Below are 115,343 nucleotides of genomic sequence, written 5' to 3'. Positions count from 1 at the left end.
ACCGCCACCAGCCGGGAAGAGCAGATCGAGGCGCTGAAAGCACTGATCCCGGATGGCCTGACCAAACGCCCGGAGACAGCGGAGGAGTTTTACAACCTGCCTCCGGGACGCTTTTCCGGTGTCTCGTATGGCAAGCAGGATGAGGAAATCGAAAAGGTGCTTCAGCAATTCCCGAACATCGAAAACCCCGATCCCGAAATAATCAAACTGTACTACCTCGCCCTGCTCGGTCTGTTTGCCGAAGATTACCCGGAACCGGAGGAAATCATCAACCGGATCAAGCTTGCTTCATTTGGCAGCCCGGAGATGGATGATCCCCGTTTTCAGTTCAAGGAGCAGTACAACGTGATGATCGTGCTGGACGCCAGCGGCAGCATGGGCAATATGGCGGGCGGCAAGACGAGAATGGAAGCGGCCAAGGAAGCGATCCGCTCGTTTGCCGCCTCCCTTCCCGCCGATGCCCGGGTGGGACTGCGCGTCTACGGACATGAAGGAACGGGATCGGAAGCAGACAAAGCGCTTTCCTGCAGCAAAAGCGATGTGATGTATCCCCTGCAGGCGTATGACCAGCAAAAACTGGACAGTGCGCTGGCGCAGTTCAAGCCTGCCGGCTGGACGCCGATTGCCCTCGCCCTCGAGCAGGCGCAGAAAGATTTGCAGTCGTACAAAGGGGAGCAGAACACCAATATCATCTACCTGGTCAGCGACGGGATCGAGACATGCGGCGGCGATCCGGTAGAAGTGGCAAAACAGTTGGCTGACTCTGACGTGACACCCATTGTAAACGTCGTCGGTTTCGGAGCAGACGGGGAAGCGCAGCGCCAGCTCAAGCAGGTAGCGGATGCCGCAGGGGGCCGCTATGTACTGATCCAGGATCAGCAGGAGTTGAAGAAGGAGTTTGAACAGGCAAGCAAGATCGCCCGAAAATGGATTGAGTGGAAACGTGGGGCAACTTATGATGCTTTATCAGAAAAACTCTCTCAAGGTGTAGAAATCAGTGTCTATGGATCCACCTGGCAGCGAATGTCAGTTCGCGAAAGCTATAATTTTCTCTCTGCCTTTTACGAATTAGAAAGACGCAAAATATTGGATAAAAGCACCATTACCAAACTGAAAGAGCTCGAAAAAATACAGAGCAAGTTGATCAAACAACGCGGGAACGAACTGAAGACTTTCCTTGAAAAATTGAACGCCAAAACATATAAAGAAGCAATTGACGCGATCAACCAGCAATATAGCGAAAATGTAAAGAGAAAATAGCTGATGCAAGGAGGTGGAGGAGATGAACACACAAGTAAAAAAGGGACAAATGCTGATCGCCATCCTTCTCGCATGTTTCATCAGTCTGTCAGCTTGTTCGGGAGAAGAGCAATCGACCAGCACAGACTCGTCCGAGACCTCCTTGCAGAGCACCGACATGGAACAGGCGGAGACGGCAGACAGTAACCCTGCCGAAGAGACCATATCCAAACAAACCGTCACCAGCCGGGAAGAGCAGATCGAGGCGCTGAAAGCACTGATCCCGGACGGCCTGACCAAACTCCCGGAGACAGCGGAGGAGTTTTACAACCTGCCTCCGGGACGCTTTTCCGGTGTCTCGTATGGCAAGCAGGATGAGGAAATCGAAAAGGTGCTTCAGCAATTCCCGAACATCGAAAACCCCGATCACGAAATAATCAAACTGTACTACCTCGCCCTGCTCGGCCTGTTTGCCGAAGATTACCCGGAACCGGAGGAAGTCATCAACCGGATCAAGCTTGCTTCATTTGGCAGCCCGGAGATGGATGATCCGCGCTTTCGGTTCAAGGAGCAGTACAACGTGATGATCGTGCTGGACGCCAGCGGCAGCATGGGCAACATGGCGGGCGGCAAGACGAGAATGGAAGCGGCCAAGGAAGCGATCCGCTCGTTTGCCGCCTCCCTTCCCGCCGGTGCCCGGGTGGGACTGCGCGTCTACGGACATGAAGGGACGGGATCGGAAGCAGACAAAGCGCTCTCCTGCAGCAAAAGCGATGTGATGTATCCCCTGCAGGCGTATGACCGGCAAAAACTGGACAGTGCGCTGGCGCAGTTTAAACCTGCCGGCTGGACGCCGATTGCCCTCGCTCTCGAGCAGGCGCAGAAAGATTTGCAGTCGTACAAAGGGGAGCAGAGCACCAATATCATCTACCTGGTCAGCGACGGGATCGAGACATGCGGCGGCGATCCGGTAAAGGTGGCAAAACAACTGGCCGACTCTGACGTGACGCCTATCGTAAATGTCGTCGGCTTCGGAGCGGACGGGGAAGCGCAGCGCCAGCTCAAGCAGGTAGCAGAAGCCGCAGGGGGCCGCTACGTACTGATCCAGGATCAAAAGGAACTGGAGAAGGAATTTCAGCAAGCCGAAGAAATTGCCCGCAAATGGAGGAAGTGGAAGGATGGGGCCTCTTATGAAGCACTTTCAGCCAATTTATCGCAAGCAGTAGATATCAGTGTATATGGTTCCACCTGGTATCGATTAACCGTTCGTGAAAGCTATAATTTTTTATCTGCTTTTATGGATATGAGAAGGCTGAAGATACTGAATGAACAGACGATAGAGGAACTGGAAAAAATTGATGAGCGGCATGAAAAATTGGCAATCCAAAGGGGCGACGAAATGGAAGCCTTTCTCGACGAGTTGAATGACAAGACGTACAGGGAAACCATCGATGCGATCAACAAGCAGTACAGCAAAAACGTGAAGGTAAAGTAACAAATGGACAGGAGGGCAAAGGTCGTGCGAAGTAGAGGGAGAAGGCCTTGGTTGGCTGGTATCTTCGCCTTGTTGATTCTGTTGATGAATGTATTCCCGGTGGTGGTGCTGGCGCAGCCGTACGTACCGAGCCTGGGAGGGGAAACTTATCAGGCTCCCCAACTGCAAGCTCCCGATTTGCAGGCTCCCCAGCGGGAAACACCCCAATTGGAAGTACCGCAATGGGACGTGCCTGATTTGGAGCCGCCGCCTGGCAGTCCGCCTGTGCTGCAGACTCCGCATGGTGATACACCTCATTTGCAGCCGCCAGCAGGCAGTCTCCCTGGACTTCAAGCGCCCCGCGGCACAGTACCCGCATGGGAGTCTCCTGCTGGACGTGTGCCAGCCCTCCGCCCCCCTGGAGGCAGCGTGCCTGGCCTGCAGGCTCCAGATGGATCTTCGCCTTCCCCAACACCGGGAGCAGGGGTCCCCGGAGTGCATCCCCCGGGCAGCAATCCCCCCAGTCTGAACCCGAACGGCGGATCGGCTGATTCCGAGCCTTTTGGCGAGACATTGGCATACAAGATGCTGGAGCTGTCCTTCAAGGATGTGATTGGCGGGACACTCAGCTATTCAGCCGGCTTGCTGGAAGGCGGAACCGTAACGGCCAGGCAGGGCGGAGCCGGCTATGCCAATTTTTTATTTCAGCTTGGGCTAAAGGGGATTGATATCGGCCTCCAGGATACGCCGTATGGCAATCTGACAGGGCTTGCGTTGGATGGCTTGGGTGCCAAAGGGGCGTATGACAGTTACAAATTTATTGTACAGAGAAATACGACCTCCATGTTAGGGGGAATAAGTGCACAGCGTTCGATTTCAAACAGCGTGCAAGGCGTTACAGGTGCTGCGGGTGCTGTACGAGTGCCCGGAATCGTTACCGGCTTAAATGTTGGTGTTGCTGCCATCAGTCTTCCATTTGACATGTATAATACGGTCAGCCAATTTCGGCAGGCGTATGATTCCAGGTTGGGTGAAGACAAGCAGAATGAAAAGTTTGTGGATGGGATAGGCAGCCTGGGAAGCACCTTTATGGACGCGGGGATTATCGCCTCCGTCATTCCGGGAGGACAGCCGATAGCGGTTGCGCTTGTCGTGACAGGGGGTGTACTCTGGGCAGGAAGCCGATTGGTAAAATGGTCCAACAAAGCCTCGGGAGGAGCGCTTTCAAAAGGAATCAGCTCGGTTCGCAAAGGAATCGGCAAAGCAATCGGATGGATGAAGTCCATCTTTTCATGACGGAGGATGCAGCACATGATTGTGAGAGAGACAGCAGAAGTCCGCAAACAAATCAACAACTACAAACGCTTCCTGGAAAAGCCGGAGCTGTTTAACCATGCGGCACTGCTCAACGACCAATTCTATTACAACGTACAGTACTGGCGAATTGGCAAAAAAGAAGCGGTCGGATATCTGATCCTGCGCAGCGACGGAAGTGTGCCGCCGCGTTCGGAAGCATTACCGGTAGTAGAGCGGTTTATGGTCCATAACAACTCGGCCACGAATTTTCTGACGACCTTGGCAATTGAAAAAGAAAAACCCGTATGGATGTACGAACAAAAGCGGGATTATCTGCGCCAGTTACTCCCTTATTGTGAACCAATCATGGATGTACAAACCCGCAAGGATGCTCATGATTTGATTGAGGTTTGCGAGTACATGATTGAAGGCCAGGATAAATTGCGAGAGATGTATGACACTGGCCTGCGCTATCACAAAGAAATGGTTGCACGCAATTATGTGGTGGAGGAAGACGTCAAATTGATACGGGAAATTTTGTACGAGTCCGATTTCCTGATGTACCAGGGCGTGCGCATGCAGGTGGACGTGCAGGATGCTGTAGATCGTCTTTACGCCTGGTTTCAATCCATGGAACGCAACCTGGGAGAACAGCGGAAAACCGTAACAAAGCTGCTTCATCTTCTGGGCGATTACAAAAGAAGCGGAGTCAGAAGAACGATGGAAAAGTCGGTTCGGGATATGGAAATAAAGGGGGTAACGTACCGGAATGTCGAGGAAATGAAGCAAGCTTTTGACGAGAAAAACAAGGAGATTTTACAGGATAAGGTTTTTGCGATTCTGCGCAATCCCTAAGCGTACGGGAACAAAGGAGGTGCAGATCAATGAATCCGATGAAAGAAAGCATACGGTTTTACACGCGACATATCGAAGCGCTGCTGCTTCTGTCGGGGGTGATTCTGTTTCCGTTTCTGCTGGTCCACAATTTTACGATCAATTACGTCAATTTTCTGGCTGCCCTGACCGGCGCCCCGATTGTGTCCAGCTTTTATAACCTCTTCCTGCTGCTTCTGTTTTTGACCGTGGTGCAAATCGTGTTTGCCCAATATGTGATAAGCGAGCTGGAGGGGGAGGAACGGCCGCTTCGCCATGCGTTCCGCACCTTTTTCGAGACAGCGTTCTCCGTGTTTCTGTTCGGGATCGTCTATGTGCTGGCGGTATGTTTCGGGCTTATGCTGTTTGTCGTGCCGGGGGTGGTTCTCTTGATCCTGTTTTACCTTACGCCGTTTCTGGTCGTGCTGAAAAAGAGATCGCCCTGGAAATGCATGCGGGCTGCCTATGAACTGGGAAAACGGCATTTTGTTCCGCTCCTCGGTCTGATCCTGCTGGCAAGTGCGGTCCAGTGGCTGATCAGCCTGGCCGGGCTTGTCTCCGTCACCTACATCACGACCAGCTTTGGGGCGGTCTTCTTCACCCAACTGCTGCTGACCGTGCTTGTCTTTCCGTTTTTGGCGGTCATGTTCACGATGTACACCTACAAGTGGAGCGAAGAGAGCGTACACCGCGCCAGTGCGGATGCGGCAGCGGCGGTGGAAGGGTAACATGGGCAGCAGCCAGCAAACGGAGGTGACATTACGGATGGGTGAATCGGTCCATTGCCTGAACAATGAAAAAGGCTCTGCCACCGTGGAGTTTATCGGGATTTTGCCGTTTGTCTTTCTCATTCTGCTGATTCTCTGGCAGTTTTTAACCGGTGTCTACGCCGTCATCATTGCCCAGTCGGCAGCAAATGAGGCGGCCAAAGTATATGCCGTCACGAGAAATTTGGACGAGGCGATGAGCGCCGCGCAGCATATCGTAAGCTCCGCCGGCGGGGGCATATCCTATGACAGCGGCGATTCGCACATTTCCGATGAGGGCAGCTACTTTACGGCGAGAATCGGTGTCGATCTCGACCTGTTCTTCATTCCTGACATAATCAAGCAGAACATGGCGGAGGAAGATAAAGTCATTTCGCTTGGCCGCGAGGTTCGGGGACGGGTGGTTCATTGAATGGGACAGGTGAAAAAGCTGCTTGGCAACCAGCGGGGAAATATGACCGTTTTCGTTCTGACGATTTTTTTCTTTCTGTCTCTCGTCATGTTCACGCTGCTCTTCAACATGTCCAACATCTTTGTAGACAAGGAAGTGGCGGCCAACAGCGCGCAGCAGGCGAGCATGGCGGCTGTGCAAATCATTTACGAAGAGGCGGAAGAAGCCATACGCGAATACGACAGGTCGATTGCAGGCATGCTGAACCCGGACTTTATCATGGGGGAAGTCGATCGGGAAAAGATGCGGTTGCGCAGCGCTCATCCTGATTGGTCGGAAAGCGAGGTCCGCTACCATGCCATTGATAACGTGCTGCTTTCACATGTACCGGCAAATGGTTCGCTGTATGGTTTTCTCTATCAAGGCTTGGCCTCTGCACAAGATGAAATTCCCGAAGTAGTAGGGGAAATCTTGCAAGCCAACGGTGCGACGCGCAGCGGATCGGTCGTCACCATGTTTGACAGTGACATGCGGATCGAGGTGGAAACATCGGTCCGCTACCAGAGCGAAACTGTTGGACTGGCGTTCCTGAACACCGATACGGAACAGGTGAAGCAGACGGCGAAAAGCAGACGGATCGCTTTTGCCGAAGTGATGGGATGGGGCGGGAAACGCATCACCTTGTAAGCATGACGACACAGCAGACAAACAAGACGCCGGGGAGGCGATCACTACATGGCGTTCAAAAACAAATGGTCTCGAATGCTGGGCGGCTTGGTTCTGACCATGTCGCTTGGCGGTTGTTCATGGGGAGCAGCCGTTACAGGATCAGCGCCGAACGCTTCCCGCTTGCCGCAAACCACGCAGGAATTGATCGCCGCACAACCGGGCCCGCTGGCCGGCACACATTTTTATCTGGCCCACGATCCTCAGCGCAGCGACATCGCGAACATACTGGATCGCCTGCCCCCCCTGGTAGACGGCTTGAATGAAGCGATGGTGCAGGCGTACGGGGAGAAGCTGCTTGCCCTGTTTGCCGAAGACTACGCAAGTCCGCAGACCGTTGTGGACCGCTGGCGTGTGGCGTCTTTCGGCAGCCCCGACATGGAAGATGCCCGGTTTCAATTCAAGGAACATTTCAACGTGGAAATCATTTTGGACGCGAGCGGGAGCATGGCCGGAAAAATCGGCGACAAGACCAAGATGCAGTTGGCCAAGGAAGCGATTCAAGCATTTGCGGAAAGCCTCCCCGAGGGGGCGAGGGTGTCCCTGCGCGTCTATGGACATAAAGGCAGCAATGCCGACGAGCACAAACAGCTCTCGTGCGGCAGCAGCGAGCTGGTCTATCCGCTGCAGCCGTTCGATGCGCAGAGGCTGGCGGAGGCGCTGCATCAGTTTGAACCGACCGGCTGGACCTCGATCGCCCGCTCCTTGCAGTTGGCACAGGTGGATCTGGCTGCGTTCGGAGCCGAGGACAACACCAATGTGATCTATCTGGTCAGTGACGGGATCGAGACGTGCGACGGCGATCCGGTCGCCGCGGCCAAAGAGCTTTCCCGGTCGCATATCATGCCTCTCCTGAACGTCATCGGGTTCGACGTCAATGCCGATGGGCAGAAACAGCTCAAGCAAATTGCCCAGGCGGCCGAAGGGTTGTACGCAAACGTGACGAATCAGGAGCAGTTCCAGGCAGAGCTGGAGAGAGCCCGGGAGATTGCGGAGAAGTGGGAAAAGTGGAAGCGGGACGCGCTGTCGGAAGCGGATGCGGTCCGCATCGACAGGCGCAAGTGGATCGACCGGTACGACCGGGATTGGTATGAAAAGAACTGGCGGGAAAGTCTGAACGTGGGGGCGGCGATCGAGTATTTGGCCGCCACCGGGAAGATCGGCAGCCAGGCAAAAACGTACCTGACCCGGATGCGGCAGGAGCGGGAGGCGTTGGTCACCCGGTCGAAGGAAGAGCTGACGGCCTATCTGTTGAACCTGACAGAGAAATCGTATGAAGAGATGAGGGCGGAAATCGAGCAGAAATACCGAGGGGAGTGAAGCAGGTTGGCCATGTTTGAAGGAAACTTTTTGATTTGTTGAACGTATCTTTCCAGTATAGTTCTCAAGCATGGTAACAGAGATGGTCATATGATTCGGCGCGATCCGCCAGATGAAAGGAGAGGGATGTCTTGACGGGAAAAGAAGAAAAGATGCAGCGGTTCTTGAACGTTTTGGGGATCTTTGTATATGGCATTTGCCTGCCGCTCTCTTGTCTCTTCATGGTTTTGGGTGAGCGGATTCCGTACGGTCTCATTGCAGCCTGGGTTCTCTTCCCGTATATGGAGCAGTCGGCCATGGAACAACTTCGTCGAAAGGAAGCGAAACGATGATGCTCCAACAATTGCGGATGGAAGGTGTGTAGCATGTCCAAGCAGGTACATAACTGGCAGCGATTTTGGAAGTTCATGATGATCTACTTTTACGCGTTTATCGTACCCGCCACCGTTTTGCTGGCAATTTTCCGGAAGGATCTTCCCTTCGAGCTGCTGATTCTTGCGGTCGCACTGCCGTTTATCAAGAGAAATCACCTGAATTTCGTCAAAAAGAAACATGGGTCAACCTAGTCCAGCCAACGCTAGAAACAGTGTGATCGAGGGAGGAGGGAAGCGGGCATGTGTGTCATCGTCGCGCAGTCGGCAGCCAATGAAGCGGCCCAAGTATACGCGATCACGCAAAATAAAGGCGATGCGCTGGCTGCCGCCAAGCACGTTCTCCATTCGGCGGGAGGGGGCGTCGGTTACAACAGTGGAGAATGTGATCGATCTGGTCAGTGACGGGATCGAGACGTGCGACGGCGATCCGATCGCCCCGGCCAAAGAGCTGTCCCGGTCGCAAATCATGCCTCTTCTGAACGTCATCGTGTTCGACGTCAATGCCGATGGGAAGAAACAGCTCAAGCAAATTGCCCAGGCGGCCGAAGGGTTGTACGCAAACGTGACGAATCAGGAGCAGTTCCAGGCAGAGCTGGAGAGAGCCCGGGGGATTGCGGAGAAGGGGGAAAAGTGGAAGCGGGACGCGCTGTCGGAAGCGGATGCGGTCCGCATCGACAGGCGCAAGTACATCCAATACAGTTCTCAAACACAATAACGGAGATGGTCATATGGAAATGTTTATTGTCTGCCTGTTTTCATCAGTTCCACTCCTGCTTCTGGTTTTTGGTTTTATTCGATCGTCGCGTGTATTGAAACGCATCGGCCTGCTCTCGTACATTGCCATGGTGGGGATCGTTTTTGCAGTTCATTGGTATTTCCATTCCGTTTATGGATTTCCATTTTTTCTTTCCTTACAGGAATCGGCGGTTGCTATTGTCGTCCTTTTTCTGATGGGAGTTTTTTTTCTGTTATCTGTAATCATTGCCCACTTTAAAACCCCAAAATCGGTTCGCAATACAAAAGCGGTTTCCTTGTTCCTGCTGGCTCTTTTCGCACACGTGTCTGTTCTCTGTTTTTTCCTTTTTCCTCTGGGCGGCAAATGGGAATATGCAAACCTGTTGAATCGCGCGGCGAAAGTGTTTGAGAAGGAGGAGAACATCAGGGATGGCAAGATTCGTGTTGAACTGGTGTTTTCCGCCCCGAGACCATGCTGGCGGAACTGTTCCGATCAAGATTACCGCAATCTGTTTATGGTGAAAAATTATACGAATCAGCCGATGCACGTACAACTGAAGATTGAAGTGTTTAATGCCCGAAAGGAACCATTGGGCCACATTGAGTCTCTTGAAACCATTCTCCAGCCAGGTGAATACCGTCCGGTGATTGCCAAAGAGACCAATGAAGAGCACAGCGTATGGGATCAATGGACGTTTACGTCAGATGAGCAAGTCGCTTATTTTCGATACTGGTATGACGCCAGACCAGAACGATGACGGTAGTGAAAGGCGGCGCCCTGTGCAAGGAAGCGGACAGCGTCGGAGGGGGAGGATCCGCCTCCTTGAACATGAGCGAACATGAGCGAAAGCCTGTCATTCCGGCTGCTTCTGAAACAACCGGATCACGTTTTGCAGCATGTCCCGATGAGGTGCCGTTTTCCGGTACACGGCACAGATCGGCAGGGTGAGGCGAAAGGCGGGCAGAGGGACGAGCCGCAGCTTTCCCCGTTCGACCGCTTCCTGCACGCTGGAGGCAGGCTGCAGGGCGATGCCGAAATCGGCCTGGACCAGTTTTTGCTGCGCAGCCAAACAGTCGGCGTCGATCCGCAGCCCGGGCCGGATGCCCGTCTCCTCGATCCATTGGTCCAGCATCGCGGTGATGTGCGAGGAAGGGCCTTTTCGCGCCGGGAAGGCAATCCACGGGATGTCGTTCAGGCAGAGCGGGAAAGCGGTCGCGCAGCTCTTTCAGCCTGTCGGTAAACGGCGTTTCCGCCAAGGTGGCGGACATGGCGATGCAGGCGGTCGTCCATCGGAACCAGAAAGGAGGGGAGAGGGATGGCGGTACGCGCAACGGAACGGCAGCAGGAGCGGAATCCGGCCAGGTGAGCGCAGCCCGTTCAGCCGTTAATCGTAGGCGAAGGTCACCACCTGGTTGAGCGCGGTGTCGACGCCGACCGCGATGGTTTTCAGGCCGTCGGTGTAATAGAAGAAGCGCCTGCTCGTCTCCGGGTCGTCAGCCGACGCCCTGACGAACCGGATGGCAGAGGGAGTCAGCAGCTTTTCGGTGCGTACGAATTCCGCTGCTTTTCGCTCCAGCTCCGCTTCGTTCAGGCTGCTGGTCCTCTGCTGCCCGTCCGGTCCGATGACGTCGATGGACAGGGAGAGCACCTGCCTGGTTTTGGGGTCGATGACGGCGTGAACCCCCGCGATCTCGCCCGCTTGCGCCTCCCGGGTCAGGAAAGCGTGAACGGGCACCCCTCTGTATATGGGCGACCACACGCCGTCTTCGGCCCTCTCAGCCGGGTCTTCCAGCGTGATGTTCCGCTCGCGGGTGTCGACGTCCACGTGAAAATACTGCCTGACGGCGGTCTGCGCGATGTAGGCCGCTTCCTCCTTTGTCAGGCCCTGTACGTCATCAGGCGAATCAGCGCATCCGGCCGCCAGGATGACGACCAGGGAAACCACTAGTCTCCGCCATTTTTTCATACCGGTGTTCCTCCAAGCTCGACAGTCATGATCCTCCACTATCGTAGCAGGGACGGGCGGTTTCGCAAATCGATTTTCCTTTCCGTTTTCTTACGAAGTTGTAATGTTCGCAGCAGAAAAAACAAGTAAATTGTGTATTCTCTAAAACAGGGATAAAATGGAAGCTGCTCGATAAACGAATCATGTAAAGGGGAGTCATTCACTTGTTCACCATTCGACCAGAACAAAATGGGGATGCGGCTGCCATAAGAGACGTGCATACGCGTGCTTTCCAAAGAGAAAACGAAGCCAGACTGGTGGAGGCCATCCGAGCATCAGCGTTTTTTGTCCCGGAATTATCCTTGGTTGCGGTTGCCGACGAAGTAATCGGTCATATCCTATTCAGCATCATCTCGATTGAAACCGGGAAGGGAAGTGTGTCCACCTTGGGACTTGCTCCCATGGCCGTCAAACCTGACTGGCAGCATCAAGGTGTAGGTTCCGCCTTGGTCAAAGAAGGATTACAGGCGTGCAAAGCATCGGGCTTTGAACATGTTGTTGTGTTGGGACACCCTGCGTATTACCCCAGGTTCGGTTTTCAACCCGCAAAGACCAAAGGAATTGAGCCGCCATTCCCGGTACCTGATGAAGTGTTCATGGTCTATGAAATCAAGAAGGGCTCGCTGAACGATCGTAGCGGCAAAGTGAAGTACCCTCCTGCCTTTGACGTTGTGACCTAGCTCATGCATCAGCAATCGATGGACGAGCTGTCAGCGTTCTCTTCCCGCGTGTTTGTGCGTGAACGCGAACAGACTTCATGCATGTATGCAAGCAGCGCATTCGGCGGGAGCTTTACCCTTTCCACCGAAACGGTAAACAGCCAGGCAAATATCTTGAACAGCAGAAAGCCGAACAGTACGCCCGTGAAGTTGTGGATAACGTCATTGATATCCACGTACCGATACGGAAACCCTAGCATGAGCGAAAGAAACAACTGCAACAGTTCAATGGTGACCCCCACTGTCAAACCGACAAGAACCAATTTTTTCAGATGAATGCGCGTAAGAAAAGGAATGCCGAATCCGAAAGGGATCGTCAGCAGCACGTTCAGCAACATTTCGCGATCAAATCCATTCCGCATGGAGCTGTCGCTGAACGGAATCAGGTTGATTCCTTTTGAAAAATCGATGGCGGGTCCGGCGTGTATCGCAATTACGCGAGGATCAACGGGAATGGGAAACAACGTATACTTGAGGACATGCAGCACGTAGACGCAAAAGACAAAATAGAACAGCAAAAAGGGGTACCTCTTTTTCCGGGCAACCTTCAGAATCAACATAGACAGCAAGATGACAGCCATTCCTATGTAAAACGGTGAACCTTCAAACAGCAGCACGGGTTGCCCTCTCCTTTACCGGGTTATTCGTGAGCTTCGACATCTGGTGATAAATGAAAAATAATGGAAGGGTGCGCAAGGCTCGTGACCATGTACTTGTATCGAGGGTAGCGATCAAGACAACGATGGGCACGTTCATGGAGCACGGTCGCGCTGGCAGGGAGCTCGACCTGCTTATGCCGCACGCCACCGGCGTTTCCAAAGCGACCAATGTTGCTCGATACGCCAAGAACCTGCTTGAAGCCGACGTACCGAATCTGCTGATAGGCTGGCATCGCGACGTGGACGATATATGGCGTAAAGAACTGGTGCAATTTAAACCGACCGTGTATACGGGAAGTGAGAGTGACCGCCAGGAAGACGAAGCAGTTCGATGGTTTCTCGAAGGAGACACCAATGTAGGCGGCATCAAGCCGCCGATTCATCAGCGTGCTGCCCATGCTTCCACTTCAACCTTTATGTGGGGTTGAGCTAAAGCTGAAACATAGGCCATGGTCGTTGCCGGTGGATTCCCGTCATGGAATTCGTTCCACAACGCCAGAAATTTCTCCCGATCAATTGATTCCGTTAGCCAAATATTTATTTTGATTATTCCTTCACACGTTACACCTTCACTACTTAAAATACGCGTCACATTGTTAAATGCGTTTCTTAGTTGTTCTTCAACATTTTCTGGTATATTTCCATCCAAGTCTGTTCCAACCTGCCCGGACAGAACGAGTAAATCCGCATCTCTTGGGATAATGGAAAGATGTGTATAAACTCCAATCGGAGGTGCTACATTGTCTGGGTTTTTTCGAATAACTTTCAAATTGATACCTCCCAACCAATTATTAGGGGATTATACCATATCTATGAAGGTTTTAACACAACATTATGTGTGACAAGGAGGAATCTGGATGAATCAGACGCAGGTCATTACAAAATGCTCAATATGTTAAATTCCTATGTGCAAAATACAGTAACCATCTGTTAAAGCTCTATCAGCGAGGTTTGCTAAATCTTTTAGTAGCTTAGTTAATTCAGTCCTATCGCATCGTATTTTTTCATAACCACCTTCCTCAATTCTTTCGCTGCTTGAGTGAGTGTATGCACCTTTAAGCTGAAAGGTCTGTGGAGCAAGGGAGAACAGGGTGCACCAGGAAAGACAGATGCCCCTGAGGAGAGCAGCGCCACCATCCTGGACAATTGTGACACCATGGTAATTAAGGCAGTAATCTGCGGGAAAATTCCGTTTTCCTGGATTATGGGTGGGTATCCACATAAGTGAGTCCCAGATGTAAAGTGGGTGAAGTTTGGGGTTGGATTCCAAACCCATCCGAACGCATGGCATTGGATGGGATCAGGAGACCAACAGCTTCGTATTCCCAACCGAGAGGCAGTAACGGGGGATGTGCTTGGGGTTACGTCGGAAAAAACACGCCCCCTGCTCGAAAAAAACAGGAGGCGTAAAAAAGAAGCAGATCACCCTTGCGCTCTGCAACTCAGTGGTCTACTTCTCCAGCAATCGAGCCGTCCCCTTGTGGGAACGTCTATTGTGCAGACCGTAGGTGTAGGCGCACCTGCGGTCTTATGCGTTTATTCCAGTTCTACCACATATATAACGGTAAACGGATCTTCGGGATTCAGCCTATTCTTGCGTGCGTATACGTGGTCATACGCCCTTTTTCACACGCTTACACCAGATTCTCCGGATTGAGCCCTTCCAGTTCCGGCAGGACAAACCGGCCGTCTTTGCGGATCAGGACGTCGTCGAACCAGATCTCGCCGCCGCCATACTCCGGACGCTGGATCTGCACCATGTCCCAGTGGATGGAGGAGCGGTTGCCGTTGTCGGCCACGTCGTAGGCGTTGCCCGGCGTGAAGTGGAAGCTGCCGGCGATTTTTTCGTCGAACAGGATGTCCTGCATCGGATGCAGGATGTGCGGGTTGAAGCCGATGGCAAATTCGCCGATGTAGCGGGCGCCTTCGTCCGTATCGAGGATTTCGTTCAGCACTTTGGTGTTGGAACTGGTCGCCTCTACGATTTTGCCTTCCTTGAACGTAAGCTGCACGTCGGTAAACGAGGTGCTGTGGTAGTTGGTCGGCGTGTTGAAGTAAATCGTGCCTTCCACGGAGTCGCGAACCGGCGCGGTGTACACTTCGCCGTCCGGGATGTTCCGCTTGCCGTCGCACTTGATTGCCGGGATCCCTTTAATGGAGAAGCGCAGGTCGGTTTTCGGGCCGACGATGCGGACGCGGTCGGTCCTTTCCATCAGTTCCTTGAGCGGGTCCATCGCCTTGGACATTTTCGCGTAGTCCAGGTTGCAGACGGAGAAGTAGAAGTCTTCAAAGCCTTCCAGACTCATGTTGGACAACTGCGCCATCGACTTGTTGGGATAGCGCAGCACGACCCAGCGCTTTTTCGGGATGCGCTCGCCGAAGTGCACCTGCTTGTAGAAAATGCGGGAGTAGAGGCCCATCTTTTCTTCGGGGATGTCGGAAAACTCGTTGATGTTCTCAAACGCGCGCACCGCGATGTACGCGTCGACGTCCTGCATGCGCGCCAGCTCGTGCTTGGCGAACAGTTCCATGTGCTCCTCGCTGGTCCCCTGGATCAGTGCCCGCAGCACTTCCTGATCCTTCAGCGTCACCAGCGGGAGGGCGCCTACGGCAAACGCCTCGCGGACGAGGGCCCGCACCAGCGGCACCTGCAGGCCGGTATTTTCGATCAGCACTTTTTCCCCTTTTTGCAAATTGAGCGAATAACGGATGAGACGGCTGGCCAGTTCGTTAATCCGTGGATCTGCCATCGTTTGGAACCCTCCATTAGTAAAAATTTTTTTACTATATCTGCAAGTATAGATTTTTCGCCGCACACATGCAACCAAGCTCCGCCACATGCATGGCGGAGCCGTATGTTTCAGGCTGCCCCTGCTGATTGGATGGGCTTACAGCGGGCCCGGCCGTCCCGAACGTCCGGACAGGCCGGCGTCCGGGAGGGGAGGCGGGCCGCTGCGCACGGGAGTCACAGGCACGCCTCGTAGATGGCGATGACATCCTGCTCATGCAGCGGCCGGGAGCTTGCCAGGTGGCCGGCGCCCCGTCCGCCGATGCGCACCGCTTCCCGCGCCAGCTCCGGCAGGGCGTCGCGCGTGACGCCAAAGTCGGAGAGGCGCTGTGTGATGCCCATCGCTTCGTACCAACTGCGGACGGCCTGGATCGCAGCCCGTGCGGCGGCCTGGTCGTCCGCCTCCGTGACCCCGAAGCACTGACGCCCCATGCGGGCCAGCCGTTCCGGGCGGTCGGGCAGAATCACCTGTTCAAAGTACGGCAGGGACAACATGGCCAATCCCCGCCCGTGGGCCATGTCGTAATAGCCGCTCAGCGGGTGCTCCACGCCGTGCAGCGGATAGCCGGCTCCGCGCCCCGACAGGGTAAACGGGCTGATCGCCAGCGTACTCGTCCACAGCAGGGTGGCGCGCGCTTCCTCGTGATCGGGCTGGCGGATGGCTGTTAGCGAGTGTTCCACAACCAGTCGGATCAGCGTCTCCGTAAAGCCGTCCTGCACATGCGTGCCTTCCGCGCTGATCAGATACGATTCGAACAGGTGGGCGAAGATGTCGGCGCACGCTTCCGCGGTGACGTGGGGCGGCACCGTGTAGGTAAGCGCCGGATCGAGGATCGCCACCTTTGGATACAGCCCCGGGCCGTTGATCGACGATTTTTCGTGGCTTTCCCAGTGGGTCAGCACGCTGATGTTGTTCGCCTCCGACCCGGTCGCCGCCACGGTGGGCACGGTCAGCAGGGGGAGCGCTTCCTGTACGGGCACCAGCTCTTTGGCCGTGCCGCTGGGATTGCCGCGCAGGTAATCGTAGATCGGCCGGCCGGAGAGGGCCACCGCCGCAATCGCTTTGGAGGCGTCCATCACCGAGCCGCCGCCGAGCGCGATCACAAAGTCGCATCCGTGTTCGCGGGCGAGCGCCGCTCCTTCGTCCACGGTGGTGGTGCGCGGGTTGGGTTCTATCTTGTCAAACAGCACGTACTCCACTTGTTCTTCCGCCAGCAGCGACTGAACGCGGTCCAACAGACCGGTCCGTTTGGCCGAACGGCCGCCGGTGACGAGCAGCGCTTTGCGGCCGAGCGCTTTCGCTTCCCGCCCCAACCTGGCGATTTCGCCGGTGCCGAAGAAGATCCGGGTCGGGAATAACACCTCAAACGGAAACATGCGGACTCATCCTTTCCCTGAAAAATTTATCCTCTACCAGTGTAGCACAAAAAAGGAAAGCCGCCGCAGTCCGAGCGCATTCGCCCAACGGCTCTCATGCTGCGGCGCGTTTCCCTATCTCTGCAGGACGGGGAGGGGTGGCTGCGCATCGTGAGAGAGAGGTTTTTCTGGATAAGGGCATGCGTTCAGGAGCCGGGGATGCGACGGCAAAATGGATACATGTGGGCTGTGGCAAACAGGGATCTCCGGGATTTTTTTCGGCAAGCTGGCCATCCTACATCGTAACAGCATTCCATGAAGACTGGAGGGGACTGCGGATGACTGCGGAAAACCGGTTTCCGCCCGCCATGCGAAATGTCGGCGATCCTGCCGAGATGAGCCCGCTGGAAAACGAAAACGCCGCTCCAATGGTGGAGATCAGACAGCCGCTGCAGTACGGCGAAGCGCTTGAACACCGTGACGCGAAGTCCATTGCCGAGATGCGCGAAGAGCGGTTGGAGCCGGAGTGAACACAACGCCCTTCTTGTGAATAGAAGGGCTTGTCTGCATGCGTTTATGCGCGTAAACGACATGAGCCGGAATCATTCGGCTGACAGGGGTTGAAGCGCAAGCGTAAACGTAAACGATTCTTCCAGTTTCATCACGTATTGTACCTGTAGAGTCCGGGCATCCGGACTTTTTCTCTTTTGCTGCGACAGGCAGCCGCTGATTGGCCCCCTTATCTCTGCAGGGCGGAGCGCAGTCCGAAAGTCACCGCATAGGGAAAGAATAAGGCACACATGATTGTTTGCCGAATGATGAAATCGTCAACTTGAGGGATATTACATAAATTCCCGAACATTTGTCGAAGGTTAATCTGCTCATTTTCGTTGATAAATGCGTATGATTATGTTTTAATGGAGTTGAAATGTTCGTGAATATTAAGCGTTACGCAACCTTTTGATCGGGGAAGGTGACTCCGCAAGTGGAAAAACGGGAACAACTCTATGAAGGCAAGGCAAAGCGCATCTATCGTACGTCTTTAGCCGATCAATACTGGGTGGAGTACAAGGACGACGCCACCGCGTTCAACGGGGAAAAGAAAGGCACCATCGCCGGAAAAGGTGAGCTGAACAACCGCATCACCGCCATCTTTTTCTCACTGTTGAAAGAGCGGGGCATCGACAACCACTTTATCCGCCTGCTGTCGCCCACGGAGCAGTTGGTCCGCAAAGTGGAGATCATTCCGCTGGAAGTGGTCGTCCGCAACATCGCGGCGGGTTCCCTGGCCAAGCGGTTGGGATTGGCGGAGGGGACGGTCCTGCCGCACCCGGTCGTGGAGTTTTACTATAAAGACGATGCACTGGGCGATCCGCTTGTCAACCACTCTCATATCAAGGTGCTCGGAGTCGCCGGCGAAGACGAACTGGCCGTGCTGGAGCGAATCGGCCTGCAGGTAAACGAGGTTCTGCAGGGCTACCTGCGCGAGCGCGGCGTGATTCTCGTCGACTTTAAGCTGGAGTTTGGACGCACGCCGGAGGGAGAAATTCTCCTGGCGGATGAAATATCGCCGGACACGTGCCGGTTCTGGGATGCCGAGACGATGGAGAAGCTGGACAAGGACCGCTTCCGCCGCGATCTCGGCCATGTGGAAGAAGCGTATCGGGAAATGCTGAAACGATTGGGAGGAGAAGCACATGTGTAAAGCTGTGGTATACGTGACGCTGCGCCAAAGCGTGCTCGACCCGCAAGGACACGCGGTCAAGGGAGCGCTGCACACCCTCGGATTTGACGAAGTGAAAGACGTGCGCATCGGCAAGTACATGGAGCTGGAACTGGACACGGCCGACCGGGCGCAGGCGGAGGAGCGCGTCCGCGCGATGTGCGAAAAACTGCTGGCCAACACCGTGATTGAAGACTACCGCTTCGACATCGTGGAGGGCTGAGCCATGCGAGTAGCCGTAATCGTCTTTCCCGGGTCCAACGCCGACATCGACTTGTACAACGCCGTTGAAGACGTGATGGGAGTGCCGGTGGATTACGTCTGGCACGCCCAGACCGACCTCTCCGCCTACGATGTCATCCTGCTGCCGGGCGGCTTTTCCTACGGCGACTACCTGCGCTGCGGCGCGGTCGCCCGGTTTTCGCCGGTGATGGAGCAGGTGGTCAAGGCAGCGGAGGAAGGCAAGCTGGTGATGGGCATCTGCAACGGCTTCCAGATCCTGACCGAAGTCGGTCTGCTGCCGGGCGCCCTGCTCCGCAACCGTTCGCTCAAGTTCCGCTGCAAGCTGTCGCCGCTGCGCGTGGTCAACAACGACACGCCGTTTACCCGCGACTACGCGGCGGGTGAAGTCATCCGCATCCCGATCGCCCACGGCGAAGGCAACTACTACTGCGACGACGAGACGCTGGCGCGGCTGCGGGCCAACAACCAGATCGTCTTCCGCTACGAAGGGGAAAACCCGAACGGCTCTTTGGACGACATCGCCGGCATCTGCAGCGAACGGGGCAACGTGCTCGGCATGATGCCCCACCCGGAGCGGGCCGTGCACGAATGGATGAGTTCCGCCGACGGACGGCGCCTGTTTACCTCGATTCTGAAGACATGGAGGGAACGCAACAGTGTCACAGCTCACTCGTAACGAACCGACCGCCGACCAAATCGCCGATCAGCGCCTGTACCGGGAGATCGGCCTGACTGACGAAGAGTACCAGCGCGTCGTGGACATCCTCGGCCGAAAGCCAAACTGGACGGAGACGGGACTCTACAGCGTGATGTGGTCGGAGCACTGCTCGTACAAGAACTCCAAGCCGGTGCTGCGCCGCTTCCCGACCAGCGGGCCGCGCGTGCTGCAGGGACCGGGCGAAGGCGCCGGGATCGTCGACATCGGCGACAACCAGGCCGTCGTCTTCAAGATCGAAAGCCACAACCACCCCTCCGCCATCGAGCCGTACCAAGGGGCGGCGACCGGGGTGGGCGGCATCATCCGCGACGTCTTTTCGATGGGCGCCCGTCCGGTGGCGCTCCTGAACTCGCTGCGCTTCGGGGAACTGACCTCGCCGCGCGTGAAATACCTGTTTGAAAACGTGGTGGCGGGCATCGCCGGCTACGGCAACTGCATCGGCATCCCGACCGTGGGCGGGGAAGTGAACTTTGACGCCACCTACGAGGGCAACCCGCTGGTGAACGCGATGTGCGTCGGCCTGATCGACCACGACAAGATTCAAAAAGGGGTGGCGACCGGCGTCGGCAACCCGGTCATCTACGTGGGCGCCAGCACCGGCCGGGACGGCATCCACGGCGCGACGTTCGCCTCCGAGGAATTGAACGACGAGTCGGAGAAAAAGCGGCCGGCCGTGCAGGTGGGCGACCCGTTCATGGAAAAACTGCTGCTGGAAGCCTGCCTGGAGCTGATCGACACCGGCATCGTCGTCGGCATCCAGGACATGGGCGCGGCCGGTCTCACCTGCTCCAGCGCGGAGATGGCCTCCAAGGCGGGCAACGGCATCGAGATGAACCTCGACCTGGTGCCGCAGCGGGAGGCGGGCATGTCCGCCTACGAGATGATGCTCTCCGAATCCCAGGAGCGCATGCTGGTCGTCGTGGAAAAGGGCAAGGAGGCGGAAGCGATCGCCATTTTTGACAAGTGGGGCCTGGCTTCGGCGGTCGTCGGCCGCGTGACGGACGACGGCATGCTGCGCCTGCTGCACCACGGCGAAGTGGTGGCGGAAGTGCCGGTGAAGACCCTGGCGGACGACGCTCCGGTCTACCACAGACCGTCGGCCGTACCCGCGTACTACGAAGCGAACGCAAACGTCGATCCGGTGGCCGCCATCCCCGAGCCGGCCGACGTCAACGAAACCCTGAAAGCCCTGCTGGCCCAGCCGACCGTGGCCAACAAGGCGTGGGTGTACGAGCAGTACGACCACATCGTCCGCGCCAACACGGCGGTCAAACCGGGTTCGGACGCGGCTGTGGTGATGATTCGCGGCACCCGCAAGGCACTGGCGATGAGCACGGACTGCAACGGCCGTTACGTCTACCTCGACCCGCAGGTGGGCGGCGCGATCGCCGTGGCCGAAGCGGCGCGCAACGTGGTCTGCTCCGGCGCGGAGCCGCTGGCGATCACCGACTGCCTCAACTTCGGCAACCCCGAGAAGCCGGAGGTGTTCTGGCAGTTTGAAAAAGCGGTCGACGGCATGAGCGAAGCCTGCCTCGCGCTGAACACACCGGTCATCGGCGGCAACGTGTCGTTTTACAACGAACGCAGCGGCGACGCCATCTACCCGACGCCGACCGTCGGCATGGTCGGCCTGATCGCGGACGTCGACCACATCACCACCCAGGATTTCCAGGCCGAAGGGGACGCCATCATTCTCCTCGGCGAGACCTACGCCGAACTGGGCGGCAGCGAGTATCAAAAGTGGGCGACCGGCTCCATCTCCGGCCGACCGCCGCAGCTTGACCTGGCCAAGGAAGCGGCTGTGCAGAAGCTGGTGCTCGACGCCATCCGCCAGGGGCTGGTGAAATCGGCGCACGACCTGTCGGAAGGAGGACTCGGCGTCGCGCTGGCGGAATCGTGCTTCGGCAGCGGGATCGGCGCAGCCGTCTCGCTGCAGTCCGACCTGCGCAGCGACGTGCTGCTGTTCAGCGAGTCGCAGTCGCGCATTCTGCTCAGCGTCGCGCAGGAACAAACGGACGCCGTTCTGGCGCTGGCAAAGGAACGGGGTGTGCCGGCACAGGTGATCGGAACGACCGGCGGCGAGCGACTGGTGGTGAACGTCAACGGAACGGAAGTCATCCATGCGCCGCTTGCCGACTTGAAAGCCGCTTGGAAGGATGCGATTCCATGTTTGATCGGTTGATCTGGGACAAACTGAACGAAGAGTGCGGCGTCTTTGGCATCTACAACCACCGGGAAGCGGCCCCGCTGACCTACCTGGGGCTGCACGCCCTGCAGCACCGCGGCCAGGAGAGCGCGGGCATCTGCGCCTCCGACGGCGAAAAGTGGTACAAACACCGCGGCATGGGGCTGGTATCGGAGGCGTTTGGCAAGGGCGACCTGGAGAAGTTTCGCGGCCACATCGCCATCGGCCACACGCGCTACACCACGGCCGGGGCGAGCAAGATCGAAAACGCGCAGCCGCTCTTTTTCCGCTACGCCCACGGCAGCATGGCCGTCGCCCACAACGGCAACCTGGTCAACGCCTCCGTGCTGCGAAAAGAGCTGGAGGCCAAGGGCTCCATTTTCCAGACGACGAGCGACACCGAAGTGATCGCCCACCTGATCGCCCGTTCGCCAAGCCGGGACCTGGCGGAAGCGGTCAAGGAAGCCCTGCAGCACATCAAGGGGGCGTACGCGCTGTTGGTGATGAACGAGCGGCAGCTCATCATCGCGCTCGACCCGAACGGACTGCGTCCGCTGTCCCTCGGCCGTCTGGGCGACGCCGTCTGCGTGGCGTCCGAGACGTGCGCCTTTGACATCATCGGCGCCGAGTATTGGCGCGACGTCCAGCCGGGCGAGCTGATCGTCATCGACGAGGACGGCATCCGCGAGACGACGTTTACGGACAAAACCGTCCGCTCCATCTGCACGTTTGAGTACATCTACTTTGCCCGGCCGGACAGCGACATCGACGGGATCAACGTGCACATGGCCCGCAAGCGGCTGGGCAAGCAGCTCGCGCTGGAGGCGCCGGTGGAGGCCGACGTGGTGACGGGCGTGCCCGATTCCAGCATCTCGGCGGCCATCGGCTTCGCGGAGGCGACCGGCATCCCCTACGAGATCGGGTTGATCAAGAACCGCTACGTGGGACGCACCTTTATCCAGCCGACGCAGGAGCTGCGGGAACGCGCCGTTCACCTGAAACTGTCCGCCGTACGCAAGGTGGTGGAAGGCAAGCGGGTGGTGATGATCGACGACTCGATCGTCCGCGGCACCACCAGCAGCCGCATCGTCCGCATGCTGCGCGAGGCGGGGGCCCGGGAAGTGCACGTGCGGGTCAGTTCGCCGCCGGTGAAGAATCCCTGCTTCTACGGCATCGACACGTCCACCCGGGACGAACTGATCGCCTCCACCAAAACGGTCGAAGAGATTCGCCGCATCATCGGCGCGGACTCGCTGGCGTTTTTGTCGGTGGAAGGCATGATCGAAGCGATCGGCCGCACGGACGCGGCGCCCAACAAAGGCCACTGCCTGGCCTGCTTCACCGGCCAGTATCCCACGGAGATCGAATTTGAGGCGGCACTGCCGGCAGACAAGTGTTAAGAGGGGAGAAACCATGAGCGAAGCATACAAGCAAGCAGGCGTCGACATCGAGGCGGGCAACGAAGCGGTAGAGCGGATGAAAAAGCATGTGAAGCGGACGTTCCGTCCCGAAGTGCTGACCGATTTGGGCGGATTTGGCGCGCTGTTTCGCCTGGATGCGTCCCGGTACAAAAAACCGGTGCTCGTCTCCGGCACGGACGGCGTGGGCACCAAGCTGAAGCTCGCGTTTGCCATGGACAAACACGACACGATCGGCATCGACGCCGTGGCGATGTGCGTCAACGACGTGGTCGTGCAGGGAGCGGAACCGCTCTTTTTCCTCGATTACCTGGCCTGCGACAAAGTGATTCCGGAAAAGATCGAGGCGATCGTCAAGGGCATCGCCGACGGCTGCGCCCAAGCCGGCTGCTCGCTGATCGGCGGCGAGACGGCGGAAATGCCGGGCATGTACGCGGAAGGCGAGTACGACATCGCCGGGTTTACCGTCGGTGTCGCGGACGAAGAGAAGCTGATCACCGGTGCTGGTGTGCAGCCGGGCGACGTGATGGTGGGGCTCGCCTCCAGCGGCGTGCACAGCAACGGCTTTTCCCTCGTGCGCAAAGTGCTGCTGGCGGATCGGGGGATGTCGCTGCACGACCACGTGGACGAGCTCGGCAAAACGCTGGGGGAAGAGCTGCTGACGCCGACCCGGATTTACGTCAAGCCGATCCTTTCGCTGCTCCAGTCTTTCGAGATCAAGGCGATGGCCCACATCACCGGCGGCGGCTTCACGGAAAACATTCCCCGCGTCCTGCCCGAAGGAACGCAGGCGGTGATCGACGTCGGTTCCTGGCCGGTGCTGCCGATCTTCCGTCTGGTGCAGGAGGCGGGCGGCATCGCCCCAGCCGACATGTACCGCACGTTCAACATGGGCATCGGGATGGTGCTGGTCGTCAAGCAGGACGACGTCGTCGACGTGATCGGCACGCTGCAGCAATTGGGCGAACAGCCGTACCTGATCGGCCAGATCCGGGCGGGCGAGCGGAAAGTCGTGTACAACGGGGTGGCGTGGTGAAACGGATAGCCATTTTTGCCTCGGGCAGCGGTTCCAATTTTGAAGCGATCGTGCAGGCGACGAGAAACGGCCGGCTGGAAGGCGCGGAAGTGGCGCTGCTCGTCTGCGACAAGCCGGGAGCCAAGGTGCTGGAGCGGGCGGAGCGATTGGGCGTGGAAGCGTTCGCGTTCGACCCGAAAGCATATCCGGACAAGGCGGCGTTTGAGACAAAGATCGTCGCCGAGCTGCGCAGGCGGGACGTCGCGCTGGTCGTGCTGGCCGGGTACATGCGGCTGGTGGGGCCGACGCTCTTGTCCGCCTACGAAGGACAAATCATCAACCTGCATCCCTCGCTGCTTCCGGCCTTTCCCGGCAAGGATGCGATCGGGCAGGCACTCGCCTACGGGGTAAAGATAACGGGGGTAACGGTACATGTCGTCGATGCCGGCCTGGATACCGGGCCGATCATCGCGCAGGTTCCCGTGGCGGTGCACGAGACGGATACGGCAGAGAGTCTCGCCGCCCGGATCCATGAAGTGGAGCACGAACTGCTGGTCGACGTGATCGGACAACTGCTCGCCGGCCGGATGAGGCTGGAGGGGCGGCACGTGCGGCTGGAGGAGTAAAAGCGGCCCTCTGCGGCGGGAACGATTCCCGTGGCGGAGGGCCGTTTGTTTGCTTCGTGCCGCAGGGGCCTTATACGTATTTGCTGCGTCCCGCTCCGATCCCGGCGATCGTCATCAGCAGGCTGACCACCAGCAGCGTCAGCAGGGGGAGCGTCCACGAACGGGTCCAATCGTAGAGAATCCCGATCAGGATCGGCCCGCCGGCGGCCAGCAAATAACCGAAGGATTGCGACATGCCGGATAACGCGGAAGCCTGATGCGTGTTAGTTGTTCGCAGGACGATCATCGTCAGCGCCAGGCTGATGCTGGCCCCCAGCCCGATGCCGAGAAACACAAGGGATCCAAAGAGCAGCAAGCTGTTTCCGCCGCCCAGCAGCCCGCCGAATCCGGCCAGAAAGAAAAGGCCGATCACCAAGGCCATGCCCGACTGGTTGGGCAGGCGGGAGGCCAGCACCGGCGCCAGAAATGTGGCGGGCAGACTGACAAACTGCAGGATGGAGAGCATCCAGCCCGCTGTCGAGACGCTCATGCCGTGGTGATGCAAAATTTCCGGCAGCCAGGCAATGGTGCAGTAGAACGCAAACGACTGCAAACCCATGAAAACGGTAACCTGCCAGGCCATCGGCGAACGCCAGAGCCGGCCGTTGGCGGACGTTTTGCCCTGGTCGCGGGCGAATCGGCCGGAAGAACGAAGCTGCGGCAGCCAAACAACCAGGGCGATGAGGGCCAGCAGGGACCAGCCGGCCAGCGCTCCCTGCCATCCGAGATGCAGTGCCTGGGCAAGCGGGACGCTGAGACCGGACGCCAGCGCGGCGAACGTGCCCATCGCGGTGGTGTACACGCTCGTCATAAGCCCGACCTTGTCCGGAAACCGCTGCTTGACAAGCCCCGGCAGCAGCACGTTGCAGATGGCGATCCCCAAGCCGATCAAGGCCGTTCCGGCAAATAACGCGGCGGTCCCCCCGAGCGAGCGGAGGACGATGCCGACGATCAAGGCGCACAGTCCCGCCCAGATGGTCCGTTCATTCCCGTAACGCTCCGCGATCTTCGGAGCGAGCGGAGACAGGACGGCAAAGGCGATGAGCGGCAGCGTGGTCAAAAAACCCGCCATGCCGCCGGACAGGCCCGTATCCATTCGGATGGAGATGATCAGCGGACCCACGGAGGTGAGGGCGGGGCGCAGGTTGAAGGCGACGAGAATGATGCCCGCGACAAGAAGTATGTTTCCCGCCGGCAGGGGACGGGAAGCGATGTCTTCACGATTGGTCATGAGAGGATTCCTCCAGACACCGTAAATCTTCGCGCTGCAAGAACTTCACATGGGCTTCGCGAATATTCAGTGCAACGTCTTGTTCGGACTGCTTTTTCTGTGCAAACGGCATCCACGGTTTCAGTTCCGCAATGGACGCCTGGATGGCCTGAAACATTGCTTGCCCGTCTCCAGGCTGCGACATTCGTATCAACAATCGGTCGGTGAAAAACCGGGTGGGAAATTCCAGCAGCATCGGATTCATGCGAAGATCATCCTTTCATTATTTGCGTAGTAACAGTTGTTAATTCTTTACGGGATGCACGTTTCCTTTCGCAAAAACACATAAGCGCCCAACCGGCGGAGAAATGCTGCGAGGAGCACGCGTGACGAACCCGTGCCGTTCCGGCCGGGGAGACGGCCTTTTTGGAAAAAACGTTCCCCACCCGGGCTTCCGCTACATACAGTAGAACGAAAGCGGAAAAAAGGAGGGGGCCACATGGGCGATTTCATTTCCGATCTGCTGGGGAAGCTGAGCAAGAAAACAGGACGGAACTGGACGCTGGAGGATATCGTGCGGCTGGCGCAAAAGCTGCCGAAGGGAGGGACCGGAAACATCGATGACGTGCTCAACGAGCTGTCAGACATGGGTCTCAACCTGAACGAGGAAACGCGGGAGCAGGTGAAGGAGCAGTTGAAAAACGGCAAACCCCCATCCCTCGAATCAATCAGCGACCTGGCGAACAAGCAGGCACAGGGAACGGACACCCCGAAGAAAGAGGTGTCGCAAGCGAGCGGGAGGGCGAAAGGCGATCCGCTTGCCGAACGATTGAAAAAATGGCAGGACGGGAAAAAGAAAAGGCGATAGACTTTGATGCAAAAGGAACGCAGTCTCACGTGCCCCGGCACGGTGCGGCTGCGTTTGTTTTTTGGGGGAAACCTTGATAAAAACGTACAATTGTGTTTTAATTAACTTATAATGTTCGTGTTTTTCTATTCTCTTTCCAAAAAAGTCAGGAGGTTCTATCCGTGAGTGTGAAAAAGGCACTGATCAGCGTTTCCGACAAGACAGGGTTGATTCCGTTTGCGCGCCGTTTGGCTGACGCCGGCGTGGAGATCATCTCCACCGGGGGTACGGCCGCCATGCTGAAAGAAGCGGGCATTCCCGTCATCGGCATTTCCGAAGTGACCGGTTTCCCGGAGATTCTCGACGGGCGCGTCAAAACGCTGCATCCGAACATCCACAGCGGCCTCTTGGCTGTACGCGACAATGAAACGCACCGGCAGCAGTTGAACGAACTGCAGATTGAAACGATTGATCTGGTTGTCGTCAACCTGTATCCTTTTAAGCAGACGATCGCCAAACCGGACGTGACGTTTGCGGAGGCGATTGAGAATATTGACATCGGCGGGCCGACCATGCTGCGTGCGGCCGCGAAAAACCACCAGTACGTCACCGTTGTGGTGGACGCCGCCGACTACGAGCAGGTAGCCGTGGAAATCGAGAAGGAAGGGGATACGTCCCTGGACACGCGCCGCCGTCTGGCCGCCAAGGTGTTCCGCCATACGGCCGCGTACGACGCGCTGATTTCCCGCTATCTGAGCGAACAGGTGGGCGATTTCCTGCCGGAAAGCTACACGGTGACCTACGAAAAGGCGCAGGATCTGCGCTACGGCGAAAATCCGCACCAGCGGGCCGCGTTCTACCGCGAGCCGCTGGCGGCCGGGGCCAGCATCGCCCGCGCCGAACAGCTTCACGGCAAGGAACTTTCCTACAACAACATCAACGATGCTGACGCCGCTCTGGCAATCGTGCGCGAGTTTGCCGAACCCGCCGTGGTTGCGGTGAAACACTCCAATCCGTGCGGCGTAGGCATCGGTGCCGACATTCGCGAAGCCTACCAAAAGGCGTACGAGGCTGATCCCGTTTCCATCTTTGGCGGCATCGTGGCGGCCAATCGTCCGGTGGACCGCGACACCGCCCTGTTGATGAAAGAAACGTTTTTGGAAATCATCCTCGCGCCTGATTTCACTGAAGAAGCGCTGGCCGTGCTGACCGAGAAGAAAAACCTGCGCCTGCTGCGCATCCCGGCGCTGAACGAGTCCCGGGAGGCGGCGCAAGGCTTCCGCATCGCTCCGGTGGCGGGCGGAGCGCTGGTGCAGGAGTACGACGTGAAACAACTGGAAGATGCCGACATCCGCGTGGTGACCGACAAACAGCCGACCGCCGACGAACTGGCCCAACTGAAATTCGCCTGGAAGGTCGTCAAGCACGTCAAGTCGAACGCCATCGTGCTCGCCAGGGAGAACATGACCATCGGTGTGGGCGCCGGCCAGATGAACCGCGTCGGTGCCGCCAACATCGCCATCGCCCAGGCGGGAGAAAAAGCGAAAGGGGCCGTGCTGGCCTCGGACGCCTTCTTCCCGATGCCGGACACCGTAGAAGCGGCGGCGAAGGCAGGCGTGACGGCGATCATTCAGCCGGGCGGTTCGGTCCGCGACCAGGACTCCATCGACGCCTGCAACCGCCATGGCATCGCGATGGTGTTTACCGGCGTACGCCATTTCAAACACTAATCGTCCGGCACGAATCCATGGGAGCCGAACAAGAAAAGCGGGGATTCCAGAACCGCTGACAGGAGGGAGTACGGATGAACGTACTGGTAATCGGCGGCGGGGGCCGCGAACACGCCATCGTCTGGAAGCTGGCGCAAAGTCCCAAAGTGAAAAAGATTTTCTGCGCGCCCGGCAACGGCGGTACGGCGCAGTTGGCGGAAAACGTGCCGATTCCCGTTGACGATTTTGCCGCCCTGGCCCAGTTTGCCAAAGACGAGGGGGTTGACCTGACGGTGGTCGGTCCGGAAGACCCGCTGTTGGGCGGAATCGTGGACTTTTTTACGGAGCGCAGCCTGCCGATCTTCGGGCCGACCGCCCAGGCGGCGAAGATCGAAGGAAGCAAATGTTTTGCCAAGCATCTGATGAAGCGCTACGGCATCCCGACGGCCCGGTACGAGTCGTTTCTCGACTACGAGTCCGCCCTGGCCTATGTGCGTGAACAGGGGGCACCGATCGTGGTCAAAGCGGACGGGCTGGCCGCCGGCAAAGGGGTGGTCGTCGCGGAAACGCTGGAAGCGGCGGAGGCGGCGCTCTACCGGATCATGAAGGAAGGGGTGTTCGGCCAGGCAGGGGCGCGCGTGGTGATCGAGGAGTGCATGCGCGGCGAAGAGCTGTCCCTGCTGTCGTTTGTCGACGGGGAAACGGTCAAGCCGATGGTGACCTCCCAGGACCACAAGCGCGTCTTTGACGGCGACCAGGGACCCAACACCGGCGGCATGGGCACCTACGCGCCTGTGCCGCACATGTCGGCGGAACTGGTGGAGCAGATCGTGGAAACCATCGTCAAGCCGATGGCCCGCGGCATGGCCCGGGACGGCATTCCGTTCCGGGGCGTGCTTTACACCGGCCTGATGATCACGGACGAGGGGCCGAAGGTGGTGGAGTTCAACGCCCGCTTCGGCGATCCCGAGACGCAGGTGATTCTGCCGCTCCTGGAGACCGATCTGGTAGACATCTGCACGGCTGCCATCCAAGGGGAACTGGCATCCGTCGACGTGCGCTGGAAGCAGGAGAGTGCGGTATGCGTCGTCATGGCCGCTCCCGGGTATCCGGGCGATTACCCCAAGGGAGAGCCGATCAGCGGGTTGGAGAAGGCGGACGAGTCCGTTACCGTGTTCCACGCCGGCACCAAACAGACGGAGAAGGGCATCGTCACCAGCGGCGGCCGCGTCCTCGGCGTGACCGGGACGGGGCGGACGCTGGAGGAAGCGCGGGCTCGGGCATACGCCGCCGTTGAGCGCATCCGCTTCGAGGGGGCGCATTACCGCCGGGACATCGCGGACAGGGCGCTGCGCAGAAGCTAGATTCATGCAAATCGTGACAAGGACGTTTGCCTGCAGCGAAAAAAAGGGAGACCCGTCCGGTTACTGACGGTATCTCCCTTTCTTTTTGCCGGCTGCGTAAAAAAAGTACCCCATGACGGCGACGCAGCCGATGATCAGGGCGATGACAAAGGCGTTGTGGGAAAACCACTCGTACAGCGGAGGTCCGACAAGTGACATGGGCAGTCCCTCCTAGGAATAGGTTGGATAGAGATGTTCGTCGCGGCTGTGGTGGTCGTCCGGTTTTTGTTCGCGCCCTTGGCTGCGGGAGGCTTCTTCGGCCTGGCGGTAGGAGACGTACTCCTGAACGGCCGCTTCGAGCTGTTTGTCTTCGGCCGACAGGTTGGCATGCTCCTGTTTGGGAGTCGTGCCGATGCCCATCTGCTTCAACCCCGCCTGGGCCCCCATGTCCTTGACTTTGCCCAGCATGTTTTGCAGACCGGCCCGATCGCGGCTGTTGACACCCATCGCGTACAGCATCGGACAAAAACGGGTGACGCCTTCCGCCACCTTCATGGCCGACAGTGCCATCAACAGCCAGGGGGTGCGGTACGGGCGGCGGCCCATCCGGCCGACTCCGTAGGCCAGCCCTAACAGGCCGACGGTGATGCGAATCACGGCATCCACGGTTCCGACGTTTTTTTGCATCGTTGTCCCTCCTGTCCTAACGGTTCCTGTTTGGTAGTGTGTGCCGGGAGGAAAAAAACACGCGAGGGAATTGTTGTTAGCAGCGATGCGGGGTTACAGGATACCGGCGGGCGGACGGAGAAGTGTACACAGGAAGTGACCGAGCGTTCGCTAGAAAACGTCTGCTCAAGCAGAGGGATTCTCTATCCGTGCGCCAAACAGGGAAAGGAGTGCATGCGCAATGCGAGTCCGTCCGATGAACGAGGAGGCTTACCTGCGTCTGATACGGGTGGCGAAGCGGCAGGCCCCGGCCGACATGTGGATCAAAGGAGCGCGGGTGCTGCAGGTGTATACCAAGGAATGGCGGGAGGTGAACGTCGCTGTCGCCGGAGAGCGGATCGCCTACGTGGGGGAAAAGGAGCCGGAGGTGGACGAACAGACGGTGGTGGTGGACGCCGCCGGGATGTACGCTGTGCCGGGGTACATGGAGCCGCACGCCCATCCGTTTCAGTGGTACAATCCGTTTACGCTGGCCGACTTCGCGCTGGAACGGGGAACGACCACCCTGGTGTCCGACACGATGATGCTGATGAGCCTGCCGTTTGCGCAGGTGGCGGAGATCATGGAGCGGCTGTCGGCCCATCCGGTCAAGCATTTTTTCTGGAGCCGGCTCGATCCGCAGCAGAGGCGGGCGCAGGCCGAACCGCCGTTTGACCGGGCAGGGCTGGCCCGCATGCTGGAGCATCCGCTGGTTGTCCAGGGCGGGGAACTGACCGACTGGCAGGGAGTGTTGAGCGAAGACGAGACCCTGCTGTTCGGGATCAAGCACACCCGCGATCTCGGCAAACGGATGGAGGGACATCATCCGGGAGCGTCGGCGGAGACCCTGAACACGGCGGCTGCCGCCGGGATCACCGCCTGCCACGAGAGCATCACGGCGGAGGATCTGCTGCGCCGCCTGCAGTTGGGGATGTACACCGCGCTGCGCCACTCGTCCATCCGTCCGGACCTGCCGGAACTGGTTCGCGGCTGGCTGGAGATGGGGCTGCCCTGGTCGCCCCGCATGATGCTGACGTCGGACGGCAGCACGCCGCCGATGCACCGGCACGGCCTGATGGATTACACGATAAGGGTGGCGATCGAAGCGGGCATGCCGCCGGAAGAGGCCTACGCGATGGCGACGCTCAACCCCGCCGTCTACTACGGCATGGACGCCGAAATCGGGGGTATTGCACCAGGCCGGCTCGCCGATGTTCTGCTGCTCGCCCGTCCGGAGGAACCGACGCCCGAGCTGGTCATCGCCAACGGACGGCGGGCGGCGGAAAAGGGGCGGCTGCTGGTGTCCACGGTGCAGCCCCAATGGGAGCGGTACGAGTTTCCGCCCGTCGACCGGCTGGGGAGGGACGTGGGGGCGGAAGCGTTTCGACTTCGCCACACGGGTGGACCGCTGCCGGTCCTGCACATGCGCAATGCGGTGATTACCACACTGGAGCGGGAGGAGCTGCCGGCCGACCGGGATGGCTGCGTTTCGTTGGAGAACGATCCCGAGCTGGCGGTGATCTGTTGTCTCAATCCTGACCGGGAGCGGCTGACACAGGCGCTGGTAAGGGGGTACAGCCGGTCTCTGGAGGCGCTGGCCAGCACCTACACCGCCTCCGACGACTGGCTGGTGATCGGGCGCGATCCAGAGGCCATGGCGCAGGCGCTTCGGCGCGTCCGGCAAATCGGCGGGGGCGTGGTGATGATGGACGAGGGACGGGTGGTCTGCGAATGTCCGCTGCCGCTCGCCGGAATGTTTTCTCCCGCGCCGATGGACGACGTGATCGGCATGGCGGAATCGCTGACGGACCTCTTGCGAAAAAAGGGGTATGCGCATTTGGACCCGCTCTATTCGCTGCTGTTTTTTACCGCCACCCATCTGCCGTATGCCCGGCTCACCGCCGAGGGGATCGTCGATGTGAAGTCGGGGGCCGTCATGGTGCCGTCCATCCTCCTTCCATGAGGGGAACACGTTTTCTCAACGGGTCGCTTTAATTAAATAAAGTATTGATATATTTATTTGATTTAAAAACAGGTTCATTTTTACGCTGATATATGCTTGAAAAATATGTTTTTGAAAATACCATTTTTCATCTCTTGTAAATTTCCTAATATATTTTACAATTAAGAAAGGCCAGACAGGAACGGTCCTGCGAGACGATCGGCCCATGGCGAGAATCCTCCCGGGGTGGACGTTTTACGGGCCGGACAGGTGATTTCATGGGTGGCGGTGGACGGGTGGTTCTGATATGATTATGCTAACCTGTCCCGCCGTGGAAGGGGTGCTTTGAGGGGACGGTTTCTCGTGGGCATTCGTCGATCGGGACGGCCAGCCGACTCCGGAATCGCAGGGAACGCTGCTGAATAGGGCCAGACATCGCAGACTGCCGAACAAGCCTCTGCCAACCCGGGGCGACACTCAGGTGTGCGCCCTTTCTGTTTGAGGAGTTGTCCGGCGCGCGGACGAGCCTCTCGCCGACTGTGCTGCCGCTCAACGGAAAGACAGCGCGTCAGGCGAAGAACGCAGCGGATGTCCCGACAGCCGCCGGGCGGGAAGTCGTTTTTTGCGATCGTCGAATGCAGAAAATTTACAATTAACGCAAGTTTGCAAAGGAATGAGGGATGGGAAAGTATGCTGCTCGACATTTTGCCTCAGGTGTTGGTTGACGGCTTGACGCTGGGCTTCATGTACGCCGTCGTTGCGCTCGGCTACACCATGGTGTACGGGATTCTGGAGTTCATCAACTTCGCTCACGGCGAGATTTTCATGGTGGGCGCCTTTGTGGGGACGGAGGTCCTGCTGATCACGGACGCCCTGGGAGCGCTGGAGGGGATGAATCCGTTTGTCGCGCTGTTTTTGACCCTGCTGATCGCGATGATCATAACCGGAGCCCTCGGCGTCGGGATCGAGCGGGTAGCCTACCGTCCGCTGCGCGGCGCACCGCGGCTCGTTCCGCTGATTTCCGCGATCGGCGTGTCGTTCCTGCTGCAGGACCTCGTCCGCTTTACGGAAGCCATTACCCGCAACGAATTTTATCTGAACAGTCCCATTCTTTTTACAGGTTCCATCCCGTTGGGCAGCATCGCCACGATTCCGACGAAGGCGTTGATCGTCATCGTGCTCGCCGTTGTGATGATGGTGTCGCTGACCTTGTTCATCAACAAGACCAAGTGGGGAATCGCCATGCGGGCCGTTGCGCAGGACCAGTCGACGGCGTCGCTGATGACCATTAACGTGGACAAAGTCATTATGCTTACCTTTTTGATCGGCTCCAGCCTGGGTGGCGCAACCGGGGTGCTGTTTGCGCAGAACTACGGCACGATTGACCCTTACATCGGCTTTATTCTCGGCCTCAAGGCGTTTACCGCAGCCGTCCTCGGCGGAATCGGCAACATCCGCGGAGCGATGGTGGGCGGCGTTCTGCTCGGCCTGCTGGAGTCCCTGTCCGGCGCGTACATGGGTCCGCTGACCGGCGGAGCGTTTGGCGCCGAGTACAAAGACGTGTTTGCGTTCAGCATTTTGATTCTCGTGCTTCTGTTCAAGCCGGAAGGGCTGTTTGGCGAAGCCGTAAAAGAGAAAGTGTAGGTGAAACGCATGGCAAACATGGTTTGGAAGTCGTTCAAGGGGATTCCGCTTCCGGTTACGCTGATCTGGATCGCCGGGTTTTCCGCCGCGCTCCACTTTTTGGACAAATCGGTCATCGCGTTTCTGGGAATCTTGTGCTCCATTGTTTTGATCTACTACACCAACTCCTCGAAAAAGGTCCGGATGCTCATCGGGGCACTGGTGCTCCTGGTCATCATTCCGCTGGTGGCGGGGGACAACCGCTACTACATGGAAGTGGCTTCGCAGGTGGGCATCTACGTGGCGATGGCGCTCGGCCTGAACATCGTGGTCGGCTTTGCCGGTCTGCTTGACCTCGGCTACGTCGCCTTTTTCGCCGCCGGTGCCTACGCGTACGCGATTTTTTCCACGTCCCAGGCCAACCAGTTCATTCCCGGCGACCTGTTCCCGCTGTCGGGCGAGTGGTTCTGGCCGTTCCTCATCGTCGGCTTGATCGTGGCCGCGATCTTCGGGATTTTGCTCGGCCTGCCGGTCCTGCGGGTGAAAGGGGACTACCTGGCCATCGTCACCCTTGGGTTTGGCGAAATTATTCGGATTATTTTCAACAACCTGGACAAACCGATCAACATCACCAACGGCCCGCAGGGGATTACTCCGATCCCGCAGCCGGAGCTGTTGGGGATGAAGATGGGGACGCCGTTCCACTTCTACTTTATCGTGCTGGTTGTCATCGCCTTTATCGTCCTGGCCAACCTCCGCTTCGAAAACTCGCGCATCGGCCGCGCCTGGATCGCGGTGCGGGAAGACGAGCTGGCGGCCCAGTCCATGGGCATCTCGCTGCTGAACACCAAGCTGGCCGCGTTTGCCACGGGCGCTTCTTTCGCCGGTGTGGTCGGCGTCATTTTCGCCGCCAAGCAGACGTTTATCGATCCGACCTCGTTTACGCTGATGGAGTCGATCGGGATTCTCGTCATGGTCATCCTCGGCGGCAGCGGAAGCATCCCCGGCGTGGTGCTGGGGGCGGCGTTCGTCACGGTGCTGCAGGTGCAGCTGCTGAAAGAGCTCTCCAATTTCCTGCACTCGCTGCAGCAGGCGGGCGTCATCAACCTTCCCAACCAGTTGGATCCGTCCAAGTTCCAGCGCCTGATCTTCGGCATCATGTTGATTCTCGTGGCGCTCTACCGTCCCAACGGATTGATTCCGGCGAAGCGCAGGAAGAACGACCTCGACGCCATCCGGGCAAGCAAATTCGCCGAGAACCGGCTGGGGATCCTGAGCAGGCTGTCGAAAGGCAAGCTGTCCCAGGGCAGCCAGTCGTAGCGGACAAGGAGGGAGCATCAGTATGGCACTGTTGGAAGCAATCGGCTTGACCAAGCGCTTCGGCGGTCTTGTCGCCAATCAGGACATCACGATCAAGATCGAGAAGGGGACGATTACGGCGGTCATCGGGCCGAACGGGGCCGGGAAAACCACGTTTTTCAACATGATCACCGGCTTTTACGAGCCGGACGAAGGCGATGTCCTGCTGAACGGGAAAAGCATCAAGGGACTGCGGCCGGACCAGATTGCCGAGCGGGGCATCACCCGCACGTTCCAAAACATCCGCCTGTTCAAGGAGATGACCGCCCTGGAAAACGTGATGGTGGGCACGCACAGCCGGCTGACGGCGGGGCTGTTGGGCATCCTGTTCAACATCAGGCGGGTGCGCGAAGAGGAAGAGCGGGCCCGCGTCGAGGCCTATCAGCTCCTGGAATACGTCGGGATCGCCCACGTCGCCAACGAAGCGGCCGGCAGTCTGCCGTACGGCTTGCAGCGCCGCCTGGAGATTGCCCGGGCGCTGGCGACCAATCCGCAAATCATCCTGCTGGACGAGCCGGCGGCGGGGATGAACCCGCGCGAAACGGCGGAGATGACCGAGTTTATCCGCCGGCTGAAAAACGAACTGGATCTGACCATCATCCTGATCGAACACGACATGAAGCTGGTCATGGGCTTGAGCGAATACATCCACGTGCTGGATTACGGGCGCAAAATCGCCGAGGGAACGCCGGAGCAGATCCGCCACAATCCCAGCGTCATCGAGGCGTACCTGGGCAAAAGCGCGTCGGAAGTGTCGTAAGCGGGGGAGGAATCAAAGATGGCATTGTTGGAACTGCATAACGTACACACCTATTACGGCGGTATCCACGCGTTAAAGGGGCTGAGCATCCAGGTCAACCACGGGGAAGTGGTGACGCTGATCGGCTCCAACGGGGCGGGCAAGTCGACCACGCTGAAGACGATCTGCGGCCAGACACGCGCGCGGGAAGGGAAAATCCTCTTTGACGGCAAGGACATTACCCAGATGCGCACGCACGAAATCGCCCTGCTGGGCATCGCCCACGTGCCGGAGGGGCGGCGCATTTTCCCCAAGCTGACGGTGCGGGAGAACCTGGAGATGGGCGCCTTCTCCGTAACGGACAAGAATCTGATCGAGGAAGGGATTGAGCGGGCGTTCCGCTACTTTCCCCGGCTGAAAGAGCGGATCAACCAGAAGGGCGGCACGATGTCCGGCGGGGAACAGCAGATGCTGGCCATCGCCCGCGGCCTGATGATGAAGCCAAAGATCCTGATGCTGGACGAGCCGTCCATGGGGCTGGCGCCGATTCTGGTCGAGCAGATTTTTGACATCATCACGGAGCTGAACCGGGAGGGCATGACGATCCTGCTGGTGGAGCAAAACGCCAATCAGGCGCTCTCCGTGGCCCATCGCGGCTACGTCATCCAGACGGGAGAGATCATCCTGCAGGACGAGGCGGCCACCCTGCTGGCAAACCCGCAGGTTCGGGAAGCATACCTCGCATAGCGGTCTAACACCGATGGAGTCTACACGACCCCATCGGTGTTTTTTTATGTCGCTGCCGCTGATCAGCTTTTGCCTGTTGGCCGATCAAGCCAAAAATCAGGTACAGCCGTTCACAAGGAGTTGTTGTTCATGAATCAGGTCATATCTGATAAAATGAAACGAAACACGATTCTGAAAGGAAGATTTTTAATGATATACAAAGAAATGGTTATTTTTGCGATTATTGCAACTTCCATTGTCGTTACAGGTGGGTACCTTTACGTAAGTGCCAATCAAACTGCATCCAGCCAAGCAAATCAATGGCAGGAAGACGTTCATGGGGCTGAAAATAAGGGGAAGGCGGGAACTACGATAAATATAAGCGGAGATGTTCATGAGAGTTTTACCAATATCGAACAGTTGAAAGACAGCTCTGAATTGATTGCTGAGGTTGAAATTGAAAAGTCGGACAGCTTCCCATACAAACATGTTGTGTTTACGCTTAGTGAAGCGAAACTGCTGCATGTATATAAAGGAGAGGTCCAAAACGACGAAACCATCAAGATTCTCGAAACCGGTGGATATAAGGATGGAACGGAATACACGTTTGAAGGCAACAAGGTATTTACGGAAAAGGAAACAGCGATTGTATTTTTGGAAAAGTACGAAGGTCCGATTGTTGATCACGCTTATGTAATAAAAGGGGGGTATCAAGGAAAATTTGTAACAGACGGTCATACAGGAAAACCAGCCAATGGCGTACAAAAGGGGCTGCAGGTAAAAACCATGGAAGATTTGGACTTGGAATAGCATGTATCAGACGGCCAGCCAGGTGAATCCTGGTTTGGCCGTTTCCATGTGCCCGGCAACCCTCCGGCCTGAGCGAGTCGGAGCAGCAGCGAGTGTAGGGAAGTCCACCAGGGCAGGGAGCGCAGCGGATTTTACGTGGTCGAGCTGGAAGGGGAGCTAAACGTCCATACCGGCGGGACTGCGGCTGCTGTACGAGGTGTGGAAGCCGTATTTGCACTCCTGCATTTGACAGAACTTACTGACAAGCGTAGAGTGTAGCAGTGTATGGAGGGTGAAGCGAGTGAACTCTGCGCGCACGTTGTTTGTCACAGGCATGATTCAAATTATCCCGGTCGCCGCCGCGGGGATCGTGGACGGGCTTGTGTTTGGCATCCTCGCCCGGCAGGCAGGTCTCGGCATCGCGGAAGCCTTGCTGTTTTCGCTCCTGGTCAATGCAGGGTCGTCGCAGTTTGCCGCCGTCGGCCTGATCTCGCAGGGGATTGTGGGCTGGCCCATTCTGGTCTCCACGGCTTTGCTGAACGCCCGTCACCTGCTGTACGGACTGTCGCTCGGGCCCCACTTTCGCGGGACGCCTCCGTGGAAGCTGTCGTTGATGGCGGCTGGCCTGAACGACGAGACGTACGCCCTGACATCCACCTATCTGGCGTCCGGCCAAAAGCCCAGCCTCTCCTTTTTTGCCGGTGCGAGCGCGGTCGACTATCTGATCTGGAACGCCAGCACGCTGGCCGGCGCCTGGTTTGGCGCGGTGTTTACGGAAACGGAGGCGTACGGCCTGGACTTTGCGTTTGTGGCCACGTTCCTCGGCTTTCTCGCGATCAATCTGCTCTCCCCGTTTCATGTGAAGGTGGCGGCCGGCGCTGCGGCTGTCGCCTGCCTCGCGTACTGGGGAGGTGGCGGGACGGCGGCGGTGATCGCCGGGACGCTGACGGCAGTGGTGATGGGAGCGGTGAGCCGTGAACGATAAGGTGCTGCTGATCATTGTCTTGATGGCCGTGATTACCTATCTGACGCGGTTTCCCATGTTGCTGATCAGCTCGCGCTGGGAGATCCCCGACTGGCTCCGGCGCGGACTGGCCATGGTCCCGGTGGGCGTGTTCAGCTCGCTGACCGTGCCGCCCATTCTCTTTCATGGGAATGACGGGCAGTGGAGTCCGGAGTACCTCGCGGCGGGGGTGGTTTCACTCGCCGTCGGCCTGTGGAGAAAGCAGGTCGTCTGGGCGCTGTTGGCCGGGGTGGGGGCGATTGTGCTGTGGCGGGCTCTTTTCTGATGATTCGGGAAGAGCGTGTAAAAAAAGGCGAGCTTGCGCATCAACGCAGGCTCGCCAGTTGTTTTTTGCCGGCGTACAGCGCCAGCATGCTGAACAGAACGGCCAGCGCGCCCGCGTAAAACGGGACGTGCGGCGAGTACCACTCGGCCAGCTTGCCGGCCAGCCAGGGCGCGACCGCGCCGCCGACGAAACGGACGAAGCTGTAGGCGGAAGACGCGACGGCACGTTCCACCGGCGCGACGTCCATCACCGATGCGGTCAGGACGGTGTTGATAATGCCCAGAATCGCGCCGGCCATGACGATGGCCAGTACCAGCGTCACTTGCGACGAAACGCCGAATCCCATGGCCGCCAGGTCTGCGGCCAACAGCAGCAGCATGGCGAACAGCGTGGGGACGGACCCGTAGCGCTCCTGCAGCTTCGGCGCCACGATCACCGAGGTGATGGCGAGCATCACACCCCAGAAGAAGAACACGTACCCCAGGCTGTGTTCGTCCATGTGCAGCACAAACGGAGAAAACGCCAACAGCGTAAAAAACCCGAAGTTGTACAGGAGCGCCGTCAGCGCCATGGTAAACAGGCCGCGGTGCCCCAACGCGCGGAACGGATCGAGAAGCGAGCTGCGCCGCTTCGGCTTGGGCACGTCGCTGAGCAGAACGAATACGGCGAGCAGCGCGATCGCCATCAGCACGGCGACGCCGAAAAACGGCCCGCGCCAACTGATGCCCCCGAGCAGCCCGCCAAGCAGCGGTCCCACGGACATCCCCAGACCGATGGCCGCTTCGTACAGGACGATCGCTCCCGCCGTGCCGCCGCTGGCTACGCTGACAATCACCGCCAGGGCGGTGGAGATGAAAAAGGCGTTGCCCATTCCCCAGCCGGCTCGGAACCAGACGATCTGCATCACCGAGTGGGACATGCCGCCGAGGAAGGAAAACAGGATGATTCCGGCCAGGCCGGCCAGGAGCGTCGCCTTGGGGCCGATCCGGCTGGAGACCCATCCCGTGACCAGCATCGTCAAGCCGGTCATCAGCATGTAGCTGGTGAACAGCAGGGATACTTCACTGGGCGTGGCATTCAGTTTGCTCGCAATCGCGGGCAGGATCGGGTCGACCAATCCGATCCCCATGAAAGCGACCACACAGGCAAAAGCGACAGCCCAGGCTGACTTGGGCTGCTGCATAATGATGCGCCATGCATGAGTGTGACTCTCCATCAGGGTTCCTCCTTTTCGTTTTCGATCTCCGCCTGCAGTTCCCGTTTTTTCCTGGCAATGCGGGTCAACTTCTCATCGTAGTTGGCCAGCAGTTCCGAGAGTTTGTTCATTTTTTCCTGCAAAAAGCCGCGCTTGGCCAGGAGCGTCCGCTCCAGTTCGGTCAGCAGGTTCAGCTTTTCTTCGGCGGACACTCCCTGGTAATAGCCCTGCTTCAACAGCTCGTATTTGTGGGCCAGGTCCATCATGTCCTTGATTTCCTGCAGCGACGCTCCCAACAGGTCGCGGGTGTTTTTGACGTGCAGGATGTGGGCGATGTCCTCGTCCGTGTACATGCGGTATCCGCTCTCCGTTCGCCCGGACGGATTGACCAGCCCCAATTCCTCGTAATAGCGAAGCGCCCTTTTCGTCAGGCCGGTTTTTTTGGCTGCCTCCTCGATGCGGTACAACGGGCTCCCTCCCATTCGCTTGCGTACTGGCACGACGACATGAAGACAGGTATTATGATACAAAACTGTAACGTTAACGTAAACGTTATTGTTTTCCGCTTATATGGACCAGCCGCGTGCGCAAAAAAAGCCCGGACCAGACCAAACGGCTGATCCGGGCGCAGCATGGGCAGCGCTCACGGACGGTACCCCAATTCCGCGGACATCTCTCGCACCGTCTCCAGCAGTTCCCTGAGGATCGCATCCTTCTGGGGAAGAACGCGGTCGGACGGGCCGATCACGCTGACCGATGCGGCTACTTCGCCGGTGGAATCAAACAGCGGCGCCGCCATCCCGGTGACGCCCACGTTGCGCCGGTCGGAGCTGAATTCGTAGCCCCGTTCCCGGATCTCCCGCAGCGCCAGCTTGATCTCGTCGGCTGACGTGTACGAGTAGGGCGTGTACGTCCGGATTCCCTCCGCCAGCACCTCGTCCTGAAACGATTCCGGTTTGTAGGCCAACAGCACGCGGGACGCAGAGGTGGAATAGAGGGGGAAGCGGCGGTGCGTCTCGACCGTAAAGCGGATCGGGTGAGGCGAATCCACCTTGGTGACATAGATGGCGTCGGTGACGTCCTGCACGCACAGCACGACCAGCTCCTGCGTGCGGGACACCAGGCGGTTGATATAGGGAGCGGCAAAGTCGACGATGTCGTGGTTTTTCAGCACCTTGTTGCCCAGCTCCAGCAGCGTGTAGCCGAGCGTGTACTGCCTGGTTTTTTCGTTTTGGCGGATAAATCCTTCCGCCTCCAGCGTCGCCAGCAGCTTGTGCACCGCTCCCTTGGAGAGCTGCAGCCGCTTGCTCAATTCCGTCACGCCGAGCTCCTTGGGCGCGTCGAGGAAGATTTTCAACAGCCGGCAGCTGTTGCGTACGGAAGACAGAAAATGATCCATGGACACGACTCCTCCGAAGTTCACATTTAGCAATAGTCTACCATAACCGGGAAGACTTTACGGTTCGAAAAGAGATAATCATCCCTTTACTCAGACTACCTTGAATTGTCAGTCTCTTCATGATAGTATATCACTAGAGTTCTCGGATAGGAAACGATGTTTTCTATTCGTGAACAATTTGTCAAAAACATACACATAACGGGGGATGAACACGTGAAGAAACAGGCATTATCGGTACTGTCCATTCTTGCTTTGACCGGTTCACTGCTCGCCGGCTGTGGGTCTTCCGCCGGGCAGCCAGCCGCGTCCGGCCAGCCTGCGGGGCAGGGCGGCGGCCAGGCACAGGCTCAGTTGGAGGACACGCTGGTCGTGGCGGGCAACGGCGCCACCGTCGAACAGCTAATGAAAGACGAGATTTTCAAGAAGTTCAACGAGAAGTACCCGAACGTGAAGCTGACCTACGTCTCCGGCGTCTCGACCGAGATCGTGGCCAAGGTAAAAGCGCAGAAAAACGCGCCGCAGATCGACGTCACCATCGTCGAGGGCGGCGAACAGGAAAAAGGGCGCCAGGAAGGGCTGTGGGAGGCGCTCTCCGAGACGGACATCCCCAACATGAAAAACGTGCCGCAGGACCTGCGCGTCGCGGAAAACAGCGGGGTAACCGTCAACTTTACGCCGATGGGCATCTCCTACAACGCGGAGCTCGTCAAGGAAAAAGGCCTGCCGGTGCCCAAGTCGTGGAACGACCTGACCAGGCCGGAAGTGAAGGGCTACATCACGATGACCGACGTGGCCAGCAACTTCGGCCGCTCCACGATGATCATGCTGGCCTACGCCAACGGCGGTTCGGAGAAAAACATCGAGCCCGGCTTTGAAAAAATGAAAACGATTGCGAGCTACATGCCGACGTTTGCCAAGAGCGCGGCCCAACTGCAGCAAAACCTGCAAAACAAAAGCGCGGCCTACACCACCTGGACGATGGCCCGCAGCCTGACGCAGAAAGAGACGGGCCTGCCGCTGGAATTCGTCTTCCCGGAAGAGGGCGGCAACATCGTGCCGAACGTCGCCACGCTGGTCAAAGGGGCCAAGCACCCCAACGCCGCCAAAGCGTTTATCGACTTCCTGCTGAGCGACGAGGTGCAGATCATGTACGCGACCAAGCTCTACTACAACCCGGCCACGGCCGTGAAGCTGCCGGAAGACGTGGCCAAGCAGTTGGAGTTTGACCGCAGCAAAGTGGTGAACTTCGACTACGACACGATCAGCAAGGAAACGTCCGCGTGGCTCGATCGCTTCAACAAGGAGATCGCGCCGCTGACAGGAAAGTAGGTGTCCCTTTGAGCAAGGTAATTGACGTCGAACTGCGCAACATCATGAAGAAGTTCCAGAATAACGTCGTGGTTCGGGACTTCAACCTGCAGGTGGAGCAGGGAGAGTTTGTCTCGTTTCTCGGGCCGTCCGGCTGCGGCAAGACGACCACGCTGAACATGATCGCCGGATTTTTGGACCCGGACGAAGGGGAGCTCTTGATCAAGGGGCGGCGCATGAACGGCGTCCCCCCTTACAAGCGCGAACTGGGCATGGTGTTTCAAACCTATTCGCTGTTTCCGCACATGACGGTGGCGGAAAACGTCGCCTACGGGCTGAAGCTGCGCAAGGTGGGCAAAGCCGAGATGCAGGAGCGGGTGAAGCGGGTGCTGGAACTGGTCAAGCTGCCGCATGTGGCCGATCGCTATCCCAAGCAGTTGTCCGGCGGCCAGCGGCAGCGGATTGCGATCGCCCGCGCGCTGGTGATCGAGCCGTCGCTGCTCCTTTTGGACGAGCCGCTCAGCAACCTGGACGCCAAGCTGCGCGAAGAACTGCGCGACGAACTGAAGCGGCTGCACCAGGAGATCGGCGTGACCACCATCTTCGTCACCCACGACCAGGAAGAAGCGCTCTCCCTGTCGGACCGCATCGTCGTGCTGAACCACGGCCGCGTCGAGCAGATCGGCACGCCCGAGGAGATCTACAACCGTCCCGCCTCCGAGTTTGTCCACACCTTCATCGGCAAGACCAACCGCCTGGAGGGAGTCGTACTCGCCCAGGACGGCGAGGGTCTCACCGTGAAAACGGCGGGCGGCCTTATCGTCAGGGCGGCCCGGCAGCAGCGGGCGTTTGCCCCTGGCGAAAGAGTGGCGGTGTTTGTGCGGCCGGAAAAAATCCGTCTGGCGGACGGAGCGGCTGCGGATGAGGTCAACCACGCCAGCGGCCAGTTGATGATTGCCTCCTTTTTGGGCGCCTTTACCGAATGCGAGGTGAAGGCGGGAGGGCATACCCTGTCCGTCAAGGTGCAGATGGACGGGCAGGGGATGCCGCTTACCCCCGGCAGGGCGGTCAACTGCCGCTGGGAGAGCGAAGACGTGCTGGTCATGCCGGTGGAGAGGGGATAGCCCATGAGCAAGCGTCTCTCCATTCTGCTGTTGACAGCGCCGAGCATGATCGTGCTCCTGGGCGTGTTTCTGATTCCGATGCTGCTGATGCTCCTGTTGAGTTTTCAGGACGACACGCAGGCGTTCAGCCTGCAAAACTACCTGCTGTTCATCCAGGACCCGTTTTACCTGGAGATTCTCTGGCGGACCATCCGAATCAGCCTCTGGACGGTGCTGTGCACGCTCCTGCTCGGCTTTCCCGTGGCCATGTTCATGGCGCAGGCCTCGGGCCGGATGCGGGGCGTCGTCACCATGCTGATTCTGGCGCCGCACCTGATCAGCGTGGTGATCCGCAACTTCGGCTGGGTGGTCGTGCTGGGCGAAAAGGGCTGGATCAACGAAACGCTGCTGAAGCTCGGCGTGATCGACCAGCCGCTGCGCCTGATGTACAACGAGCTGGGCGTGGTCATCGGCCTGACCGATTCGTTTATCGCCTACATGGTGCTGGCGATCGCCACCAGCCTGTACGCGATCGATCCGTCGCTGTCCAAGGCGGCGTCCATTTTGGGGGCGTCCCGCGTGCGGACGTTTTTCACCGTGACGCTGCCGCTCAGCCTGCCGGGAATTATCGCCGGCACGACGCTGGTGTTCAGCTTGTCGATGAGCGCGTTTGTGACGCCGGCGCTGATGGGGGGCACCTCGGTGAAGGTGATGCCGGTCATCGCCTACGAACAGATCATGTCGACGCTCAACTGGCCGCTGGGAGCGGCGCTGGCCTTCCTGCTGCTGGGCAGCACGATCCTGCTGGTCACCCTGTACACGCGGCTGATTGAAACCAAGCGATACAAAGAGGTGTTTGCGTCATGAAAAAGCTGAATGGGTACGGACTGATCACCTTCTTTGTGCTGCTTCTGGTCAACCTGCCGTTTCTGGTCATCATCCCCAGCTCGTTTACTTCGGCCGGCTACCTGTCGTTCCCGCCGGAGGGCTTTTCCTGGCAGTGGTACGCCAAGATTCTGGATCGGCCGGAGTTTATCGAGTCGTTCTGGTTCAGCCTGCAGCTTGCCGCGATTACGGCGGTGCTGGCGACGCTGATCGGCACGCTGGCGGCCTTTGCCTTGAGCAAGTACAGATTCCGCGGTAGCGGGGTCATCAACAGCCTGCTGCTGTCGCCGCTGACCGTGCCGTCGCTGATCATCGGGATCGCCGCGCTGCTGTTCTTTACGCGGATCGGAATTGCCGGCACGTTTACCGGCCTGCTCCTGGCCCACACGCTGATCTCCATTCCGTACGTGGTGCGGCTGGTGCTGACCGGCCTCAGCACGTTCGACTACACCCTGGAAAAGGCGGGCTACATGCTGGGAGCCCGGCCGCTTCGGGTGTTCTGGGACGTCACGCTGCCGCTTTTGCGGCCAGCCATCGTGTCGGGCATGATCTTTTCGTTTCTGACCTCGTTTGACAACGTGACGGTGTCGCTCTTCTTGGTGGCGCCCGACACGACGACGCTGCCGCTGGCCATTTTCACCTACATGCAGGAGACGCTGGACCCGCTGGTGGCCTCCATCTCCGCGGTCGTCATCCTGCTCAGCCTGGTGTTTATCGTCCTGCTGGAAAAGGTGTACGGGCTGGAGCGCCTGTTTGGACTTAATTCCCAATCCCATTAAGGAAGAGGCACGATGTCAATTCACTCGTATCTGCAACAACATCACCAACACCTGATCCAGCTCTTGGAAGCCTGCGTCAACATGGATTCCCCCTCACGCGACAAGGAGGCCGGGGATCGGATGGCGGAGTGGTTTGCCCGCCGCTTCGAGGAACTGACCGGCGGCAGGGCGGAGCGAATCCCCAACAGCGTCTACGGCGACCAGGTGCGCTGCGTGCTGGGAAGCGGCAGCAGACAAGTCCTGCTGATCGGCCACTACGACACGGTCTGGCCGCAAGGGGAAGCGGCCCGCCGTCCGTTTTTCATCCGGGAGGGAAAAGCGTACGGCCCGGGCGTCTACGACATGAAGGCGGGCGTGCTGCAGGCGATGTTTGCGCTGCGCGCGCTGGCGGAGCTGAACCGCCTGCCGGCTGACAAGCAGGTGGTGCTTTTGCTCAACAGCGACGAAGAAATCGGCAGCCCCACCTCGCGGGCACTCGTCGAACGGGAGGCGTCCCGTTCCCTGGCCGGCTTCGTGCTGGAGCCGCCGATGGAGCCGGACGGCGCGCTGAAGACGTGGCGCAAGGGAAGCGCCCATTTTACCCTGCGCGTCCACGGCGTTTCCGCCCACGCCGGGGTGGACCACGACAAAGGGGTGTCGGCGATTGAGGAGCTGTCCCGGCTGGTGCAGTACCTGCACGGACTGACCGACTATGCGAGCGGGACGACCGTCAACGTGGGGCTGGTCAAAGGGGGAATCGGCTCCAATGTGGTGGCCGATTACGCCGAAGCGGAAGTGGACGTCCGGGTGAGGACGCTGGAGGAAGCGCGGCGGATCGAGCGGCTGTTTGCGGGACTGACGCCCAGCCTGTCCGGCGCGCGGTTGACGGTGTCCGGCGGCATCCGTCGCCCGCCGATGGAACGGACGGAGCAGGTCGCTGCCCTGTTTGCCCTGGCCCGGAAGATCGGGGCCGAGGAGCTGGGAATGTCGCTGCGGGAGTCGGGCACCGGCGGCGTCAGCGACGGAAACTTCGCCGCCGCCTGCGGTCTCCCCACCCTTGACGGGCTGGGGGCAAAAGGCGGGTTTGCGCACTCGCCGGAGGAATTCGTGGAGCTGGACGAGATTCCTAGACGCGCTGCCCTGCTGGCCCGGTTGATCGAAGAGGTGTAGCACCTGTCGAGGAACAATCCTGTTTGTTGATGGACAACCCTGTTGCGAAGCGGCTGCCGGCCCTGTCCGGCCGCTTGCGCAACAGGGTTTTTTGCTGCGTTTAAGCCGGAAGACGCAAAAAAGGCGCCCGCTGAACGCAGGCGCCGGAAAGCGGGTCACTGTCCCGCTTCGCCGATAAACTCGGCTTTGTCTTTGCCGTACCGGTAGATATACACCTGGGAGTGCTTGTTGTCTCCTTTTTCGTCAAAGGTCACCTTGGTAAACAAACCGTTAAACTCGTTGGTGGCGCGGATGGCGTTCATCACCTGTTCGCGCGTCGGCTTTTTGCCGCCGTTATCCTTGATGGCCTGTTCGATGCCGTTCAGGGCGACCAGCGTAGCGTCATAGGCAAACGGAGAAAACGCGCCCGGCTCCTTGTTGAATGCTGTTTTGAACCGGTCCACCCACTTCTTGCCTTCCTCCTGGGAGCGGATGTCGCTGACCACGGTGGCGTAGACGATGCCTTCCGCGGCGGAGCCGGCGATTTTGTACATGTCGTTCGACTCAAGCCCTTCGCCGCCCATGAATTGGCCGGTGTAGCCCTTCTCGCGTGCCTGCTTGGCGATGATCCCCAGTTCGGCGTACATGCCGCCGTAGAAGACGAGGTCGGGCTTGTGCGCCGCCAGTTGGTTGACGATCGCGCTGTAGTCTTTTTCCCCGGGGTTGATGCCTTCATAGGCCACTTCCTTCACGCCCAGCTCCTTGAACGCCTTGCGCACCTCGTCAGCCAGCCCCTGTCCGTACGCGGTCTTGTCATGGGCGATGTAGACCGAATTGACGCCCATCTTCTCCTTGGCGTATTTGGCGGCGGCCGGCGCGATCTGGTCGTTGCGCGCCACCAGGCGGTTCACGCTCTTTTTGCCCGCCTCCGTCAGTTCAACGCCGGTGTTGGCCGGGGAGATCATCGCCAGCTTGCCTTCCTCGTACTTGACGGAGGAGGGGATGGCGACGCCGGTGTTGTAGTGGCCGATCACGGCGTAGACGTCCGGGTCGGCGATCAGCATTTCCGCGTTGGAGACGCCGATTTTCGGGTCTGCCTGATCGTCCTGCGGGAAGAGCTGCAGGTCAAAGCCCAGCTTTTTGAAGTCTTCCGCGCGGTCCTGCACGGCCAACTGCGCCCCCAGCTTGATGCCGTCCCCCTCCAGCGACTGCGAGCCGGACAGCGGGCTTTGCGTGGCAATTTTGATTACGCTGGAGCCGGTGTTTCCGCCGCTGCCGGCATTGTCCCCCGTCGAAGAAGCGGAATTGCCCCCGCCGCAACCGGCGACGAGCGAACCAGCCAGCAATCCGGCAAGCAACAAGCGAACGGTTTGTGTTTTCATGACGTAACCCCCAACTCATTTGTGAGAAATATATTTTCTACTAACATATCAGGATAAAGCACAGGCGTCAACGAATATTCCGTATTGTTTGAAAATGGAAATTGTTTTGGACATAAACGGCCGGCCCGCATCAAAAAAGTCCCGGATGACCGGGACTTCTCTATTTCCTGTCGACTGGCAGCGTCACTGTAAAACAGGGGCCGTCCGCCTCGTTGCGCACGGAAATGCTGCCGCCGTGGGCTTCGAAGACGGCGCGGGCGATGGCCAGACCGAGGCCGTGCTTGCCCGATTTGCCTTTGCGGAAACGCTGGAACAGATGGGGCAGCAGGGCTTCCTCGATCGGCGGGCCGTCGTTGGAGATGGTGACGGTCACCGTTCCGCCCGCCTGGGAACCGGTGATCGTCAGCCGGCTGTTCGCGTAGCGCAGTTGATTTTCCAGGATGTTGACGAACGCCGTGCTGAGCTGTTCGCCGTCTCCTTCCAGCACCAGTTCGGAAGGCAGGCGCAGTTCCCAGGTGACGGCCGGGTTGAGCACGGAGAGGCGCTGCTGCAGGAGGCTGAACATCTCTGCCAGATCGACGCGTCCCATCTGCATCATCTGGGAGACCGACTCGATCTTCGTCAGGTAGAGGAGCTGGCCCACCACCTTTTCCAGCCGCTTGCTCTCCTCCATGATGATCTCCAGCCCCTTTTCCGCCTGGGGTCCCTTGAACACGCCTTCCAGCAGGCCGTGGGCATACCCCTGGATCGCCATGATCGGCGTCTTCAGCTCGTGCGAGATGTTTTGAATAAAGTAGCGCTGCGACTCGTCGTATTCCTTCAGTTGGCTTTTCATCGACTCAAACGAGCGGGCCAGTTGGCCGATTTCGTCCTCCCGGTCCATCGTCAGCGGGATGTCAAACTGCCGGCGGGCAATCTTTTGGCACGACTCGTCCAGGGTTTGCAGCGGCTTGCTCAGATAGCGGCTGAACCAGACGGCCAACAGCCAGCTCACCAGCAGCAGGACGAGGAAGATGACCATAAACTGGCGGGTCAGAAGCGCGTTGATCTGGTTCAGCTCCCGCTCCTTGGAAAAGAGGACGAGGTAGTAGGGAAAGCCGTGGTAATCCATCAGCTTGCTGACAAACAGGTAGTCCTCCCCGCCCCGTTCGAGCGTGCCGTGCTGCAGCCGGTTCCGGGAAAAGGAGGCCGCCCCCCGGAACAGGTCGATCGTGTCCTCGTAGGAGAGATTTTCCGTCAAGCGTTTGCCCAGCACATGGCCGTCCGCGGAAAAGACGATCATGTCAAACGAGTATTCGTAGCGCGACAGGAGCAATTGCAAAAAGTAGGGAGCGGCCGCGGGAACGGGGAGCAGTTCGTTGTGCTCGTTGAAGGCGATGTGTTCCGACAGGGTGTAGAACTCTTCCTCCAACAGGGCATACGTGTTGTTGACCAGGTACTGCTTGACGGCAAAGGGATAGACGATGCCCACGCCGATCCCCAGCACGCTGGTCAGCAGCATGAACAAAATCAGAATCTGCCGGGAGAGCGGCAGGTTTTTCAGGCGGAATTTGCTCATGGCCGGGTCAATCGGTAGCCGAAGCCGTAGACGGTCTCCAGCGGGAATTTGGGCATCTTTTTGCGGATGCGTTTGACCAGGTCATCCACCGCCCGGTCCGATCCGATGTAATCCTCTCCCCAGATGGCCGTCAAGATTTGTTCCCGGTTCAGGGCAAGCCCCTGGTTGTGCAGGAGGTAGACGATCAGCTCAAACTCCTTGGTGGTCAGCTCGATCGGTTTTTCCCCTTCCTTGACCAGCCGGCCTTTTTCCGAAATCAGGTACGGCCCCACCGCGACCCAGTCCTGGTACGTCTGCGGCTGGGCCGATGCGAGGGCAGGCCCCTTTTCGTACGTGCGCTGCAGCAGCTTTTGCACCCGGATGACCAGTTCCCGGGGCAAAAACGGTTTGGCCAGATAGTCGTCGCTGCCCAGCTCCAGCCCGATGATTTTGTCGATGTCCTGATCCCGGGCGGAGATGAAAATGATCGGCACGTCCGATTTGCTGCGAATCAGCCGCAGGAGCTCGTATCCGTCAATGTCGGGCAGCATGATGTCCAGGATCCAGATGTGGGGCTGTTCCGGCTCGTCCAGCACCGGCAGCACGTCGGCCCCGCTGGAAAACGCCCGGACCCGGAAACCGGCGCTTTCCAGGTAGGACTGCAAAAGCCCCAGCAGATTGGTTTCGTCGTCCACGAGATAGACGAGGTAGGGAGTCTGCATGGTTCATTCCTCGCTTTGCCTCTGTCGTTTGGTAACATTGTAGCACAGCGCCGTTCGCGATGTGTGGGAGGGGCGTATGAGAATCGTGGAAAACGTGTGGAAGCAGGATTCTCCTGTCACGCGCAGAAAAGAGAGGGAGTCGAAGAGAAAACTGGAAAGGAGCGCTCCCATGCGACGACGCATCCCATTCACGTTGACGCTGCTGACTCTGGCGCTGCTCACGGCGTGTACCGGAAAGCCGGGCGACACCCCGCCCCAGCCGGAGCAGCCGCCCGCTCCCCGCGTGGAAACACCTCCGACCGAACAGCCGAAAGACGCCTACACCGCCCCGTTTACCGGCCTGGGAAGCCCGGTGAAGCTGGAACAGCGGCCGATTATGGTGATGATCAACAACGCGCCGCCCGCACGTCCGCAGTCCGGGCTGAACCAGGCGGACCTGGTGTACGAGGTGCTGGCGGAGGGGGAAATGACCCGTCTTCTCGCCGTCTTTCACAGCCAGCGGCCGGACGTGATCGGCCCGGTGCGCAGCATTCGCCCGTATTTTATCCAGATTGGCGTCGGACTGGACGCCGTGCTCGTACACGCGGGCGGCAGCCCGGAAGCGTTGGGGACGCTGGCCCGTTCCGACTACAGCCATCTGGACGAGATTCCCAACGGCCGCTATTTTTGGCGGGAAACGTTTCGCAAGGCGCCGCACAACCTCTACACCAAGCCCGACCTGATTGATCAGGCGATCCGCGACAAGGGCATGCGGACGCGGGGCGAACTGCCGCGCCTTTCCTTTCTGCCGGCCGATGCCGTGATTGCGGAGGGAGAGCCGGCCCGTCAGATCGACATCACGTTCCATCCGCTGAACAAAGCCGGCTTCCAGTACGACGCCGAGAAAAAGAAATACCTGCGCCTGACCGCAGGCAAGCCGCACCTCGACCTGACAACCGGCGAGCAGCTTTCCGCCGCCAACGTGCTGGTGATCGCCGCCCGACACCGCGTGCTGGACAAGGAAGGACGGCGCCAGGTGGATGTCGTCGGACCGGGAGACGGCTATCTGTTTCAGCAGGGAACGGCGCGCAAGATCAAGTGGAAGCGGCAGGGCGGCGTCATCCGCGCGTACGAGGACGCGGCCTTGACCAAAGAACTGCCGCTGCTGCCGGGAAACACGTGGGTGGAGATCGTCCCCAACGCACCGTCGCTGTCCCACTATGTGAAATTCCAATAGGGACTTGCGAAGCGGCGGCATATCTTCTAAGATTAAGATAGCCTCGGGGCTTTAGTGCTTGAAAATTTTACAGCGAAAAACTTTCCCTGCGAAATGATGGGGTGATCGTGATGCAATTGGAAAAACTGAAAGGAAAAGGGATCGAGCAGCTTTTTGAAGCGATTCTCTCCCTGGAAACCATCGAGGAGTGCTATCGCTTTTTCGACGATCTCTGCACCGTGAACGAAATGCAGTCGCTGGCGCAGCGCCTGGAAGTGGCCCGCATGCTGCGCAAGGGCTACACGTACAACCAGATCGAAGCGGAGACAGGGGCGAGCACGGCGACCATCTCCCGTGTGAAACGCTGCCTGAACTACGGCAACGACGGTTACCAACTGGCGCTGGAGCGGATCGGCAAATAGAGTGGGAGGCAAACATCGGTGATTGACTATCGTGGCTGGCGCCATACCTTCAAACTGGACCCGGACAAAGCGATCGGTGACGAGGCGTTGGAAGCGCTGTGCGAATCGGGGACGGATGCGATCCTCGTCGGCGGCACCTACGGCGTGACGTACGACAACACGCTGGAGCTGATGTCGCGGATCCGCCGCTACGCGGTCCCGACCGTGCTGGAAATCTCCTCGCTGGATGCGGTGGTGCCAGGCTTTGACGCCTACTTCATCCCGCTGGTGCTCAACGCGGGCGATCCGGACTGGATCTTTGCGCCGCACGTCTCCGGCCTGAAGGCGTACGGTTCCTACATCCACTGGGAGGAGATCTTTACGGAAGGCTACCTGATCGCCAACCCGGCGGCAGGCGTGGCACAGTTGACCAAGGCCCGTCCGATCGCGGACAGCGAAGAGGCCAAGGCCTACGCCCAGGTGGCCGTCAACATCTGCCGCCTGCCCATCGTCTACGTGGAGTACAGCGGCACCTACGGCGACCCGGAGCTGGTCCGGGCCTGCCGGGCGGGAGCCGAAGGGGCGCATCTGTTCTACGGCGGCGGCATCCGCACGCCGCAGCAGGCGGCGGAGATGGCGGCGATCGCCGACACCGTCGTGGTGGGCAACGTGATCTACGACGACCTGCAGGCGGCGCTCGCGACGGTGGCCGCCGTCAAAGGCGTGCAGAAGAAGCGGTAAGGAAAAGGAAGGAGACTCATCGCGAGTCTCCTTTTCCATGTGCAGACACAGTGACGGATGGGGGAAGCCAACAATCTGAAAGCGTCAGAAATGACTGACGGCGAATCAGTCCAAAAAACCCTCTGCTGCTTTCAACAAATCTGCTTTCGTAGCATCCCCCGTTTTGGCGTAGAGCTGATACATGCGGCTTCGATTGGTGCCGGGAATCTTGCTGCCGATCCATTTCAACACCTGCATCTCTTCCCCCGACGGGTCTGTGAACGTGGCATACAGCGCGTCGAAGTCGGAAAGCGGCACTTTCTCCAGAGAGGTATAGGGAAAACCGACTTCTCCCGCTCCGGAGCCCACGTCATCAATCCAGACGGTGATCTGCCTGTCCTGGATGCGATATATCGCGTTTGCCTGCCTGATGAAATCCCGCTGCAGCGGAACCTGTTTCACCGCTACCTGCCTGTTGTTCTTAACGGCTTCCTCCCGCATCACCTGAAGGTATGCCTCTTCATCGTAGCTCGCTCGGTCTATTTCAAAGTTCAATGACCCTTCGACAAATCGGTAACCGCCCGCCAATTCTTCCGGAATGTCTGCAAACAGGCCCAACTGGTCTTGGAATGTGGAAAAATCGGAAATGACCAGGCTCTTTTGCTTGTAGTAATGGGATTCCATTTCCGGACGATCCGTTCGTTCATAGACAAGGTAAGCCGTTCCCGGCGAAAAGCGCTTTTCCAGTTCGGCCAATTCCTGGTCAGCCTTTGTCTTCGCAGGCTGCATTCGCTCTTCTTTGCCGACGATCCGGGCCGGTTCGATTTTGTACGAGAAACGTCCGCTCCTGTCTGTTATCTCATCGATGTTCAGTGCCGCCAGACCTACTGAGGACGTAAAAGCCAGACTTCCCGCCAACGCAATCAGGATGCGTCTTTTTCGAGCTGCTTTTCGCCTCGTGACCAGCTTTTCGATGCGCTGCCGAATCCGGTCGTCAAGTTCCTCGGGAACCGGCATTTGTTTGTGGAATTGAGAAATCCCTTCCCATATCTTGTCCATGGTCAAACTCCCTCCGCTTCCAGACGGTCAAGCGGTGCCAACTGGTTGAGGAGAGCCTGCACATCCATCACCTCTTCCCGCGCCGGCGTTTCGTGTTCCGGCTCGCCGGACAGTTGCTGCGACAGTGTGAGAGCACGCTGCCGCTTCTGCAGTTGGGCTTTGCACTCATTGATCACGATGCGGATGAACCACGAGGAAAAATAGCGGTTGTCCCGCAGGGTTTCCAGATGGAGAAACGCTTTTTCCACCGCGTCGCAAACAGCGTCCATGCTGCTCTCCTGATCGTTCAGATACGAATAGGCAACGCGGTACGCCTTGTCCTTTACCTGCATGACTGCCTGTGCAAAGCTCTCACCATCTCCTTTTTTTGCCTTCTCGATGAAATCCGTCATCTCGTTGCCTCCTTCCTCCCATTTATTAGATAGCCGGACTCGCGAAATGGTTTTTCGTTCCCATCTGTTAATGTGGAAAAAATTCCAATAATCGACATCTTTCATATGTTACTATGGTTGTGAAACGGCCAAAATCTCATATTTTCCCAATGGGTGAGGAGCGCTTATGAAACAAAACAAATCCCGTCCGGCACCAAAAAAAGGGCGCCCGTACCCTGTGAGGCGGCCCTTTGTCTGCTTTGCCCGACGCATGGTGTGGCTGTTGGCGCTTATCTGCGATGGCTGCGCGGCACGTAATCCGGAAAGTCGGTAATGATGCCGTCGACGCCCGCAATCAGCAGCGGCTTCACCTCTTCCCGTTTGCGAACGGTCCAGGCGAAGACCTGCATGCCGCGTTCGTGGATGCGGTCTGTCAGATCGGCGGTCACCAGATTGCGGCTGGGGTTCACGTAGTTCGCATAGGTCGCAAACTCGTCCAGCATCGCGTCCGTCAGTTGACTCGCCTTGTTGGTCAGCACGCCGATCGGAATGTCCGGCAGGAGCTTGTGAAACCGTTTCAGCGAATCGAAGTGGAAGGACTGCACAATAACCCTGGCGCTGCGGGGCTTATCCATGCCGCGCTTCCGCAGGGCGTCGGCCACCCTTTTTTCCACGCCCGGATACAGCTCCGGCGACTTCAGTTCGATCAGGATGCCGACTTTGCCGCGGAATTCGTCCAGCACCTCGTCAAGGGTGGGGATCGGTTCCCTGGCAAAGGCGGAGTGGAAGAAACGGCCCGCATCCAGCCTGCGCATCTCCTTGAAGGTGAGGGCGCCCACCCTGCCGGTGCCGTCGGTCGTCCGGTCGATCGTATTGTCGTGGATGACCACCAGATGACCGTCCCTGGTGACCTGCACGTCAAGCTCGATGTAATCCGCCTTCATCTCCACCGCCTTGCGAAACGCGGCCATGGTGTTCTCCGGCGCGTAGCCGGAGGCGCCCCGGTGAGCGATCGTGTCTGCCCGGTGGTAAGTGAGATCGTTTGCGGCGGCCAAAGCGGCAGCCGGCTGAAACAGCGCCGTCAACAGGGCGGCGGACAAGGTGATTCCCGTGCGAAACATGCGCATCTCCTCCCCTGAATACCAGTATGTGAATGTGCGGACCTTTGGTTGCAGATGGAATGATTGGTCTATGAATGATCCTTGTGGTAAGGGGATGATTGAGAAGGCTTATATTGATCCGCTCGCCACTGCTTGATTACTACTATGCTGAAGCAGTCAATCAGTATCATTTGTTCCGGTCTGGTTTGGAGAGCTTGGGAATACCGGTTTGTATCTTGGATTCAACCGCTGCCGTTCATGATTTGTCATTACAGTACGCATCGCAATATCAGTTAGAGTCGTTTGACGACTTGCACTTTGCGATGTCCCAGGTTAACAACTGTGACTATTTTGCAACACTTGATGGCGATTTTGTACATGGAGCATTTATAACAAATCCTGTTCACACACGAATACTTAAAATTGCGTAAATGATCCGAATTGACGCCGGAAAGGGAGGAAGCAAATGAGACCTGTCGCGCGAAGCCGGCTGCGGCTGGCGGCGGGAGTGTGTTTCTACCGCCTGAAACGGTACGCAGAGTGGCTGCTGGGGGGAAAGCGGTATTCGCGTAAAAAGCAAAGCGAATTCCTGCCCCATCTGCACATCCGTCATCAGACGCCGCTCCTGCGTCGGCTCAAGAATGTGGACATGTGGATGCAGCACAACAAAATCATCAATCTGCGCTTGGCTGCCGAACGGCTGGACGGGGTGATCGTTCGTCCCGGGGAGACCTTTTCCTATTGGCGGTTGATCGGCAAGCCGACGCGCCGGAAAGGGTACGTGGAGGGCATGCTGTTGTCACACGGCCGCGTGCTGGCCGGTGTGGGGGGAGGGCTCTGCCAGCTGTCCAACCTGCTGTACTGGATGACCCTGCATACGCCGCTGACGGTCACGGAGCGGCACCGGCACGGCTACGACGTGTTTCCCGACGCCGACCGGACCCAGCCGTTCGGCAGCGGAGCCACCTGTTTTTACAACTACCTCGATCTGCAAATCGCCAACCAGACCCAGCAATCCTTCCAGCTGCACGTGTTTCTCACCGACACCCACCTCGTCGGTGAGTGGAGAGCCGAATACCCTCCCACGCGGCGGTACGAAGTGTACGAGAAGGAACATGCCATTACCCCGGCCATCTGGGGCGGCTACGAGCGAACCAATGTCCTGCACCGCCGGGTGTACACGCTGGACGGGGAATGGCTGGATGACGAATTCATCGCGGAAAATCGCGCAATGATGATGTACGAACCGCTGCTGTCGTCCCATCAATCCCGCTGACAGCGATGCGGGGAAACGTTCGCGGATGGGCTGCCGGTGATTCCGGGCGCGCGGAGAAACGGACCGCTGCCGCTCCTGTGCGGGTACAGCGGTCTTTCCCGTTGGCAGGGATTGCCGGTTAGAGGTCTCGGATTCAACTGGAACTTGCCTTCGATCTGTGCGAAAATAGGAACATATGCTTTCGTTCGGGAGCGCTTTGACAGGCAAGAAAGGTGGACGTATACATATGGCAACAGTTGACCGAATTTTAGCCGGACTGAATCCGCAGCAGCGGGAAGCGGTCCTGACCACGGAGGGGCCGGTTTTAATCCTGGCAGGTGCGGGCAGCGGCAAGACCAAGGTGCTGACCCAGCGCATCGCCTACCTGATCAGCGAAAAACAGGTGGCGCCGTGGAGCATCCTCGCCATTACCTTTACCAACAAGGCGGCGCGGGAGATGCAGAGCCGCGTGGCGTCCATCGTCGGCGCGGGAGCGGAGGACATCTGGATCTCCACGTTCCACTCGCTGTGCGTGCGGATTTTGCGGCGGGACATCGACCGCCTGGGGATCAGCCGCAGCTTCTCCATTCTCGACGCGGGCGACCAGCTGTCCGTCGTCAAGCAATGTCTCAAGGAGCTGAATCTCGACCCGAAGCAGTACGAGCCGCGCGGCATCCTGGCCGCGATCAGCGGGGCGAAAAACGAGCTGACGGACCCGGCGGCATACGCCAAGCGGGCGGCCGATCCGTACAGCCAGATCGTGGCCAGGGTTTACGAAGCCTATCAGAAAAAGCTGAAGAGCAACCAGTCGCTGGACTTCGACGACCTGATCATGACCACGGTCCGGTTGTTCAAGGAAGTGCCGGAAGTGCTGGAATACTACCAGAAAAAGTTCCGCTACATCCATGTGGACGAGTACCAGGACACCAACCGGGCCCAGTACATGCTGATTTCCATGCTGGCTGACCGCTACCGCAACGTCTGCTGCGTCGGGGACGCCGACCAGAGCATTTACAAGTGGCGCGGCGCGGACATTTCCATCATTTTGAACTTTGAAAAGGACTATCCGGAAGCGAAAATGATCAAACTGGAGCAAAACTACCGCTCCACCAAGACGATTTTGCAGGCGGCCAACCAGGTAATCGCCCACAATGTCATGCGCAAGGAGAAAAAGCTCTGGACGGAAAATCCGGCCGGGGAGAAGATCGGCTGCTATCAGGGCGATTCCGAGCACGACGAGGCGTACTTCATCGTCGACACAATCAACAGGCTGATGCCCGCCTACAAGCGCTACGACAAGTTCGCCGTGCTCTACCGGACCAACGCCCAGTCCCGCGTGGTCGAGGAAGTGTTCATCAAATCGAACATCCCGTACACGATCGTGGGCGGCACGAAGTTCTACGACCGCAAGGAGATCAAGGACATTCTCGCCTATCTGCGGGTCATCTCCAACCCCGACGATGACATCAGCCTGGCGCGGATCATCAACGTGCCGAAGCGCAACATCGGGGAGACGACCGTGGAAAAACTGCAGACCTACGCCAACGCGCACGGCCTGTCGCTCTACGGCGCGATTCAGGAAGTGGGCTACATGGGGCTGCCGGCGCGCACGACCAACGCCATCCTCGCTTTTAACGAGCTGATCACCAACCTGATGCAGATGACCGATTACCTGACGGTGACGGAGCTGGTGGAAGAGGTGCTGAAGCGGACCGGCTACCGGGAGGCGCTGAAAGAGGAGAAGACGCTGGAAGCGACCGCCCGCCTGGAAAACATCGAGGAGCTTTTGTCCGTTACCCAGGAGTTTGAGCGGAAAAACGAGGACAAGAGCCTGCTCGCCTTCCTCACCGACCTGGCGCTGATCGCCGACATCGACACGCTGACGGAGGACGGGGCAGCGGAAGAAGACGTGTCCGCGGAAGGCCAGGTCGTCCTGATGACCCTGCACAGCGCCAAGGGGCTGGAGTTCCCCGTGGTCTTTCTGGTCGGCATGGAGGAAGGGGTGTTTCCGCACAGCCGGGCGCTGTTTGACGAGGGGGAAATGGAGGAGGAGCGCCGCCTCGCCTACGTCGGCATCACCCGGGCGGAAGAGCGCCTCTACCTGACCTGCGCCCGGATGCGCACCCTGTTTGGCCGGACCACGAACAATCCGCCTTCCCGCTTTTTGCAGGAAATTCCCGCAGAACTGCTGGACGGCAGCCCGGTGATCGAGGGACGCTTTGCCCGGACCGGCGTGTTCGGCCAGCGGGAAGCGGCCGGTCGTTCGTTTGGCGCGGCACCGCAAACAGGAGCGGGGCTGCGTTCCGGGACAGGCCCGCGGACGGGAGCGGGGATGGGCGCCTCGCCGTTTGCCCGGCCTGCGCAGCCCGCTGCCAAGCTGCCGGGTCACGGCGCGGCGGCAGGAATCGACTGGAAAGTGGGCGAAAAGGTGAAGCACGGAAAATGGGGCATCGGCACGGTGGTCAAGGTGAAGGGAAGCGGGGACGACATGGAGCTGGACATCGCGTTCCCCAGCCCGATCGGCATCAAGAAACTGCTGGCCAAGTTTGCCCCGATTGAACGGGCGTAACACAGGATGAAACATGAAACGGTATAGCAAAGGATGAATGAGATGGACCGATTGACGGCAGAAGCACGAATTCGCGAACTGCGGGAACAAATCGAGCGGCACAACCGTCTGTATCATGTAGAAGACCGACCGGAAATCACGGACCAGGAATACGACATGCTGATGCGGGAACTGCGCGATCTGGAAGACCTGTTCCCGGACATGGTGACGCCTGATTCGCCGACACAGCGGATCGGGGGCGAGCCGCTGCCCTTTTTTGAAAAAGTGGTGCACAAGACGCCCATGCTCAGCCTGAGCAACGCGTTTGACGACGAGGACCTGCGCGATTTTGACCGGCGCGTGCGGCAGACGGTGGGCAGCCAGACCGTCCACTACGTCTGTGAGCTGAAAATCGACGGGCTGGCCGTCTCCCTGCACTACGAAAACGGCGTATTCGTCAAGGGGGCGACCCGCGGCGACGGCACCATCGGGGAGGACATCACGCAGAATCTCCGGACGATCCGGTCCATCCCGCTGCGCTTGACCCGGCCGCTGACGCTGGAGGTGCGGGGCGAGGCGTACATGCCGCGCAGCGCGTTTGAAAAGCTGAACCGGGAGCGGGAAGAGCGGGGCGAAGCGCTGTTTGCCAATCCACGCAACTCGGCGGCCGGCTCGCTGCGCCAGCTCGATCCGAAAATCGCCGCGTCCCGCCAACTGGACACGTTTATCTACGGCATCGGCGAGCTGCAGGGCGAGAGCGTGGAATCGCACAGCGAAGGGCTCAACCTGCTGGAGTCGCTGGGCTTCAAGGTAAACCCGGAGCGGCGGGTGTTTGACAACATCGAGGACGTGATCGACTTCGTCCACGGCTGGACGGAAAAGCGGCGGAACCTGCCGTACGACATCGACGGCATGGTGATCAAGGTGGACAGCTACGCCCAGCAGCAGGAACTGGGCTTTACCGCCAAAAGCCCGCGCTGGGCGATCGCCTACAAATTCCCGGCGGAAGAGGCGGTCACGATTCTGGAAGGCATCGAGGTGTCCGTCGGCCGCACGGGGGCGGTCACCCCGACCGCCCTGCTGAAGCCGGTCAGCCTGGCGGGAACGACGGTCAAGCGCGCTTCCCTGCACAACGAGGACATCATCCGGGAAAAGGGGCTGTTGATCGGCGACCACGTGGTGGTCAAGAAGGCGGGGGACATCATCCCCGAGATCGTGGCCGTCCTGCCCGAGCGGCGAACCGGCGGGGAAGTGCCGTTTTCCATGCCGACGCACTGTCCGGAATGCGGCAGCGAACTGGTCCGCCTGGACGAGGAAGTGGCCCTGCGCTGCATCAATCCCATGTGTCCGGCGCAGATTCGCGAGGGCATCATCCACTTTGTTTCCCGGCAGGCGATGAACATCGAGGGGCTCGGAGAAAAAGTGGTGGCGCAGTTGTTTAACGCCGGCATCATTCACAGCGTCGCCGACCTTTACTATCTGCACCAGCAGCGGGACGTGCTGCTCGGCATGGAGCGGATGGGCGAAAAGTCGGTCGACAACCTGCTGGCGGCGATCGAAGCCAGCAAGGAAAACTCGCTGGAGCGGCTCCTGTTCGGCCTCGGCATCCGCCTCGTCGGAGCCAAGGCGGCACGCGTCCTGGCCGAACACTTCGGCGACATGGACGCCATCATGCGCGCCAGCGAGGAAGAGCTGACGCAGATCAACGAGATCGGACCGAAAATGGCCGCCAGCCTCGTCAACTACTTCCGGCAGCCGCAGGCGGAAGCGGTGATCGAACGGCTGAAGGCGGCAGGCGTCAACATGACCTACAAGGGCGTGCGGGCGGAGAGCGGAGCGGACCTGCCGCTGGCCGGCAAGACGATCGTCCTCACCGGCACGCTGTCCAGCATGACCCGCCAGGAAGCGGAGGAAGCGATCGCGCGCCTGGGCGGCAAAGTGACGGGCAGTGTCAGCAAAAAGACCGACTTGGTCATCGCCGGCGAAAAGGCGGGCTCCAAACTGGAAAAAGCGGAAAAATTGGGTGTGGCCGTCATGGACGAGGCCGGCTTTTTGCAGCTGCTGGAAGGGAACAAGTAGCCGTACGGCGATCACCTGCGGATGAGAATGGGAAAGGGTGTGGTAAGCATGAAACGCTTGCTGCGTGCGGGAATGGTCATAACGGTGCTGGCGCTTCTGGCAGGCTGCAGCGAGAGCGGGCGGAGCAAGCCGGTGACGCCTGCGGTGACAGCGGCCGCCATACCGGGTGACTTGACCTACCAGGACGTTCTGCAAAAAGGGGAAGTGGTGCACAACCTGACGATGACAGCGGATGCCCGGCATGTCTGGGTGGGCACCCACTCCGGTCTGTACAGCTCGACCGGCGAAGGCTTGTGGGGGCTTGTCTTCCCGCAGTTGGAGCAGGAAGACGTGGCGGGCTGGTTTGTCGATCCGCAGGACCCCCGGCAGATCTTCACGGCCGGAAGCGACGGGGTCATGCACTCCCAAGACGGGGGGAAAACGTGGACCCGGACGGGGGAAGGGCTCCCCAAGCCGGCCAACATCGGCAGCTTTGTCGGCATCCGTGAGGGCGACCAGATCCGGTTGTTCGCCTTTGTCACCGGCGAGGGCATTTACCAGTCGGCTGACGCGGGCGGCCGGTGGAAGCTGTGGCTGCCGCTGGACCAGGAAGTGTACGCGATGGATTACAATCCGCTGGAAGACCGCCTGTACGTGGCCGCACAGTACAACCTGCTCTATCACGAGAACGGGCAGTGGCACACGGAAACGGTGCCGGACGCGCAGCAGGTCTACTGTCTGGCCGTCGACCGGCAGACGGGAGTATTGGCGGTAGCCACCGAGCGGGGCATCATGGAAAAAGCGGACGGGGAATGGCGGCCGCTTGCGGCCAAGGCCCCGGAAAAGCTGATCGTGGTCGCGCCCGGAGCGGGCCCGTACAGGTGGGTGGGCATCGGTGAATCCGCCTTTGTGTACGCGCTCGCCGACGACAAGTGGACGAAGTGGAACTGATCATCCAGGCTAGAAACAAGGGCGTTTCGCCCTTTTGCAGATAAAGGGAGTACTGGTTATGAGAATGGAAAAACAATCCAAGTTCTATACGTTGGCGCTGACGGCAGTGCTGTCGGTTGTCACCGCGGGCTGCTCGCTCTGGCCCGGGGGCAACCAGGAAAACACCCTGCCGGCCAATCCCACCCTCTCTCCGGTGGTGGAGGTGTCGGAGGATTACTACGGGAGCATTCAGCCCTACAAGCCGAACCAGACGCGCGGCATGCTGGCGGAAACCCGCTACCGGATCGATTTCAGCCATCTGGAGCTGGGGATGCTGGAGATTGCCCGGGATACGTTTCCCACGGACGAGTATCTGTTTCAGGAAGGGCAGCAGATTAAACCGGACCAGGTCCGGGAATGGATCGCTCAGAACATGACCAAGGCTCCGAACGGACAGAAGAAGACGGGAATGCTCGTCCACGTGCTGGAGCACGACTATCTGGAGAGGCAAAAACAGCAGTTGTCCGGCATGGTGCTCGGCATCTCCCTGTCGCCGGTCTACCTGGACGCGACGGGTCAGGAGAAGACCTACACCACGGATGAACTGCGCGCCAAAGGGCAGCAGTTGGCCGCCCGCATCGTGCAGGCGGTCCGCGTAGACACGCCGCACGTCCCGATCGTGATCGCGCTCTACCAGGTGCCGGACAAAAACTCGTCGCTGGTACCGGGCCGGTTTATCATGTCCGGCACGGTCAACGCCAACGAATCGGCCGTGTCCAAATGGCAGAAGATCGACGAGGAGTTTTACCTGTTCCCGAGCGACGACGCGGAGAAAGCGTATCCGCAGCAGGCGCTGCAGTACGACAAGCTGATGCGGCAGACCCAGGCCTCGTTTTCGGAGTACATCGGCATGACCGGACTGGGCCGTTTCATGGGGGGGAAACTGACGGAACTGACGATCACCGCCACCGCCGAGTTCGACTCGCGAACGGAAGTGCTGCAGTTCACACAGTTTGCCGCTGCGGGAATCGATCAGTTGATTGACAAAGGCGTACACGTCAATCTGTACGTGCAGACGATCAACCAGCCGTTGGCCATCTACATCCGGCCGACCAGCGGCGAGCCGTACATGCACATTTACCGAAAATAACGATCATCTGCCGTGGGAAAACCGTACCGTTTGCGTACGGTTTTCGTTTAGCCGATGTCCGCCATGCTTCTTCTCCGGTAAGCAGCGGGGTGGCCGCGGTAAAAGAAAATCGGATGGATCGGACACACATGTGTGTATTTATGTGCAAACATTGAACACTTTTGTTCAATCATGTTGAAGCATATGCCGTGTTGATTTTCGGTAAAAATGCAAACACTATAGCGGTGGAGCAGGTCGTACAAGATTGGTATGATCCTTGCATATAATTTGGGGTGACAGTTTGGAGAACACGATAAGGAGGCGTCACAGATGCAAGTGGAATTCAAAAACGAACCGTTTACCAATTTTAGCTTGCCGGAGAACAAGCAGGCGTTTGAAGCAGCGCTTGCCAAAGTGGAAAGCGAGCTGGGCCGCGAGTACGATCTGATCATCGGCGGCGAGCGCATCAAGACGGAAAAGAAATCCCGCTCCATCAACCCTTCCAATAAAGAACAAGTGATCGGGATCGTTTCCCAGGCCGATCAGGCGCTGGCGGAAAAAGCGATTCAGGTTGCCGCCCAAACCTTTGGGAGCTGGAAAGCCGTTCCGGCAGAAGCGCGTTCCCGCTACCTCTACAAAGCGGCTGCCATTCTGCGCCGCCGCAAGCACGAATTTTCCGCGTGGCTGGTCAAGGAAGCGGGCAAGAGCTGGGCGGAAGCCGACGCCGACACGGCGGAAGCGATCGACTTCATGGAATACTACGGCCGCCAAATGGACAAACTGGCTCAGCGCCAACCGCTGACCCGCATTCCGGACGAAGACAACGAGCTGTACTACATCCCGCTGGGCGTCGGCATCGTAATCCCGCCGTGGAACTTCCCGCTGGCGATCATGGTGGGCATGACCACGGCTGCGATCGTAGCGGGCAACACGGTTGTGCTGAAGCCGGCATCCACCACGCCGGTCATCGCCGCGAAGTTCATGGAAATCCTGGAAGACGCGGGCGTTCCGGCCGGTGTCGTCAACTTCGTGCCCGGTTCCGGCAGCGAAATCGGCGACTTCCTCGTAGAGCATCCGCTGACCCGCTTCATCAGCTTTACCGGTTCCCGCGACGTGGGCCTGCGCATTAATGAACTGGCAGCCAAACACCGTCCGGGCCAAAAATGGATGAAGCGCCTCATTGCCGAGATGGGCGGCAAAGACTCCATCATCGTGGACAACGACTGCGATCTGGAGCTGGCGGCGCAGGCCATCGTGACCTCCGCGTTCGGCTTCTCCGGCCAAAAATGTTCCGCATGCTCCCGGGCGATCGTTCACCAGGACGTATACGACCAGGTGCTGAACCGCGTCGTGGAGCTGACGAAACAGCTCACCGTCGGCGACGTCCGCAATCCGGAATTCTACACCGGCCCGGTCGTTGACGAAAAAGCGTACAACAAGATTCTCGAGTACATCGAAATCGGGAAACAGGAAGGCAAGCTGATGGTCGGCGGCGAAAAAGGACCGGACAGCGGCTACTTCATCATGCCGACCGTATTTGCCGACGTTGATCCGCAGGCGCGCATCATGCAGGAAGAAATCTTCGGTCCTGTGGTGGCCTTCACCAAGGCGCGCGACTTTGACCACGCGCTGGAAATCGCCAACAACACCGAGTACGGCCTGACCGGCTCCGTGATCAGCCGCAATCGCGCGCACCTGGAAAAAGCGCGCACCGAATTCCACGTGGGCAACCTGTACTTCAACCGCAAGTGCACGGGCGCCCTGGTCGGCGTGCATCCGTTCGGCGGCTTCAACATGTCCGGCACGGACTCCAAAGCGGGCGGTCCGGACTACCTGCTGCTGTTTACGCAGGCCAAACTGGTTTCCGAAAAACTGTAAACCGCGAAACGACGAAGGCTGCCCCCATGCGGGGCAGCCTTTTTGCTGCGCCGGCCGCTCTTTTTGCCCGCACAAGGGACAAGCAAGCCGAAAAACGGGCGGATGAGTGGCGCTGGTGACCATTTATTTTGCAGGGGTGCCAAAATTGTTGGCGGTTCTCGCCGCTGGAGGGGGCGATGAAGAGGCGGCGCTGCGTTCACCACCGGCTGATGTCCCGGGGCTTGTCCGTGAAGCAGATTGTGGCGGTGCTGTACCTGGTCAGCCTGGCGGGTTCGACGTTGTCCCTTCTTCTCGTTTACTCCCTGGTCGGGGAGTAAAAGCGGTAGCCGTTTCGCCCGCCGCTCTTGGCCTTGTACAGAGCCTGGTCCGCGTGGCGCAGCAGTTGATCGGCGTCGGTGCCGTCGTGGGGAAAGAAGGCGATGCCGATGCTGGTGGTGATGGAAAACCGCTGCTTGGCTATCAACCACGGCTGCTGGAGCACGTCCAGGATGCGGGCTGCCACTTTGGCCGCCTCCGTGTCCGATTCCAGGGATGTCAGCAGGATCACGAATTCGTCGCCGCCGAGACGGGCGACCGTGTCCACATCCCGTACGCACGATGCCAGGCGTTTGGCCAGCACCTGCAAAAACTGGTCGCCGACGTCGTGGCCCCAGGTGTCGTTGATCTCCTTGAAATTGTCACAGTCGAGAAACAGGACGGCCAGGAGCTGATCCGAACGCTTTGCCTTGGCGATCGCCTGCTGCATCCGATCCAGCAGCAAGCGTCGGTTGGGAAGGCCGGTGAGCATGTCGTGGTACGCCATGTGCTCGAGCTGCGATTCCAGTTTTTTGCGTTCGGTGATGTCCCGCGTCACGGCAAACACGTGGGTGCATACGCCTTCGCTGTTGCAGATCGGGGTGAGGATGGTTTCACCGACGAACTCGCCGTAGGTGGTGAAATGGGTCGGCTTTCCGCTCGCCACCGCCTGCCGGTACATGCTGTTGAGGACGGCCGCCTTTTCTTCCGGATTGGCCTCTTCGATCAGCTTGCCGTACGCCGCTTCCGTCAGGCGGGCCGCCTGCATGGCGGCCGGGTTCATCAGCACGTAGCGAAAGCGCGGTCCCTCTTCGACTGCCATGAGGAACACCATGTCGGACATATGTTCAAAAAAACGGGTCAGAACGCTGCCGTATTGATTGATCAGCACCTCAATGTCTCGTTGTCCCATTCCCCGGTCTCTCTCCTGTAGGTAAGCTTGTACCGCCATTATAGTATAGCAATCAGCCCCCTCAAAATGATGAGGCCATGGTCGGAGTCCGGGGTTTACGGCCCGCGTCAAGAAATGGTACAGTAGGGTTATGACCTTTGAACGGAATATTGAGGAGTTGTCGTATGCGCAAGAAGCTGCTTCCCGGCTTGATACACCGCCTGCCGCAGAATGCGATGTCGCGGACGATGGGAAAAATCACCGCGTCCCGCTTCAGCCGGCTGGCGATTCGCCATTACATCCGCCATTACAAGATAGACCCGTCCATCGTGGAAAAGCCGGTTAATGAATACCGCACGCTGAAGGAATTTTTTACGCGCCGCCTGAAACCGGGCGCCCGGCCGATTGCTCCGGGAGCGGATGTCGTCGTCAGCCCCGTCGACGGAACGGTATCGCAAATGGGGGACATCCGGGAGGGGACGCTGATTCAGGCCAAAGGCAAGCTGTACGGCCTTGCCGAACTGTTGGGCGATGCTCCGGAAATGGCGGAACGCTTCTACGGCGGCAAGTTCATCACGATTTACCTGAGCCCGCGCGACTATCACCGCATCCACATGCCCGTGGAAGGCAGACTGGTCCGCTACACGTACGTGCCGGGTCGCCTGTATCCGGTCAACCAACTGGGCATTGAACACGTGGACAGGCTGTTCGCCCGCAACGAGCGCCTCGTCACCTACATGGAGACGGAACAGATGGGCTGCGTCGCGCTGGTCAAGGTGGGCGCCCTGTTTGTCGGCAGCGTGAAAGTGGTGTACAACACCGCCACGACCAACGTCAAACACGGGCGGCAGACGAGCGGGCCGATCCTGGGAGAGCCCTGCCTGGCCAAAGGAGACGAGCTGGGCTGGTTTGAGTTTGGATCCACAGTCATTTTGCTGTTCGAATCGAAAGAGCTGCAGTGGGCGCCCGAGGTGCGGCCAGGGGCCTCGCTTCTGATGGGACAGCGCTTGGCGACCAACCCCCATGAAGAGTGACTTCGGAACGGTAGGCCCTGTACAGAGATTCCCCGTGCGCTCAAGGAAGGAACCGTGATTGGCGGATTGGCGAACGTTCATGAAAAAAGGCGGCCTTGCAGGATGCAAGGCCGCCTTTTTGGCATGTAGCTTGCGATTATTCGATTGGCAGGGCGCCGAACATGGAATTGAACAGCACGGTCGCCACTTCTGCGCGGCTCGCGTTTTTATGGGGGGCAAACCGGTTGTCGGGGCTTCCTTTGACCAATCCGTTGGCGGTAGCCGTTTTGACGTACGGAATCGCCCAGTTCGGGATTTCCCGGGTGTCGGCGTAGGTCAGTTTGTATCCGTTTTCCATCGGCATCTGCAGACCGCGTACCAGAATGGTAACCATTTCAGCGCGGGAAATCTTTTGATTCGGACGGATGGTGCCGTCGTTGTACCCTTTGATCAATCCCGTTTCGACCGCAGTCTGCCAGGATTCCTTGGCCCAGGCGGGAACCTGATTCTTGTCTTTGGCGGTCAGGCTCTTGGCGGAAGGCTCCAGCCCCAGCGCCTTTACGGCCATCGTGACGAATTCGGAACGGGTAATGGGGTTGTTGGGCTTGAACTCGTTTTGCCCGTAACCGTTCACGATGCCCATTTCTTTCAGAAGCGAAATCTCCTGGAACGCCCAGTGGGTGTCTGGCACGTCAACAAACGGCGGTTCCTGCGGTGCGAGCGTCATGGCCACGAACTGGCCAATCAGACTGTTCTCCCCGAATTCTTCCACCAGGTCAGGGTGCTTTTCCAACTCTTCCAGCATGATGATCTGGTCCGCTGGAGGGAGTGGATACGTCACCTCTTTGTTGATGTTCCACATCTGGTCTTTCACATTCAGCTTGAAGAAGACGGAAGGGGCGCCGGAATTGTCGGAGAGGCCGCTTTCGGCGAGCACGCTGCCTGGCACGTTCACGGTCAGGCCAACCTGATCCTGAACGAACTCCTTCTCAGCGTTGATCCAGGCGTCACACACGATGGTTACGTCCCATCCTTCCGCTTTCAACTGTTTGACATCCAGTGACTTCAGCTCTTTTGCCATCTCGGCCAGGCCGTCTTTCACGCTGCCGTCATTCGCCTCATTACCCGGCATCGGGACCGGCGGAACGGATTCCAGCGCCTCAAAGAATTCGGGCTGCTTGCTCGCGTATTCGAGGGCAAACGCGAGGAAGTCAACCGCTTCCTGGAAGTCAACCGAGATGCGGACGTGAGTCGTTTCGTGGCTGCTTCCGTCAGCAAGTTCAACCGTTTCCTTGCCTACTGTCTTTACGTCTTTCAAAGAAAATTCCGTTTGCGCAAGAAAAGCTTCGAACACCTTTTTGAGAGCCTCGCCCGACTCCAAGGCTGTCTCTGCGGGTATCTCGTTGGTCACGCCGAGAAACTTGTTGTCGGAGGTGGATTTGAAGTACGCCTTGCTGCCTTCCGCGTAGATGTCGAAAGCGGGGGCATTTTTGCCCGGCCACAGGCCGGCGTTCAACAGCGGGCTCGGATCCTGCAGGGAGAACGTCGCATGGCCGCTTTCCGGACTTTTTTGCTGCACGTGGATGTTGACGCCGCTTTTCAACGCAGCAAGCAGCGCCTTGATCGATTCGTCTTCTACGGGCAGGTTGGTGTCAAGCGTCAGTGTGCTTTTGGACTCGAATGACTTGGTGTCCAATCCCTTTTTGACCGCCTCCGTATACAGAGGAGCATTCGGGGTGCACGCTGTCAGCAGCAGGAGGAAACTGATCGCAAGAAAAAGTAGTCGTTTCATAAGCCTCTCCCTCTCAAAATGATACTCTTGATGACGAAATCATTGTACATAAGCAAAACATAATAAAATAGCGGAAATAAATGGATGTATGTTCCATTTTTTGCGGAGAATGCCGAAATATTTGTGTTTTTGTCACCGCTGATGACGCGAAAATTGACTGATGCCGTTCTTTTCAAGTAAGATCAAAGTTATGTGATAGTTTCGGAGGTGGAATGGATGAGCGCCATTACCCGCAAGGAAGTGGAGCATGTAGCCAACCTCGCCCGCTTGAAGCTGACCGAGGAGGAAGCGGAGCGATACACGAAAGACCTGAACGCCATTTTGGAGTTTGCCGCCAAGCTGAACGAGTTGGACACGTCCAGCGTTGAGCCGACCAGCCACGCGACCGACGTGAAGAATGTCATGCGCGAGGATGTGAACCGTCCGTCCCTCTCGCGCGAAGATGCGCTGAAAAACGCGCCCGACCACGAAGACGGCCAGTTCAAGGTACCGGCTGTATTTGAATAACCGCAGACATAGGAGAAGGGAGGACACCATCATGTCGCTGTTTGACAAGCGATTGTCGGAAATACATAGCGCTCTGCGCAAAAAAGAGCTGTCCGTCACCGACCTGGTGCAGGCGTCCATCGCCAGCGTCAAGGAGCACGACGAAGACATCCGTTCCGTTCTGTACGTGGACGAAGAAGGGGCCCTGGCTCAGGCCAAAGCATTGGACGAGCGCCTGGCCACGGGAGGAGAGGAGCTGGGCCTGCTCTACGGCCTGCCTGCCGGTTTGAAGGACAACATCGTCACCAAAGGCGTACGCACCACCTGCGCCAGCAAGTTCCTGTCCAACTACGACCCGATTTACGACGCCACCGTTACGAAAAAGCTGAAGGAAGCGGACGCGGTGATTGTCGCCAAGCTGAACATGGACGAGTTCGCCATGGGCGGCTCCAACGAAAACTCCGGCTTTTACCCGGTGAAAAACCCGTGGAATACCGAGTATGTGCCGGGCGGTTCCAGCGGCGGTTCGGCTGCTGCCATGGCATCCCGCCACTTCTTTTTCACGCTCGGCTCTGACACCGGCGGCTCCATCCGCCAACCGGCCGCTTTCTGCGGTGTCGTCGGACTGAAACCGACGTATGGCCGCGTCTCCCGCTTCGGGCTGGTGGCGTTTGCGTCGTCGCTGGACCAGATCGGACCGATTACGAAAAACGTGGAAGACGCCGCCTACGTGCTGCAGGCGATTGCCGGCCACGACGAGTACGACTCCACGTCGGCCAGCGTCGAGGTGCCTGACTACCTTTCCGCATTGACCGGCGAGGTGAAAGGACTGCGCATCGGCGTGCCCAAGGAGCTGATCGGCGAGGGGATCGACCCCGAGGTGCGCGAAGCAGTGCTGGCTGCGCTGAAGCAGTTGGAGAGCATGGGCGCTACCTGGAGCGAAGTCTCCATGCCGCACACCGAATACGCCGTGCCGGCCTACTACCTGCTCGCGTCCTCGGAGGCGTCGTCCAACCTGGCCCGCTTCGACGGGGTGCGTTACGGCGTGCGCGCCGAAAACGCCGCCAACCTGATCGAGCTGTACAAGGAGTCGCGCAGCCAGGGCTTCGGACCGGAAGTGAAGCGGCGCATCATGCTGGGGACCTACGCGCTTTCGTCGGGCTACTACGACGCCTACTACAAAAAAGCGCAGCAGGTTCGCACCCTGATTATCCAGGACTTTACCAACGTGTTTGCCGATTTTGACGTGATTTTGCACCCGACCACGCCGACCACGGCCTTCAAGATCGGGGAAAACATCGACGATCCGGTCAAAATGTACCTGGAAGACATCTGCACCGTGCCGGTCAACCTGGCGGGGCTGCCGGCCATCAGCGTGCCGTGCGGATTTGCCCAAAACGGCCTGCCGATCGGCATGCAGATCGTCGGCAAGGCGTTTGACGAATCCACCGTGCTGCGCGTGGCCCACGCTTACGAACAGGCGGCCGGCCATCACCTACGCAAGCCGGAACGGGTGAGGGGGTAAGAGTCATGAGCCAGTTTGAAACCGTCATCGGCCTGGAGGTACACGCCGAGCTTTCCACCAACAGCAAAATCTTCTGCGGCTGCCCGACCGAGTTCGGCGCGCCGCCGAATACCCATACCTGCCCGATCTGCCTGGGCCATCCCGGCGTCCTGCCCGTCACCAACAAGCAGGCCGTGGAGTTCGCGATGAAAGCGGCGCTCGCGCTCAACTGCGAGATTTCCCGCGAGACCAAGTTTGACCGGAAAAACTACTTCTACCCGGACCTGCCCAAGGCGTACCAGATCTCCCAGTTTGACCAGCCGATCGGCAAGAACGGCTGGATCGAGATCGAAGTCAACGGGGAGAAAAAGCGGATCGGCATCACCCGCCTGCACCTGGAAGAGGACGCGGGCAAGCTGACGCACAGCGACTTCGGCGACACGCTGGTCGACTTCAACCGCGTCGGCGTGCCGCTGGTGGAGATCGTCTCCGAACCGGACATCCGCTCGCCCGAAGAGGCCAAGGCGTATCTGGAAAAGCTGAAGGCGATCCTGCAGTACACCGGGGTGTCGGACGTGCGCATGGAGCAGGGCTCGCTCCGCTGTGACGCCAACGTCTCCATCCGTCCGGTGGGCCAAAAGGAATTCGGCACCAAGACGGAGCTGAAAAACATGAACTCGTTCCGCAACGTGCAGGCGGCGCTGGAGTACGAGGTGGAGCGGCAGAAGCAGGTCGTTCTCTCCGGCGGCACGATCGTGCAGGAAACCCGCCGCTGGGACGAAGCCAACCGGAAGACCGTCTCCATGCGTTCCAAGGAAGAGGCTCACGACTACCGCTACTTCCCGGACCCCGACCTGGTGCGGATGCAGATTTCCGAAGAGTGGATCGAAGCGGTGCGGGCTACCATTCCGGAGTTGCCCGACGCCCGCCAGGCCCGCTACGTGAACGAATACGGCCTGCCGCAAAGCGACGCCGCCGTCATCACGATGTCCAAGGAAACGGCCGACTTCTTTGACGAAACCGTCAAGACGGGCGCTGACCCGAAAGCGGCCGCCAACTGGCTGATGGTGGAACTGCTGGGCTATCTGAACGCCAACAACCTGACACTGGCTGACGTGAAAATCACGCCGCACGGACTGGGCGAGATGATCAAGCTGATCGAAAACGGCACGATTTCCTCCAAGATCGCCAAAACCGTCTTCAAGGAGATGGTGGAGACCGGCAAGGAGCCGAAACAGATCGTCGAGGAAAAAGGGCTGGTGCAGATCAGCGACGAAGGCGCCCTGCGCCAGATCGTCCAGGACGTGGTCAACGCCAACCCGCAGGCGGTTGCCGACTACAAGGCCGGCAACGAGAAGGCCGTCGCCTTCTTCGTCGGCCAGGTGATGAAGCAGACCCGCGGCAAAGCCAACCCGCCGATGGTCAACAAGCTCTTGCGGGAAGTGCTGCAAAACGCGTAAGATACAGACGGACAAAACAGGGACACGCTTTCCCAAACGGGGAGCGTGTCCCTTTCTTTACGCGGGAAGAGCCGCTCCCGCGGATTCAAACAGCGCAGCATGCCCGCAATCGTCTCCAGCAGCTCACGGCGGACGAGCGCCTCTTCCGGATTGGCCGTCTCCCCGGCCGGATCGCTCCATCGCCGCCCCAGGCGGTAGAGGATGCTGTCCAGGTCGTCCCAGTCGGTTTCACCGTCCGCGTCCGGCGGGTTCCAGACGGAGAAGACCTGTTCCTTGGCCCGCTTGGACGCATGCAGCCGGGTGTACGCCTGGTTGCGGACGATCCGGTGCAGCCAGGGCAAAAAACGGCGGCTGTCGACGAGCGTGCCCAGATAGAGAAAGGCGCGGATCAGCGCATCCTGGACGATATCCTCCGCCAAAAACGGCTCCTGCGTAAACGACCGGGCGTAGCCGAACACCTGGGCCCGATGGCGCCGAACCAGCTCGCCAAACGCCTCCCGGTCGCCGGTACGCGCCCGTTCCACCAGGACGCTGTCGTCCTGTTCCGCTTCTTCGTCCCCAAACGTTTCCCGTACAAACACATCCTGTTCCACTGCAAACACCTCGCTCGCACGTTGACCTGATTCATAGACTTCGGATGAGGGGAATTTCTGACAGCCCATGCCTTTTTTGCGAAAGGCTCTGATGGGATGATACAAGCGTTTGCCGTCAGGGCAGGAAGTCCTTGTTTGAATTGTAAGAATGTGCCCGCTCCCCTATAATGAAAGGGACAATGTGTGGAGGAGGATGGCATGAAAATGAACATCGTGTCCGTCACGGGAGAAAGCGTGCCGCCGAGCAAAGGCGGGTCGCCTGCCGATACATTTGAACGTTCCATCGCGACCTGTGAGGTGAACGGTGAACAGAAAACGGTCACCGTCACCTACGTCCGCTACTTTGAAAAGGTGCTGGCCGAGCGGGGCATCTACGATCAGGACGCGGAGGGCGTTCCGGTAAACCGGCTGGTGGCCGTGCTCTTTTTGGAAAAGCACCCGGATGTGCGGGAGAGCCGCCACTACATCAACGACACGGACGCGTTTCTGTCGCTGTTTGCCGGTTTTTCGCTGGAAGACTTCAAACGGAAACATGTCGGATTATCCCTTGCGTAACAGGCAAGGGTTTTCTTTTTTGTCCGTTTGTCGTTTTTTCTCAGGGGACATCGGTCGGGCGATTTCATATATAATGGATGGTAAGCCAAAAATTCGAATTCACTCGCATGATGTCGCGATTGGACCGGAAAGGGGAGCAGTCAGTGATCGAAGTCAATCAGGTCAGCAAACGATTTGGCAACATCGCGGCGGTGCGGAACGTGACGTTTTCTGTCTCCTCCGGCGAGGTGTACGGGCTGCTCGGCGAAAACGGCGCGGGCAAGACGACGACGATGCGCATGATGGCGACCATCCTGCAGCCAACCGAGGGAGATATTCGAATCGGGGGATTCTCCGTCCGCACCCAGCCGGTGGAGGTGCGGCGGCGTATCGGCATTCTGTTCGGGGGAGACGTCGGCCTGTACAACCGGCTGACGGCGCGGGAAAACATCGCCTATTTCGGCAGGCTGTACGGTCTGAAGGGGGCGCGGTTGGACCAACGCATCGACCAGTTGAGCCGGATGCTTCACATGGAGGCGTTTATCGATCGGCGGGTAGGCGGGTTTTCCCGGGGGATGAAGCAAAAGGTGGCGATCGCCCGCACGCTGGTGCACGATCCCGACGTGATTCTGCTGGACGAACCGACGACCGGACTGGACGTGACGGCGGCCAATATGTTTCGGCGCATGGTGGCGATGCTGCGGGAAGAGGGGAAGACCATCCTGTTCTCCAGCCACAACATGGGGGAAATTGAAAAGCTGTGCAGCCGCATCGCGATCATTCACAAGGGAAGCCTCCGCTATGCGGGCACGGTGGCGGCGCTTCGGGAGCGCTGCGGCATGAACGATCTGGACGACATCTTCATGGCGATGGTCGAGGAGGGCGGACGTTGATGGACAGACAGGTCGTGTGGACGATTTTCGGCAAGGAGATGCTCGATCTGCTGCGCGACCGCAAGACCTTGATCGGCACGTTTCTCATTCCGCTTGTCGTGATTCCGTTTGTCTTCTTTTTGCTCAGCATGTCGTACAGCAACGTGGAAAAGGAAGCGCGCGCCTACGTGCCGATCGCCGTCACGGGCACGTCGAAACTGGTGGATCATCTCCGCTCCCAGCCGGGCGTCCGTATCCTGTCGCCGGACAGACCGGCGGAGGCGCTGCAGGCGGGAGAACTGCGGGCGATTGTGACCATCCCCGACCATTTCGACCAGGCTCTGCGGAGCGGGGGGAGCGCCCGTCTGCATGTCGCCTACGACAACACCAACCAAAAGTCGGTGTACGCGAAAAGCGTGATCGACAGCGCGGTGCAGCAGTACAGCTCCGACATCGTCAGCATGCGGCTCAGGCAGGCGGGATTGTCCGCCGAGGCGATCAAGCCGATCGAGACGACGTACGAAAACGCGGCGTCCGACGAACGGCAGACCGGCGGCATGCTGGCGGGGATCATTCCCCTGATGGTGGTGCTGTCGCTCGCTTCCGGCGGGGTGGCCGCCGCCACCGATCTGGTTGCCGGCGAAAAAGAGCGGGGCACGCTGGAGTCGCTGTTGACCACCCCGATCGCCGCCAACCAGATCCTGACGGCCAAGCTGCTGGCGGTCATGGTGATGAGCTGCATCAGCGCTACCGCCTCGCTGCTGTCCCTCTCGTTTGTGTTTCGGCTGGGACCCCTGAAGGTGGACGGCACCGTCCTTTCCTTCGGCTTTTTGTCCCCGGCGTCACTCGCTGTGCTGGCGGCGACCATTGTGCTGCTGGCCGCCTTGTTCGCCGGGCTGGAGCTGACGCTCAGCACCGTCGCCAAATCGTTTAAAGAGGGGCAGACCTACATGACCGGCGTCGTCATCCTGGCGATGATTCCGTCCTACATGCTGATGCCGATCCACCCCGTCGACATCCCCGGGCTGTACTACGTTCTGCCGGTTTTCAACGGGGTGGCCTTGTGCAAGGAGGCGTTTTTTGGTGCGGTCGATCCGCTGCACACCTTGGTCGGACTGGGGACGTCGCTTCTCTACGTGTCCGTCGTCATCGCCGCGACGGCCCGGCTGTTCCGCCGGGAAGGAGCGGTCGTGAGGTGGTGACGCCGGGGCGGCCGATGCCGGCGATGATCCACTTGGACCGGCGCAGCCTCCGGTCTACGGCGGTCAGCAGCGGTTTCGGTGAGGGGGGTTGGGCCGCCACGGGATTTTGCCTATGCATCCAGGCGGTCGCGAATCAGCCAGCCGGCGCCGATCACGCCGGCATCGTTGCCCAGCGTGGCGGGCAGGATTTCGGTCGACTCCACCACGTAGGAAAACGGAACAAACCGGCGGAACGACTCACGCACCCGGGAAAAGAGAAACTCGCCGGCCGCCGCGACGCCGCCCCCTATGACAAACTTGGCCGGGTTGAGCGTAATCGCCAGATGGGAGAGGGCCAGTCCCAGATAGAAGGCGGCCTGGTCGGCGATCACCAGGGCGGCGGCGTCTCCCGCCTTGGCCGCTTCCAGCACGTCCTTGGCCTTGACGTCGCCGTGGCGGGCGAGCGCTTCCGCCAAGAGCGGGCTTGTCCCCTCCTGGGCGGCTTTCCGTCCTTCGCGGATGATCGCGGTGGCGGAGGCGTACGTCTCCAGACAGCCGGTCTTGCCGCAGTTGCAGACCGGCCCTCCCTCGGGTACCATCGTGATGTGGCCGATTTCGCCGCCGACGCCATTGATGCCGCTGACCACCTTGCCGTGCAGGATCACGCCGCCGCCCACACCGGTGCCCAGCGTGATCAGGACCAGATCTTTGGCGCCCTGGCCGGCTCCCCGCCACATTTCGCCAAGCGCGGCGGTGTTGGCGTCGTTGTCGACAGCCACCGGCAGACCGGTGAGCGCCTGCAGTTTGTCCCTAAGCCGTACAGGGCGTTTCCAGTGCAGGTTGACCGCCTGATGGACGACGCCGTTGGCCGTGTCGATCGGGCCGGGAATCCCTACGCCGATGCCGGCCACCTGTTCCTTGGCGAAGCCGTGCCGGCGAAGCATGTCCATCGCCATGTCCGCCACTTTTTGCAGGACGCTGTCTTCACCGTCCGCCACGGGCGTCGGCTCCTGGGTCTTGGCGAGAATCGCGCCGTCCGTGTCGAGCAGGGCCATTTTGATCGCGGTTCCTCCTACGTCGACCCCCACGATGATTGTGTTCACAACAAGCTCCTCCTATCTCCTCCGATTGTAATCGTCTCCTATCTTATCATGTTATCATGTCGGGAACAGCATAGCGATTCCCAAAAATGGCTATACAGGATATGATGAATAGAGAGAAGCCATGAGCGAGTACAGGAAGAAGGGACATGCGTTGAAACGTGCCAGATTGATTTACAACCCCAGCTCCGGCCGGGAAATCGTGCGCCGGCGGCTGCCGGACATTCTGGAACTGCTGGAGTCCGCCGGTTACGAGACGTCGTGCTACGCGACCAAAGGGGAAGACGACGCCACCGAGGAAGCGGAACGAGCGGTCAAGCGCGGCTTTGACGTGATCATCGCCGCCGGCGGAGACGGCACCATCTACGAGGTGGTGAACGGCATGGCGGGGAAGCCCGCCCGGCCCGCTCTCGGCATCATCCCCTGCGGAACGAGCAACGATTTTGCACGCGCTCTCGGCATTCCCAAATCGATCACCCGTTCCTGCAAGATCATCGCGGCGGGAAAGCGGAAGCGGGTGGACGTCGGCCGCATCAACGACCGGTATTTTATCAACATCGCCGGCGGCGGTTCGCTGACCAACCTGACCTACGAGGTGCCCAGCAAGCTGAAAACCCTGCTGGGCCAGTTGGCTTACTATGTCAAGGGACTGGAAAAGCTGCCGTCGCTGCATCCCATCCGCGTCAAACTGGAGACGCGGGACAGGGTGCTGCTCGACGAAGAGATCATGATTTTCCTGATTACCAACAGCCATTCGGTCGGCGGCTTCGACCGGCTGGCCCCCAACGCCGACCTCTCCGACGGCAAGCTGGACCTGATCGTCGTCAAAAAAGTCGGCCTGGGCGATTTTATCCGCCTGGCGACGCAGGCCGTGCGGGGGGAGCACGTGAAAGACCCCAACCTGCTGTATTTTCAAACCGACTACATCAAGGCGACATCCCCGGCAGGCGAGACGGTCCAGCTCAACCTGGACGGGGAGCTGGGCGGCGTGCTCCCCTGCGTATGCGAAGCGCTGCCGGGGCATCTCGAATTGTTCGTACCGTGAGTCAGTGGGGTCATCCTCCCGCCATGACGCGGGTCAAAGGCGGCGGGGAACGACCCGTTTTTCAGTATGAAGTGAAAAGGAGCAGAAGTTGTGGCCAAGACAGCAAAGAAGCGGCGCGGACTGGCGGTCAAGCAGGAGCTTGACCTGCCGGTCCGCCTCGGACAAACCGTAGAAGTGGAGATTACCGGACTCAATCACGAAGGAGCGGGCGTCGGCCGGGTGGACGGCTACACCCTGTTCGTGCAGGGAGCGCTGGCCGGGGAGCGGGTGCGCGCACGCGTGGAGCACGTGAAAAAGAGCTACGGCTTCGCCGCGCTGCTGGACGTGATCGAAGCCAGTCCGCACCGCGCCCAACCGCCCTGTCCGGTGTTTGACCGCTGCGGCGGCTGTTCGCTGCAGCATCTCGCCTATGAGGAGCAGCTTAGGCACAAGCAGCAGATCGTCAAAGACAACCTGCGCCGGATCGGCGGCTTTCCCGTGGAAGGGGAGGGCGCGGTTGTCGTCCATCCGACGATCGGGATGAGCGATCCGTGGCGCTACCGCAACAAGGCCCAGGTGCCGATCGGCGAGGAGAACGGGGCGCTGGTGGGCGGCTTTTACGCCGAGCGCTCCCACGAAATTGTCGACATGGACGAATGCCTGATCCAGCACCCGGCCAACGACGAGGCGGTCGCCGCCGTCAAGCGGATTGCCGCCCGGCTGGGCATATCGCCGTACGACGAAGTGCGCCACACCGGCCTCCTGCGCCATGTGGTGGCCAAGGTGGGGGCACGCACGGGCGAAGTGATGGTCGTGCTGGTGACGACGGAGGATTTCATCCCGCAGCGGGAGATGCTGATCGAATCCATCCGCGCCCAGGTGCCGGGCGTGACCAGCATCGTGCAGAATGTCAACCCGGAGAAGACCAACGTCATTTTCGGCAAAAAAACAGTCACGCTCTGGGGCAGCGACGTCATCTACGACTACATCGGCCCGATCAAATTTGCCATCTCCGCCCGCTCGTTCTACCAGGTCAATCCGGTGCAGACGGAGGTACTGTACAACAAAACGCTGGAGTACGCCGGCGCCACGGGGACGGAAACGGTGATCGACGCCTATTGCGGCATCGGGACAATTTCGCTCTTTCTGGCGCAAAAATCCCGTCACGTCTACGGCGTGGAGATCGTGCCGGAGGCGATCGCCGACGCCAATCGCAACGCCGAACTGAACGGCGTCGCCAACGTCACTTTCGAGACCGGCCCGGCCGAGGTGGTCATCCCCGCGTGGAAGGACCAGGGCATCCGCCCCGATGTGATCGTCGTCGACCCGCCGCGCAAAGGCTGTGACGAGGCGCTGCTGACGACCATATTGCAAATGAAGCCGCAGCGGGTGGTGTACGTCTCCTGCAACCCGTCGACGCTGGCCCGGGATTTGAAGGTGCTGGCGGAGCTGTACGAGGTGAAGGAAGTGCAGCCGGTGGATATGTTTCCGCATACGGGGCATGTGGAGAGTGTGGCGTTGTTGGTAAGAAGGGGAGCCGAGCATTAGGCTCCCTTTTATGTTGGATGTTTGAAATTGTAATGACAGTGTGATCTGTCCGTCCGCCACTTCTTATACACGGTCGATGAGCCGATGCAGGACGTGCCGAAGCGTTTCTTCGTTATCGAACTGAAGGCTGATAAAACCCCGCGCCGCAATCCGCACAGAAAGCCAACCGTGCAAACAGCGCCTTTTTCCCGCGCCCGCGAAAGATTTTTTCTCCCTTTTTGCTGATCTTCTCCTGCACTTCCTGAAACTCTTCCCGCGAAATGATAGCGGGGTGGGCGTCAGGAATGACAATCCATTCATCCTGTTTGTTCTTTAGCCGCTTTTTGTAGCCCTTCTTTTGCAAAAATATCTTGTCATTCGCGTCCGTCTTGGAACGCCCCTGTACTAGATTCCCCGTATAGTGAGGATTGGTCGGAATCAATTTCACCGCTGAGTATTGCCATTTGTCGCCTGCATTTTTCGCTCCCGCTACTGCCCGCGGGGTAGGGATTTTCTTAGCGGTCAGGTTATCTCTTTCGAAAGTGTATCCATCCTTTTGCTGTTCCAATGTGGATTATTCATCGTGGATTAATCATCAGTTAGCAGACTAGTCTTACTCCCGCCGCCAAAAATCTACTTGTTGAATTTGACATTCTCTTTTTATCTCTGAAATGGTGGTGTGTGGTGCAAATCTTATGACGGTTTTTTACTGAAAAAGGTAATAATCTGCTATAATTAGGTTTATAGTAGAAAATTAAGGATGATATCTTAAATGGGGAAAACAATGTCATTTCCAAAAAAATAGTAGCAATTTATATGAAGCAATTGGACAGTAACAGGTAAGCTTATTGGGATTCAATTAAAACATGGTAATTCTTATTTTAAATTTTTAAATCAAAAACCAGCGGGGGATTTAAAGTTATAGGAAAGAATAAGCACTTAAACTATTATCTGAATAGTCAATCTCCTATATTTATTATTATAATGGATAACTGTTTTAAGAGAATGCATTGGGTTAAGTTTGAAATCTATAAGACTTCACCATTGGGCAATTATTGATTTTATTGAACAAATTCAAATTAATTGGAGTATCGATGCGGATCGACCAAGACTACATCTCAGGGAAGAAATTCATATGGCAACAATCGGTTGCGTGATTGGCTTCACCGAACTGAAGGAAAAATACCTGCCCCAGCGCTACCCGCTGCTGCTTTTAGACAGGGTCACCGGCTTTGTGCCCGGCGAATGGATCGAGGCCATCAAGGCGGTAACCGGCAATTCGCCGGAACTGGTCGGACATTTTCCCGAGCGCGCGATCCTGCCCGGGTCCGTCCTGATGCAAGCCTTTTCGCAACTGGGCATCGTGTTCTTCAAGATCACCAACGGAGCCCTAGCGGAGGACGAAATCACCGTCGTTTCCTTTTTCAAGATCCGTCTGACCGCACCGATCCCGCCAGGGAAGATCATCACCTTACGGCTGGAGGCGCGGCGCTTTTCCCCCGAGGTCGGCGTCTTCCGTGGACATTGCAGTATGAACGCAAGACCGTCGCCCACGCCAGCCTGACCATCGCCAAGGCCAAGCTGGACAAATACGTAGATGTCCCCTGGTAGGGGACGCCGGGAGGTACATCCTTATGAGCAATGTTCTCTATGAAAAAAGGATGGCGTGGCCTATGTCACCCTCAACCGCCCCGAGGCGATGAATGCCATTGACGAGGCCACCAACGCAGAACTGGCGGAAGTGTGGCGGGATTTCGCCGCCGACGATGCCGTGGATGTGGCCATTCTCACCGGCAGTGGGCGGGCTTTTTGCGCCGGCGCCGATCTAAAGACCTTTATCCCCAAGTGGGAGGGGGCCAACATGCTGGATGTCCGCAAGAATATTCCCCATGGCCTCGGCGGTGGGCTGACTCGTGGGCAGCACCGTATCTACAAGCCCATCATTGCTGCGATCAACGGCTATGCCGTCGGGCCGGCCTGGAAATCGCCCTGGCCTGTGATATCCGCATCGCTTCCGAAAAGGCCAAATTCGGTGTCTTCGAGGTGCGCTATGGCCTGCACCAAGGTGATGGCGGTCTTGTCCGCCTGGTGGCGGTGGCCGGGGTCGGCGTGGCCCTTGATCTCACCCTGACAGGGCGGGAGGTCTCGGCCCAGGAGGCGCTCGCGCTAAGACTGGTCACCCGCGTCGTGCCGCCGGAGGAACTGATGCAGACCGCCGAGGAGACAGCGCGCATGATACGGCGCAACAGCCGCAATGCCGTTCGTTCCGCCAAGGAGACCATCCTTGAACTGATCGGACGCCCATTGGACGACGCACTGAGGCTGGAGACGCTATACGGCTATTCGAGTCTAGGGGACTTTGCCGATGCCCGTGCAAGGCTCGCCCAGTTTGGAAAGAAATAGGCCCTGTACCAGCGAAATGGAATGATGCCATCCACGCAGTAAAGCTACATCTGGGTGCGTGATAAGATTCTTACGATACTAGATTTAAAGTTATAAATGGACGAAACAGTTTCTTAACAGCGATCATTAAACCCTGAATGAGGGTAGAAAGGGCAAGAGATCGAAATGATTCAAACAGAGAGACTGAATATTTATCCGCTTTCTGATGAAGAAATGCTTGACGTGATTCATAACGAATCAAACGAAGCGCTGAAAGCCGCTTATTCAGAAATGCTTGCCGGTTGCCTGAAGAATCCGGAGCAACGCCTTTGGCATGCGCTGTGGGTGTTGCAGCTAAACGATGAAAGCGGAAGAATTGTTGGCAGTTTGTCATTCAAAGGACTGAACGACAATGGAATGATTGAAATCGGCTACGGAATGGATCCGGAATACGAAGGTAAAGGTTTGATGACGGAAGCGGTATCCGCAGCGGTTCGCTGGGCATCGAAACAGCCAGGAGTGTTATCGATAGAAGCCGAAACAGAGCCGGACAATATTGCCTCCCAAAGAGTTCTTGAAAAAGCGGGGTTTATTCCGAGCGGAGTGATTGGAGCTGAGGGGCCAAGGTACATCTGGAAAAACGGATAACGGCAATCCGTGACGTCCGCTGGGAGGCGCGGATTTGGAGCGGATATTGCAAAGCCGTTTTGAAAGAGCGAAAGCCGAGCGAAATCCAGGGATGCTTCCTGATTTCCTCGGCTCTTTTTTCGTCTTTCAGCGCGTCCGCGCCAAACTATGCATGATTTCCGAGCATCACATGCGGCGAACCGCCCATCCCGCTGTAAATGACCGCACCGGTCTTTATAACAGGGGGTGATGGCACCAATGCTTCCGGTTGATTACATGAACTGTATTTTTTCAACCGTAATAAAATTGCAATTGTTCTACATTTCGTATACAGTAACAGTATCGAAACGTTTTCGTGGAGGGTTCACATGGCTACGATGAAGGACATTTCCAAGAGAGCGAAAGTGTCACTTTCGACCGTTTCGGCTGTCATTAATCAATCCGCATATGTGAGTCCGGAACTGACGAAAAGAGTGATGCAGGCGATTGAGGAACTGAATTATCGGCCAAATGCAGTAGCACGGAGCCTGAAAAAGAAGTCCACGAATACCATTGGCTTCATTGTGACAGATATTTTAAATCCCTTTTACCCGCCGATGATTAAAGGCATTGAAGATGTGGCATTTGACAATAACATCAATGTAATTTTATGTAATATCTCAAATGATCGAAATCGCATTCAGGCATATTTGGAGCTCATGGTCGAAAAACAGGTCGATGGCATTCTTCTGGCGAATATTGCTACAGCGAAGGATTTAAACGAAATTGAAAAAACAGGGTTAAAATATGTGTTAATCAATCGAAAACCACCCGGGTATGATAAAAATTTTGTTGGAATCAACAATCCGCTCAGTTCTGAATTAGCCGTAAATCACCTGGTTTCTCTAGGGTACAAACGAATTGCGTATTTTGGCGGCAATCTGGAAATCAACACGGCACGGGAAAGAAAAGCCGGATTTATCGCATGTATGGCTCAACATGGATTAGAGGTTGACCCCATGCTCGTGTTTGACGGGGAATACTCTATGGAATCGGGATACCGGAATGTAAAAAAGATGCTCGAACAGGTGAAAGAATTGCCCGAGGCGATCTGTGCTGTGAGCGATATTGTCGCGTTCGGGGTGATCAAGGGGCTAAGAGAAGCGGGAATTCGCGTACCCGAGGATATTGCCGTTATCGGAAATGATAACAGCTCCTTTTCGGAAAATTTCCTGGTTCCCCTATCCAGTGTCGATCACTCCACGTATGAGATGGGGAAATTATCGATGGAATTGCTGCTGCAGATGATACAGGAAAAGAAACAGATGGTGGCGCGGCAAATTATCCTCACGCCATCCTTGGTAATCCGTGAAAGCTGCGGTGCACAAAAAAGAAAATGAAGCTGATATCTGTATTTATGAAAAACCAGTTTCCTTTCTTACTGAAAGTGAAAATGGTTTTTTCTTGTGGCTGTAGTGAAGCAGGTAAGTTGGGAATTATAAAAATTTTCGGCAAAAACAATTGATTCTATACATTTTGCTCATTATAATAAAAATACCGATTAGCGAAACGTTTCGACAGAAGAAGCAGTGGTTGCGTGTCGGTGCAGATTGTGAGAGAGGTAGTTAACATTCATGGTTTTCCGCTTTGTTCACGAACATGTGAGATGGAATCTACAGGGACTTCACGTATTTTTTGTGCTCTTTATCGAAACGTTTCGATGATCCTTTTACGATCACGCTTTCAAATAACAATACGAGGAGGAATTGCGATGGAAAAATTGATTATCACGGTTGCCCCCACAGGTTCTCAGACGACTCGTGAGCATACGCCCTACCTGCCGCTTACTCCAAAGGAAATCGCCGATTCCGTTTATGAGGCTTGGCAAGCGGGCGCATCGATCGCTCACATTCATGTGAAAGATGAAAACGGTAACAATACCTTGGATTTGGATACGTACAGGGAAGTCGTCGCTCGCATTCAGGACAAGTGCGATATCATTATCAACTTAACGACGGCTGGCGGTTTGTTTATGAACGATGAAGACAGACTGAAGGTTTGTGAATTGGAACCGGAGATGGCGACCTTTGATGCTGGTACGATGAATTTTGGCTCGCATGTCTTTTATAACACTCCACAGTTTCTGGAGCGTTTGGCGTTAAAAATGAAAGAACATCGGATAAAGCCGGAAATTGAAATATTTGAAGTCGGTATGCTGGAGAATACGTTGAGGATGGCGGAAAAAGGTCTGATTGATTTGCCCGCTCACTTTCAATTTGTCCTGGGCATACAGGGAGGAATGCGGGCTACCCCTCGAAATCTGATGTTTTTGGTTGAAAGCCTTCCCCCTGGTTCCACGTGGTCAGCGATCGGGGCCAGCAAAGATCAATTGACGATCAATACCATGAGCATTCTATTGGGAGGGCATGTCCGCGTGGGCATGGAGGACAGTGTTTATTTTCGAAAAGGGGAATTAGCAAAGACGAATGCGCAATTTGTGGAACGAATCGTCCAATTATCAAACATGCTGGGGAGAGACGTTGCAACGCCCAATGAAGCGAGAGAGATTTTGGGTTTGAAGAAATCCAAAGGGGCAGCAAAACATCCGTAAGCCACGGAACATTTTTTTGATGACGATGCGTACATGAAAAAATGTAAGCGATTTCACATTAGACCAATCAAGAGAATCGGCGAGTGAACGAGGAGGAAAACAGATGAGAATGGCAATTATGGGTGCGGGTTCGTTGGGTACGATCATCGGAGGGCTCATTACAAAAGGGGGACAAGAGATAGAGTTAATCGATATTAACAAGGAGCATGTGGCCGCACTCAACGAATCAGGGGCAAAAATTACGGGCTTTTTGGACCTGTGTGTACCCGTAAAAGCGATTGTGCCGAGCGAAATGACAGGTACGTACGATCTGGTTTTTCTGCTGACCAAGCAGGTTTATAACAAAACGACGCTGGAACAACTACTCCCCCATCTGTCTGAGGACAGCATCGTGTGTACGCTGCAAAATGGTGTGCCTGAGGATTATGTCTCGTCCGTGATCGGACGCGAAAGAACCATTGGAGGCGTGGTCGGGTTCGGGGCTACATGGTTGGGCCCAGGGATTTCAGAACTGGCAACGGAAGTGCATACGATGCAAAACTATGCGTTTGACATTGGAGAACTGGATGGAACGATAACGCCTCGCATCCAGGAAGTAAAGAAGGTGCTGGATCTCGTTGGACATTGTCATATTTCTTCAAACATTCAGGGAATCAAGTGGGCAAAACTCTTGATGAATGCCACATTTAGCGGAATGTCGGCGGCATTGGGCTGCCGTTTCGGTGACATTTTGAGGAATGAGGCAGCCATGTTTCATTTGGCCCATATTGCCGATGAAACGATCAAAGTGGCACATGCGCACGGCATTCGCTTGGAGCCGATGCAGGGAAAAGACATGGAATTCCTTGAGCTCCGGGATCACGATGACGTACCTAATAAAATGAGCTTTTACCAGGAAGTATGGGGACCGCACAGCAATACAAAAGCCAGCATGCTGCAAGATTTGGAGAAACAGAGACCGACAGAAATTGATTATATCAACGGCTTCGTCAGCAAAAAAGGAAGGGAGGCAGGGCTGCAAACGCCGTACAACGATTTGGTCGTTCACTTGGTGAAAGAAGCGGAGAAAAAGGGCAGACCTCCGAAATTCGAAGACAATATTGTCTATTTTGGTTCGCGTCTATAGGAAAGCGGGAAAAGCCCCCGATGTTGAAATCACAGTATCCTCCAAAATGGAAGGGAGTGTATAGGTATGCCGCTTGTCGCATTGTTTTTAGGGATTGTCCTGTTGTTTCTGCTCGTCATTGTATGCAAGTTTAACGCGTTTTTATCGCTCATGTTGTCCGCAATCTTCGTCGGACTTTTCCTGGGAATGGAGCCGTTAGCGATTGTGAAATCCATTGAAGCGGGACTTGGCGGTACGCTGGGGCATCTGGCGATTATTATTGGGTTGGGAGCGGTTTTTGGAAAAATCATCTCGGAAGGTGGCGGAGCGAACCGAATTGCTTCTACCTTGATTGACATTTTCGGGGAAAAACGAGTGGATTGGGCGATTTGTATCGCATCATTTGTGTTGGGGGTAATCTTGTTTTATGAAGTAAGCTATATTTTGCTTATTCCCATCGTGTATACAATCGCCAATGAAGCAAAAGTGAAGTTGATGAAAGTGGGCATGCCCTTTTTGGCTGCAATCTCCATTACCCACGTCTTCTTGCCGCCGCATCCGGGACCAACCGCAATTTCAGCTGCGTTAGGGGCGAATTTGGGTGTTGTGCTGGGATACGGATTTTTGTTGGCCATTCCGGCTACCGTGATTTTCGGTCCGTTGATTGCGAAGCTGTATCGGAATTGGGAGATCAACATCCCCAATCACTTGGTCACCAAGAAAGAATTTAACATGGATGAGGTCCCATCCTTTGCAACGTCAGTATTCACAACGTTGTTACCCGTTATATTGATTTTGATCGGGGTCATTGCAGAGTTCGCATTTCCGAAAACGTCGATCATCAATCAAACATTAACCTTTATCGGGAATGCGGATATCGCACTGCTTGTTTCCCTTCTCGTCGCCGTTTACGTGTTTGGTCTGCGTAAAAAGAGAAAGACGATGGTTGAAATCATGAAAATTGCAGAAGGAGCACTGATCTCCATGGGAGGGATCATTTTCATCCTCGGTGGAGGCGGCGCATTCAAGCAAGTAATCCTTGACAGCGGCATGGCAAAATACATTGCCGATTTCACTAGCGGTTGGGATATCTCTCCCTTTATCTTGGCATGGTTGATTGCTCTGATCATTCGATTGGCTGTAGGTTCTGCCACCGTAACGGTGTTAACGACAGCAGGAATTATGCTGCCCATCGTCCAGGAAACCGGCGTGAGTCCTGAATTAATGGTACTGGCCATCGGAAGCGCTTCCATTGCCTGGGCTCCGCCGAGCGATGTCTCGTTCTGGATGACAAAGGAGTATTTTAATTTGACGATTGGTCAAACCATCAAATCTGTATGTTTCATGTATACCCTTGTAGCGATTTACGGCATACTTGGCGTATTGGCATTGGACATGTTGTTCGGATAATTTTGACAAATAGAGATTGATTGCAACTCATATAGATGGATTCGAAAATGTGATGAGGAGTGTCGCGCATGAAACTGGCGGGGAAAGTGGTCATCATTACGGGAGGAGCAGGGGGAATAGGCAAAGAAGCGAGTGTATGTTTCGCAAACGAAGGGGCACATGTTGTTGTCGTTGATTGCGATCCGCAGCAGGTGGAAAAAGTGGCAAACGAGGTGAATGGCCTCGGACTGGCCGTTGACGTATCCAGACGCGATCAAGTGGACTGGATGGTCAGTGAAGTAATCAACCGATATGGAAAAATTGATGTCTTGATCAATAATGCCGGAATCACCATGGACGCTACGCTTGTAAAGATGACGCAGGAACAGTGGGATCGCGTGATCTCCATTAACCAAACCGGTGTCTTTCATTGTACACAAGCGGTAGTACCTCATATGATCAGGGAAGGCGCTGGCAGAATCATTAATACAAGCAGCATTGTGGGGAGAATGGGGAATTTCGGTCAAACGAATTATGCCGCATCGAAAGCGGCGGTGATTGCCATGACACAATCGTGGGCAAAAGAGCTTGGCAGGAAGGGAATTCTTGTGAACGCTGTGGCTCCCGGCTTTATCGTGACCCCGATGACAGAGAAAATGCCGGAATCTATACTTCAAGGCATGAAGGAGAAAATCGCTCTCCGACGGCTGGGACAACCAAGGGATGTCGTGAATGTGTATGTATTCCTGGCAAGCGATGAGGCCAGCTATATCAATGGCGCTGTAATTCCTGTCGATGGCGGACTTTCCATTTAGATAAAAAATCTATGAGAGGATTGAGCTTTGCATGGGGCGAAGCTCAATCCTTTTCGTGTTTGGCTGGATTTGCCCCGGGGTCCCGGGGTGCCTGGTTGTTCGAAAATTATCACATTTCCGACTGACAAATAACGTGTCAGACTGACGGAAAGGATGAAACTAACGGGCAGAAGTGATCAAAACATTGAAGAAGGGGTGTTCTTCATGGCTAGCAGTAGAATGAATCCGAAAGTTGATGAATTTATCAGGAAAGCAACAAAATGGAAGGCAGAATATGAGACGTTGCGCAATATCGTTCTTGACTGTGGGCTGACCGAAGAATTTAAGTGGATGCATCCTTGTTACACGTATGAGAAGAAAAACGTAGTTCTCATACATGGATTTAAAGAATATTGTGCGCTGCTGTTTCACAAAGGGGCCTTGCTGCAGGATGCCCACGGGATTCTCATCCGACAAACGGAACATGTACAGGCGGCGCGTCAGATTCGCTTCACCAACGTGGAAGAAATCATCGAGATGGAACCCATCTTGAAAGCCTATATTCATGAAGCGATTGAAGTGGAAAAAGCCGGTTTGAAAGTGGATGGCAGCAAGAAGGCAGAACTCACCATTCCTGAAGAACTGCAAAAGAAATTTGCTGAAATGCCTGCCTTGAAAACTGCCTTTGAAGCATTGACGCCGGGACGGCAAAGAGCATACATTCTTTATTTTTCTAAACCCAAACAATCCAAAACGCGTGAGTCACGGATTGAAAAATATGTGCAGCATATTCTCAACGGAAAGGGATTGCATGATTAGGCCATAAACGAACGGGCGCGTATGTAACGCAGGCTCCCAGTCTGGAATTGCTTTATGGAGGTAATATATGACAAAATGGGCGTAAGCGACTTCAATGGCTGCTGCAACTCACCTCACCTGAGGATATGGCATGTAATCAAATCTTGTTGCGGGGGCATGTGAAGGAACGCCATGCGATGAGATTGTTGGGAGATGGTAACGATGAAAAACGTAATCGCTGTATTCATTTTAGGATTGGTGGCAGGTGCGGTGATAGGCGCATATCAAGTCATGTCGTTAACGCCTGAAATGGAAAGGGAAATTGTCGCCAAACTGGGGTCAAAAAACGTCATGATCATCGTGGCGATGCTGCAAACAGCAGTATTGGCGGGGATTGCCACGATGGCAGGTTTGTGGGCTTCGCCAAAAGTAGGTTTGAACAAACCTTTTATGTATAACAGAAAAAGCATTGCCGCGGCAGTAGCCATCGGACTCTTGTCTGCCTGCTTGATCGCCATTCCGGAAAAGCTTGTATTTGCCGAAGCGTTGGGACTGGATGAGAAATTTGCATTCTCCTGGCTTTATTTTCTTGGCAGTGTATTATACGGAGGCATCATTGAAGAAATACTGCTGCGGTTCGGACTAATGACGCTCATTATATGGATTGCCAGCAAAATGACGAGATCTGCGAATAGCAACGGAATTTACATAGCGGGTATTGTCGTCGCCGCGCTCCTGTTTGCGGCTGGACATCTTCCGGCGACTGCACAAATGCTTGGTGTAAGCCCGCTGTCTGTCACCCGTACGTTGCTGCTCAACTTTTTGCCGGGGATTGGATACGGCTATTTATATTGGAAGCATGGATTAGCATATGCGATGCTCGGACATATCTCTACGCACGTCATCAATCAAGTGATCCTGCTCCCTCTCTTGTTCTAATAAATCGGTGGCATCGCTGCCTGGTGGTCGACGTTTATAATGTTTTCGGCTGGACATAACGTGTGAGACTGACGGCAATCATAACGCTAACAGGCAAGTTGGAGTACGTTGCACGACATGATGATGGGAGGCAGCCGCATGGAAGTTTTTGCAACGTATTTGGCAGGCATTGATAACCCCGACCACCGTGAGCGGACAAAGGAAGTGTTGGCGTGGGTTGCCAATACATTCCCCAATTTGGAACCGCATATCAAGTGGAATACGCCCATGTTTACCGACCACGGCACATTTATCATCGCCTTTTCCACAGCGAAGCAGCATTTAAGCGTTTCACCAGAAGAAGCGGGCATTGCGCGGTTTGCCGATGAGATTGCACAGGCTGGCTACAGCGCTACCAAGGGATTGTTTCGAATCCCGTGGAATAAGCCGGTCCATTACGATCTGCTTGCGAAAATCATTGAATTTAACATTCGGGATAAAGCAGACTGTTCAACGTTTTGGCGGAAGTCTTAGAGATGAGATAGCACGTAATAAGGACATTCAAGGAATTGATTGTCGAAAAAACGAGCAATTAGCAGGAGTTTCGGAGGAAGCATGTTTTATTCCATCTTAGCCATCATTGTGATTGTTTTTATGATTATGTTTATTGCCGGTTCCAAAATATTTGGCTCAAAGAAGTTTCCTATCCCTGTGCAAAAAGATTTTGACCCGTTAAAAATCGATATAAAAGATATTGACAAGATGACAGATGGTCATGAATTCGAGCTGTACCTCTACCGCCTTTTTGTTGCTTTGGGGTATACGGGAGTCTATAAGACGGTAGGAAGCGGAGATTTTGGCGCTGACCTTGTTTTCACGGATCGTTCCGGAGTACGAAACGTGATTCAGGCTAAACGCCAAGATATCAACAATCCAGTTGGAATCGCTGCTGTCCAACAGGTCTATTCCTCAATGAGATATTACAAAGCCAAAAAGTCTATTGTGATTGCGTCAACCAGTTTCACAACTTCATGTGAAACGTTAGCTGGCATCAATCACGTAAAATTGTTAGATCGTCAGGATTTAATCGCAATTATTCATGCGTTCAAGCAAGGCGATTTGGAGAAAGCCAAGGACATCATAGAAGCGGAACCAAGAATTATTTTGGAATCTTGGTCAGATTATAAGAATGCGAATCTAGAAATGAAAAAAGATATCAAGGCTGAAAAGCTGATAAAAAGCTTATGAAGTGCCTCATTCTAAAGAGAGATATTGATTCGCAGATTTGCAAAAATATGTATGGCAATATACAGCGTGTAGACTCGTACTCGTTGTCTACACGCTGAATGCCTTTCATGCAGGGAATTTTCACACCTGATCATGTCTGCCGTGTTTTCCGTACAGCCCCCTGCTGCCGCGCTCACGCGGAAATCACTTGGTGGGAAGGGCCACCCAATGTCCTTTGGACACTTCGACAAGCTCGGAATGCTCCAGATTATACTTGTCTCCTTCATCCTGCTCGTCCATGAGCACTCTTTTCTTTTTCGACTCAATCCGCGGATCGGGAACCGGAATGGCCGCCAATAATGTCTTCGTATAGTCGTGCAGCGGATTGGCATACAGCTCTTCGCTTTCGGCCAGCTCGACAATTTTCCCCATGTACATAACGGCTACGCGGTCGCTGATATGCTTGACCATCGAGAGATCATGCGCGATGAACAGGTACGTAAGACCGAGACGGTGCTGAAGCTCCTCCAGCAGCTTGACGACCTGCGCCTGAATCGAGACGTCGAGAGCGGAGAGAGGCTCGTCGCACACAATGAATTGGGGATTGACCGCAAGCGCACGGGCGATTCCGATTCGCTGGCGCTGTCCTCCCGAGAACTCGTGCGGATAACGCATGGCAAAAGAGGGATCAAGCCCGACCATGTCCAGCAATTCCTCGACCCGCTTCTGCCGTTCCAGCTTGCTCCCCGCCAGTTTTTGCACATCAAGCGCTTCGCCGATAATATCCAAAATTCTCAACCGGGGATTCAGCGACGCGTACGGGTCCTGAAAGATCATTTGCATGTAACGGCGCATGATCTTCATTTCCTTCGCGGACAGCCGGTTAATCGACATCCCATCGTACAGCACTTCTCCGCCGGTCGGCTCGTGCAAACGTAAAATCGTGCGTCCCGTCGTCGATTTGCCGCAGCCGGATTCGCCCACGACGCCCAATGTTTCCCCCCGGTTAATGTGAAAGCTGACGCCGTTGACCGCTTTCAGGATATTCCCTTTTCCCAAGTCGAAATATTTTTTGAGCGACCTGACTTCGATGAACGGCCGGTCGTTGTCCGACCTGGTCAAAACGAGTGGGGCGGGTTTCGCTTTCTTTTTTTCATCCAAACGCGGAAGCGCGTGTAACAATTTCAACGTATACGGATGACGGGGATTGGCAAAAATCTCTTCCGTCGTTCCCGTCTCGACAATTTCCCCGTCCTTCATGACGACAACGCGGTCACACATGCCGGCCACGACGCCAAGGTCATGCGTGATCAGCAGAATGGACGTACCAAACCGCTGCTGCATGGTTTTCATCAGATTCAAAATCTGGGCCTGGATGGTGACATCAAGCGCCGTCGTCGGTTCATCCGCAATCAGCAGGGCGGGACGGCAGGCCAGTGCCATGGCAATCATCACCCGCTGCCGCATGCCGCCGGAAAACTCGTGCGGGTACTGATGGTAACGGGCTTCGCTGTTTCGGATGCCGACCAGTTTCAGCATGTCCATGGCCTGCGTTTCCGCCTCTTTTTTCGACAAATGCTGATGCTTGATCAAGCTCTCCGCTAGTTGCGTTCCGATTGTCATGGTGGGGTTCAGGGACGTCATCGGGTCTTGAAAAATCATGCCGATGTCCCGTCCCCGAATGTGTTCCATTTCCTTTTCCGTTTTGTGAACCAGGTTTTCGCCCAGGAAAACAATTTCGCCTTCTTTGATAAAGGAAGGGGGAGAAGGGAGCAGCCGCATAATGGAGCGGGCAGTCACGCTCTTGCCGCTTCCCGATTCGCCTACAATGCCCAACGTCTCTCCCTTGTGAATCTCGAAACTTACGCCGCGCACGGCCTGAACTTCCTCGCCGCGGGATTGAAAGGATACGGACAACTCTTTTACTTGCAAAATGGGCTCCATCTTTTCTCTCACCTGCTATTGACTATGAACAAATGCTACCATAAAATATACTAAACATATCGGGATTATGCAATTTTGGGAATCAGGGGGCTGGAAGGTTGTGGGGACAGAAGCAACCAGAACGTTTGAGGCAACGAATCTGACGGCCATCATCAGCGCAACCTACCGCAAAATGTTCGCAGATCCTCCGTACCGTTATCTGCTCCTGCTGTTGGGGGCTCCCGTTCATCTTGCGGTATGGCTCGTGCATGTATACAAGCGAAAAACGGACCCCTACTCGTCCGAATTGGCCAACACCACACGCGAACTGATGGCGTCCGGTTACAAGGATGAACTGCGCGCGGAGATTATGGAGCAGCTGCTGCGAAAGCACCGTTTCTTCGGACAGCAAGTCAGTCAGCGGGAACTGAACAGACAAGTGGAAACGATAACGGAAGCACAGTTTCGGGCGGCGATCAAGGAGCGAACCGAGCAGAAGCTGCAGCAGGGCCAGCAGAAGAGAGTGAGCTTTGTCGACACGTTCACGTCACTCATTGAGCATCCGGTATTTTTGCTGGCATCGTTTCTTCCGGGCTTGCTCATGTATGTGCTGCTGTTTCTCTATCGCAATCCGTACCTGAAATACGTTGTGGAGAGACTGGTCATGAGCGTGTTCGTCATTCTGGGCGTGGCCGTCATCGTCTTTACGATTTTGTATCTGTCGCCGTTTGATCCAGCCGCCAACATCCTGGGGGAAACGGCTACGGCCGAGCAGATTGCCGCGTTCAATAGCATGTACGGCTTGGATCAGCCTTATCTCGTTCAGCTATGGCACAACATCAAAGGCATTTTCACGTTTGATCTGGGCAAATCGTTTGCCGGCAACGAAGAGATTACGTCGACCATCGCCAGAAAGTTCCCGATCACGCTTGCGCTGACGGTCTTTTCGCTGCTGCTGGCCATGGCGATCGCCCTGCCGATGGGGATCATTTCCGCCGTGAAGCGTAATACGTTCTTTGACTATACGTTTATGTTTGTCGCCTTGATCGGCTTGTCGATTCCAAACTTTTGGCAGGGACTTGTGTTCATTTTGACGTTCTCGATCAAGCTCCACTGGCTGCCGGCAAGCTACAATCCGCAAAACTGGCTGTCCATCATCATGCCGGTAGTTGTGCTGGGAACGGGGTTAACGGCCGCCGTAGCCAGAATGACGCGATCCGCCACGCTGGAGGTTATGCATGAAGATTATATCCTGACCGCCAGAGCGAAAGGCCTGAGCCAACGACAGGTGCTGCTGAAGCATGCCGTGCGAAATGCGATCATCCCGATCATCACCGTCATTGGCCTGCAGTTCGGCGGTATGCTGGGCGGCTCATCTGTGACGGAAAAAGTGTTCAATATCAGCGGAATCGGCAGCTATATTGTAGACAAGCAATTCATCCCCGATATTCCCGGCATCATGGGCGGTGTCGTGTATACGGCGATCACCATTTCGCTGGTCAACATGGTTGTCGACATGTTATACGCCTTTTTCGATCCCAGAATCCGGTCCAAGTTGAAACAAAACTGAAACGGGTGCAATCATGAGTACGACGTATGCTGTCAAACAAGAAAACCAGTTCAAGCTGAAAGCCTCCCAGGAATACAGTCAGGCCAGTTTTGCCTGGATTCTGTCGCTGACCCTGACGGTGATCCTGCTGCTGAACAGCTATGACTTCACCAACCATACCGTTCATCCTTATGGTTTCGCCGCATCTGCGGCCTACGCTGTTTTTACCGTTTTGCAGGTCATCATCACGGCCATGATCAAAAAAGACATCCTGGCTCACGGTGCCATTCAAAACGCGACGAGAGCGTTTGGCTATGTGCAATTGCTCAGTATTCTGACGGGAAATCTGTTTGTGGTCACATCTGCCTTTACCTTGATAAAAAAACAGAAAACACCCGCCTACACCTTTGCCGTGTACATGGTGCTTACCGGGCTGTTTGTGATAGCCGTATCGGCATTGAATCTGTTCAAACCGTATGTCGCCAATACGTTCCTGGCTGCCATGTTCGTTCTGCTGGCGATCGCTCTTTTTCATCTGGTCGCGTTCCTGCTCGTCTCGAAATATGTGAGGGGACCTCATGTTCCTTCCTGGTTGAAATATCTGGCCTATCCGCTCATCCTGACTGCGGCAACCGGCAATCTGTTTGCGCTGCTGCTGGGACTGAACCTTCTCGCCGGCATTCGTCAACACGGCAGTCCGGCTGCGGCAAAATGGGAAGACGTGTGGGAACGGCTCACCCGACATACCACATCGATGTTGGGGTTGTTCTTTATCATTTTTCTGTTTTCCCTGTCCGTCTGCAGCTACTTTACGTTCAGCTACGGAGTCGCCATCAACAACAATTACGGGGCGATCCTTCAATCCCCCAGCCTGGCTTATCCGTTCGGTACGGATAATTTCGGCAGATGCCTGTTTTCACGAATCGTGTTCGGCGCCCGGATCTCGTTGATGGTCGGGGTCGTCTCCACGGCAATCCCGCTGGTAGTCGGAGGCATTCTCGGCGCGATTTCCGGCTATTACGGCCGGCACACTGACAACCTCATCATGCGGTTTCTTGACATGTTGTACGCCATTCCGGGCATACTGCTCGCCATTGCGATTATCGCCGCGTTCGGCGCGAACACGGTCAACCTGATTGTGGCGCTCAGCGCAGGGGCGATCCCCACCTATGCCCGAACCATGAGGGCCAATGTCCTGCAAGTCTCTACCTATGAGTTTGTAGAAGCCGCGCGGGCGCTCGGCGCCGGGAACTTGTCCATTATCTTCAAGCACATCGTTCCCAACGCGCTCGCGCCGATGATCGTCAAATCGACATTAACGATCGGCAGCGCCGTCATTTCCACGAGCAGCCTGAGTTTCTTGGGACTCGGCGTAGAGCCGCATATTCCGGAGTGGGGAAACATTTTGAAGCTGGGAAGCACGTACCTGGAATCCCACCCGTACCTGGCTGTTTATCCGGGGCTGGCCATCATGCTGCTGGTCTTGTCCTTTAATTTTCTGGGAGACGGGCTGCGGGACGCGCTTGATCCCAAGACGGACTAGGAATATCTCCCTTTCGTGATCCGTCCCACGCGGATTATCCATACAATCAAACCGATCATGTCCAGGAGGAGAGAACATGAAAAAACGTTCATTATTCGGCCTGGGGCTCGCTTTCATGCTCACCATGAGCGCCTGCAGCGTGCAGACAGAGAATGACGCCGCGGGGAACAGCACGAACCCCTCCGCCAACACGACAGGCAATCCGTCCGGCATCACGATTGAATTGCTCGCACAGAGCACGAGCGAATCCGACATCAACATCATCCGGGACCAGCTCGCCAAAAACGGCTTTACCGTCAAGCTGAACATTCAACCGGACTACGGCAGCTTCAAGGCTCAACAAGATGCCGGCAATTTTGACATTGCCCTGTCGAGCTGGACGACCGTCACCGGCAACCCCGATTATGCGGTGCGTTCCCTGTTCAAATCCGGCGGCGACTACAGCATCCTGTCCGATCCGGAGATCGACAAGCTGATTGATGAAGCCGCGACGCAAACCCCCGAACAATTTATCGAGACCTACAAAAAATTCGAGCAGCGCCTTGTCACCGACAAAGCCTATATCGTACCGCTGTACAATTCGTTGAAGAGCCAGGCGTTCAACAAGGAAGTCGTCGACGAGAAATCGATCCGGCTGTCCAAGTCCCGTTCCCTGCCGTGGGAAGAACTTGATTTTGTCGACAAGTCCAAGCGCGACAGCACGCCTCTGGTTCTGCAGCAAGCGTCTTCCACGTTGACGTCGCTTGACCCGATCAAAGGCAACGACGGGTCCATCAACATGATCAACACCAATATGTACGTTCGCCTGGTCAACCTGACCGATGACGACGTGATTACGTCCAAAGGCTCGCTGTCGCTCAACCACAGCATCGCCGAGGGGAATTCGGAATACTACTTCATTCTTCGTGACGATATCCGTTTCGCCAAAGTGGAGAACAAGGTGGCCGTTGATTCGGGCGAGCGCGTAGGCGCGGAAGACGTTGTCTTCTCCCTGCTGCGGGCGAAAGACAAAAATTCCGTACCGGATCATCGCACGTACACGCTGCATGAGCATATCAAAAACGTCGAGATCGTAACCGACTTGAAAGCGCTGGAAGCCGTGAAGGCAGCCGGCGGCAGCGAAACCGTAAAGGAAGCGCTGGAAAAGGGATTGAAAACGAAGATTTCCGCACTGGTGGCCGACAAAAATCAGGCCAACAACAAGGCAGGCAAATATCAGGTGGTCAAACTGACCACGACCGAACCGTTCCCGCAAGTCCTGAACTACCTGGCGCACCAATCGGCAGGGATCGTGTCCAAGAAGCAGGTCGAAAAAATCAATACGTATGACGTCGCGACGTTCGACAAAAACAAGGATATCCCGTACGGGGATCAAAACACGGTAACCGAAGGCGACAAGTACAACAACACGCTGTATGCAAGCGGTCCGTATATTCTGGCCTACAAAAACGACTATGAGGCCGTCTTCTACAAAAACCCCGGCTACATGAAGGGAACCGAACATGAGCCGAGAATCGCGAAAATCATCGTCCGCTTCATCAAGGATGCAGACAGCGCGCTTTCCGCGCTGCGCAGCGGTGAGATTCACGTGTACTACAGCGTTCCGGAAACGAAGTACGACATTGTAAAAGGCGACAGCAAGCTGAAACTGCAAACCATCCCGAGCAACGGCGTGACGTATCTGCTGTTCAACACCAAAAATCGGGAAGTCGCCAAGAGCGAGGACCTGAGAAAGGCTGTGCTTTACTCGATCAACCAGGACGAAATCCTGCAGTTCTACAACAACAATAAGATCAAAGCGTTCTCGACCCTCAGCCCGCTCGTGAAAACCGGGAATGAGCTGAAAGCAGATCCGGCAAAGGTGCAGGAATTCCTGAACAAGTACAGAGAAGGCGCGAAAAAATAACGCGGCCGAACGAAACAACCCCCGTGCGACGGAATGTCGTACGGGGGTTGTTTTTGTGGAGGAGACAAACTGACCGGATTCCCCGGCGTCTTCCAATGAAATCCACAAGTAAGCCAGGAGAAGGGAAAAACACCAGAAGAGTATGTGCACACCCGCCCTTGCCCATTTGTTCGTTTTAGCCTGTTTGTTCCTTGTGCTTCGCTTCTTCATGGTCCTGACTGCACCGTCCCCATACGCAGTATGTGTGTTTGGGCAGCAACTTCCTTGCATCCATACACAATTGTACGTACTCGATACAGAAAAGTCTCATAATGTAACTCACACGAGAAATGATACGAGCGGCGGCTGCGGGTACGGTTCACGGATCATGCCCGAGCCACAACCGCAGTCCGGGGCGAGGAGGGAGCAAAATGAAGCAAGACCCTGCACAGGCGACGTTTTCTCATCTGCTGTTGTCGGGGACGCTGGTGCACGAAGGCAGTTTTCAGGAGATGCAGGAATCGTTCGGCATCTGGGTGCATCCGCAGGTCGTGATGGTGGTCTCGATCGACCGCTATACCGATCTGGTGATCGGCAAGCCGTTTCATTGGCGCATGGAGATCGGCCATCAGGTGGTGGAAGGCGTGTGCGAGGCGGTCACCGAACCGTTTGTCTGGGTGTGGGTGGCCGAGGGCGTTCTCGCGGTCCTGGTGGAACTGGCGCTGCAATCCCCGCAGGAGCCGGGATTCCGGCAGGTCACCGGCCGGATCGCCCGGCAGATTCAGCAGCGGTGCAAGAAGCGCGGGGTGAACGTATCGATCGGGATCGGCGGCTTTTACGACAACCCCTACATGCTGTACTTTTCCTACGAAGAGGCGAAAGAGTCCATGGTGGACCGGTTTTTTCAAGGCAACGCGCTCATTTTTCACTATGAAAAGAAACAGGGACAGGAAGGCGGCTGGCATTCGCCGCTCGCGTCGGCAGAGCGGGCGGAACTGGTCGCCCGCCTTCGGATCGGCGATGAAGAGGGAACCGTCGCGTCTCTGCGGGCGCTGCTCGACAAAATGGCGCAGACGTACCGCCATGACGTGAACATGTTCAAATCGGAAGCGGTCGAACTGGTGATTACGATGTCCCGTCAGGTGCTGGATTCGGGGGCCAATGCGGCCCTCATCCTGTCGGAAAACGCCAGGTTCATTCAGGATCTGTACGTGACCATCCGGTACGACAAGTTCGTGCAGAAGGTATGCCAATACGCCCGCCGCTTGGCAGCGTACATGGAGCTGAACGACCTGACCGCAGTTTCGCCGGTCATTCGCAAGGCCGTCCAATACCTGAAAGAAAACCTTCACCGGAAAATCACGCTGGAAGAAATAGCACAATATTGCTGCGTCAGTGTGTATCACTTGAGCCGCCTGTTCAAGCGGGAGACAGGCATGAGCCCGATCGACTTTCTCAACAGGAAGCGGGTGGAAAAAGCGATGTACTACCTGGAGTCGACGGACTGCACGGTCCAGGAGATCGCGTCTTTTGTCGGCTTTCAGGACGCCAACTACTTTACCCGGACGTTTAAAAAGTACGCGAAGTGTTCCCCCGCCGCCTACCGCCGAGCAAAATTGTGCTAACAGTTGACAATATCGCCTAGTGGAGAGGCCCAATCAATCCAGTAGAATACGAGATGACGACATTTCAGAAGACACAGATAATTCATAGTAGGGGAAGTTGTCAGATAACGATCAAGGGGGTCGCGTGAGCTTGAAAAAAGGTTCGTTGTTGCTGACGGGATTGGTAAGTTTGGCTCTGATTGTAAGCGCTTGCGGAGGGAACGGTTCCGGCAGCGGCGGCACAGGAGGTTCTGGCGGCGGTGGCGACACGATCAAAATCGGCTGGTTCGGCCCGCTGACCGGCCCGACAGCGACGGACGGGACGCACAGCCGTGACGCCGCTTTGCTGGCTGTTGAGCAGTTCAATGCCGCAGGCGGGATTGACGGGAAAAAGGTGGAACTGGTTGCGGAAGACGACCAGGGCAAGCCGGAAGAAGCGCTCAAAGCGGTGCAAAAGCTGATCAACAGCAACAAGGTGGTGGCGATCGTCGGAGGTGCGTACAGCGGACCCTCGAAGACGGTAGCGCCCAAGGTACAGGAAGCGAAAGTGCCCATGACAGTCGCGTATGCGGTTCACCCGGAGATTACCAAAGGCGGGGACTACGTAAACCGGATCATCTACACCGGCCCGATCCAGGGAAAAGCAATGGCCGATTACGCCGTCAACGACCTGGGCAAGAAGAAGTTCGCCGTGCTGTACGTGGACATCGACTACGGCAAGTCCATCTTCGGCGCGTTCAAGGAAGAGGCGGGGAAACGGGGGGCGAACATCGTCATCGACCGCCCGTTCAAGATGGGGGACAAGGACTTCAGCTCTCTCTTGACCGCGGTCAAGGCAGCCAACCCGGATGCCCTGTACATCGTCGGGTACTACAACGAAGCGGCCGCGATTGTAAAGCAGGCCAGGGAAGCCGGCATCACCGCCCAACTGCTCGGGGTGGACGGGTTTGATTCGCCCAAGTACCTGGAGCTCGGCAAGGAAAATACGGAAGGTTCGGTCTTCACCACTTCGTTCTACACCGCCGACCAGCGCGAGGTCGTGCAGAAGTTTGTGAAAGCGTGGAAGGAAAAGCATCAGGGCGAACCGGACATGCTTTCCTCGCAAAGCTACGACGCCGCCATGGTGATTCTTGAGGCGCTCAAGAAAGCGGGCCCGGACCGCGAGAAACTGGCGAAAGCGATCAACGAGACGAAAGACTTCGAGGGCACGTCGGGCAAGATCACGTTCGGCCCTGATCACGAGGTGATCAAGCCGGTCATCTTCATGACGGTGAAGGACGGCACGTTCCAGTTTGTCAAATCCAAGGTGTACGACTAACTGATCGTTTCGTGAGGGTTTCGGCTTGGTGTTTTATGCAGGTGAGGATCGCCCGTTGGTCCTCCCTTTTTTCTCTCAGCTTTGACTCTCGGCTTGAAAGGAGTGAGACGGGTGCTGGCACAGCAAATCCTGAACGGAGTGGCGCTCGGCTTTATCTACATTCTGGTGTCCGTGGGGCTGACCATGGTGTACGGGGTGTTGAAGCTGCTCCACTTTGCTCACGGCGTCATTTACATGGTCGGCGCGTTTGCGGCGATGATTGCCATCACGTATCTGCACCTGCCGTTTGCCCTTGCCATCCTGTTTGCCATGGCGGCGGCTGCTCTGGCCGGCGTGGCGGTCGAGCGCATTGCCTACCGGCCGCTCAGGGGAGCCCATCCCATCGCCACCTTGATCAGCGGCGTAGGTGTTGCCATTTTCCTCGAAAACCTGTTCCAGGTGATCTTCACCTCCGATACCCAGGCGTTTCCCGAGACGGGTGTCGAGGTGTCCGTCATCCAATTGACGGAATCGGTCACGTTTACCAACGTGAAACTGTTCATCATCCTGGCCGGATTGATCGGCCTGGGACTCTTGTACGCGTTCCTGAAGTGTACCCGGATGGGGATCGCCATCCAGGCGGCTGCCCAGGACATGCGGGCGGCGTCGCTGATGGGCGTAAACGTCAACCGCGTGGTGTCGGTGACGTTCATGATCGGATCGGCGCTGGCCGCTGCTGCGGGCGTGCTGGTCGCATGGAATTTTAACGCGCTCTTTCCCACGATGGGGGCGATTCCCGGGCTGAAAGCGTTCTGCGTGGTGGTCCTCGGCGGATTGGGGTCCATCCCGGGGACCATCGCCGGCGGCCTGATCCTCGGTATCGTGGAATCGCTTAGCGACGGTTTCATGACCGGGATGGTCGTCGACAAAGATGCGATCGCGTTTGTGATCCTGATTCTGATCTTGCTGGTGCGGCCGTCCGGACTGTTCGGCAAGCACGTGGAGAAAGTGTAGGTGGTCGCGATGGACGATCTCTTCAACCCCTATTACGTTGACATTGTTGTCTTCTGGATGATCTACCTGCTGCTCGGTTTGGGGCTGAATCTGATCACGGGCTACGCCGGACAGGTGTCGCTGGGGCACGCCGCGTTCTACGGCATCGGCGCCTACACCTCCGCCATCCTGTCCGTGACGTACGGGTGGAATGCCTGGCTTTCCATGGCAGCCGCCGTGGTCGTCACCTTCCTCATCAGCGCGCTGTTTGGGCTTCCCAGCCTGCGGGTGCGGGAAGACTTTCTGGCGATCACCACGCTCGGGCTCGGGCTGATCGCCCAGTCCTTCTTCAAGAACGCGGATATCACCGGCGGGGCCTACGGCATTGACTCGATCCCGGCTCCTTCCCTGTTCGGGACACCGCTGAAAAACACCGGGTACCTGCTTCTGGTAACGGTTGTGCTGATTGTCGCCGTGGTCATCATGAAAAAGATGACCGGGTCGCGCATCGGCCGGGCCTGGATGACAATCCGCGAGGACGAGACGGTGGCGCAGTCGATGGGCATCAACACGACGTATTACAAGGTGCTGGTGTTTGCCATTGGAGGTGCCTACGCGGGAGCGGCCGGAGCGCTGTTTGCTCACAAGGTGTCGTTTATCAGCGGCGAATCATTCGGCTTCACCGTTTCGGCCACGGTGCTGAGCATGGTGGTGCTGGGAGGGCTGGGCAGCATCTTCGGCACTTTCTTCGGGGTTACGCTCTTGTACATGCTGCCTGAGATGTTCCGGCTCTTTGAGTTCGAACTCGTCGATCCGAAGTACCTGGACACCTACAAAATGATGCTGTACGGCATTCTCATGGTGCTGATCATGCGGTACCGGCCGAAAGGGTTGTTCGGCAAAAACGGCACAAAGCTGGTGAACATCCGCCGGTCAGCGGTCAAACCCTTGGACAAAGGCGGTGATCGGGTTGCTTGACATGCAGGGGATCACCAAGCGGTTCGGCGGATTGACGGCGGTGGACAACGTCAGCCTCAAGGTCCGCCAGGGAGAAATTGTCGGGCTCATCGGCCCCAACGGCGCAGGAAAAACCACATTTTTTAACATCCTGACGGGCATTTACAAGCCGGACGCCGGCACGATCGCGTTTGAAGGACGGGAGATTCAGGGGCTGCGTCCCTTTCGCATCGCCCGGTGCGGGATCGCCCGGACCTTTCAAAACATCCGGCTGTTGAAGGAAGAGACGGTGCTGGACAACGTGAAGGTGGGGATGTTCCACAAAACCGGCACCGGGCTCTGGGCGTCGATCCTGGGCCTCCGTTCCGCCCGGGACGAGGAGCGGATGGTGACGGAAGAAAGCCTGCGCATGCTGGAGACAGTCGGACTCGCGGGCTGCGAGCACGAGCAGGCGGGAAACCTGTCTTACGGCAGCCAGCGGCGGGTGGAAATCGCCCGGGCGCTCGTCTCCCGGCCCAAGCTGCTTCTTCTGGATGAGCCGACCGCCGGCATGAACGCCGAGGAAGTGCGGGAGATGACGGATCTCATCCGCCGTATCCGCGAGCAGGGAACGACCGTCATTCTCATCGAGCACAACGTCTCCATGGTTGTCGGGCTGTGCGACCGCATCGCCGTGCTGGACCACGGGGTGAAGATCGCCGACGACGTGCCGGAGGCGGTCGTCTCCCATCCGGCCGTGATCGAAGCGTACATCGGCAAGGAAGAGGGAGAGGAGGTGGCCAGCGGTGCTGCACATTGACAAGCTGAATGTCTGGTATGGGAGCATTCACGCCGTGCGCGACCTGTCGCTCTCCGTCGAGGAAGGCGAGGTGGTGACGCTGATCGGCTCCAACGGGGCGGGCAAGACCACGACGCTCAACGCAATCTGCGGGGTGCTCCCGGCCAAGGGCTCGATCCGTTACGGCGGGAACGAATTAAATGGAGTTCCCACCCACCGCATCGTGCAGGGAGGGATCGTAATGGTGCCGGAAGGGCGGCGGGTCTTTCCCAAGCTGACCGTCACCGACAACCTCTTGATGGGCGCGTATTCGCGCAAGGCGTCCAAAGCGGAACGGGAGCGGGAGATGGAGACCGTGTTCGGACTGTTTCCCCGCCTGGCCGAGCGCAAAGACCAGCTCGCCGGCACGATGAGCGGGGGCGAACAGCAGATGCTGGCGATCGGCAGGGCGCTGATGGCGAAGCCGCGTCTGCTCATCCTGGATGAGCCGTCCATGGGGCTCGCGCCGATCGTGGTGAAAGACATCTTTCAGACGATCCGGCAGATCAAGCGGCAGGGCATGACGATCCTCCTGGTCGAGCAAAATGCGACGATGGCTCTTTCCGTTGCCGATCGCGGCTACGTCCTGGAGCACGGGGAGATCCGTTTCCACGGAACGGCTGAAGAACTGAAGGAGCAGGGCATCGTGAAAAAAGCGTATCTCGGTGGCTAAAGGCTGGATCGTTGTTATACAAGGAGGGGTTTTATTGAAAAAAAGGATTGATTTGTTGAATCCTCCGGAACTGGTCCGCCGGTCCAACTGGCGGGACCGGTATGAGACCAAAGTGTCCCAGTGGCTGACGCCGTGGGACGGGGAGGAACCGGTCGACATCGGGTTTATCGGCGTGCCGCTCTCCAAGACGTCGATCAGCGTGTCGGCGGCGTCCATGACGCCCAATGCGCTGCGGGAACTGTTTCCCACTGTGACGACGTACAGCATCGACTACGACGTCGACCTTCAGGAGCTGCGGGCAGGCGACCTGGGGGACATCCAGATGCATCCCACGGACCTGTACCGCTGCCACGCCAACATCGAGCAGGCGCTGACCAATGTCTACGAATCGCTGCCCGACCTGCTCCCGATCATCGCAGGGGGAGACCACTCCATCACCTGCCCGTCGGTCAAGGCGTTTAAAAGGAGGTTTGCCGGAAAGGTGGGCATCGTGCAAATTGACGCGCATATGGATGTACGGAATCTGGAAGACGGCGGACCGACCAACGGCACTCCGATCCGCGGCCTACTGGAATCGGGCACGGTGGAAGGGCAGCACATCGCCCAAGTGGGGATTCACAGCTTTGCCAACTCCAAACCGTACCAGGAATACGCGGTTTCGCAGGGCATTACCCAGTTTACCGCCCGGCAGGTGGCCCGGGAAGGGATCGAGCCGCTGATTCACAAGGCGATGGAGATCGCCGGCAACGGCACGGACGCCATCTACGTGACGGTGGACATGGACGTGCTGGATCAGGCGTTCGGACCGGGTGTCCCGGCCATGGTGCCGGCTGGCATGACGTCGTGGCAGCTCCTCGACGCTGTGTACCTGCTTGGCCAAAACCCGAAGGTCAAAGGATTCGACGTGGTCTGCATCGATCCCCTGCAGGACCCGCGCCGGGCGACGGTTCGAACGGCGCTGCACGTGATCCTCACGTTCCTGGCAGGCGTCATGACGAGAAAACACTAAGAGAAAAGGAGAGAGGACCCCATGGCAGAAACCAAGGCGCGCGTCATCCGCGCACCCCGCGGCAACAACCTGAACGCAAAAGGGTGGCAGCAGGAAGCAGCCCTGCGGATGTTGATGAACAATCTGGACCCGGAAGTGGCAGAGCGTCCGGCAGACCTCGTGGTATACGGGGGGATCGGAAAAGCGGCGCGCAACTGGGAGTGCTTTGACAAGATCGTGGAGTGCCTGAAAAACCTGGAGGGGGATGAGACCCTGCTGGTACAGTCGGGGAAACCGGTCGGCATTTTCAAAACGCATCCGCTTGCGCCCCGCGTGCTGATTTCCAACTCCGTGCTGGTGCCGGCGTATGCCAACTGGGAAACGTTCCGGGAGTTGGAGCAAAAAGGGTTGATGATGTACGGCCAGATGACCGCCGGAAGCTGGATCTACATCGGCACTCAGGGCATCCTGCAGGGGACGTATGAAACCTTTGCGGAAGCGGCCCGCCAGCACTGCGGCGGCACGCTGAAAGGGACGCTCACCCTGACAGCCGGGCTGGGCGGCATGGGGGGAGCTCAGCCGCTTGCCGTTACGATGAATGAAGGGGTGGTGATCGGCGTCGACGTCGATCCGTCCCGCATTCAGCGCCGGATTGACACCCGCTATTGCGACGTGATGGTGTACGACCTGGACGAAGCGCTGAAGCTGGCCCGGGAGGCGCAGGAAAAGGGCAAGCCGCTGTCCATCGGTCTCGTTGGCAATGCTGCCGACATTTATCCGGAATTCGTGCGCCGCGGCATTGTGCCGGACTTCGTCACCGACCAGACGTCCGCGCACGATCCGCTCAACGGGTACGTGCCCCGCGGCTTTACGCTGGAAGAGGCGGCTGAACTGCGCAAGAACGATCCCGACAAGTACGTCCGCCTCTCCCGCGAGTCGATGGCGGTTCACGTGCAGGCGATGCTGGAACTGCAAAAAATGGGAGCTGTCGTGTTCGACTACGGCAACAACATCCGCCAGGTAGCCTACGACGAAGGCGTGACAGACGCCTTCAACTTCCCCGGCTTCGTCCCGGCCTACATCCGTCCGCTGTTCTGCGAAGGAAAGGGCCCGTTCCGCTGGGCGGCGCTGTCCGGTGATCCGGAAGACATCTACAAGACGGACGAACTGGTGTTGAAGCTGTTCCCGGAAAACGAGCACCTGCGCCGCTGGATCACCATGGCCCGCGAAAAAGTGGCCTTCCAGGGTCTGCCGGCGCGCATCTGCTGGCTGGGGTACGGCCAGCGGGTCAAAATGGGGCTCGCCATCAACGAGATGGTGCGTACAGGGGAAATTTCCGCGCCGATCGTCATCGGCCGCGACCACCTCGACTGCGGTTCGGTGGCGTCTCCCAACCGGGAAACGGAGAGCATGAAGGACGGCAGCGATGTGGTGGGCGACTGGGCGATCCTCAACGCGCTGGTCAACACGGCGGCAGGTGCAAGCTGGGTGTCGGTGCACCATGGCGGCGGCGTGGGCATGGGCTACTCCCTGCACGCCGGCATGGTGGTGGTGGCCGACGGCTCCACGGAAGCGGAAGAGCGGCTCTCCCGCGTGCTCACCACCGACCCGGGCATGGGGGTCATTCGACACGCCGATGCCGGGTACGACCTGGCGATCCAGACGGCCAAGGAGCGCGGCGTACGCGTGCCGATGCTGGGCATCTGAACGGTCTGGGGAAATGAAGTGCGGAACAACCGCGAAAAAAAGCGGCATCCCGAGGGAGGTTTTCCTCGGGATGCTTCCCGTGAGGAGGGAGAGCATGAAACCGGAACGGATTGATCTGTTGGTACACAACATCGGTGTGCTGGTGACGATGGGCGGCAGGCCGGGACCGCGACGGGGCCGCGAGATGACGGATGTCGGCCTCGTGACGGGAGGAGCCGTGGCCATCGCGGACGGCAAAATCGTGGCCGCCGGAGTGGAAGCGGACGTCCGGGCGGAAATCGCCGGGCTGCCCGTCGAGCGAACCCTGGATGCGGAAGGGCGGCTGGTGACGCCGGGCCTGGTCGACCCGCACACCCATCTGGTGCACGGAGGTTCCCGGGAAAACGAACTGGTCTTGAAACAGAAGGGCTTGTCGTATCTGGACATCCTCGCCCAGGGCGGCGGGATTCTCAGCACGGTACGGGCCACACGGGCTGCGACGGAAGACGAACTGTATGAAAAGGCAAGGAAGAGTCTGGATATCATGATGCTGTACGGGGCGACGACCGTAGAGGCCAAAAGCGGCTACGGGCTGACGCTGGAAGACGAGCTGAAGCAGCTCCGCGTGACCAGGCGGTTGGACGAAACACACCCGATCGACTTGGTGTCGACGTTCATGGGGGCGCACGCCGTGCCGTCGGAGTACAAAGGCCGCTCCGCCGAATACGTCAAACTGGTGATCGAGGAGATGCTGCCGGAAGTGAAGCGGCAGGTGCTGGCCGAGTTTTGCGACGTCTTTTGCGAGCACGGGGTGTTTTCGGTGGACGAGTCGCGTGCGATTCTCGCCGCCGCAAAAGAGCTGGGTTTCGGGTTGAAGCTGCATGCCGACGAGATTGAACCGCTCGGCGGAGCGCAGCTTGCCGCAGAGATGGGCTGCATTTCCGCGGAGCATCTGCTCGCCGCCACCGATGAGGGGCTGAAAGCGATGCGGGATGCGGGCGTGATCGCCGTCTGTCTGCCGGCGACGTCGTTCAACCTGCGCGCCAAGTCCCACGCTCGAGCCCGGGACATGATCGAGGAAGGAGTGCCGGTTGCGCTGTCCACGGACTACAATCCGGGCAGTTCCCCCACGGAATCGCTGCAGCTCGTGATGACCCTGGCCTGCCTGCATTTGGGCATGTCACCGGAGGAAGTGATCACCGCCATGACCATCAACGCAGCCTATGCGATCGGCCGGGGAGACCAGATTGGCAGTCTCGAGCCCGGCAAGCAGGCGGATCTGGTGCTGTTCAACGCGGAAAACCTGGCGTATGTGCCGTACCACTTTGGCATCAACCACGTGGACACGGTGATCAAGAAAGGGCGCGTCGTGGTGGCCGGAGGACGGCTGATGGAAGATTGACGCGGTGGAAAAAGGGAAACATGCAAAGCGTTCACGCGGTGCCCGCAAATGGAAAAACATGATAAAATAATCCTGTTTTTTGAAAGAGGGAAAAAAGTTTCGGAACAGGTGAAGGTAGAGATGAGAATGGGGAAATGGCTAGCAACCATGGTGTTGCTCGGCGTTCTTGCCCTGCCGGCGCATCTGGCCGCGCAGGGAGCGCCGCAGACGAAGGATGTATCCGCGAGCGTGATGGCGGGAAGCAAGAAGGTTTCCACGTCCGCCGGAAGCCGAACCGTCCAGTTCGTCACGATCAACCTCAACGATCCCCGGCTGGAAGTCCGTCCGGTTCTGGCCCGGGACGAGCTGGGCAGGACGGAAAGCCTGGCGGGGATGGCGAAACGAACGGGGGCATTGGCCGCCATTAACGGATCGTTTTTCATGGCCTACAACAAGGGGGACTACAAGCCGCCCTGGGGGTTGATCGTCATTGACTACGAGAAGAAACACGACGGCGTCAGCGGGTCGTCCATCGGATTCAACGGAAACGCCCTGCCGGTGATCGACCGTTCCTCCCGGTTTGATGCGGATTCGTTTCAACATGTCACCAGTGCGGGCCCCACGTTGGTAAAGGACGGCAAAATCGTCGTCAATCCGGTCGCGGAGGGAATGAACGATCCGAAGCTGACCAAGGCAAGCGGACAGCGTTCGTTCATTGGCTACACGGCGAACCATCAACTGGTGATGGGAACGGTCCCCAACGTCACCCTGGCCCAATTGGCCGGCATCTGCCAGTCGATGGGACTGGTGGCGGCGATGAACCTGGACGGCGGAGCGTCGTCCGGCCTTTACGCGCATGGAAAGCTGCTGACGGCGCCGGGCAGGGAATTGAGCAACGCCTTGGTGGTCGTCCCCCGGAAAACCGCCCCCATCCAGGTCATGCGGCAAACAGAGCGGATTTCCTTCCTCACTCCGCCCGTACTGATACGCGGGAGCATCTACGTTCCGACCGCGGAGGCCTTCGAGAAACTGGGGGCGGCCGTTCACGTTGACCAGCAGGACGGCGCACTGGTGGCAGCCAAAGAGGGAACGGTCATCCGAATAACGAAACAGGGGAAGGTTTTCCGGGATGGAAAGGCGATCCCCCTATTGGTGGAAAAGAGAATGATTGCCGGCACGGAGATGGTCCCGCTCCGGCTGGTGGCGGAGCTGCTGGATGGGGAAATCGAGTGGGATCAGCAGAAACGCATCGCAACCATTCGGAAGAAAGGAGGCGCGCCGTCTCCATAAAGGTCCGGTCAGGTTGCCGGGGGGCATCCCCCGGCTCGGACTGAGGACAAACCGAGGGGAGCGGAGGAGAAGCATGCTGCCAGGCGGAGCGACTTGCGAAGCTCTACCGGGCGGAGCGGCGGTCTGCGCGAAAACGGAGCGCCCCCTCTGTACAAGGACTACCGGGCCTGACCGTTTGTTTCCGGTGCCTGTTTCCGTTCCTCGTTGGATGTCGCGATTGCAATGATATCCTTTGCCAATGCGGTCATGGTTTTTCCGTCTTCACTCTGATCGCATTCGGCCCAGTTGAACTCACGAATGGCCCTGTTATCGTCAACAACTCCATGGTCCCGGTATTTCCCGTACAACCCGTCAGTGTGTACTGCAGCAGCGTATCGGTTTCCTTCCGTTCCAGCGCATCGCAGAAATAGGTTGCAACTTCTCCTTTGCCGAACTGATCTTCCGTACTGTCCAGGCGAAATTCAATTTTTTTATTTTGATAGGACAAGTCATGGAAGATGGGATCGCCTTCGATGGTGTATCGGATCAACCGCAGCGTCGCAGGTTGATTGCGGGATACGCTGGCAATAAATTCGTCCATTTTTTCCAAATGTGTTACGCCGCCGTGCCTATCAATCACATCCCCTTCTTCCGGACGAACGTGACTGCTGCACCCCAGCATGAGCAGGCAGATGAACACCCACAGAACAAACGCCGTTCGTTTCGGGAGTTTTACGGACATCCCGGTCCCCCCCTCGTCTTCGTCAAACGTCGAGTTGACACGTTTTTTACGTTGACGCGTGCATGCCACAAAACGTTTCGAGGAGGCGGACTACAGGGAAATCCGCGTGTTGGCAAAGAAGTCGTCGATCGCAAAGGAAACGGTGCCAAATACGGCCGAATGCATGTTCAGGCCGGAAAACTGGATCCGAAGCTGCTTGCGACTGTACGCAAGCGACCGATTTTCCACGACCCGTGTGATCGGGTTGATCAGCCACTTTTCCGCGGAGGTCATTCTGTTGCCGATCACGATCAGTTCCGGGTTGAACGTGTTGATGATTGTCGTGAGACCGAGGCCGATGTATTCGCCCACCTGGTTGAACAGATTGATCACCTCGTGATGGCCTTCATCGGCCAGCGTGACAAGATGGGCGAGCGTGATCTCCGGTTCGTTCGGGGCCGGCGGAATCGCCAGGGCTTTCGCCTGTTCGAGCAGCGCGTTCTCGGAGGCGTACAGCTCCCAGCATCCCCGGTTGCCGCAGCGGCACTTTTTGCCGTTGGGCTCGATCGGAATGTGCCCCATTTCACCGGCAAACCCGTTGCATCCCTTGTACAGCTCGTTGTTGATGATGATCCCCGTACCGATCCCGATCCCCAGGCTGACGTAGACGGAGTGGGCAATCCCTTTGCCGACGCCGAATATCTTTTCCCCCATCGCGCCTGCCTTCGCTTCGTTGTTGATCGTGACCGGCAGGTGAAAGTGACCCTGGATGATGCTCTTCACATCGACGTTTTCCCATCCCAGATTGGGCGCGAACAAAATCTGCCCATGCTCGTCGACGATGCCCGGCACGGCGATGCCAATCCCGACAATGCCGTATTTGCTGGGCGGCGCTTGATCGATCAGGGCCTGGATCGTTTGCTTGAGCAGGTCAACAATGTTCTCAAACGAGAGGTTCGCAATCGTCAGCATCGTTTCCTGCACGATATTCCCCTGCAGATCGGTGAGCACGGCGAGCAGGTAGTTGACGCCGATGTCCACGCCGATGGCATGGCCCGCGGTCGTGTTGAACAACAGCATGAGCGGTCTGCGCCCGCCCTTGGACTGCCCCAAACCGATCTCGTACGCAAACTCCTCCTGAATCAATTCATTGACAAGCGACGATACCGTTGATTTATTCAGGCCGGTTACTTCCGAAATTTGCGCCCGCGAAATGGGGCCATTCTTTTTAATCGTCTCCAGCACGATCGATTTGTTGATCTTTTTCACCAGAAATTGGTCGCCAGTTTGCAGCATGTATCTCACCACTTTGTTTATCGGATATACCAATTATACATGAAAATTTTCCAAAAATCACGTTGATTGTGCGAAAATGACATGCATTTCAGCAAAAATCCTCTTGTATTCCGTTGATTCGCCCGATGATTCGCCACCGCTAGACAATCACGAAAATTTTATTAGTTTGTCGGTTGAACAAAGTAAAGGTGGGTGATATGATAAGGGTACACATTCGCGAAAAATTGGGAAAAAGGGGAATCGTCATGAAGAAAAGGGGCAGATTGTTGTCTGGTGCAGTGAGTCTTTTCCTGTTGGCCTTTGCCGTCGCGGGCTGCGGCCAGGATGCGCGGCCGCAAACTGAAAGCGCTGCCAAACCGGGCGAATCGCAAAGCCAGCAAGCGGCGGCGGGCAAAGTCATCAAGATCGGTCTTTCCATTGATGACCTGCGGCTGGAAAGATGGCAGCATGACCGGGACATTTTCATCGAAAAGGCAAAGGAGCTGGGAGCCGAAGTGGACGTGCAGTCGGCCAACGGCGATGACGCCACACAGTTGGCCCAGGTGGAAAACATGCTGTCCAAAGGCGTCGACGTGATCGTCATCATTCCGCACAACTCCGAAGCGATGGCAGCGGCAGTGGACGCGGCCCGAAAGGAAAACGTTCCGGTATTGGCCTATGACCGTCTCATCACCAATTCCGACGTGTCCGCCTATGTCACCTTCGACAACGTGCGCGTTGGCGAGATGCAGGCCGAATCCCTGACCAAGCTGGTCCCCAAAGGGAACTACTTCCTGCTGGGCGGTTCGCCCACCGACAACAACGCGAAGCTTTTCCGCAAAGGGCAGATGAACATCATCCAGCCGTTGGTGGACAAGGGAGACATCAAAATCGTCGGCGACCAGTGGGCAAAAGACTGGCAGGCGGACGCCGCGCTGCAGATTATCGAAAACGCTCTCACGTCGACCCACAACAACATCGATGCCATCGTCGCGTCCAATGACAACACGGCGGGCGGCGCCATTCAGGCCCTGGCGGCGCAGGGATTGGCCGGCAAGGTTGCCGTTTCCGGCCAGGATGCCGACCTTGCCGCCGTCCAGCGGATCGTGGAAGGCAAGCAAGCGATGACCGTCTACAAGCCGATCAAGGCGATCGCCACCAAGTCGGCGGAAGTGGCCGTCAAATTGGCCAAAGGCGAAAAGATTGAAGCGACGACCACGATGAACAACGGCAAAGTGGACGTGCCGACGATTCTGCTCGATCCCATCCAGGTCGACAAGAACAACGTGATGGAAACGATCATCAAGGACGGGTTCCATTCGTTTGAAGACGTGTATAAAAACGTTCCGGAAGACCAGCGTCCGAAACGGTAGCCAGGTCATCAGCAGGGGGAGCCTGCCTTCCCCCCCTGCTCCCAACCATCTTCGGGGGTGATAGCATGTATGCGCTGGAAATGAAATCGATCACCAAGGAGTTTCCCGGCGTTCGCGCGCTTGACCGCGTCACCTTTTCCGTAAAAAAGGGGGAAATTCATGCGCTGTGCGGCGAAAATGGCGCAGGCAAGTCAACGTTGATGAAAGTGTTGAGCGGGGTGTACCCCGACGGCACGTTTACGGGGGACATCATCGTCAACGGCCGGAAGCAGCGTTTCAAAAGCATCAAGGATTCGGAAAAGGCGGGCATCGCCATCATTTATCAGGAGCTGGCGCTCGTCAAAGAGATGACGGTCGGGGAAAACATCTTTCTCGGAAACGAACCGAAAACGTTTGGCGTGATCGACTGGGATACCCTTTACCTCGAGGCGAGAAAATGGCTGAAATCGGTTGGGCTTGAGATCAATCCGGAAACAAAAGTGAAGAATCTGGGCATTGGCCAGCAGCAGCTCGTGGAAATTGTAAAGGCGCTGTCAAAGAACAGCGACATCATCATTCTGGATGAACCGACCGCGGCGCTGACGGAAGCGGAAGTATCGCTGTTGATGGAGATGCTGCGGCAGCTGCGGAAAAGAGGCGTCACCTGCATTTACATCTCGCACAAGCTGAACGAAGTTATGTCCCTCGCCGATTCCGTTACGGTCTTGCGGGACGGCAAAACGGTCGCCACGCACCCGATCGGAGAGCTGACGGAAGAGAAAATCATTTCGCTGATGGTGGGACGGACGTTGACGGAACTCTTCCCGTACGAGCCAAAGCAGCGGGGCGAAAAAGTGCTGGAGGTAAAAAACTTCTCCGTCTACAGTCCGTACCAGAACAAACAGGTCGTCCGGGACGTCTCTTTCTCGCTCCACAAGGGGGAGATTCTGGGCATCGCAGGCTTGATGGGAGCGGGACGGACAGAGCTGTTTACCAGCATTTTCGGCGCGTACGAGGGGAAGAAGCAGGGCGAAATCCGGATCGACGGAAGGCCGGTAACCATCAAAACCCAGCGGGATGCCATCGAAAGCGGGATCGCGTACGTCTCGGAAGACCGGAAAAAATACGGGCTGGTCCTGGACATGAGCGTCCGGAAAAACGCGACGCTGGCGGCGCTGGACAAAATGATCAGGAACGGCGTCATCGATGAAGCGGCAGAGGTGAGCACGGTCAACCGTTTCATCGAAAAATTGAAGGTTAAAACGCCCGGCCTGGAAGCAACCGTGAACAACTTGAGCGGGGGAAACCAGCAAAAGGTGGTTCTCAGCAAGTGGCTGATGAACGAGCCGAAAATCCTGATTCTCGATGAGCCGACACGCGGCATCGATGTGGGCGCAAAATACGAAATTTACAAACTGATCAACGAATTGGTTCGGCAGGGAATGGCCGTCGTCATGATTTCGTCCGAACTGCCCGAAGTGCTGGGCATGTCGGATCGCATTCTGGTCATGGCGGAAGGGAGGATCGTCGGCGAATTGACGCACGAGGAAGCGACGCAGGAAAAGGTCATGATGTACGCAACCGGGGGTGGGGCAAGTGGAAAAACAGAAGCTGTCCTTTCGATTTGACATTCGCGCATACACGCTGGTCATCGCGCTGATCTTCATCGCAGTCCTGTTCACGGTGCTGACGGACGGCGGATTTCTGACCTCGCGCAATCTGTCCAACCTGTTCCGGCAGATGTCCGTGATTTCCATTCTGGCGATCGGCATGACGCTTGTCATCGTGGCGGCGCAAATTGACCTGTCGGTTGGATCGATTGTCGGGCTGACCGGCGGGATTGCGGCGATTCTCCAGGTGTGGTACGACTGGGGAACGGTTCCGGCGGTGCTGGTCGCGATCCTGGCCGGAGCCGCCATCGGGCTCCTGCAGGGCTGGCTGGTCGCCTACAAGGCCGTGCCCGCCTTTATCGTCACGTTGGGCGGGATGATGGTGTGGCGCGGGGTGCTGCTTGGTGTCAGCAAAGGGGAAACCGTGGCCCCTTTGCACGAGAGTTTTGTACAGATTGGCCAAAGCTATCTGCCCTATGTGTGGGGGTATGTGCTGGCGGCGATCATGTGTGCGGCCATTTTTTACGGAACGGCGCGCAGGCGCCAAAAACGCGCCCGGCTTCAGCTTCCCCTGAACAGCGCGGCGAGCGATTACGGCAAAGCGTTCGCCTACGCGGTCATCCTCATGGGCTTCACCTATATGATGAACCGCTATTACGGCATTC

111 protein-coding genes and 3 pseudogenes (2 of these 114 cut by a window edge) are annotated in these 115,343 nt (G+C 57.4%); 86 read left to right on the top strand and 28 right to left on the bottom strand.

All coding sequences use genetic code 11. From position 1 onward, the window contains the following. The 12 genes from A6764_RS20850 to A6764_RS20795 all read left to right on the top strand — a co-directional run. Positions 1-1,260, top strand: partial view of a vWA domain-containing protein gene (locus A6764_RS20850; RefSeq protein WP_065067660.1) — the 3' portion only. The gene continues 192 nt to the left of window position 1, outside the view; the window shows 1,260 of its 1,452 coding nt (coding positions 193-1,452); the start codon falls outside the window, past its left edge; its stop codon occupies positions 1,258-1,260. A 22-nt stretch (positions 1,261-1,282) separates the two neighbouring features. Beyond that, positions 1,283-2,734: a vWA domain-containing protein gene (locus A6764_RS20845; RefSeq protein WP_065067661.1), complete on the top strand. Its 1,452-nt coding sequence runs from the start codon at positions 1,283-1,285 to the stop codon at positions 2,732-2,734. Between the two features lie 474 nt (positions 2,735-3,208). Beyond that, positions 3,209-4,009: a hypothetical protein gene (locus A6764_RS20840; protein WP_083989867.1), complete on the top strand. Its 801-nt coding sequence runs from the start codon at positions 3,209-3,211 to the stop codon at positions 4,007-4,009. 15 nt (positions 4,010-4,024) lie between these two features. Continuing rightward, a complete protein-coding gene (locus tag A6764_RS20835) occupies positions 4,025-4,864 on the top strand; it encodes a hypothetical protein (RefSeq protein ID WP_044897707.1) in 840 nt (279 codons plus the stop codon). 29 nt (positions 4,865-4,893) lie between these two features. Then, complete coding sequence (locus A6764_RS20830; protein ID WP_029100841.1) at positions 4,894-5,610, top strand: YciC family protein; 717 nt, start codon at positions 4,894-4,896, stop codon at positions 5,608-5,610. Between the two features lie 37 nt (positions 5,611-5,647). Further along, positions 5,648-6,061: a TadE family protein gene (locus A6764_RS20825; protein WP_238551021.1), complete on the top strand. Its 414-nt coding sequence runs from the start codon at positions 5,648-5,650 to the stop codon at positions 6,059-6,061. Beyond that, complete coding sequence (locus tag A6764_RS20820) at positions 6,062-6,727, top strand: Tad domain-containing protein (protein WP_065067663.1); 666 nt, start codon at positions 6,062-6,064, stop codon at positions 6,725-6,727. 48 nt (positions 6,728-6,775) lie between these two features. Beyond that, positions 6,776-8,086 carry a VWA domain-containing protein gene (locus A6764_RS20815; RefSeq protein WP_065067664.1) on the top strand — a complete coding sequence of 437 codons (1,311 nt, stop codon included), beginning with the start codon at positions 6,776-6,778 and terminating at the stop codon, positions 8,084-8,086. A 131-nt stretch (positions 8,087-8,217) separates the two neighbouring features. Beyond that, on the top strand, positions 8,218-8,418 hold the full coding sequence (locus tag A6764_RS20810) for a hypothetical protein (RefSeq protein ID WP_029100837.1): 201 nt from the start codon (positions 8,218-8,220) through the stop codon (positions 8,416-8,418). A 33-nt stretch (positions 8,419-8,451) separates the two neighbouring features. Further along, positions 8,452-8,652: a hypothetical protein gene (locus tag A6764_RS20805; RefSeq protein WP_029100836.1), complete on the top strand. Its 201-nt coding sequence runs from the start codon at positions 8,452-8,454 to the stop codon at positions 8,650-8,652. Positions 8,653-8,704: 52 nt separating this feature from the next. Further along, complete coding sequence (locus tag A6764_RS20800; RefSeq protein WP_255309733.1) at positions 8,705-9,175, top strand: vWA domain-containing protein; 471 nt, start codon at positions 8,705-8,707, stop codon at positions 9,173-9,175. Between the two features lie 13 nt (positions 9,176-9,188). Next, the gene (locus A6764_RS20795) at positions 9,189-9,953 is read left to right on the top strand and encodes a hypothetical protein (RefSeq protein WP_065067666.1); all 765 of its coding nucleotides are present in this window, start codon (positions 9,189-9,191) and stop codon (positions 9,951-9,953) included. 96 nt (positions 9,954-10,049) lie between these two features. On the opposite strand, the gene A6764_RS20790 is transcribed toward A6764_RS20795, so the two are convergent. Further along, positions 10,050-10,373, bottom strand: a complete 324-nt coding sequence (locus A6764_RS20790; protein ID WP_413542002.1) for a substrate-binding domain-containing protein — start codon at positions 10,371-10,373, stop codon at positions 10,050-10,052. A 207-nt stretch (positions 10,374-10,580) separates the two neighbouring features. Continuing rightward, complete coding sequence (locus A6764_RS20785) at positions 10,581-11,162, bottom strand: hypothetical protein (protein WP_035298890.1); 582 nt, start codon at positions 11,160-11,162, stop codon at positions 10,581-10,583. A gap of 203 nt (positions 11,163-11,365) precedes the next feature. On the opposite strand from A6764_RS20785, the gene A6764_RS20780 reads away from it, so the two are divergent. Beyond that, positions 11,366-11,881, top strand: coding sequence for a GNAT family N-acetyltransferase (locus tag A6764_RS20780; protein ID WP_065067668.1), 516 nt, complete (start codon positions 11,366-11,368; stop codon positions 11,879-11,881). A gap of 8 nt (positions 11,882-11,889) precedes the next feature. Here A6764_RS20780 and A6764_RS20775 read toward each other — a convergent pair whose 3' ends face one another. The 5 genes from A6764_RS20775 to A6764_RS20755 form a co-directional block, all read right to left on the bottom strand. After that, the gene (locus A6764_RS20775) at positions 11,890-12,537 is read right to left on the bottom strand and encodes a VanZ family protein (protein WP_065067669.1); all 648 of its coding nucleotides are present in this window, start codon (positions 12,535-12,537) and stop codon (positions 11,890-11,892) included. Positions 12,538-12,560: 23 nt separating this feature from the next. Next, the gene (locus A6764_RS20770) at positions 12,561-12,977 is read right to left on the bottom strand and encodes a hypothetical protein (RefSeq protein ID WP_083989869.1); all 417 of its coding nucleotides are present in this window, start codon (positions 12,975-12,977) and stop codon (positions 12,561-12,563) included. Next, complete coding sequence (locus A6764_RS20765; RefSeq protein ID WP_083989870.1) at positions 12,962-13,348, bottom strand: RidA family protein; 387 nt, start codon at positions 13,346-13,348, stop codon at positions 12,962-12,964. The genes A6764_RS20770 and A6764_RS20765 overlap by 16 nt, the downstream gene beginning before the upstream one ends. Positions 13,349-14,213: 865 nt before the next feature. After that, positions 14,214-15,329, bottom strand: coding sequence for an aminopeptidase (locus A6764_RS20760; RefSeq protein ID WP_029100827.1), 1,116 nt, complete (start codon positions 15,327-15,329; stop codon positions 14,214-14,216). Positions 15,330-15,544: 215 nt separating this feature from the next. Then, entirely contained in the window at positions 15,545-16,744 is a 1,200-nt protein-coding gene (locus A6764_RS20755; RefSeq protein WP_035298894.1) for an iron-containing alcohol dehydrogenase, read from the bottom strand. A 317-nt stretch (positions 16,745-17,061) separates the two neighbouring features. Here A6764_RS20755 and A6764_RS20750 point away from each other — a divergent pair, with 317 nt between their 5' ends. The 8 genes from A6764_RS20750 (at position 17,062) to purN (ending at position 24,651) form a co-directional block, all read left to right on the top strand. After that, positions 17,062-17,253, top strand: coding sequence for a hypothetical protein (locus A6764_RS20750; RefSeq protein WP_029100825.1), 192 nt, complete (start codon positions 17,062-17,064; stop codon positions 17,251-17,253). A gap of 455 nt (positions 17,254-17,708) precedes the next feature. Beyond that, positions 17,709-18,428: a phosphoribosylaminoimidazolesuccinocarboxamide synthase gene (gene purC / locus A6764_RS20745; protein ID WP_035298896.1), complete on the top strand. Its 720-nt coding sequence runs from the start codon at positions 17,709-17,711 to the stop codon at positions 18,426-18,428. After that, positions 18,421-18,669 (top strand): phosphoribosylformylglycinamidine synthase subunit PurS, encoded by a 249-nt coding sequence (gene purS, locus A6764_RS20740; protein WP_029100823.1) that lies wholly within the window; start codon positions 18,421-18,423, stop codon positions 18,667-18,669. Before purC ends, purS begins: the two co-directional genes overlap by 8 nt. 3 nt (positions 18,670-18,672) lie before the next feature. Continuing rightward, positions 18,673-19,365, top strand: coding sequence for a phosphoribosylformylglycinamidine synthase subunit PurQ (gene purQ / locus A6764_RS20735; RefSeq protein ID WP_029100822.1), 693 nt, complete (start codon positions 18,673-18,675; stop codon positions 19,363-19,365). Continuing rightward, positions 19,346-21,589, top strand: coding sequence for a phosphoribosylformylglycinamidine synthase subunit PurL (gene purL, locus A6764_RS20730; RefSeq protein ID WP_264622346.1), 2,244 nt, complete (start codon positions 19,346-19,348; stop codon positions 21,587-21,589). The genes purQ and purL overlap by 20 nt, the downstream gene beginning before the upstream one ends. Then, a complete protein-coding gene (gene purF, locus A6764_RS20725; RefSeq protein ID WP_065067672.1) occupies positions 21,574-22,992 on the top strand; it encodes an amidophosphoribosyltransferase in 1,419 nt (472 codons plus the stop codon). Before purL ends, purF begins: the two co-directional genes overlap by 16 nt. 13 nt (positions 22,993-23,005) lie before the next feature. Next, a complete protein-coding gene (purM, locus tag A6764_RS20720; protein WP_044897752.1) occupies positions 23,006-24,046 on the top strand; it encodes a phosphoribosylformylglycinamidine cyclo-ligase in 1,041 nt (346 codons plus the stop codon). Next, entirely contained in the window at positions 24,043-24,651 is a 609-nt protein-coding gene (purN, locus tag A6764_RS20715; protein WP_176703325.1) for a phosphoribosylglycinamide formyltransferase, read from the top strand. Before purM ends, purN begins: the two co-directional genes overlap by 4 nt. A gap of 70 nt (positions 24,652-24,721) precedes the next feature. On the opposite strand, the gene A6764_RS20710 is transcribed toward purN, so the two are convergent. Both A6764_RS20710 and A6764_RS20705 read right to left on the bottom strand, forming a co-directional pair. Continuing rightward, a complete protein-coding gene (locus A6764_RS20710; RefSeq protein ID WP_065067674.1) occupies positions 24,722-25,921 on the bottom strand; it encodes a CynX/NimT family MFS transporter in 1,200 nt (399 codons plus the stop codon). A 13-nt stretch (positions 25,922-25,934) separates the two neighbouring features. Continuing rightward, positions 25,935-26,165: pseudogene (locus A6764_RS20705) on the bottom strand (GNAT family N-acetyltransferase); the annotation flags it as partial. 234 nt (positions 26,166-26,399) lie between these two features. On the opposite strand from A6764_RS20705, the gene A6764_RS20700 reads away from it, so the two are divergent. The 3 genes from A6764_RS20700 (at position 26,400) to purD (ending at position 29,820) form a co-directional block, all read left to right on the top strand. After that, on the top strand, positions 26,400-26,768 hold the full coding sequence (locus A6764_RS20700) for a hypothetical protein (protein ID WP_044897749.1): 369 nt from the start codon (positions 26,400-26,402) through the stop codon (positions 26,766-26,768). 161 nt (positions 26,769-26,929) lie between these two features. Next, a complete protein-coding gene (gene purH / locus A6764_RS20695; protein WP_065067676.1) occupies positions 26,930-28,477 on the top strand; it encodes a bifunctional phosphoribosylaminoimidazolecarboxamide formyltransferase/IMP cyclohydrolase in 1,548 nt (515 codons plus the stop codon). A 74-nt stretch (positions 28,478-28,551) separates the two neighbouring features. After that, entirely contained in the window at positions 28,552-29,820 is a 1,269-nt protein-coding gene (purD, locus tag A6764_RS20690) for a phosphoribosylamine--glycine ligase (protein WP_065067677.1), read from the top strand. Positions 29,821-29,880: 60 nt separating this feature from the next. On the opposite strand, the gene A6764_RS20685 is transcribed toward purD, so the two are convergent. Next, complete coding sequence (locus tag A6764_RS20685; protein WP_162836716.1) at positions 29,881-30,018, bottom strand: EYxxD motif small membrane protein; 138 nt, start codon at positions 30,016-30,018, stop codon at positions 29,881-29,883. 12 nt (positions 30,019-30,030) lie between these two features. Next, on the bottom strand, positions 30,031-30,486 hold the full coding sequence (locus A6764_RS20680) for a YgaP family membrane protein (protein WP_035290415.1): 456 nt from the start codon (positions 30,484-30,486) through the stop codon (positions 30,031-30,033). Positions 30,487-30,706: 220 nt separating this feature from the next. Between A6764_RS20680 and A6764_RS20675 the strand changes: the two genes are divergently transcribed. From A6764_RS20675 to A6764_RS20640, 8 genes are all read left to right on the top strand, one after another. Then, the gene (locus tag A6764_RS20675) at positions 30,707-32,467 is read left to right on the top strand and encodes an adenine deaminase C-terminal domain-containing protein (RefSeq protein WP_065067678.1); all 1,761 of its coding nucleotides are present in this window, start codon (positions 30,707-30,709) and stop codon (positions 32,465-32,467) included. Positions 32,468-33,136: 669 nt separating this feature from the next. Continuing rightward, positions 33,137-34,090: a branched-chain amino acid ABC transporter permease gene (locus tag A6764_RS20670; protein ID WP_029100812.1), complete on the top strand. Its 954-nt coding sequence runs from the start codon at positions 33,137-33,139 to the stop codon at positions 34,088-34,090. Between the two features lie 9 nt (positions 34,091-34,099). Next, positions 34,100-35,389, top strand: coding sequence for a branched-chain amino acid ABC transporter permease (locus A6764_RS20665; protein ID WP_065067686.1), 1,290 nt, complete (start codon positions 34,100-34,102; stop codon positions 35,387-35,389). A gap of 22 nt (positions 35,390-35,411) precedes the next feature. Next, on the top strand, positions 35,412-36,188 hold the full coding sequence (locus A6764_RS20660; RefSeq protein ID WP_029100810.1) for an ABC transporter ATP-binding protein: 777 nt from the start codon (positions 35,412-35,414) through the stop codon (positions 36,186-36,188). An 18-nt stretch (positions 36,189-36,206) separates the two neighbouring features. Then, entirely contained in the window at positions 36,207-36,914 is a 708-nt protein-coding gene (locus A6764_RS20655; RefSeq protein WP_029100809.1) for an ABC transporter ATP-binding protein, read from the top strand. Positions 36,915-37,043: 129 nt separating this feature from the next. After that, positions 37,044-37,703 carry a hypothetical protein gene (locus A6764_RS20650; RefSeq protein ID WP_065067679.1) on the top strand — a complete coding sequence of 220 codons (660 nt, stop codon included), beginning with the start codon at positions 37,044-37,046 and terminating at the stop codon, positions 37,701-37,703. A gap of 280 nt (positions 37,704-37,983) precedes the next feature. After that, complete coding sequence (locus A6764_RS20645; RefSeq protein ID WP_141669736.1) at positions 37,984-38,667, top strand: AzlC family ABC transporter permease; 684 nt, start codon at positions 37,984-37,986, stop codon at positions 38,665-38,667. After that, on the top strand, positions 38,657-38,971 hold the full coding sequence (locus tag A6764_RS20640) for an AzlD domain-containing protein (protein WP_238551018.1): 315 nt from the start codon (positions 38,657-38,659) through the stop codon (positions 38,969-38,971). Before A6764_RS20645 ends, A6764_RS20640 begins: the two co-directional genes overlap by 11 nt. Before the next feature lie 40 nt (positions 38,972-39,011). Here A6764_RS20640 and A6764_RS20635 read toward each other — a convergent pair whose 3' ends face one another. From A6764_RS20635 to A6764_RS20625, 3 genes are all read right to left on the bottom strand, one after another. Next, positions 39,012-40,187, bottom strand: a complete 1,176-nt coding sequence (locus A6764_RS20635; protein ID WP_065067680.1) for an MFS transporter — start codon at positions 40,185-40,187, stop codon at positions 39,012-39,014. Continuing rightward, positions 40,187-40,633, bottom strand: a complete 447-nt coding sequence (locus A6764_RS20630) for a MerR family transcriptional regulator (protein ID WP_029100806.1) — start codon at positions 40,631-40,633, stop codon at positions 40,187-40,189. The genes A6764_RS20635 and A6764_RS20630 overlap by 1 nt, the downstream gene beginning before the upstream one ends. A gap of 176 nt (positions 40,634-40,809) precedes the next feature. Next, entirely contained in the window at positions 40,810-41,565 is a 756-nt protein-coding gene (locus A6764_RS20625) for an IclR family transcriptional regulator (RefSeq protein WP_035298925.1), read from the bottom strand. A 213-nt stretch (positions 41,566-41,778) separates the two neighbouring features. Between A6764_RS20625 and A6764_RS20620 the strand changes: the two genes are divergently transcribed. The 5 genes from A6764_RS20620 to A6764_RS20600 are packed head-to-tail and all read left to right on the top strand — an operon-like array spanning position 41,779 to position 46,789. Then, complete coding sequence (locus A6764_RS20620) at positions 41,779-42,894, top strand: ABC transporter substrate-binding protein (protein WP_029100804.1); 1,116 nt, start codon at positions 41,779-41,781, stop codon at positions 42,892-42,894. Positions 42,895-42,902: 8 nt separating this feature from the next. Then, positions 42,903-43,997, top strand: a complete 1,095-nt coding sequence (locus A6764_RS20615) for an ABC transporter ATP-binding protein (RefSeq protein WP_065067681.1) — start codon at positions 42,903-42,905, stop codon at positions 43,995-43,997. Positions 43,998-44,000: 3 nt separating this feature from the next. After that, positions 44,001-44,843 (top strand): ABC transporter permease, encoded by an 843-nt coding sequence (locus tag A6764_RS20610; protein WP_035298929.1) that lies wholly within the window; start codon positions 44,001-44,003, stop codon positions 44,841-44,843. Next, positions 44,840-45,640 carry an ABC transporter permease gene (locus A6764_RS20605; RefSeq protein WP_029100801.1) on the top strand — a complete coding sequence of 267 codons (801 nt, stop codon included), beginning with the start codon at positions 44,840-44,842 and terminating at the stop codon, positions 45,638-45,640. Before A6764_RS20610 ends, A6764_RS20605 begins: the two co-directional genes overlap by 4 nt. A gap of 12 nt (positions 45,641-45,652) precedes the next feature. Beyond that, positions 45,653-46,789 (top strand): M20 family metallopeptidase, encoded by a 1,137-nt coding sequence (locus tag A6764_RS20600; protein WP_065067682.1) that lies wholly within the window; start codon positions 45,653-45,655, stop codon positions 46,787-46,789. A gap of 155 nt (positions 46,790-46,944) precedes the next feature. Here A6764_RS20600 and A6764_RS20595 read toward each other — a convergent pair whose 3' ends face one another. The 3 genes from A6764_RS20595 to A6764_RS20585 form a co-directional block, all read right to left on the bottom strand. Further along, the gene (locus tag A6764_RS20595) at positions 46,945-48,150 is read right to left on the bottom strand and encodes a branched-chain amino acid ABC transporter substrate-binding protein (RefSeq protein WP_065067683.1); all 1,206 of its coding nucleotides are present in this window, start codon (positions 48,148-48,150) and stop codon (positions 46,945-46,947) included. A 160-nt stretch (positions 48,151-48,310) separates the two neighbouring features. Next, entirely contained in the window at positions 48,311-49,708 is a 1,398-nt protein-coding gene (locus tag A6764_RS20590) for a HAMP domain-containing sensor histidine kinase (RefSeq protein ID WP_065067684.1), read from the bottom strand. Then, entirely contained in the window at positions 49,705-50,409 is a 705-nt protein-coding gene (locus tag A6764_RS20585) for a response regulator transcription factor (protein WP_029100797.1), read from the bottom strand. Before A6764_RS20585 ends, A6764_RS20590 begins: the two co-directional genes overlap by 4 nt. Before the next feature lie 169 nt (positions 50,410-50,578). Here A6764_RS20585 and A6764_RS20580 point away from each other — a divergent pair, with 169 nt between their 5' ends. From A6764_RS20580 to A6764_RS20570, 3 genes are all read left to right on the top strand, one after another. After that, positions 50,579-51,625: a DUF3048 domain-containing protein gene (locus tag A6764_RS20580; RefSeq protein ID WP_029100796.1), complete on the top strand. Its 1,047-nt coding sequence runs from the start codon at positions 50,579-50,581 to the stop codon at positions 51,623-51,625. A gap of 110 nt (positions 51,626-51,735) precedes the next feature. Continuing rightward, positions 51,736-52,026, top strand: coding sequence for a YerC/YecD family TrpR-related protein (locus tag A6764_RS20575; protein WP_029100795.1), 291 nt, complete (start codon positions 51,736-51,738; stop codon positions 52,024-52,026). Positions 52,027-52,044: 18 nt separating this feature from the next. After that, entirely contained in the window at positions 52,045-52,746 is a 702-nt protein-coding gene (locus tag A6764_RS20570) for a heptaprenylglyceryl phosphate synthase (RefSeq protein WP_029100794.1), read from the top strand. A 105-nt stretch (positions 52,747-52,851) separates the two neighbouring features. On the opposite strand, the gene A6764_RS20565 is transcribed toward A6764_RS20570, so the two are convergent. From A6764_RS20565 to A6764_RS20555, 3 genes are all read right to left on the bottom strand, one after another. Next, positions 52,852-53,784, bottom strand: a complete 933-nt coding sequence (locus A6764_RS20565; protein ID WP_065067687.1) for a hypothetical protein — start codon at positions 53,782-53,784, stop codon at positions 52,852-52,854. Positions 53,785-53,786: 2 nt separating this feature from the next. Next, positions 53,787-54,176 (bottom strand): RNA polymerase sigma factor, encoded by a 390-nt coding sequence (locus A6764_RS20560; RefSeq protein ID WP_065067688.1) that lies wholly within the window; start codon positions 54,174-54,176, stop codon positions 53,787-53,789. A 269-nt stretch (positions 54,177-54,445) separates the two neighbouring features. After that, entirely contained in the window at positions 54,446-55,276 is an 831-nt protein-coding gene (locus A6764_RS20555) for a glycerophosphodiester phosphodiesterase (RefSeq protein ID WP_065067689.1), read from the bottom strand. 445 nt (positions 55,277-55,721) lie between these two features. Between A6764_RS20555 and A6764_RS20550 the strand changes: the two genes are divergently transcribed. The 7 genes from A6764_RS20550 to A6764_RS20520 all read left to right on the top strand — a co-directional run bounded on the left by A6764_RS20550 (position 55,722) and on the right by A6764_RS20520 (position 65,370). Further along, a complete protein-coding gene (locus tag A6764_RS20550; protein ID WP_065067690.1) occupies positions 55,722-56,531 on the top strand; it encodes a VanW family protein in 810 nt (269 codons plus the stop codon). Between the two features lie 226 nt (positions 56,532-56,757). Continuing rightward, positions 56,758-59,079 carry a DNA helicase PcrA gene (pcrA, locus tag A6764_RS20545; protein ID WP_065067691.1) on the top strand — a complete coding sequence of 774 codons (2,322 nt, stop codon included), beginning with the start codon at positions 56,758-56,760 and terminating at the stop codon, positions 59,077-59,079. A gap of 42 nt (positions 59,080-59,121) precedes the next feature. Then, positions 59,122-61,137 carry an NAD-dependent DNA ligase LigA gene (gene ligA / locus A6764_RS20540; protein ID WP_029100789.1) on the top strand — a complete coding sequence of 672 codons (2,016 nt, stop codon included), beginning with the start codon at positions 59,122-59,124 and terminating at the stop codon, positions 61,135-61,137. A 48-nt stretch (positions 61,138-61,185) separates the two neighbouring features. Beyond that, positions 61,186-62,067 carry a WD40/YVTN/BNR-like repeat-containing protein gene (locus tag A6764_RS20535; protein WP_029100788.1) on the top strand — a complete coding sequence of 294 codons (882 nt, stop codon included), beginning with the start codon at positions 61,186-61,188 and terminating at the stop codon, positions 62,065-62,067. Positions 62,068-62,131: 64 nt separating this feature from the next. Continuing rightward, a complete protein-coding gene (locus tag A6764_RS20530; RefSeq protein ID WP_176703328.1) occupies positions 62,132-63,196 on the top strand; it encodes a CamS family sex pheromone protein in 1,065 nt (354 codons plus the stop codon). A gap of 309 nt (positions 63,197-63,505) precedes the next feature. After that, entirely contained in the window at positions 63,506-65,053 is a 1,548-nt protein-coding gene (gene pruA, locus A6764_RS20525; protein ID WP_065067692.1) for an L-glutamate gamma-semialdehyde dehydrogenase, read from the top strand. 176 nt (positions 65,054-65,229) lie between these two features. Then, the gene (locus A6764_RS20520) at positions 65,230-65,370 is read left to right on the top strand and encodes a hypothetical protein (RefSeq protein ID WP_176703327.1); all 141 of its coding nucleotides are present in this window, start codon (positions 65,230-65,232) and stop codon (positions 65,368-65,370) included. Here the strand turns inward: A6764_RS20520 and A6764_RS20515 are convergent. After that, positions 65,349-66,260: a diguanylate cyclase domain-containing protein gene (locus A6764_RS20515; protein WP_065067693.1), complete on the bottom strand. Its 912-nt coding sequence runs from the start codon at positions 66,258-66,260 to the stop codon at positions 65,349-65,351. The genes A6764_RS20520 and A6764_RS20515 overlap by 22 nt on opposite strands. Before the next feature lie 164 nt (positions 66,261-66,424). On the opposite strand from A6764_RS20515, the gene asd reads away from it, so the two are divergent. Then, positions 66,425-67,273 (top strand): archaetidylserine decarboxylase, encoded by an 849-nt coding sequence (gene asd / locus A6764_RS20510; RefSeq protein WP_029100784.1) that lies wholly within the window; start codon positions 66,425-66,427, stop codon positions 67,271-67,273. Between the two features lie 136 nt (positions 67,274-67,409). On the opposite strand, the gene A6764_RS20505 is transcribed toward asd, so the two are convergent. Beyond that, positions 67,410-69,044: an S-layer homology domain-containing protein gene (locus A6764_RS20505; RefSeq protein WP_051188320.1), complete on the bottom strand. Its 1,635-nt coding sequence runs from the start codon at positions 69,042-69,044 to the stop codon at positions 67,410-67,412. A gap of 216 nt (positions 69,045-69,260) precedes the next feature. Here A6764_RS20505 and gatC point away from each other — a divergent pair, with 216 nt between their 5' ends. Genes gatC through gatB form a run of 3 tightly spaced genes read left to right on the top strand, consistent with a single transcriptional unit; the run spans position 69,261 to position 72,494 of the window. Then, positions 69,261-69,551 carry an Asp-tRNA(Asn)/Glu-tRNA(Gln) amidotransferase subunit GatC gene (gene gatC / locus A6764_RS20500; protein ID WP_029100783.1) on the top strand — a complete coding sequence of 97 codons (291 nt, stop codon included), beginning with the start codon at positions 69,261-69,263 and terminating at the stop codon, positions 69,549-69,551. A gap of 31 nt (positions 69,552-69,582) precedes the next feature. Then, positions 69,583-71,055: an Asp-tRNA(Asn)/Glu-tRNA(Gln) amidotransferase subunit GatA gene (gene gatA, locus A6764_RS20495; protein ID WP_029100782.1), complete on the top strand. Its 1,473-nt coding sequence runs from the start codon at positions 69,583-69,585 to the stop codon at positions 71,053-71,055. 5 nt (positions 71,056-71,060) lie between these two features. Continuing rightward, the gene (gene gatB / locus A6764_RS20490) at positions 71,061-72,494 is read left to right on the top strand and encodes an Asp-tRNA(Asn)/Glu-tRNA(Gln) amidotransferase subunit GatB (protein WP_065067694.1); all 1,434 of its coding nucleotides are present in this window, start codon (positions 71,061-71,063) and stop codon (positions 72,492-72,494) included. A gap of 131 nt (positions 72,495-72,625) precedes the next feature. On the opposite strand, the pseudogene A6764_RS20485 reads toward gatB, so the two are convergent. Continuing rightward, positions 72,626-73,156: pseudogene (locus A6764_RS20485) on the bottom strand (RNA polymerase sigma factor); the annotation flags it as partial. 135 nt (positions 73,157-73,291) lie between these two features. Here A6764_RS20485 and A6764_RS20480 point away from each other — a divergent pair. The 3 genes from A6764_RS20480 (at position 73,292) to A6764_RS20470 (ending at position 75,695) form a co-directional block, all read left to right on the top strand. Continuing rightward, a complete protein-coding gene (locus A6764_RS20480; protein ID WP_029100779.1) occupies positions 73,292-73,642 on the top strand; it encodes a hypothetical protein in 351 nt (116 codons plus the stop codon). 143 nt (positions 73,643-73,785) lie between these two features. Beyond that, on the top strand, positions 73,786-74,514 hold the full coding sequence (locus A6764_RS20475) for an ABC transporter ATP-binding protein (protein WP_065067696.1): 729 nt from the start codon (positions 73,786-73,788) through the stop codon (positions 74,512-74,514). Further along, positions 74,514-75,695, top strand: coding sequence for an ABC transporter permease (locus A6764_RS20470; RefSeq protein WP_065067697.1), 1,182 nt, complete (start codon positions 74,514-74,516; stop codon positions 75,693-75,695). The genes A6764_RS20475 and A6764_RS20470 overlap by 1 nt, the downstream gene beginning before the upstream one ends. A 110-nt stretch (positions 75,696-75,805) precedes the next feature. Here A6764_RS20470 and A6764_RS20465 read toward each other — a convergent pair whose 3' ends face one another. Then, positions 75,806-76,777, bottom strand: a complete 972-nt coding sequence (locus A6764_RS20465; protein WP_065067698.1) for an ROK family glucokinase — start codon at positions 76,775-76,777, stop codon at positions 75,806-75,808. Positions 76,778-76,928: 151 nt separating this feature from the next. Between A6764_RS20465 and A6764_RS20460 the strand changes: the two genes are divergently transcribed. Continuing rightward, entirely contained in the window at positions 76,929-77,819 is an 891-nt protein-coding gene (locus tag A6764_RS20460) for a diacylglycerol kinase (protein ID WP_029100775.1), read from the top strand. Positions 77,820-77,909: 90 nt separating this feature from the next. Further along, on the top strand, positions 77,910-79,346 hold the full coding sequence (gene rlmD / locus A6764_RS20455; protein ID WP_065067699.1) for a 23S rRNA (uracil(1939)-C(5))-methyltransferase RlmD: 1,437 nt from the start codon (positions 77,910-77,912) through the stop codon (positions 79,344-79,346). Between the two features lie 112 nt (positions 79,347-79,458). Here rlmD and A6764_RS20450 read toward each other — a convergent pair whose 3' ends face one another. After that, the gene (locus tag A6764_RS20450; RefSeq protein ID WP_044897958.1) at positions 79,459-79,893 is read right to left on the bottom strand and encodes a recombinase family protein; all 435 of its coding nucleotides are present in this window, start codon (positions 79,891-79,893) and stop codon (positions 79,459-79,461) included. A 317-nt stretch (positions 79,894-80,210) separates the two neighbouring features. Between A6764_RS20450 and A6764_RS22475 the strand changes: the two genes are divergently transcribed. The 14 genes and pseudogenes from A6764_RS22475 to A6764_RS20385 all read left to right on the top strand — a co-directional run bounded on the left by A6764_RS22475 (position 80,211) and on the right by A6764_RS20385 (position 91,176). Further along, the gene (locus A6764_RS22475) at positions 80,211-80,384 is read left to right on the top strand and encodes a DUF4365 domain-containing protein (RefSeq protein ID WP_413542001.1); all 174 of its coding nucleotides are present in this window, start codon (positions 80,211-80,213) and stop codon (positions 80,382-80,384) included. Between the two features lie 76 nt (positions 80,385-80,460). Then, complete coding sequence (locus tag A6764_RS20445) at positions 80,461-80,889, top strand: 3-hydroxyacyl-ACP dehydratase FabZ family protein (RefSeq protein WP_052660189.1); 429 nt, start codon at positions 80,461-80,463, stop codon at positions 80,887-80,889. 102 nt (positions 80,890-80,991) lie between these two features. Beyond that, a pseudogene (locus tag A6764_RS20440) lies at positions 80,992-81,728 on the top strand (enoyl-CoA hydratase/isomerase family protein). Positions 81,729-81,893: 165 nt separating this feature from the next. Then, positions 81,894-82,355, top strand: coding sequence for a GNAT family N-acetyltransferase (locus A6764_RS20435; protein WP_029100772.1), 462 nt, complete (start codon positions 81,894-81,896; stop codon positions 82,353-82,355). Between the two features lie 34 nt (positions 82,356-82,389). Next, the gene (locus A6764_RS20430) at positions 82,390-82,584 is read left to right on the top strand and encodes a hypothetical protein (protein WP_141669739.1); all 195 of its coding nucleotides are present in this window, start codon (positions 82,390-82,392) and stop codon (positions 82,582-82,584) included. Positions 82,585-82,702: 118 nt separating this feature from the next. Continuing rightward, positions 82,703-83,713: a LacI family DNA-binding transcriptional regulator gene (locus A6764_RS20425; RefSeq protein ID WP_044897960.1), complete on the top strand. Its 1,011-nt coding sequence runs from the start codon at positions 82,703-82,705 to the stop codon at positions 83,711-83,713. 371 nt (positions 83,714-84,084) lie between these two features. Further along, positions 84,085-84,924 (top strand): beta-keto acid cleavage family enzyme, encoded by an 840-nt coding sequence (locus tag A6764_RS20420; RefSeq protein WP_029100770.1) that lies wholly within the window; start codon positions 84,085-84,087, stop codon positions 84,922-84,924. Between the two features lie 103 nt (positions 84,925-85,027). Beyond that, the gene (locus A6764_RS20415) at positions 85,028-86,050 is read left to right on the top strand and encodes a ketopantoate reductase family protein (RefSeq protein ID WP_029100769.1); all 1,023 of its coding nucleotides are present in this window, start codon (positions 85,028-85,030) and stop codon (positions 86,048-86,050) included. Positions 86,051-86,116: 66 nt separating this feature from the next. Further along, positions 86,117-87,439, top strand: a complete 1,323-nt coding sequence (locus A6764_RS20410) for a gluconate:H+ symporter (RefSeq protein ID WP_065067700.1) — start codon at positions 86,117-86,119, stop codon at positions 87,437-87,439. Positions 87,440-87,507: 68 nt separating this feature from the next. Further along, the gene (gene fabG / locus A6764_RS20405; RefSeq protein WP_065067701.1) at positions 87,508-88,233 is read left to right on the top strand and encodes a 3-oxoacyl-ACP reductase FabG; all 726 of its coding nucleotides are present in this window, start codon (positions 87,508-87,510) and stop codon (positions 88,231-88,233) included. A gap of 204 nt (positions 88,234-88,437) precedes the next feature. Further along, positions 88,438-89,031 carry a YdeI/OmpD-associated family protein gene (locus tag A6764_RS20400; RefSeq protein ID WP_029100766.1) on the top strand — a complete coding sequence of 198 codons (594 nt, stop codon included), beginning with the start codon at positions 88,438-88,440 and terminating at the stop codon, positions 89,029-89,031. A 201-nt stretch (positions 89,032-89,232) separates the two neighbouring features. Continuing rightward, complete coding sequence (locus tag A6764_RS20395; protein ID WP_065067702.1) at positions 89,233-89,949, top strand: CPBP family intramembrane glutamic endopeptidase; 717 nt, start codon at positions 89,233-89,235, stop codon at positions 89,947-89,949. Between the two features lie 138 nt (positions 89,950-90,087). Continuing rightward, complete coding sequence (locus tag A6764_RS20390) at positions 90,088-90,462, top strand: iron chaperone (RefSeq protein ID WP_029100763.1); 375 nt, start codon at positions 90,088-90,090, stop codon at positions 90,460-90,462. 126 nt (positions 90,463-90,588) lie between these two features. Further along, entirely contained in the window at positions 90,589-91,176 is a 588-nt protein-coding gene (locus A6764_RS20385; RefSeq protein ID WP_413542000.1) for a restriction endonuclease, read from the top strand. Positions 91,177-91,359: 183 nt separating this feature from the next. Here the strand turns inward: A6764_RS20385 and A6764_RS20380 are convergent, their stop codons facing one another. Beyond that, the gene (locus A6764_RS20380) at positions 91,360-93,099 is read right to left on the bottom strand and encodes an ABC transporter ATP-binding protein (RefSeq protein WP_065067703.1); all 1,740 of its coding nucleotides are present in this window, start codon (positions 93,097-93,099) and stop codon (positions 91,360-91,362) included. A 172-nt stretch (positions 93,100-93,271) separates the two neighbouring features. On the opposite strand from A6764_RS20380, the gene A6764_RS20375 reads away from it, so the two are divergent. From A6764_RS20375 to A6764_RS20315, 13 genes are all read left to right on the top strand, one after another. Then, the gene (locus A6764_RS20375) at positions 93,272-94,648 is read left to right on the top strand and encodes an ABC transporter permease (protein ID WP_141669740.1); all 1,377 of its coding nucleotides are present in this window, start codon (positions 93,272-93,274) and stop codon (positions 94,646-94,648) included. Positions 94,649-94,661: 13 nt separating this feature from the next. Next, the gene (locus A6764_RS20370) at positions 94,662-96,170 is read left to right on the top strand and encodes an ABC transporter permease (protein WP_065067705.1); all 1,509 of its coding nucleotides are present in this window, start codon (positions 94,662-94,664) and stop codon (positions 96,168-96,170) included. A gap of 76 nt (positions 96,171-96,246) precedes the next feature. Continuing rightward, positions 96,247-98,076, top strand: a complete 1,830-nt coding sequence (locus A6764_RS20365; RefSeq protein WP_065067706.1) for an ABC transporter substrate-binding protein — start codon at positions 96,247-96,249, stop codon at positions 98,074-98,076. 410 nt (positions 98,077-98,486) lie between these two features. Continuing rightward, positions 98,487-99,680 carry a helix-turn-helix domain-containing protein gene (locus A6764_RS20360; RefSeq protein WP_065067707.1) on the top strand — a complete coding sequence of 398 codons (1,194 nt, stop codon included), beginning with the start codon at positions 98,487-98,489 and terminating at the stop codon, positions 99,678-99,680. A 130-nt stretch (positions 99,681-99,810) separates the two neighbouring features. Then, a complete protein-coding gene (locus tag A6764_RS20355; protein WP_083989872.1) occupies positions 99,811-100,977 on the top strand; it encodes an ABC transporter substrate-binding protein in 1,167 nt (388 codons plus the stop codon). Between the two features lie 111 nt (positions 100,978-101,088). Next, on the top strand, positions 101,089-101,970 hold the full coding sequence (locus A6764_RS20350) for a branched-chain amino acid ABC transporter permease (protein ID WP_029100754.1): 882 nt from the start codon (positions 101,089-101,091) through the stop codon (positions 101,968-101,970). A 9-nt stretch (positions 101,971-101,979) separates the two neighbouring features. After that, the gene (locus A6764_RS20345) at positions 101,980-102,927 is read left to right on the top strand and encodes a branched-chain amino acid ABC transporter permease (protein WP_065067732.1); all 948 of its coding nucleotides are present in this window, start codon (positions 101,980-101,982) and stop codon (positions 102,925-102,927) included. A 1-nt stretch (position 102,928) separates the two neighbouring features. Continuing rightward, a complete protein-coding gene (locus tag A6764_RS20340; protein WP_413541999.1) occupies positions 102,929-103,705 on the top strand; it encodes an ABC transporter ATP-binding protein in 777 nt (258 codons plus the stop codon). Further along, positions 103,692-104,396, top strand: coding sequence for an ABC transporter ATP-binding protein (locus tag A6764_RS20335; RefSeq protein ID WP_029100751.1), 705 nt, complete (start codon positions 103,692-103,694; stop codon positions 104,394-104,396). Before A6764_RS20340 ends, A6764_RS20335 begins: the two co-directional genes overlap by 14 nt. 34 nt (positions 104,397-104,430) lie before the next feature. Continuing rightward, positions 104,431-105,405, top strand: coding sequence for an agmatinase family protein (locus A6764_RS20330; protein ID WP_051967997.1), 975 nt, complete (start codon positions 104,431-104,433; stop codon positions 105,403-105,405). Positions 105,406-105,426: 21 nt separating this feature from the next. Further along, positions 105,427-107,091: a urocanate hydratase gene (gene hutU / locus A6764_RS20325; protein ID WP_065067709.1), complete on the top strand. Its 1,665-nt coding sequence runs from the start codon at positions 105,427-105,429 to the stop codon at positions 107,089-107,091. A gap of 94 nt (positions 107,092-107,185) precedes the next feature. Continuing rightward, complete coding sequence (hutI, locus tag A6764_RS20320; RefSeq protein WP_065067710.1) at positions 107,186-108,472, top strand: imidazolonepropionase; 1,287 nt, start codon at positions 107,186-107,188, stop codon at positions 108,470-108,472. A 126-nt stretch (positions 108,473-108,598) separates the two neighbouring features. After that, positions 108,599-109,741, top strand: a complete 1,143-nt coding sequence (locus A6764_RS20315; protein ID WP_176703331.1) for a phosphodiester glycosidase family protein — start codon at positions 108,599-108,601, stop codon at positions 109,739-109,741. 244 nt (positions 109,742-109,985) lie between these two features. Here A6764_RS20315 and A6764_RS20310 read toward each other — a convergent pair whose 3' ends face one another. Further along, positions 109,986-110,462, bottom strand: a complete 477-nt coding sequence (locus A6764_RS20310) for a DUF4362 domain-containing protein (RefSeq protein WP_065067712.1) — start codon at positions 110,460-110,462, stop codon at positions 109,986-109,988. Positions 110,463-110,552: 90 nt separating this feature from the next. Next, a complete protein-coding gene (locus A6764_RS20305; protein ID WP_065067713.1) occupies positions 110,553-111,737 on the bottom strand; it encodes an ROK family transcriptional regulator in 1,185 nt (394 codons plus the stop codon). A 245-nt stretch (positions 111,738-111,982) separates the two neighbouring features. Between A6764_RS20305 and xylF the strand changes: the two genes are divergently transcribed. From xylF to A6764_RS20290, 3 genes are all read left to right on the top strand, one after another. Further along, a complete protein-coding gene (gene xylF, locus A6764_RS20300; RefSeq protein WP_029100744.1) occupies positions 111,983-113,089 on the top strand; it encodes a D-xylose ABC transporter substrate-binding protein in 1,107 nt (368 codons plus the stop codon). A 65-nt stretch (positions 113,090-113,154) separates the two neighbouring features. Beyond that, complete coding sequence (locus tag A6764_RS20295) at positions 113,155-114,696, top strand: xylose ABC transporter ATP-binding protein (RefSeq protein WP_065067714.1); 1,542 nt, start codon at positions 113,155-113,157, stop codon at positions 114,694-114,696. Further along, positions 114,665-115,343: the 5' portion of a sugar ABC transporter permease gene (locus tag A6764_RS20290; protein ID WP_231558734.1), read on the top strand. It continues 458 nt past the right edge of the window; the window shows 679 of its 1,137 coding nt (coding positions 1-679); the start codon lies at positions 114,665-114,667; its stop codon lies beyond the right edge, outside the window. The genes A6764_RS20295 and A6764_RS20290 overlap by 32 nt, the downstream gene beginning before the upstream one ends.

The organism is Brevibacillus sp. WF146, assembly GCF_001673705.2.
Taxonomy (GTDB): domain Bacteria; phylum Bacillota; class Bacilli; order Brevibacillales; family Brevibacillaceae; genus Brevibacillus; species Brevibacillus thermoruber.
Note: the sequence above shows the minus strand (reverse complement) of the source record. Positions and strands in the feature narration are given on the sequence as shown.

Excerpts from the sequence above, each read along its gene's own strand:
- A6764_RS20400 (WP_029100766.1), top strand. The coding sequence starts at position 88,438 with ATGGCTAGCAGTAGAATGAATCCGAAAGTTGATGAATTTATCAGGAAA.
- A6764_RS20560 (WP_065067688.1), bottom strand. The coding sequence starts at position 54,176 with ATGACGGATTTCATCGAGAAGGCAAAAAAAGGAGATGGTGAGAGCTTT.
- purF (WP_065067672.1), top strand. The coding sequence starts at position 21,574 with ATGTTTGATCGGTTGATCTGGGACAAACTGAACGAAGAGTGCGGCGTC.
- ligA (WP_029100789.1), top strand. The coding sequence starts at position 59,122 with ATGGACCGATTGACGGCAGAAGCACGAATTCGCGAACTGCGGGAACAA.
- purM (WP_044897752.1), top strand. The coding sequence starts at position 23,006 with ATGAGCGAAGCATACAAGCAAGCAGGCGTCGACATCGAGGCGGGCAAC.
- A6764_RS20670 (WP_029100812.1), top strand. The coding sequence starts at position 33,137 with ATGCTGCTCGACATTTTGCCTCAGGTGTTGGTTGACGGCTTGACGCTG.
- A6764_RS20600 (WP_065067682.1), top strand. The coding sequence starts at position 45,653 with ATGTCAATTCACTCGTATCTGCAACAACATCACCAACACCTGATCCAG.
- A6764_RS20590 (WP_065067684.1), bottom strand. The coding sequence starts at position 49,708 with ATGAGCAAATTCCGCCTGAAAAACCTGCCGCTCTCCCGGCAGATTCTG.
- A6764_RS20770 (WP_083989869.1), bottom strand. The coding sequence starts at position 12,977 with ATGGGCAGCACGCTGATGAATCGGCGGCTTGATGCCGCCTACATTGGT.
- A6764_RS20760 (WP_029100827.1), bottom strand. The coding sequence starts at position 15,329 with ATGGCAGATCCACGGATTAACGAACTGGCCAGCCGTCTCATCCGTTAT.
- A6764_RS20585 (WP_029100797.1), bottom strand. The coding sequence starts at position 50,409 with ATGCAGACTCCCTACCTCGTCTATCTCGTGGACGACGAAACCAATCTG.
- A6764_RS20295 (WP_065067714.1), top strand. The coding sequence starts at position 113,155 with ATGTATGCGCTGGAAATGAAATCGATCACCAAGGAGTTTCCCGGCGTT.
- pruA (WP_065067692.1), top strand. The coding sequence starts at position 63,506 with ATGCAAGTGGAATTCAAAAACGAACCGTTTACCAATTTTAGCTTGCCG.
- fabG (WP_065067701.1), top strand. The coding sequence starts at position 87,508 with ATGAAACTGGCGGGGAAAGTGGTCATCATTACGGGAGGAGCAGGGGGA.
- A6764_RS20750 (WP_029100825.1), top strand. The coding sequence starts at position 17,062 with ATGACTGCGGAAAACCGGTTTCCGCCCGCCATGCGAAATGTCGGCGAT.
- purQ (WP_029100822.1), top strand. The coding sequence starts at position 18,673 with ATGCGAGTAGCCGTAATCGTCTTTCCCGGGTCCAACGCCGACATCGAC.
- A6764_RS20665 (WP_065067686.1), top strand. The coding sequence starts at position 34,100 with ATGGCAAACATGGTTTGGAAGTCGTTCAAGGGGATTCCGCTTCCGGTT.
- A6764_RS20310 (WP_065067712.1), bottom strand. The coding sequence starts at position 110,462 with ATGTCCGTAAAACTCCCGAAACGAACGGCGTTTGTTCTGTGGGTGTTC.
- A6764_RS20420 (WP_029100770.1), top strand. The coding sequence starts at position 84,085 with ATGGAAAAATTGATTATCACGGTTGCCCCCACAGGTTCTCAGACGACT.
- A6764_RS20380 (WP_065067703.1), bottom strand. The coding sequence starts at position 93,099 with ATGGAGCCCATTTTGCAAGTAAAAGAGTTGTCCGTATCCTTTCAATCC.
- A6764_RS20370 (WP_065067705.1), top strand. The coding sequence starts at position 94,662 with ATGAGTACGACGTATGCTGTCAAACAAGAAAACCAGTTCAAGCTGAAA.
- A6764_RS20805 (WP_029100836.1), top strand. The coding sequence starts at position 8,452 with ATGTCCAAGCAGGTACATAACTGGCAGCGATTTTGGAAGTTCATGATG.
- A6764_RS20685 (WP_162836716.1), bottom strand. The coding sequence starts at position 30,018 with ATGTCACTTGTCGGACCTCCGCTGTACGAGTGGTTTTCCCACAACGCC.
- A6764_RS20555 (WP_065067689.1), bottom strand. The coding sequence starts at position 55,276 with ATGTTTCGCACGGGAATCACCTTGTCCGCCGCCCTGTTGACGGCGCTG.
- A6764_RS20565 (WP_065067687.1), bottom strand. The coding sequence starts at position 53,784 with ATGGACAAGATATGGGAAGGGATTTCTCAATTCCACAAACAAATGCCG.
- A6764_RS20595 (WP_065067683.1), bottom strand. The coding sequence starts at position 48,150 with ATGAAAACACAAACCGTTCGCTTGTTGCTTGCCGGATTGCTGGCTGGT.
- purD (WP_065067677.1), top strand. The coding sequence starts at position 28,552 with ATGAACGTACTGGTAATCGGCGGCGGGGGCCGCGAACACGCCATCGTC.
- A6764_RS20580 (WP_029100796.1), top strand. The coding sequence starts at position 50,579 with ATGCGACGACGCATCCCATTCACGTTGACGCTGCTGACTCTGGCGCTG.
- A6764_RS20435 (WP_029100772.1), top strand. The coding sequence starts at position 81,894 with ATGATTCAAACAGAGAGACTGAATATTTATCCGCTTTCTGATGAAGAA.
- A6764_RS20415 (WP_029100769.1), top strand. The coding sequence starts at position 85,028 with ATGAGAATGGCAATTATGGGTGCGGGTTCGTTGGGTACGATCATCGGA.
- A6764_RS20505 (WP_051188320.1), bottom strand. The coding sequence starts at position 69,044 with ATGAAACGACTACTTTTTCTTGCGATCAGTTTCCTCCTGCTGCTGACA.
- A6764_RS20820 (WP_065067663.1), top strand. The coding sequence starts at position 6,062 with ATGGGACAGGTGAAAAAGCTGCTTGGCAACCAGCGGGGAAATATGACC.
- A6764_RS20655 (WP_029100809.1), top strand. The coding sequence starts at position 36,207 with ATGGCATTGTTGGAACTGCATAACGTACACACCTATTACGGCGGTATC.
- A6764_RS20445 (WP_052660189.1), top strand. The coding sequence starts at position 80,461 with ATGGCAACAATCGGTTGCGTGATTGGCTTCACCGAACTGAAGGAAAAA.
- gatA (WP_029100782.1), top strand. The coding sequence starts at position 69,583 with ATGTCGCTGTTTGACAAGCGATTGTCGGAAATACATAGCGCTCTGCGC.
- A6764_RS20375 (WP_141669740.1), top strand. The coding sequence starts at position 93,272 with ATGTTCGCAGATCCTCCGTACCGTTATCTGCTCCTGCTGTTGGGGGCT.
- A6764_RS20700 (WP_044897749.1), top strand. The coding sequence starts at position 26,400 with ATGGGCGATTTCATTTCCGATCTGCTGGGGAAGCTGAGCAAGAAAACA.
- A6764_RS20530 (WP_176703328.1), top strand. The coding sequence starts at position 62,132 with ATGGAAAAACAATCCAAGTTCTATACGTTGGCGCTGACGGCAGTGCTG.
- A6764_RS20610 (WP_035298929.1), top strand. The coding sequence starts at position 44,001 with ATGAGCAAGCGTCTCTCCATTCTGCTGTTGACAGCGCCGAGCATGATC.
- gatB (WP_065067694.1), top strand. The coding sequence starts at position 71,061 with ATGAGCCAGTTTGAAACCGTCATCGGCCTGGAGGTACACGCCGAGCTT.
- hutU (WP_065067709.1), top strand. The coding sequence starts at position 105,427 with ATGGCAGAAACCAAGGCGCGCGTCATCCGCGCACCCCGCGGCAACAAC.
- A6764_RS20470 (WP_065067697.1), top strand. The coding sequence starts at position 74,514 with ATGGACAGACAGGTCGTGTGGACGATTTTCGGCAAGGAGATGCTCGAT.
- A6764_RS20660 (WP_029100810.1), top strand. The coding sequence starts at position 35,412 with ATGGCACTGTTGGAAGCAATCGGCTTGACCAAGCGCTTCGGCGGTCTT.
- A6764_RS20385 (WP_413542000.1), top strand. The coding sequence starts at position 90,589 with ATGTTTATTGCCGGTTCCAAAATATTTGGCTCAAAGAAGTTTCCTATC.
- A6764_RS20680 (WP_035290415.1), bottom strand. The coding sequence starts at position 30,486 with ATGCAAAAAAACGTCGGAACCGTGGATGCCGTGATTCGCATCACCGTC.
- A6764_RS20365 (WP_065067706.1), top strand. The coding sequence starts at position 96,247 with ATGAAAAAACGTTCATTATTCGGCCTGGGGCTCGCTTTCATGCTCACC.
- A6764_RS20390 (WP_029100763.1), top strand. The coding sequence starts at position 90,088 with ATGGAAGTTTTTGCAACGTATTTGGCAGGCATTGATAACCCCGACCAC.
- A6764_RS20605 (WP_029100801.1), top strand. The coding sequence starts at position 44,840 with ATGAAAAAGCTGAATGGGTACGGACTGATCACCTTCTTTGTGCTGCTT.
- A6764_RS20520 (WP_176703327.1), top strand. The coding sequence starts at position 65,230 with ATGAAGAGGCGGCGCTGCGTTCACCACCGGCTGATGTCCCGGGGCTTG.
- gatC (WP_029100783.1), top strand. The coding sequence starts at position 69,261 with ATGAGCGCCATTACCCGCAAGGAAGTGGAGCATGTAGCCAACCTCGCC.
- A6764_RS20675 (WP_065067678.1), top strand. The coding sequence starts at position 30,707 with ATGCGAGTCCGTCCGATGAACGAGGAGGCTTACCTGCGTCTGATACGG.
- A6764_RS20395 (WP_065067702.1), top strand. The coding sequence starts at position 89,233 with ATGAAAAACGTAATCGCTGTATTCATTTTAGGATTGGTGGCAGGTGCG.
- A6764_RS20480 (WP_029100779.1), top strand. The coding sequence starts at position 73,292 with ATGAACATCGTGTCCGTCACGGGAGAAAGCGTGCCGCCGAGCAAAGGC.
- A6764_RS20575 (WP_029100795.1), top strand. The coding sequence starts at position 51,736 with ATGCAATTGGAAAAACTGAAAGGAAAAGGGATCGAGCAGCTTTTTGAA.
- A6764_RS20795 (WP_065067666.1), top strand. The coding sequence starts at position 9,189 with ATGGAAATGTTTATTGTCTGCCTGTTTTCATCAGTTCCACTCCTGCTT.
- A6764_RS20755 (WP_035298894.1), bottom strand. The coding sequence starts at position 16,744 with ATGTTTCCGTTTGAGGTGTTATTCCCGACCCGGATCTTCTTCGGCACC.
- A6764_RS20535 (WP_029100788.1), top strand. The coding sequence starts at position 61,186 with ATGAAACGCTTGCTGCGTGCGGGAATGGTCATAACGGTGCTGGCGCTT.
- A6764_RS20550 (WP_065067690.1), top strand. The coding sequence starts at position 55,722 with ATGAGACCTGTCGCGCGAAGCCGGCTGCGGCTGGCGGCGGGAGTGTGT.
- A6764_RS20625 (WP_035298925.1), bottom strand. The coding sequence starts at position 41,565 with ATGGATCATTTTCTGTCTTCCGTACGCAACAGCTGCCGGCTGTTGAAA.
- A6764_RS20835 (WP_044897707.1), top strand. The coding sequence starts at position 4,025 with ATGATTGTGAGAGAGACAGCAGAAGTCCGCAAACAAATCAACAACTAC.
- pcrA (WP_065067691.1), top strand. The coding sequence starts at position 56,758 with ATGGCAACAGTTGACCGAATTTTAGCCGGACTGAATCCGCAGCAGCGG.
- A6764_RS20425 (WP_044897960.1), top strand. The coding sequence starts at position 82,703 with ATGGCTACGATGAAGGACATTTCCAAGAGAGCGAAAGTGTCACTTTCG.
- A6764_RS20710 (WP_065067674.1), bottom strand. The coding sequence starts at position 25,921 with ATGACCAATCGTGAAGACATCGCTTCCCGTCCCCTGCCGGCGGGAAAC.
- A6764_RS20830 (WP_029100841.1), top strand. The coding sequence starts at position 4,894 with ATGAATCCGATGAAAGAAAGCATACGGTTTTACACGCGACATATCGAA.
- A6764_RS20410 (WP_065067700.1), top strand. The coding sequence starts at position 86,117 with ATGCCGCTTGTCGCATTGTTTTTAGGGATTGTCCTGTTGTTTCTGCTC.
- A6764_RS20360 (WP_065067707.1), top strand. The coding sequence starts at position 98,487 with ATGAAGCAAGACCCTGCACAGGCGACGTTTTCTCATCTGCTGTTGTCG.
- A6764_RS20785 (WP_035298890.1), bottom strand. The coding sequence starts at position 11,162 with ATGAAAAAATGGCGGAGACTAGTGGTTTCCCTGGTCGTCATCCTGGCG.
- asd (WP_029100784.1), top strand. The coding sequence starts at position 66,425 with ATGCGCAAGAAGCTGCTTCCCGGCTTGATACACCGCCTGCCGCAGAAT.
- hutI (WP_065067710.1), top strand. The coding sequence starts at position 107,186 with ATGAAACCGGAACGGATTGATCTGTTGGTACACAACATCGGTGTGCTG.
- A6764_RS20340 (WP_413541999.1), top strand. The coding sequence starts at position 102,929 with ATGCAGGGGATCACCAAGCGGTTCGGCGGATTGACGGCGGTGGACAAC.
- A6764_RS20515 (WP_065067693.1), bottom strand. The coding sequence starts at position 66,260 with ATGGGACAACGAGACATTGAGGTGCTGATCAATCAATACGGCAGCGTT.
- A6764_RS20815 (WP_065067664.1), top strand. The coding sequence starts at position 6,776 with ATGGCGTTCAAAAACAAATGGTCTCGAATGCTGGGCGGCTTGGTTCTG.
- A6764_RS20825 (WP_238551021.1), top strand. The coding sequence starts at position 5,648 with ATGGGTGAATCGGTCCATTGCCTGAACAATGAAAAAGGCTCTGCCACC.
- purS (WP_029100823.1), top strand. The coding sequence starts at position 18,421 with ATGTGTAAAGCTGTGGTATACGTGACGCTGCGCCAAAGCGTGCTCGAC.
- A6764_RS20650 (WP_065067679.1), top strand. The coding sequence starts at position 37,044 with ATGAATCAGGTCATATCTGATAAAATGAAACGAAACACGATTCTGAAA.
- A6764_RS20345 (WP_065067732.1), top strand. The coding sequence starts at position 101,980 with ATGGACGATCTCTTCAACCCCTATTACGTTGACATTGTTGTCTTCTGG.
- A6764_RS20315 (WP_176703331.1), top strand. The coding sequence starts at position 108,599 with ATGGGGAAATGGCTAGCAACCATGGTGTTGCTCGGCGTTCTTGCCCTG.
- A6764_RS20635 (WP_065067680.1), bottom strand. The coding sequence starts at position 40,187 with ATGGAGAGTCACACTCATGCATGGCGCATCATTATGCAGCAGCCCAAG.
- xylF (WP_029100744.1), top strand. The coding sequence starts at position 111,983 with ATGAAGAAAAGGGGCAGATTGTTGTCTGGTGCAGTGAGTCTTTTCCTG.
- A6764_RS20305 (WP_065067713.1), bottom strand. The coding sequence starts at position 111,737 with ATGCTGCAAACTGGCGACCAATTTCTGGTGAAAAAGATCAACAAATCG.
- A6764_RS20845 (WP_065067661.1), top strand. The coding sequence starts at position 1,283 with ATGAACACACAAGTAAAAAAGGGACAAATGCTGATCGCCATCCTTCTC.